107 protein-coding genes, 1 other RNA gene and 2 other annotated features (1 of these 110 running past the window's edge) are annotated in these 115,343 nt (G+C 28.9%); of the genes, 100 read left to right on the top strand and 8 right to left on the bottom strand.

What is annotated here, in order from left to right; genetic code table 11:
* From folK to B9N53_RS03680, 20 genes are all read left to right on the top strand, one after another.
* A protein-coding gene (gene folK, locus B9N53_RS03775; RefSeq protein ID WP_094203747.1) for a 2-amino-4-hydroxy-6-hydroxymethyldihydropteridine diphosphokinase crosses the window boundary here: on the top strand, positions 1-681 show its 3' portion. It extends 138 nt beyond the left edge of the window; only the last 681 of its 819 coding nucleotides appear in the window; its start codon lies off the left edge, out of view; it ends in the stop codon at positions 679-681.
* Between the two features lie 193 nt (positions 682-874).
* Entirely contained in the window at positions 875-2,341 is a 1,467-nt protein-coding gene (locus tag B9N53_RS03770) for a carbon starvation protein A (protein WP_094203746.1), read from the top strand.
* A gap of 121 nt (positions 2,342-2,462) precedes the next feature.
* Complete coding sequence (locus B9N53_RS03765) at positions 2,463-3,110, top strand: redox-sensing transcriptional repressor Rex (RefSeq protein ID WP_002836571.1); 648 nt, start codon at positions 2,463-2,465, stop codon at positions 3,108-3,110.
* A gap of 99 nt (positions 3,111-3,209) precedes the next feature.
* A complete protein-coding gene (locus tag B9N53_RS03760) occupies positions 3,210-3,755 on the top strand; it encodes a hemerythrin domain-containing protein (protein ID WP_094203745.1) in 546 nt (181 codons plus the stop codon).
* A gap of 112 nt (positions 3,756-3,867) precedes the next feature.
* A complete protein-coding gene (locus B9N53_RS03755; protein WP_094203744.1) occupies positions 3,868-5,022 on the top strand; it encodes a glycosyltransferase family 4 protein in 1,155 nt (384 codons plus the stop codon).
* An 82-nt stretch (positions 5,023-5,104) separates the two neighbouring features.
* Positions 5,105-5,626 (top strand): TVP38/TMEM64 family protein, encoded by a 522-nt coding sequence (locus B9N53_RS03750; RefSeq protein ID WP_242432394.1) that lies wholly within the window; start codon positions 5,105-5,107, stop codon positions 5,624-5,626.
* Between the two features lie 6 nt (positions 5,627-5,632).
* Positions 5,633-6,631 (top strand): glycosyltransferase, encoded by a 999-nt coding sequence (locus B9N53_RS03745; RefSeq protein ID WP_094203742.1) that lies wholly within the window; start codon positions 5,633-5,635, stop codon positions 6,629-6,631.
* Between the two features lie 127 nt (positions 6,632-6,758).
* Positions 6,759-7,079, top strand: a complete 321-nt coding sequence (gene spoVG / locus B9N53_RS03740; protein ID WP_035109536.1) for a septation regulator SpoVG — start codon at positions 6,759-6,761, stop codon at positions 7,077-7,079.
* Positions 7,080-7,203: 124 nt separating this feature from the next.
* On the top strand, positions 7,204-8,214 hold the full coding sequence (gene asnA, locus B9N53_RS03735; protein WP_094203741.1) for an aspartate--ammonia ligase: 1,011 nt from the start codon (positions 7,204-7,206) through the stop codon (positions 8,212-8,214).
* A gap of 108 nt (positions 8,215-8,322) precedes the next feature.
* On the top strand, positions 8,323-9,657 hold the full coding sequence (locus B9N53_RS03730) for a TrkH family potassium uptake protein (RefSeq protein WP_094203740.1): 1,335 nt from the start codon (positions 8,323-8,325) through the stop codon (positions 9,655-9,657).
* Between the two features lie 9 nt (positions 9,658-9,666).
* On the top strand, positions 9,667-10,344 hold the full coding sequence (locus B9N53_RS03725; protein ID WP_094203739.1) for a potassium channel family protein: 678 nt from the start codon (positions 9,667-9,669) through the stop codon (positions 10,342-10,344).
* A complete protein-coding gene (locus B9N53_RS03720; RefSeq protein ID WP_094203738.1) occupies positions 10,322-11,053 on the top strand; it encodes a TrmH family RNA methyltransferase in 732 nt (243 codons plus the stop codon). Before B9N53_RS03725 ends, B9N53_RS03720 begins: the two co-directional genes overlap by 23 nt.
* 19 nt (positions 11,054-11,072) lie before the next feature.
* Positions 11,073-11,260 (top strand) — a binding site (T-box leader).
* Positions 11,261-11,297: 37 nt separating this feature from the next.
* Complete coding sequence (pheS, locus tag B9N53_RS03715; protein WP_002836559.1) at positions 11,298-12,320, top strand: phenylalanine--tRNA ligase subunit alpha; 1,023 nt, start codon at positions 11,298-11,300, stop codon at positions 12,318-12,320.
* 8 nt (positions 12,321-12,328) lie between these two features.
* Entirely contained in the window at positions 12,329-14,701 is a 2,373-nt protein-coding gene (gene pheT, locus B9N53_RS03710; protein WP_094203737.1) for a phenylalanine--tRNA ligase subunit beta, read from the top strand.
* Between the two features lie 8 nt (positions 14,702-14,709).
* The gene (zapA, locus tag B9N53_RS03705) at positions 14,710-15,342 is read left to right on the top strand and encodes a cell division protein ZapA (protein ID WP_094203736.1); all 633 of its coding nucleotides are present in this window, start codon (positions 14,710-14,712) and stop codon (positions 15,340-15,342) included.
* Positions 15,326-17,467 (top strand): U32 family peptidase, encoded by a 2,142-nt coding sequence (locus B9N53_RS03700; protein ID WP_242432393.1) that lies wholly within the window; start codon positions 15,326-15,328, stop codon positions 17,465-17,467. The genes zapA and B9N53_RS03700 overlap by 17 nt, the downstream gene beginning before the upstream one ends.
* Positions 17,468-19,819 carry an endonuclease MutS2 gene (locus B9N53_RS03695; protein WP_094203735.1) on the top strand — a complete coding sequence of 784 codons (2,352 nt, stop codon included), beginning with the start codon at positions 17,468-17,470 and terminating at the stop codon, positions 19,817-19,819.
* Positions 19,820-19,829: 10 nt separating this feature from the next.
* Positions 19,830-21,524, top strand: coding sequence for an arginine--tRNA ligase (gene argS / locus B9N53_RS03690; protein WP_094203734.1), 1,695 nt, complete (start codon positions 19,830-19,832; stop codon positions 21,522-21,524).
* Positions 21,525-21,532: 8 nt separating this feature from the next.
* Positions 21,533-22,189, top strand: coding sequence for a hypothetical protein (locus B9N53_RS03685; protein WP_094203733.1), 657 nt, complete (start codon positions 21,533-21,535; stop codon positions 22,187-22,189).
* Positions 22,190-23,305 (top strand): tetratricopeptide repeat protein, encoded by a 1,116-nt coding sequence (locus tag B9N53_RS03680; protein ID WP_094203732.1) that lies wholly within the window; start codon positions 22,190-22,192, stop codon positions 23,303-23,305.
* Here B9N53_RS03680 and B9N53_RS03675 read toward each other — a convergent pair.
* Positions 23,302-24,660, bottom strand: a complete 1,359-nt coding sequence (locus B9N53_RS03675) for a helix-turn-helix domain-containing protein (RefSeq protein ID WP_094203731.1) — start codon at positions 24,658-24,660, stop codon at positions 23,302-23,304. The two genes, B9N53_RS03680 and B9N53_RS03675, sit on opposite strands and share 4 nt — an antisense overlap.
* A 96-nt stretch (positions 24,661-24,756) precedes the next feature.
* Here B9N53_RS03675 and murJ point away from each other — a divergent pair, with 96 nt between their 5' ends.
* From murJ to rnpB, 40 genes are all read left to right on the top strand, one after another.
* Positions 24,757-26,280, top strand: coding sequence for a murein biosynthesis integral membrane protein MurJ (murJ, locus tag B9N53_RS03670; protein WP_094203730.1), 1,524 nt, complete (start codon positions 24,757-24,759; stop codon positions 26,278-26,280).
* Between the two features lie 40 nt (positions 26,281-26,320).
* Positions 26,321-26,500, top strand: a binding site (T-box leader).
* A 37-nt stretch (positions 26,501-26,537) separates the two neighbouring features.
* Positions 26,538-28,304: an aspartate--tRNA ligase gene (gene aspS / locus B9N53_RS03665; protein WP_094203729.1), complete on the top strand. Its 1,767-nt coding sequence runs from the start codon at positions 26,538-26,540 to the stop codon at positions 28,302-28,304.
* A 1-nt stretch (position 28,305) separates the two neighbouring features.
* Positions 28,306-28,998, top strand: coding sequence for a tRNA threonylcarbamoyladenosine dehydratase (locus B9N53_RS03660; RefSeq protein WP_094203728.1), 693 nt, complete (start codon positions 28,306-28,308; stop codon positions 28,996-28,998).
* A gap of 4 nt (positions 28,999-29,002) precedes the next feature.
* Positions 29,003-29,431, top strand: coding sequence for a SoxR reducing system RseC family protein (locus tag B9N53_RS03655; protein WP_002837908.1), 429 nt, complete (start codon positions 29,003-29,005; stop codon positions 29,429-29,431).
* On the top strand, positions 29,424-30,662 hold the full coding sequence (gene glyA, locus B9N53_RS03650) for a serine hydroxymethyltransferase (protein ID WP_094203727.1): 1,239 nt from the start codon (positions 29,424-29,426) through the stop codon (positions 30,660-30,662). Before B9N53_RS03655 ends, glyA begins: the two co-directional genes overlap by 8 nt.
* 110 nt (positions 30,663-30,772) lie before the next feature.
* The gene (gene der, locus B9N53_RS03645; protein WP_094203726.1) at positions 30,773-32,089 is read left to right on the top strand and encodes a ribosome biogenesis GTPase Der; all 1,317 of its coding nucleotides are present in this window, start codon (positions 30,773-30,775) and stop codon (positions 32,087-32,089) included.
* Positions 32,089-32,685: a glycerol-3-phosphate 1-O-acyltransferase PlsY gene (gene plsY, locus B9N53_RS03640; RefSeq protein ID WP_094203725.1), complete on the top strand. Its 597-nt coding sequence runs from the start codon at positions 32,089-32,091 to the stop codon at positions 32,683-32,685. The genes der and plsY overlap by 1 nt, the downstream gene beginning before the upstream one ends.
* Positions 32,686-32,694: 9 nt before the next feature.
* Positions 32,695-33,876 (top strand): acetate/propionate family kinase, encoded by a 1,182-nt coding sequence (locus B9N53_RS03635; protein WP_094203724.1) that lies wholly within the window; start codon positions 32,695-32,697, stop codon positions 33,874-33,876.
* 94 nt (positions 33,877-33,970) lie between these two features.
* Positions 33,971-34,159 carry a 50S ribosomal protein L32 gene (gene rpmF, locus B9N53_RS03630; RefSeq protein WP_002836538.1) on the top strand — a complete coding sequence of 63 codons (189 nt, stop codon included), beginning with the start codon at positions 33,971-33,973 and terminating at the stop codon, positions 34,157-34,159.
* 95 nt (positions 34,160-34,254) lie between these two features.
* A complete protein-coding gene (gene plsX, locus B9N53_RS03625; protein ID WP_094203723.1) occupies positions 34,255-35,226 on the top strand; it encodes a phosphate acyltransferase PlsX in 972 nt (323 codons plus the stop codon).
* Positions 35,219-35,455 carry an acyl carrier protein gene (locus tag B9N53_RS03620; RefSeq protein WP_094203722.1) on the top strand — a complete coding sequence of 79 codons (237 nt, stop codon included), beginning with the start codon at positions 35,219-35,221 and terminating at the stop codon, positions 35,453-35,455. The genes plsX and B9N53_RS03620 overlap by 8 nt, the downstream gene beginning before the upstream one ends.
* 2 nt (positions 35,456-35,457) lie before the next feature.
* Entirely contained in the window at positions 35,458-36,174 is a 717-nt protein-coding gene (gene rnc / locus B9N53_RS03615) for a ribonuclease III (protein ID WP_094203721.1), read from the top strand.
* A complete protein-coding gene (locus B9N53_RS03610; protein WP_094203720.1) occupies positions 36,167-37,231 on the top strand; it encodes an elongator complex protein 3 in 1,065 nt (354 codons plus the stop codon). Before rnc ends, B9N53_RS03610 begins: the two co-directional genes overlap by 8 nt.
* A 2-nt stretch (positions 37,232-37,233) precedes the next feature.
* Positions 37,234-40,737: a chromosome segregation protein SMC gene (smc, locus tag B9N53_RS03605; RefSeq protein WP_094203719.1), complete on the top strand. Its 3,504-nt coding sequence runs from the start codon at positions 37,234-37,236 to the stop codon at positions 40,735-40,737.
* Positions 40,731-41,867 (top strand): signal recognition particle-docking protein FtsY, encoded by a 1,137-nt coding sequence (gene ftsY, locus B9N53_RS03600; RefSeq protein ID WP_094203718.1) that lies wholly within the window; start codon positions 40,731-40,733, stop codon positions 41,865-41,867. Before smc ends, ftsY begins: the two co-directional genes overlap by 7 nt.
* Positions 41,868-41,917: 50 nt before the next feature.
* Positions 41,918-42,250, top strand: a complete 333-nt coding sequence (locus tag B9N53_RS03595) for an Asp23/Gls24 family envelope stress response protein (protein ID WP_094203717.1) — start codon at positions 41,918-41,920, stop codon at positions 42,248-42,250.
* A 40-nt stretch (positions 42,251-42,290) separates the two neighbouring features.
* A complete protein-coding gene (gene nusB / locus B9N53_RS03590; protein ID WP_094203716.1) occupies positions 42,291-42,704 on the top strand; it encodes a transcription antitermination factor NusB in 414 nt (137 codons plus the stop codon).
* A complete protein-coding gene (xseA, locus tag B9N53_RS03585; RefSeq protein WP_094203715.1) occupies positions 42,691-44,025 on the top strand; it encodes an exodeoxyribonuclease VII large subunit in 1,335 nt (444 codons plus the stop codon). The genes nusB and xseA overlap by 14 nt, the downstream gene beginning before the upstream one ends.
* Entirely contained in the window at positions 44,018-44,254 is a 237-nt protein-coding gene (gene xseB / locus B9N53_RS03580) for an exodeoxyribonuclease VII small subunit (RefSeq protein WP_012290659.1), read from the top strand. Before xseA ends, xseB begins: the two co-directional genes overlap by 8 nt.
* On the top strand, positions 44,247-45,056 hold the full coding sequence (locus B9N53_RS03575; RefSeq protein ID WP_094203714.1) for a polyprenyl synthetase family protein: 810 nt from the start codon (positions 44,247-44,249) through the stop codon (positions 45,054-45,056). The genes xseB and B9N53_RS03575 overlap by 8 nt, the downstream gene beginning before the upstream one ends.
* 1 nt (position 45,057) lies before the next feature.
* Positions 45,058-45,816 carry a TlyA family RNA methyltransferase gene (locus B9N53_RS03570; protein ID WP_094203713.1) on the top strand — a complete coding sequence of 253 codons (759 nt, stop codon included), beginning with the start codon at positions 45,058-45,060 and terminating at the stop codon, positions 45,814-45,816.
* A gap of 4 nt (positions 45,817-45,820) precedes the next feature.
* Complete coding sequence (locus B9N53_RS03565; protein WP_002836519.1) at positions 45,821-46,273, top strand: arginine repressor; 453 nt, start codon at positions 45,821-45,823, stop codon at positions 46,271-46,273.
* 4 nt (positions 46,274-46,277) lie between these two features.
* Positions 46,278-47,975, top strand: coding sequence for a DNA repair protein RecN (gene recN / locus B9N53_RS03560; protein WP_094203712.1), 1,698 nt, complete (start codon positions 46,278-46,280; stop codon positions 47,973-47,975).
* Between the two features lie 2 nt (positions 47,976-47,977).
* Positions 47,978-48,514: an NUDIX hydrolase gene (locus B9N53_RS03555; protein ID WP_094203711.1), complete on the top strand. Its 537-nt coding sequence runs from the start codon at positions 47,978-47,980 to the stop codon at positions 48,512-48,514.
* A complete protein-coding gene (locus B9N53_RS03550; protein ID WP_094203710.1) occupies positions 48,508-49,116 on the top strand; it encodes a site-2 protease family protein in 609 nt (202 codons plus the stop codon). Before B9N53_RS03555 ends, B9N53_RS03550 begins: the two co-directional genes overlap by 7 nt.
* On the top strand, positions 49,113-49,820 hold the full coding sequence (locus B9N53_RS03545; protein WP_094203709.1) for a segregation and condensation protein A: 708 nt from the start codon (positions 49,113-49,115) through the stop codon (positions 49,818-49,820). The genes B9N53_RS03550 and B9N53_RS03545 overlap by 4 nt, the downstream gene beginning before the upstream one ends.
* 2 nt (positions 49,821-49,822) lie before the next feature.
* On the top strand, positions 49,823-50,371 hold the full coding sequence (gene scpB / locus B9N53_RS03540; protein WP_094203708.1) for an SMC-Scp complex subunit ScpB: 549 nt from the start codon (positions 49,823-49,825) through the stop codon (positions 50,369-50,371).
* A complete protein-coding gene (locus B9N53_RS03535) occupies positions 50,358-51,086 on the top strand; it encodes a pseudouridine synthase (RefSeq protein WP_094203707.1) in 729 nt (242 codons plus the stop codon). Before scpB ends, B9N53_RS03535 begins: the two co-directional genes overlap by 14 nt.
* Entirely contained in the window at positions 51,061-51,408 is a 348-nt protein-coding gene (locus B9N53_RS03530) for a hypothetical protein (RefSeq protein WP_094203706.1), read from the top strand. The genes B9N53_RS03535 and B9N53_RS03530 overlap by 26 nt, the downstream gene beginning before the upstream one ends.
* On the top strand, positions 51,398-51,937 hold the full coding sequence (locus B9N53_RS03525) for a tRNA (mnm(5)s(2)U34)-methyltransferase (RefSeq protein ID WP_094203705.1): 540 nt from the start codon (positions 51,398-51,400) through the stop codon (positions 51,935-51,937). The genes B9N53_RS03530 and B9N53_RS03525 overlap by 11 nt, the downstream gene beginning before the upstream one ends.
* Positions 51,937-53,139 (top strand): NAD(P)/FAD-dependent oxidoreductase, encoded by a 1,203-nt coding sequence (locus tag B9N53_RS03520; protein WP_094203704.1) that lies wholly within the window; start codon positions 51,937-51,939, stop codon positions 53,137-53,139. Before B9N53_RS03525 ends, B9N53_RS03520 begins: the two co-directional genes overlap by 1 nt.
* Positions 53,136-54,005, top strand: a complete 870-nt coding sequence (gene cmk, locus B9N53_RS03515) for a (d)CMP kinase (RefSeq protein ID WP_094203703.1) — start codon at positions 53,136-53,138, stop codon at positions 54,003-54,005. Before B9N53_RS03520 ends, cmk begins: the two co-directional genes overlap by 4 nt.
* Positions 53,995-54,564: a lysophospholipid acyltransferase family protein gene (locus B9N53_RS03510; RefSeq protein WP_094203702.1), complete on the top strand. Its 570-nt coding sequence runs from the start codon at positions 53,995-53,997 to the stop codon at positions 54,562-54,564. Before cmk ends, B9N53_RS03510 begins: the two co-directional genes overlap by 11 nt.
* On the top strand, positions 54,564-56,591 hold the full coding sequence (locus B9N53_RS03505; protein ID WP_094203701.1) for a bifunctional 4-hydroxy-3-methylbut-2-enyl diphosphate reductase/30S ribosomal protein S1: 2,028 nt from the start codon (positions 54,564-54,566) through the stop codon (positions 56,589-56,591). Before B9N53_RS03510 ends, B9N53_RS03505 begins: the two co-directional genes overlap by 1 nt.
* 114 nt (positions 56,592-56,705) lie before the next feature.
* Complete coding sequence (locus tag B9N53_RS03500) at positions 56,706-57,716, top strand: deoxyguanosinetriphosphate triphosphohydrolase (protein ID WP_094203700.1); 1,011 nt, start codon at positions 56,706-56,708, stop codon at positions 57,714-57,716.
* A 15-nt stretch (positions 57,717-57,731) separates the two neighbouring features.
* Complete coding sequence (dnaG, locus tag B9N53_RS03495; RefSeq protein ID WP_094203699.1) at positions 57,732-59,528, top strand: DNA primase; 1,797 nt, start codon at positions 57,732-57,734, stop codon at positions 59,526-59,528.
* 18 nt (positions 59,529-59,546) lie between these two features.
* Complete coding sequence (gene rpoD / locus B9N53_RS03490) at positions 59,547-60,716, top strand: RNA polymerase sigma factor RpoD (protein WP_094203698.1); 1,170 nt, start codon at positions 59,547-59,549, stop codon at positions 60,714-60,716.
* A 1-nt stretch (position 60,717) separates the two neighbouring features.
* Positions 60,718-61,410: a tRNA (adenine(22)-N(1))-methyltransferase gene (locus tag B9N53_RS03485; protein WP_094203697.1), complete on the top strand. Its 693-nt coding sequence runs from the start codon at positions 60,718-60,720 to the stop codon at positions 61,408-61,410.
* Positions 61,400-62,179 carry a Nif3-like dinuclear metal center hexameric protein gene (locus B9N53_RS03480; protein WP_094203696.1) on the top strand — a complete coding sequence of 260 codons (780 nt, stop codon included), beginning with the start codon at positions 61,400-61,402 and terminating at the stop codon, positions 62,177-62,179. The genes B9N53_RS03485 and B9N53_RS03480 overlap by 11 nt, the downstream gene beginning before the upstream one ends.
* A gap of 19 nt (positions 62,180-62,198) precedes the next feature.
* Positions 62,199-62,528: RNase P RNA component class A (rnpB, locus tag B9N53_RS03475), an RNA gene on the top strand.
* A 35-nt stretch (positions 62,529-62,563) separates the two neighbouring features.
* On the opposite strand, the gene B9N53_RS03470 is transcribed toward rnpB, so the two are convergent.
* The 3 genes from B9N53_RS03470 to ymfI are packed head-to-tail and all read right to left on the bottom strand — an operon-like array spanning position 62,564 to position 65,352.
* The gene (locus tag B9N53_RS03470) at positions 62,564-63,913 is read right to left on the bottom strand and encodes a sensor histidine kinase (protein WP_094203695.1); all 1,350 of its coding nucleotides are present in this window, start codon (positions 63,911-63,913) and stop codon (positions 62,564-62,566) included.
* A complete protein-coding gene (locus B9N53_RS03465; protein WP_094203694.1) occupies positions 63,903-64,622 on the bottom strand; it encodes a response regulator transcription factor in 720 nt (239 codons plus the stop codon). The genes B9N53_RS03470 and B9N53_RS03465 overlap by 11 nt, the downstream gene beginning before the upstream one ends.
* Complete coding sequence (gene ymfI, locus B9N53_RS03460; protein ID WP_002836494.1) at positions 64,615-65,352, bottom strand: elongation factor P 5-aminopentanone reductase; 738 nt, start codon at positions 65,350-65,352, stop codon at positions 64,615-64,617. Before ymfI ends, B9N53_RS03465 begins: the two co-directional genes overlap by 8 nt.
* A gap of 116 nt (positions 65,353-65,468) precedes the next feature.
* On the opposite strand from ymfI, the gene ruvC reads away from it, so the two are divergent.
* The 16 genes from ruvC to B9N53_RS03375 all read left to right on the top strand — a co-directional run bounded on the left by ruvC (position 65,469) and on the right by B9N53_RS03375 (position 81,776).
* Positions 65,469-65,963 carry a crossover junction endodeoxyribonuclease RuvC gene (gene ruvC / locus B9N53_RS03455; RefSeq protein ID WP_094203693.1) on the top strand — a complete coding sequence of 165 codons (495 nt, stop codon included), beginning with the start codon at positions 65,469-65,471 and terminating at the stop codon, positions 65,961-65,963.
* A gap of 8 nt (positions 65,964-65,971) precedes the next feature.
* The gene (ruvA, locus tag B9N53_RS03450; protein ID WP_094203692.1) at positions 65,972-66,568 is read left to right on the top strand and encodes a Holliday junction branch migration protein RuvA; all 597 of its coding nucleotides are present in this window, start codon (positions 65,972-65,974) and stop codon (positions 66,566-66,568) included.
* Between the two features lie 8 nt (positions 66,569-66,576).
* A complete protein-coding gene (gene ruvB, locus B9N53_RS03445; RefSeq protein WP_002836491.1) occupies positions 66,577-67,584 on the top strand; it encodes a Holliday junction branch migration DNA helicase RuvB in 1,008 nt (335 codons plus the stop codon).
* A gap of 9 nt (positions 67,585-67,593) precedes the next feature.
* Positions 67,594-68,631 carry a tRNA preQ1(34) S-adenosylmethionine ribosyltransferase-isomerase QueA gene (gene queA / locus B9N53_RS03440; RefSeq protein WP_094203691.1) on the top strand — a complete coding sequence of 346 codons (1,038 nt, stop codon included), beginning with the start codon at positions 67,594-67,596 and terminating at the stop codon, positions 68,629-68,631.
* Positions 68,624-69,763 (top strand): tRNA guanosine(34) transglycosylase Tgt, encoded by a 1,140-nt coding sequence (gene tgt / locus B9N53_RS03435; protein ID WP_035109520.1) that lies wholly within the window; start codon positions 68,624-68,626, stop codon positions 69,761-69,763. Before queA ends, tgt begins: the two co-directional genes overlap by 8 nt.
* A gap of 23 nt (positions 69,764-69,786) precedes the next feature.
* Positions 69,787-70,095 carry a preprotein translocase subunit YajC gene (gene yajC, locus B9N53_RS03430; protein ID WP_094203690.1) on the top strand — a complete coding sequence of 103 codons (309 nt, stop codon included), beginning with the start codon at positions 69,787-69,789 and terminating at the stop codon, positions 70,093-70,095.
* A gap of 65 nt (positions 70,096-70,160) precedes the next feature.
* Positions 70,161-71,903 (top strand): single-stranded-DNA-specific exonuclease RecJ, encoded by a 1,743-nt coding sequence (gene recJ / locus B9N53_RS03425; RefSeq protein ID WP_094203689.1) that lies wholly within the window; start codon positions 70,161-70,163, stop codon positions 71,901-71,903.
* Between the two features lie 64 nt (positions 71,904-71,967).
* Positions 71,968-74,139, top strand: a complete 2,172-nt coding sequence (locus B9N53_RS03420; RefSeq protein WP_094203688.1) for a RelA/SpoT family protein — start codon at positions 71,968-71,970, stop codon at positions 74,137-74,139.
* Entirely contained in the window at positions 74,139-74,585 is a 447-nt protein-coding gene (gene dtd / locus B9N53_RS03415; protein ID WP_094203687.1) for a D-aminoacyl-tRNA deacylase, read from the top strand. The genes B9N53_RS03420 and dtd overlap by 1 nt, the downstream gene beginning before the upstream one ends.
* Positions 74,585-75,193: an MBL fold metallo-hydrolase gene (locus B9N53_RS03410; RefSeq protein WP_094203686.1), complete on the top strand. Its 609-nt coding sequence runs from the start codon at positions 74,585-74,587 to the stop codon at positions 75,191-75,193. The genes dtd and B9N53_RS03410 overlap by 1 nt, the downstream gene beginning before the upstream one ends.
* 14 nt (positions 75,194-75,207) lie before the next feature.
* A complete protein-coding gene (locus B9N53_RS03405) occupies positions 75,208-77,826 on the top strand; it encodes a valine--tRNA ligase (RefSeq protein WP_094203685.1) in 2,619 nt (872 codons plus the stop codon).
* 143 nt (positions 77,827-77,969) lie between these two features.
* The gene (gene hpt / locus B9N53_RS03395) at positions 77,970-78,491 is read left to right on the top strand and encodes a hypoxanthine phosphoribosyltransferase (protein WP_094203684.1); all 522 of its coding nucleotides are present in this window, start codon (positions 77,970-77,972) and stop codon (positions 78,489-78,491) included.
* The gene (locus tag B9N53_RS03390; protein ID WP_094203683.1) at positions 78,484-79,200 is read left to right on the top strand and encodes a class I SAM-dependent DNA methyltransferase; all 717 of its coding nucleotides are present in this window, start codon (positions 78,484-78,486) and stop codon (positions 79,198-79,200) included. Before hpt ends, B9N53_RS03390 begins: the two co-directional genes overlap by 8 nt.
* Before the next feature lie 88 nt (positions 79,201-79,288).
* Positions 79,289-79,492, top strand: a complete 204-nt coding sequence (locus B9N53_RS03385; protein ID WP_094203682.1) for a cold-shock protein — start codon at positions 79,289-79,291, stop codon at positions 79,490-79,492.
* Between the two features lie 51 nt (positions 79,493-79,543).
* The gene (hslO, locus tag B9N53_RS03380; protein WP_094203681.1) at positions 79,544-80,422 is read left to right on the top strand and encodes an Hsp33 family molecular chaperone HslO; all 879 of its coding nucleotides are present in this window, start codon (positions 79,544-79,546) and stop codon (positions 80,420-80,422) included.
* Positions 80,423-80,435: 13 nt separating this feature from the next.
* Positions 80,436-81,776, top strand: coding sequence for an MATE family efflux transporter (locus B9N53_RS03375; RefSeq protein ID WP_094203680.1), 1,341 nt, complete (start codon positions 80,436-80,438; stop codon positions 81,774-81,776).
* A gap of 41 nt (positions 81,777-81,817) precedes the next feature.
* Here the strand turns inward: B9N53_RS03375 and B9N53_RS03370 are convergent, their stop codons facing one another.
* The 3 genes from B9N53_RS03370 to B9N53_RS03360 form a co-directional block, all read right to left on the bottom strand.
* Positions 81,818-83,047, bottom strand: a complete 1,230-nt coding sequence (locus tag B9N53_RS03370) for a lipid II:glycine glycyltransferase FemX (RefSeq protein WP_094203679.1) — start codon at positions 83,045-83,047, stop codon at positions 81,818-81,820.
* Between the two features lie 110 nt (positions 83,048-83,157).
* Entirely contained in the window at positions 83,158-85,788 is a 2,631-nt protein-coding gene (gene ppdK, locus B9N53_RS03365; RefSeq protein ID WP_094203678.1) for a pyruvate, phosphate dikinase, read from the bottom strand.
* Positions 85,789-85,803: 15 nt separating this feature from the next.
* Positions 85,804-86,622, bottom strand: a complete 819-nt coding sequence (locus B9N53_RS03360) for a pyruvate, water dikinase regulatory protein (RefSeq protein WP_094203677.1) — start codon at positions 86,620-86,622, stop codon at positions 85,804-85,806.
* Positions 86,623-86,828: 206 nt separating this feature from the next.
* On the opposite strand from B9N53_RS03360, the gene B9N53_RS03355 reads away from it, so the two are divergent.
* From B9N53_RS03355 to holA, 12 genes are all read left to right on the top strand, one after another.
* Positions 86,829-88,238, top strand: a complete 1,410-nt coding sequence (locus tag B9N53_RS03355; RefSeq protein ID WP_094203676.1) for a L,D-transpeptidase family protein — start codon at positions 86,829-86,831, stop codon at positions 88,236-88,238.
* Positions 88,239-88,331: 93 nt separating this feature from the next.
* Positions 88,332-89,402 (top strand): DNA-processing protein DprA, encoded by a 1,071-nt coding sequence (gene dprA / locus B9N53_RS03350; RefSeq protein ID WP_094203675.1) that lies wholly within the window; start codon positions 88,332-88,334, stop codon positions 89,400-89,402.
* Positions 89,403-89,451: 49 nt separating this feature from the next.
* Positions 89,452-91,419, top strand: a complete 1,968-nt coding sequence (gene tkt, locus B9N53_RS03345) for a transketolase (RefSeq protein WP_094203674.1) — start codon at positions 89,452-89,454, stop codon at positions 91,417-91,419.
* Positions 91,420-91,561: 142 nt separating this feature from the next.
* A complete protein-coding gene (locus B9N53_RS03340; protein WP_002836464.1) occupies positions 91,562-92,029 on the top strand; it encodes a tRNA (cytidine(34)-2'-O)-methyltransferase in 468 nt (155 codons plus the stop codon).
* Positions 92,030-92,037: 8 nt separating this feature from the next.
* Complete coding sequence (locus B9N53_RS03335; protein WP_094203673.1) at positions 92,038-93,636, top strand: Na/Pi cotransporter family protein; 1,599 nt, start codon at positions 92,038-92,040, stop codon at positions 93,634-93,636.
* Between the two features lie 73 nt (positions 93,637-93,709).
* The gene (gene gap / locus B9N53_RS03330; protein WP_094203672.1) at positions 93,710-94,711 is read left to right on the top strand and encodes a type I glyceraldehyde-3-phosphate dehydrogenase; all 1,002 of its coding nucleotides are present in this window, start codon (positions 93,710-93,712) and stop codon (positions 94,709-94,711) included.
* Between the two features lie 66 nt (positions 94,712-94,777).
* Positions 94,778-95,965 (top strand): phosphoglycerate kinase, encoded by a 1,188-nt coding sequence (locus tag B9N53_RS03325; protein WP_094203671.1) that lies wholly within the window; start codon positions 94,778-94,780, stop codon positions 95,963-95,965.
* Between the two features lie 4 nt (positions 95,966-95,969).
* Positions 95,970-96,725 (top strand): triose-phosphate isomerase, encoded by a 756-nt coding sequence (gene tpiA, locus B9N53_RS03320; RefSeq protein ID WP_094203670.1) that lies wholly within the window; start codon positions 95,970-95,972, stop codon positions 96,723-96,725.
* Positions 96,715-98,262 carry a 2,3-bisphosphoglycerate-independent phosphoglycerate mutase gene (gpmI, locus tag B9N53_RS03315; protein WP_094203669.1) on the top strand — a complete coding sequence of 516 codons (1,548 nt, stop codon included), beginning with the start codon at positions 96,715-96,717 and terminating at the stop codon, positions 98,260-98,262. The genes tpiA and gpmI overlap by 11 nt, the downstream gene beginning before the upstream one ends.
* 3 nt (positions 98,263-98,265) lie before the next feature.
* Entirely contained in the window at positions 98,266-99,552 is a 1,287-nt protein-coding gene (gene eno / locus B9N53_RS03310; RefSeq protein ID WP_094203668.1) for a phosphopyruvate hydratase, read from the top strand.
* Positions 99,553-99,610: 58 nt separating this feature from the next.
* A complete protein-coding gene (locus B9N53_RS03305; protein ID WP_094203667.1) occupies positions 99,611-101,917 on the top strand; it encodes a DNA internalization-related competence protein ComEC/Rec2 in 2,307 nt (768 codons plus the stop codon).
* Positions 101,883-102,881 (top strand): DNA polymerase III subunit delta, encoded by a 999-nt coding sequence (gene holA, locus B9N53_RS03300; protein WP_094203666.1) that lies wholly within the window; start codon positions 101,883-101,885, stop codon positions 102,879-102,881. Before B9N53_RS03305 ends, holA begins: the two co-directional genes overlap by 35 nt.
* Before the next feature lie 52 nt (positions 102,882-102,933).
* On the opposite strand, the gene rpsT is transcribed toward holA, so the two are convergent.
* A complete protein-coding gene (rpsT, locus tag B9N53_RS03295) occupies positions 102,934-103,197 on the bottom strand; it encodes a 30S ribosomal protein S20 (RefSeq protein ID WP_002836452.1) in 264 nt (87 codons plus the stop codon).
* Positions 103,198-103,319: 122 nt separating this feature from the next.
* On the opposite strand from rpsT, the gene lepB reads away from it, so the two are divergent.
* The 12 genes from lepB (at position 103,320) to rpsU (ending at position 115,169) form a co-directional block, all read left to right on the top strand.
* A complete protein-coding gene (lepB, locus tag B9N53_RS03290) occupies positions 103,320-103,844 on the top strand; it encodes a signal peptidase I (RefSeq protein WP_094203665.1) in 525 nt (174 codons plus the stop codon).
* A 9-nt stretch (positions 103,845-103,853) separates the two neighbouring features.
* Positions 103,854-105,665 carry a translation elongation factor 4 gene (gene lepA / locus B9N53_RS03285; RefSeq protein ID WP_094203664.1) on the top strand — a complete coding sequence of 604 codons (1,812 nt, stop codon included), beginning with the start codon at positions 103,854-103,856 and terminating at the stop codon, positions 105,663-105,665.
* Between the two features lie 47 nt (positions 105,666-105,712).
* Complete coding sequence (gene hemW, locus B9N53_RS03280; protein ID WP_094203663.1) at positions 105,713-106,816, top strand: radical SAM family heme chaperone HemW; 1,104 nt, start codon at positions 105,713-105,715, stop codon at positions 106,814-106,816.
* 82 nt (positions 106,817-106,898) lie between these two features.
* A complete protein-coding gene (gene hrcA / locus B9N53_RS03275; RefSeq protein ID WP_094203662.1) occupies positions 106,899-107,945 on the top strand; it encodes a heat-inducible transcriptional repressor HrcA in 1,047 nt (348 codons plus the stop codon).
* Entirely contained in the window at positions 107,935-108,495 is a 561-nt protein-coding gene (locus B9N53_RS03270; protein ID WP_094203661.1) for a nucleotide exchange factor GrpE, read from the top strand. Before hrcA ends, B9N53_RS03270 begins: the two co-directional genes overlap by 11 nt.
* A 42-nt stretch (positions 108,496-108,537) precedes the next feature.
* Entirely contained in the window at positions 108,538-110,364 is a 1,827-nt protein-coding gene (gene dnaK / locus B9N53_RS03265) for a molecular chaperone DnaK (protein ID WP_094203660.1), read from the top strand.
* Positions 110,365-110,461: 97 nt separating this feature from the next.
* Positions 110,462-111,580, top strand: coding sequence for a molecular chaperone DnaJ (gene dnaJ, locus B9N53_RS03260; RefSeq protein ID WP_094203659.1), 1,119 nt, complete (start codon positions 110,462-110,464; stop codon positions 111,578-111,580).
* A complete protein-coding gene (gene prmA, locus B9N53_RS03255; RefSeq protein ID WP_094203658.1) occupies positions 111,580-112,503 on the top strand; it encodes a 50S ribosomal protein L11 methyltransferase in 924 nt (307 codons plus the stop codon). Before dnaJ ends, prmA begins: the two co-directional genes overlap by 1 nt.
* Positions 112,496-113,221 (top strand): RsmE family RNA methyltransferase, encoded by a 726-nt coding sequence (locus B9N53_RS03250; RefSeq protein ID WP_094203657.1) that lies wholly within the window; start codon positions 112,496-112,498, stop codon positions 113,219-113,221. The genes prmA and B9N53_RS03250 overlap by 8 nt, the downstream gene beginning before the upstream one ends.
* Positions 113,221-114,513, top strand: coding sequence for a tRNA (N(6)-L-threonylcarbamoyladenosine(37)-C(2))-methylthiotransferase MtaB (gene mtaB, locus B9N53_RS03245; RefSeq protein WP_094203656.1), 1,293 nt, complete (start codon positions 113,221-113,223; stop codon positions 114,511-114,513). Before B9N53_RS03250 ends, mtaB begins: the two co-directional genes overlap by 1 nt.
* A 46-nt stretch (positions 114,514-114,559) precedes the next feature.
* Entirely contained in the window at positions 114,560-114,895 is a 336-nt protein-coding gene (locus tag B9N53_RS03240; protein WP_094203655.1) for a histidine triad nucleotide-binding protein, read from the top strand.
* A gap of 94 nt (positions 114,896-114,989) precedes the next feature.
* The gene (gene rpsU, locus B9N53_RS03235; protein ID WP_002836438.1) at positions 114,990-115,169 is read left to right on the top strand and encodes a 30S ribosomal protein S21; all 180 of its coding nucleotides are present in this window, start codon (positions 114,990-114,992) and stop codon (positions 115,167-115,169) included.
* Positions 115,170-115,343 lie beyond the last annotated feature (174 nt).

The following is a 115,343-nucleotide window of genomic DNA, read 5'->3' as shown; positions in this document are numbered from 1 at the left end:
TTAGAAGATTCAATTCACTATGGAGTTTTGAGCAAAGAAGTATATGATTATTTTCGTTCAGAGTCAATAGACTTAATAGAAACAGTAGCTTATAAATTAGTTGAGTTCATATTTGAAAAATACAAAATTGTACAAGAGCTTAATGTAGAAATTAAAAAACCATGGGCTCCAATTAATCTGCCACTTGATACCGTTAAAGTAACAATTAACAGAAAAAAAAGAAGATATTTTTTGGGAATAGGATCCAACATTGGAGATAAACAAGAATATGTTAATTCTGCTATTGATAGATTGAAAAACACAAATAGTATTGAATTAAAAAACGTGTCTGAAATGTACACTACAAAAGCTTGGGGGAAAACTGATCAGGAAGATTTTCTCAATTGTGCCGTTGAAATAGAATCATACGAAGAGCCTGAAGATTTGCTGAAAATAACTCAACAAATTGAGTTAGATCTTGGTAGAGAAAGACACGAAAAATGGGGACCTAGAACTATAGATATTGACATCTTATTTTGTGATAACGAAATAATATATACTGATGATTTGAAAGTTCCTCATCCTTATGTTCAAGATAGAAAGTTCGTATTGCAACCATTAAATGATTTTGCACAATTTTTTGTGCATCCTGTCTTAAATAAAACACTCGAACAATTGCTAAATGAATTAGAAAACAAATAGAAAATTTTTTAAAAACAACGATTTTTAAGTCGTTGTTTTTTATTTAAAAATACAATAAATGAAAACTTGAAATTATCACTTAAATAATAAGATAAAAAGGTGATGAGTAAGTTACAATTAAAATTTTTCTTTGAATTTTAATAGACTTTATATTATTATAATATCATAGTAAATTTTTGATTTAGGGGGAAATATGATTTTATTTATAATCGGTATATTAATTTTATTTGTCGGCGGTTATTTTTATGGAAAATACTGCGAAAAAGTATTCCAACCAGACGATAGAATAACACCTGCAACATCACTGGCTGATGGTGTAGACTTTGTCGAAATGAAAAAATGGAAGAATCAACTCATTGAACTTCTAAATATCGCGGGAACTGGCCCAATTTTAGGACCTATTCAAGGTATTTTATTTGGGCCTATAGCATTTCTAACTATTCCAATTGGATGTGTTTTAGCTGGGGCAACTCATGATTATTTCATAGGAATGATGTCTATGAGAAATGAAGGGGCTCAAGTTCCAAAAATGATAAAAAAGTATATGGGGAAAACTACTAATAAAGTTTATAATATTATTATTTGGATATTAATGCTTTTAGTTGGTGTAGTATTTATTTATACGCCGGGAGATTTAATTGTTAATGACATTTTACATATGGATGTCAACGGCGGAATAATTTGGATTGTATATGGAATTATTTTAATTTATTATCTATTGGCTACACTTTTTCCGATTGATAAGATAATAGGAAGAGTTTATCCTGTTTTTGGTGCTATTTTAATAGTCAGTGCTATTGGTGTATTAGGTGGAGTTTTCTTAGATGGGGGGGCTAATTTACACAATATTACTGAAGGGGTTTTATTAAGTAAGCATCCTTTGGGCCAAAGCTTTATTCCTGTATTTTTCATCACGGTTGCTTGTGGAATTCTTTCAGGATTTCATGGATCACAAATTACACTTATTTCTAGAACTGTAAAAAATGAGCATGAAGGAAGATCAACATTCTACAATATGATGATTGCAGAAGGACTTATTGCTATGTGTTGGGCATCTGGTGCTATGGTGCTTTTCAATAGAGGTACAGCATTGGATACTAATGCTACTTTGATGGTTGGTATAATTTCTAAAACTTTTATGGGCAAAATTGGTGGCTTGTTCGCTATTATTGGAGTAATTGTATTACCAATTACAAGTGGAGATACTGCATTTAGATCGCTTCGTTTAATGATAGGTGAACAATTCAATATAAGTCAAAAATCTGTTAAAAATAGAATTTTGTTAAGCTTACTAATTTATGTTTTTGCTATCGCGATTCTTTATTTTGCCAAGACAAATGGAAATGGATTTAACTTATTATGGAGATACTTCGGTTTTACTAATCAATTGGTAGCTGTATTTGCTTTAATGTTGATTACAGTATATTTATATATCAATAAGAAAAATTACTTTATAACAATGATACCAGGAATGTTTTATGCATTTATAGTTTCAAGTTATATTGCACATGCCGATTTAGGATTTTCACTTGATAAAAGATTAGGAATGGATGGATACTTAGCAAGTTATATTGTAGGTTTCATATTCGTAGTTTTATTTACAGTATTTGTTATTAAAAAAGGTAAAATTGGGCAAACTAAATCTGAATTAATGGGATAATTAAAAAAATCAAGCAGCTAAGTCTGCTTGATTTTTTGCTATTCAAATTAATTGCGGAATTATTGAAATTAAAATATTTTTTTGATATAATTATATTAATAACAATGAATGGAGTGATAATATGGCAAGGGCAAGAGTATCATTAGCTGTTGTTAAGAGACTTCCAAAATATTACAGATATTTAGGAATGATCGAGCAAAAGGGAATAATAAGAGTATCAAGTCAAGAATTGAGCAGCATTACAGGTTTAACTGCTTCTCAAATTAGACAAGATTTAAATCATTTCGGTGGTTTTGGTCAACAAGGATACGGATACAATGTCGAAGAATTGAAATCAGAAATTGAAAAAATTATGGGAATAAACAAATCTTATAAGGCAATCATTTTAGGTTGTGGAAATATTGGAAAAGCCATTATGAATTATAAAGGATTTAAATCTTCAGGTTTTAATATTGTTGATGTATTTGACCATGGTAAAAAAGTAGGTACAAAAATTTCAGATTATGAAATCAAAGATATCGATAAAATTGAAGAGTATCTAAAAGAAAAGAAACCAGAAATAGCTGTTATTGCCCTACCAACAGATGTAGCTCAAGATGTTTGTGATAAGCTAGTTGATGGTGGCATAAAAGGTATTTGGAATTTTGCTTCATTGGATTTGAAATTACCAAAGAATGTTGTATTAGAAAATGTACATCTTGATGAAAGTTTGTACACATTAACATATTACATGAATAATTTGGCAGATTATCCAGGAACTAAAAATTAATTATATCCGGCGTTTTATAACGCCGTTTTTTATTGTAACTAATGTTACAAATTTTTTTGCGTTTTTATATTATAATTGTTTTATAAAAGGAGTGATAATATGGATAGTATTTTAGTTTTAGAAAAAGAACATGAAAATATAAGTAAAATAATAGATTTAATGAAAGAAAAGTCAATTGAATTTATCAATAACAAAAATATAAATGTTGAATTTGTAGAATTATTGATCTATATTTTGAAAGAATACGCAGATAAATTTCACCACAGAAAAGAAGAAGAGATTTTGTTTAAGAAGATGCAAGAAGATTTGGGTAGAATTGGTGAAGTTATGGTTTTAAATGGTATGTTAGTTGAACACGAAATAGCAAGAGGAATTATTTTTGATTTGGGTCAAAGTATAAAAGAATATGAAAAAGACAGATCAGATGATAATTTTGTTGAAGTAATCGGAAATCTAATGGGATACAGAAGACATTTACAAAAACACATTGAAAAAGAAAATACAGTGGTGTATCCATATGGAAAAAAGAATTTATCGGATGAGAGATTAAAAGAAGTTGAAGATGAAACTATAAAATTTTTAGAAGAAAATAAAGAAGTTCACAATATTTTGATGGAGAAAATTGAAAAATTATTTAATATGTAATGTAAGAGAGGAATTAGTAATTAATTCCTTTTTTTATTTGCATATAATGTAATAATATTGTAACAAATACACACCTTTCATTTATGCTATAATTTTATGTGGAAGGTGTTTTATGAAAATATTAATAACTACAGATACATACAGACCGACAATAAATGGAGTTGTAACATCGATTGAATCTTTAAAAAAAGCTTTAGATAGATTGGGACATGATGTTAGGATTTTAACTTTTTCAGATAGTTTTAATTCAAAACAAGAAGACGACATTTATTATATGGGTTCTTTAGGAGCTGGGAAATTCTACCCAGACGCGAGAATGAATAAGTTATTTTATAATAGATTTTATGAAGATATAATGGATTGGAAGCCAGATATAGTTCATTCACAAACAGAATTCACTATGTTTATCCAAGCAAAAAAAATTGCAAAGGATTTGGATATTCCTCTGTTGCATACGTACCACACTGTTTATGAAGATTACACGCATTATTTTTCTTTGAATAAAAAGATTGGTAAGGAACTTGCAAAGCAATTTTCAAAACAAATTATAAAAATGACTGACGGTGTAGTAGTTCCAACTAATAAAATATATAATTTGCTAAAAGATTACAATATACAGGAAGATATATATGTAGCACCAACTGGAATTAATGTTCAAAAGTTATCTGAATGTGACGATTTTGATATACGAAGTGGCTATAAAATTCCTGAAGATAAGCATATAGTATTATTTCTTGGAAGAATTGGTAAGGAAAAAAATATCACTGAAATTCTTCAGTATCTTGAAAACATAGATAGGGATGATATTGTGTTCATTATTGCAGGTGCAGGACCATTTCTTTCAGAATTAAAAGATATTTGCTCAAACTCAAAAATAAGAGATAGATTGATATTTACAGGAATGATTGATTCTTCAAAAGTAGGAAACTTCTACTCACAAGCAGATGTATTCGTATCAGCTTCGACATCTGAAACTCAAGGACTGACATTTATTGAATCAATGGCATGTTCAACACCAATTATTTGTAGACGTGATGATTGCTTAGATGGGGTGTTGATTGATGGTAAAACAGGATTTGGTTACGATACTGAAGAAGAATTTATCGAATATATAAATCAAATTTTGGACAATGAAAAACTTAGAGATGAAATGGGTAAAAATTGCAAACAATTAGTAGACGAAAATTATACAGAAGATTCATTTGCAAAAAAAATTGAACATATATATACAAAGGTAATTGAAAATCATGCAAAATCTGTTCAATAAGATACTAGAGGCTGATAATAGAAAATTTCAGATTAGTATCCATGTGCTAAATGCAATAGGAATATTAGTAAGTATTTGCATTATGATTTACGCATGGGAAACAGGAATACTTAAAGATATTGATAAGTTTCAGGATTTCATGAATCAGTTTGGCAAATCAGCTGCTCTGATATTCATTTTATTTCAGATTATGCAAGTAATTATCCCGATAATCCCCGGTGGAATTACTTGCCTCGGTGGAGTAATTTTATTTGGATCTTGGATGGGATTTGTATACAACTATGTAAGTATTTGTATAGGTTCAATAATTGTGTTTTTTATTGGAAGAAAATACGGTACTCCATTGATAGTTGCGATTTTTGGAGAAAAGGCATATAACAAATACATCAAAATTCTTACCAAAAAGAATAGGTTTGACAATGTATTTGCAGCTTTGATATTTTTCCCGATTGCACCGGACGATATGTTATGCTACATTGCGGGAACAACAAAAATGAAATTCAAAAAATATTTCTGGATAATTATATTAGGAAAGCCTATGTCGATAGCGCTATATTCGTTGGGATTGGAAGTATTATTTAAGAAACTGATATTAAGGATTTAGTAATAGATGAAAATTTTGATATATAAAGGTGATTATGATTTAGTAAAGCAAAGCGGTGTTGGTCAAGCAATTGAACACCAGGAAAAAGCTTTGAAACTAAATAATATTGCCTACACAACAGACGAAAATGATGATTATGATATTGTTCATATAAATACTATAATGCCAAAATCAAAAAGTTTCGGTCGAAAAGCAAAAAAGCAAGGCAAGAAAGTTATTTATTATGGACATTCCACTATGGAGGATTTTAGAAATTCTTTTCGTGGAGCAAATTTATTAAGTGGACTTTTTAAAAAATGGATTATTAGTTGCTATAACCTAGGAGATATAATTATAACTCCATCAGATTATTCGAAAAACATACTCGAAGGATATGGGATTAATAAGAAAATTTACAGCCTATCGAATGGAATAGATCTTGATAAATTTAAGGGTGATAAAAATAGCAGAAAAAGATTCAGAGCGAAATATAATTTGAAAGATGATGATAAAGTTATAATTTCAGTGGGTCATTTGATGAAGAGAAAAGGACTAGATGATTTTATAGAAGTTGCTCGAAAGCTTCCACAATACAAATTTATCTGGTTTGGGCACACTAATCCAAAACTATTGACTTCTCACATAAAAAAATCCATAAAAAATAAACCAGATAATGTAATAATGGCAGGATATGTCGATCAAAAAGAACTGGTAGATTGCTATCACGGAAGTGATTTGTTTCTATTTATGACCAGAGAAGAGACTGAAGGAATTGTACTGTTAGAGGCTTTTGCTTCTAAAATAAAAGTTTTGGTAAGAGACATTAAGATTTACGAAGATATGTTTACTGATGGTAAAGAAGTTATCAAAGCAAAAACCAATGATGAGTTTAAAAATAAAATTATTAATATAATAAATGGCAAATATTCTACTGTTGAAGAAGCGTATAGATATGTTAAAGAACGAAGTGTTCAGAGAATCGGAGAAAAACTGAAAAATATATATTTAAAACTAGACAAAGCTTAATGTTTAATGATATCTTAATCTCATAAAAATATATTATTAATAAATATTTTGTTTAATATTTACATTTATTTACAAAAGACTTTTTTAGAGGTATAATTATATATATAAAACACAAGGTGGTGAGGTTATGCAAATTACAGATGTTAGAGTTAAAATATTAAATATTGATAACAGATTAAAAGCTATCGCTTCTGTTACTTTTGATGATGAAATAGTAATTCATGACATCAAAGTTATTGAAGGCGAAGATGGTTTATTCTTGGCTATGCCTAGTAGAAAAATCGGTAATGATAAATATCGTGACATAGCTCATCCAATTAGTTCTCCAGCGAGAGAAAAAATTGAAGTAGCAGTTATCAATAAATACAACGAAGAATTTGAAAAGCAATCTTCTGATGAAACTGAGCCAGTGACTGAAGAAAATATAGAAACTGCAGAAAATGAATAGTACAAAAAGCATCTATCAAGGTGCTTTTTTTAGTGCGGTAAAAGGAGATTAAAAAATATTTTACATATTTCGTATGTTTGATATAATAATAAAATATGGTTAATTTTGAATAAAGGAGAATTTTATGGAATTACAAGTACCGAAAGGATACAAGTCCTCTTTGGATTTATTAGAAACACAAAAAGCAATTAAAATTATCAAAGATTTTTTTCAATATAGGTTGTCAGAAACTTTAAATTTGACTAGAGTTTCCGCACCGTTATTTGTTAGAGCTAATACCGGAATTAACGATAACTTAAATGGTATCGAAAAACCTGTAGGTTTTGAATTCTTGGAAGATGGTTCGATGAGTAGGTTGGAAATTGTCCAATCACTTGCAAAATGGAAGAGAATTGCATTGAAAAATTATGAGATACCAGTAGGTGAAGGAATTTATACAGATATGAATGCCATCAGACCTTCAGAAATTTGTGACAACACGCATTCATTGTATGTGGATCAATGGGATTGGGAAAAAGTAATTTCAAAAGAAGACAGAAACGTTGAATTTTTAAAGGATACTGTAAGAAATATATATCAATGTTTTTTGGACACACAAACAATGTTGGTTAATTCTTATGATGATTATGAAAAAATACTTAGAGATGAAATTACTTTTGTAACTACTGATGAATTAGAAGAAATGTATCCAGATAATACTCCAGATGAAAGAGAAAATTTGATTACAAAAAAATATGGATCAGTGTTTTTGATTGGAATTGGTGATGCATTAAAATCAGGAAAATCTCATTCCGACAGATCTCCAGATTATGATGACTGGAGTTTAAATGGAGATATTTTAGTTTATAATCCTGTTTTAGACAATTGCCTTGAATTAAGCTCTATGGGAATTAGAGTAGATAAAGATAGATTGATATATCAATTAGACAAAAAACAAAATAATGATAGAAAAAACTTGGAATATCATCAAATGCTACTTAATGATTTACTTCCTCAATCTATAGGTGGAGGTATTGGTCAATCTAGAATTTGTATGTTCTTCTTACAAAAAGCTCATATCGGAGAAGTTCAATCATCGATTTGGCCTAAAAATATGCTAGAAGAATGTGATAAATTGGGAATTAAATTATTATAATCGTATTTTACAAAAGAGTTATTTATTTGAATAAATAAGTAACTCTTTTTTTGTAAAATGTTCAATAATTTGTTTTACTTTTAAATTCTTTTGTAGTATGATTTGTTTATGAAACATTTAAAAAAATATTTAGAAGACAATCCGCCATTGGTGTTGATTCTAAGTTTCCTTTTTTTGATTATAGTAGGATCATTATTATTGTCATTGCCTATAAGTCAAAATGCAACAAAAGTTCCATACATTGATTGTCTGTTTACAGCAACATCTGCCGTATGTGTAACTGGTCTTGTTACAGTTGCAACATATAGTACATGGAGCGTTTTGGGGAAATTAATTATTATCATTTTAATCCAAATGGGCGGACTAGGTTTTATGACATTTGCAACCTTAATTGCACTTGTCATGGGAAGAAGAATTACTTTAAAAGATAGATTAATTATTAAAGAACAAACAAATAGTATTGATATGCAGGGAATGGTAAAACTAATTAGATATATACTGATATCTACTTTTTCTATCGAAACAATTGGTGCTTTTTTACTGATGACGAAATTTATACCAATGTATGGTTTCAAAGGAATTTTTTATAGTTTCTTCCATTCAATTTCAGCTTTTTGTAATGCAGGATTTGATATCCTGGGACCAAATTCTTTAATTGATATAAATACTAACTTTTTTATTTTGTTAGTAATTGGACTTTTAATAGTAATAGGTGGTATTGGTTTTAATGTAATACTTGATGTGTTGCATAATGGTTTTGATTTTAAGAAATATTCATTACATTCAAAAATTGTACTTACAACAACTGTATTGATGTTATCTATAACATCAGTTTTAATTTTAGCAATGGAATTTTTGAATCCAGAAACAATCGGTAATTTAAGCTTGGCAGACAAGATATCTAATTCGGTTTTTCAAGCTGTGACTTTAAGGACAGCTGGTTTTGCATCAATTGATCAATCAAAATTATTGGACAGTTCAAGTGTATTATCTATTTTGAATATGTTTATTGGTGGATCTCCAGCAGGTACTGCAGGAGGTATTAAAACGACAACATTTGCACTGTTAATTATTGTTGCATTGAGCGAAATCAAAGGTCAAGAAGATGTAGAAGTATTCAACCGTAGAATTAGATTCTCACAAGTAAAAAAAGCTTTAGCTATAATTACTTTATCAATGGTTTGGGTAATTTTTGTTACATTTGCAATTTTAGTTATAGATAAAGCAAAATATTTAGATGTAGTTTATGAAGTAGTAAGCGCATTTGGTACAGTTGGTTTAACAAGAAGTTTAACACCAACTTTAAATATTATCTCAAAGATTTTGATAATTTCCACGATGTATATAGGTAGAGTGGGATCATTAACTATTCTATTTGCGTTGTCTAATACAAAGAACAAGAAAGCTTACAAAGAAGCTCATGAAAATATTATAATAGGTTAGGTTTTAATTATGAAACAATTTGTAGTAGTTGGCTGTGGTAGATTTGGTAGAGCATGTGCTATTGAATTATCCAATACAGGCCACGAAGTATTATTAATAGATAATAATGAAGATACTGTAGATGAAATGAGTCGTATTGTTACTCATGCGGTGTATATTGAACATTTGACAGAAAACTCATTGAGTTCAGTTGGTGTTGGGAATTTCGATGTGGCAATAGTTGCAATATCTTCGAATTTTGAAGCATCGATTCTATCTACTGTAGTTTGTAAAAAATTAGGTGTTAAGAAGGTAATCACAAAGGCTAAGGATACTCTTCACGGCAATATTTTGCTCAAAGTAGGGGCAGATAGGGCAATCATTCCAGAAAATGATTCAGCAGTAAGACTTGCTAAGAGTTTGATAAGTGATCAAATTTTTGACTATATTGAATTTACAGATGATTATTCAATTGCAGAGATTACTCCAAAAAAAGAATGGATAGGAAAGAACTTCATAGATATCGGAATTAGAAGCAAATACGGTATTAACGTTGTTGCCGTTAAGAATAATGGAGAAATGAATATTAACCCTTCACCGGAATATACAGTAAAGTTTGAAGATTACTTGATAGTAATTGGATCAAATAAAGATTTGGAGAAAATTACTGAAATAGGTGATAAAGATGATAACCTCTACTTCAAATAAAATATACAAGCACGTAAAATCACTTTATAAGAAGAAATATAGATATAAAACTAACGAGTTTGTAATAGAAGGTTACAAGCTTTATGAAGAAGCGATTAAATCAAATTTAAATATCAAACAAATAATACTCAGAGAAGGGGAAGATTTGATTGATGGTTGTGTTTTTTTTGATTCAAAAACTTTCAATAGTCTCAGCGAAATGAATAATCCAGAAGGTATAATTTGTGTAGTTGATTTTATTGAAAAAAAAGATAATAATACAGATAAAATACTTTTTTTGGAATGCATTAACGATCCAGGAAATTTGGGAACAATAATACGAAGTGCTGAAGCTTTTGGTTATAATAAAATTATTTTATCTGACAATAGTTGCGATATTTATAATTTGAAAACTATTAGAAGTGCTATGGGCAGCTTATTTAGAATGAATATTTCTTATGAAAGTATAGATGTTCTACAAAATTATAAATCAAATGGATTTAAAATTTACGAGACATCATTGGAGAAGAATTCTAAAAGTATTCTAGAAATTAAAGACAAAGAAAAACATGTTCTAATAATTGGAAATGAAGCAAATGGAATTAGTGATGAAATTAAAAAATACGCTGATGAATTTTTGATAATTCCTATGGATAATGTTACAGAATCATTAAATGCTTCAATAGCTGCAAGTTTGAGTATGTTTTACCTATCAAAATTGACAAATTAGTAGTTATATTATACAATAATTAAAAATGTTGAAGAAGAAAATACAAAACTAGATACACAGAGAGATATGGTTTGGTGTGACATATTTATCGAATTTTGTTGGTTCGCTTTGAAGTTGCTAATATAGCCGTATAGAGTGCGTTAAACTTACGAGTGATGTTATCATAAATTGGGTGGTACCGCGGAAATACAATCTTTCGTCCCATACGGGATGAGGGATTTTTTTATTGTTTAAGGAGAAAATAATGAAAGAAGAAATTTTAAAAATTAAAGAAGAAACTGTTGGTTTAATCGACAATGCCAGTGATTTAAAATCTTTAGAAGATATTAGAGTAAAAGTTCTTGGCAAAAAAGGTGATTTGACACTTGTTCTAAGAAATATGGGTAAACTTTCTAAGGAAGAAAGACCGATTATGGGACAATTAGCAAATGAAGTTAGATCTGAAATAGAAGAATTGTTGTCTAATAAATTTGAACAATTAAAACAAGAACAAAAAAAGATAAAATTAAAAGAAGAAGAAATAGATGTAACTGCAAATAGAGGTGTCAGAGAAATTTCTCACAGACATCCACTTAATGAAACTATAATCCAATTGGAAAATTTATTCCAAACAATGGGATTTGATATTGTGGATGGTCCTGAGATTGATACAGTTGAAAATACATTCGATTTATTAAATTCACCAAAATATCATCCTTCAAGATCTTTATCTGATACTTTTTATTTGGATGATAAAACTGTACTTAGACCACACACATCAAGCGTACAAATCAGAACTATGAAGGCTCAAAAGCCACCTATTAGAATGGTTTCAGCGGGAAGAACTTTTAGATTTGATGATGTAGATGATACACATTCACCAATGTTCCATCAAATTGAAGGATTGGTTGTAGACAAAGGTGTTACTATGGCTAACTTAATGGATACAATCAATATTTTTATCAAAAACTTGTTTGGTGAAGAAATAGAAACCAGATTTAGACCACATTATTTTCCATTTACAGAACCTTCAATGGAAGTAGATGTTACTTGCTTCGATTGTAAAGGCGAAGGATGCCCAAGTTGCAATGATACAGGTTGGAGCATGGAGCTTTTAGGATGTGGAATGGTTCATCCAAATGTTTTAAGAAATTGTGGAATAGATCCTGAAGTTTATACTGGATTTGCATTTGGTATGGGAGTTGACAGGATTACAATGGTAAAACACAAAATCGACAATATAAGATTGTTGTACGATAACGATAAGAGATTTTTGGAACAATTCTAGGAGGAAATATGTTATTACCTATTAATTGGCTAAAAGATTACGTCGATGTAGACGAATCAATAAAAACTATTACAGACAGACTTTCTGAAACAGGAAGTCACGTTGAATCGCTTATAGATAAAAGTAAATATTTAAACGACAAATTAATTGTAGCTAAAATAAAAAAAATTGATAAGCATCCAAATGCCGATAGATTATCTATAGTTACATTGGATACAGGAAATTCAGATATCGAAGTAGTTACAGGTGCAAAAAATATCAAAGAAGATATGTTTGTTTGTTATGCACAAGTAGGGGCAACTCTTCCGGGAGACATTGTTTTAAAAGAAGCTGATCTTAAAGGAATCATGAGCCCTGGAATGTTAACCAGCTTTGAAGAAATGGGATTTGAAACGTCAGTTGTAGATAAAAATTTAAAAGATGGAATTGCTGTTTTATCTGAAAACAAAATTGGTGAAACTGTTACTAATGCACTTGAAATCAATGAGCCTATAATTGAGTTTGAAATCACACCAAACAGACCGGATTGCTTATCCGTTTTAGGAATGGCAAGAGAATATGCTGCATCTTTTGGCAAAAAAATCAAATATCCTTCTATTGAAATCAAAAACTTTGATGAAGATATCAATGATTACGTAAATTCTGTTGATATTCAAACTAACAAGTGTACTCGTTATGTGGCTAGAGTTGTAAAAAATGTAAAAATAGGAGATAGTCCACAATGGCTAAAAAATAGACTTATTCAATCTGGAATTAGACCTATTAACAATATTGTTGATATTACAAATTTTGTAATGTTAGAAACTGGTCAACCAATTCACGCATATGATTTGGATAAAATCGCAGATAAGAAAATTATAGTAAAAGAATCTGGTTCACAAAAATTTACAACCTTAGACGATGTTGAACGTGAATTATCAGATGATATAATAATTTGTGATGGTGAAAACACATTAGGTATTGCTGGAATTATGGGTGGTTTTGATTCAGAAATAACATCAAATACTACTAATGTGCTCATTGAAGCTGCAAGTTTTGATAGCGATACAATTAGACTATCATCAAGAAGATTATCTTTAAGAACTGATGCTTCTACAAGATTTGAAAAGGGTGTAAGCCAACAATTATGTGATTTAGCATCATTGAGAGTTTGTAAATTAATTGAAGATATTACAAATGCAACTGTGATTAATAACTCTATAGATGTGATTACATGTGAAGAAAAATTAGAAGATGTAGAACTATTCTACAAAAAATGCAATGATTTATTAGGATCAGATATTTCAAATGAAGAAATTAAAAATATATTAAAATTATTGGAATTTAAAATTGTGTCAGAAGACGACGAAAAAATCAAAGTTAAGGTTCCGTTCCACAGACAAGACGTTTCAATTTATCAAGATTTAATTGAAGAAGTTGGAAGAATTTACACATTTGAGAAAATTGGCGCTAAACCTCTTATCGGAAAACTAAAGAGAGGTGTTAAGAGCGAAGAAAGAATTGCCATAGATAATACGAAAAAAGCTTTGTATTCTATGAATACTTTTGAAGTGTTGTCTTATTCATTCATCAGCCCAAAGTCTTATTCTAAAGCAATGGTTGAAATGGATGATGATAAATTGATCAAACTAATCAATCCACTAGGAGAAGATTTCTCTGTGATGAGATCCACAATTATACCAAATATTTTGGATATACTATCTAAGAATTATAAAAATAAAATCAAAGATATTTGCGTATATGAATTGGGAAATACTTTCCACTTGGTCGGAAACGAAAGAATCGAAACTAAAAAATTAGCTTTGGGAATGTATGGAGATTATGATTTCTACGATGTTAGATCCATGATTTTGGCATTATTTAACGAATTGGGAATTGATAATTATGAAATCGTAAAAAACAAAGATAATAAAACTTATCACAGCGGTAGATGTGCTGATATATTTGTAAATGGTGAATTGAGCGCAACATTTGGTGAAATAAGTTATGAAGTAAGAGACAATTATGACTTTGATAATAGGGTTTATGTTGGAGAAATTCATTTTACAGAATTAATTAAACATATGGATTTCAAAAAGCTTTACTCACCAATTAGTAAATATCCTTCAATTGAAAGAGATATAGCTCTTGTGGTGGATAGAGAATTGGAAAGTATTGAAATTGAAAAAGAAATTCTAAAGCACTCTAATGGTATCATTAAGGATGTTTACTTATTCGATGAATATAAAGGTGAACATGTTGATAATGATAAGAAGAGCTTAGCTTACAGAATTATATATCAATCAAAAGATGAAACATTAAAAGACAAAACTATTGAAAAAATACAAGAAGAAATATTAAATTCATTAGAACAAAAATTCAACGCAACATTGAGAAAGTAGGAATGTATATGAACAAATTACAAGTTGTAATTCAAGGTTCAACTTACAATATTGTTACTGAAAAATCTAAAGAAGAAACAGATAAGATAGTTGAGAAAATTAACAAGGATATTGCAGATTGTAAAAACAGAAATTCAAAATTAACGACTTTGAATGCAACTATCTTAGCTCTTATGAATTTGGCAGAAACTCACGATAATTTAACAACTGAATTAAATGAATACAAAAAAGAGAATGATCCAATTATAAAGGATTATTCTAACTTAAAATCTGATTGCGAAAAATTATATCAAAATTTGGTTATTAAAGAAACAAACTTAAAGCAAATGACTAAACAATACAATGAAATTAAAGAAAATTCTGAAAAGGAAAAAGAAGATATAAAGAAAAAAGCTGAAAAATACGCTAACGAAATCAAAGCGCAATATGAACAAAACGCATCAGATTTAAATACAAAACTCAAAAAAGAAAATAAAACTACGGAAGATTTGAAAAAGCAAATTGAATTTTACGAAACAGAAAATGATGATATATCTCAAAAATACAAAGATTTAAAAGACGAATATAATAAATTAGCTTTTGAAAAAAATAAGCTAGAAAATATTTTAATGGATTATCAAAGGGATGAAATCATTGATTAGTGAAATATTAGCTCCTTGCGGAAATTGGGAAATGGTAAAAGCAAGTGTCCGTGCGGGAACTGATGCCGTTTATCTTGGAACAAAAGATTTTTCCGCAAGGGCTTATGCTGAAAATTTTACTGTAGAAGATGTTAAGGAAGTTGTAAAATACTGCCATTTAAGAAACGTAAAAGTTTATGTAACATTAAACACTCTTATAAAACAATCAGAAATTCACAAGGCAATTGATTATGTAAATAGATTATATAACATCGATATTGATGCACTAATTGTGCAAGATATTGGTCTGGCATATCTTGTAAACAAGTTATTTCCTGATATGGATTTACATGCATCTACTCAGATGAACATTAATAATTTGAATGGGGCATTAATTGCCAAAGAACTTGGTTTCAAAAGAATTGTATTGGCTAGGGAAACTGATTTAGAAGAATTAAAAAATATTAGGAATAACTGTGACATTGAAATTGAAGTTTTCATTCATGGATCATTATGTGTGTGCCAATCAGGGCAATGCTTGATGAGTTCATTAAATGGTGATAGAAGTGCAAATAGAGGAAGATGTGCTCAACCTTGTAGGAAGGATTACAAGATTATTTTAGCCAACGAAACTATTAATTCAAAGCTGTCTTATCTCAGTCCAAAAGATTTGTGTACTATTGATAATGTTGACGAAATCGCAAAATATTGTGATAGTTTGAAAATCGAAGGAAGAATGAAATCAAAGGAATACGTGTACTCTATTGTAAAATCTTACAGAGAAAAATTAGACAATGGTAAATACGATTATTATTTAGACGAAGTTAAAAATCGTGGATTTACAAAAGGATTAATCAATAATACAAATGGATACAATTACGTTGAACTTGGTAGGAAAAATCAAGTTAAAGGCAACATAGTAGGAAAAGTATTAGGGAAAGGGAAAATAAAATTTACAAAAGATGTATTAAAGAAAGATATTCTAATACTTTCTAATGGAAAAAATACTTTTCCGTTGACATTAACTGAAAATTATACGAAAAATAGCATAGCTTCGTTTAAAAACATAGGTGATGCTCTTGAAAATTCTGATGTAAAAAGAGTTAGTCACATTAAAATAGTTGATGAATCAAATGAAGAAAAAAATTTGAAATTTGATTTACAAGTCAAGTTTATTTGTAAAAAATTTCAACCTATTCAAATATTTGTAAATGATCTAATATATAACACTAATATAATTTGCGATGATGCAAAAAATAAGCCGATAGATGACGATTTTATACGTAATCAAGTACTAAAAACAGGAAACTATCCAGTAAATATTTCTGAACTGGAAATTATACTAGATGATGGATTATTTTTATCGAAAAGTCAGATAAATCAGATAAGGAGAGATTTCATAGAATTTTATTTGGAAGAAAAAGCTGATTTTAATCATAGAAAACAAAAAAATGTTGATCTGAAAAGTTTAGATAATCTAATAGAAAAAAATAGAATTAAAAATTCAAGCTGTAAAACAGTTTATGTAAATGAAGTGGATGGTTACAGCGATAAAATTTCATCAGAATACATCGTGAGAGTTCCAAGATTTTTGAATCAAGAAAAAACGGATAAGTTTATAAAAAGGTGCAGAGAAAATAATGTATCCAAACTTTTAATCAATAATATTGGAGATATCATTATAGCTAGGGATATTAAAGCTGATTTTGTTGTTAGTGACTATCAGATGAATGTATTTAATACTTTATCAGCAAAAGTTTTAAATGACTTGGGAGTAGATGTAATAACTTTATCAGTTGAATTAAACAAATCTGAAATTAAAGAAATTGTAAAAAATTCAAATTACAATTATGAATTGGTTGTTGAAGAAAACTTAGTTAATATGGTTACTGTTTATTGTCCTTTTTCGAGCATAATAAAATGTAATGGGAAAAATTGTGAGTTCTGTAAGTTTAATGATTGTTATATTGAAGGAGATTTTTCTAAATATAAGGTTGTAAGAATGGACGATTACTCTTTAATTTATTCTTGTGATAGAATTAAGATAGATGAGAATGATATAGATTTTAACTTATATTCAATTAGAAAGAACAAATATGCAACTGGAAAATCTAATGAATTTCATTTTAAAAAAGGAATTTTATAAATGGATAAAAAGACATTAAACACACTTGAATACAACGAAATAAAAAATAAAATTGAAAAATTTTGCAAATCTAAATTGGGGAAAAGTATAGCCAATAAATTGGAACCTATGATTGATGAGGATGAAATCAGACAAAGCTTGGATGAAACTTATGAAGCTATGAGTATGATTTACAAATTTTCTAATCCTCCTATATATGAGATTATAAATGTTAAAGCAAGTATAATGCATGTATCAAAGGGTGGATACATAGTTCCAGAAGTTTTGTTGAAAATCGGCCAAATCTTAAGTAGCGTTCACGATATAAAAAGATACGCTGGGGAATCTGACGAAAATCACGAAAATTACCCTATGATTATGGCAATGATGGATTCTTTGATGGAAGAACCTGATGTAGTTGCAACTATTAATAATGCAATAATTTCCGAAGATGAAATTAGCGATAATGCCAGTAGAAATCTGGCAAGAATTAGACAAACTAAAAGGCAAAAGACAGAAAATATTAGAGATAAAATAAATAGTATTTTATCTTCTAATGATCAAGCATTACAAGAAAACATCGTAACTATGAGAGATGATAGATATGTAATTCCTGTAAAAGTTTCACATAAATCATCTTTTAAAGGAATCGTACACGACCATTCATCTTCGGGTCAAACAGTCTACATCGAACCGATGGAGGTTGTAGAATTAAATAACGAATTGAGAATGCTTGAAGCAGAAGAAAGAGAAGAAATAATAAGAATTTTGAAAGAAATTTCTGATAGAGTTTATGATGCCAAGGATTCGATTTTTGTGGATCAGGATGTTTTATCAAGATTAGATTTCATATTCGCTAAAGCAAAATATGCTATAGAAATTGATGCGACAAATCCCAAACTAAACACTAATGGATATTTTAATTTCAAAAATGCAAGACATCCTTTATTGGACAAGAAAAAAGTTGTGCCTATAAGTATTTATCTTGGTGATGATTACAATACATTGGTTATAACTGGACCTAATACTGGTGGTAAAACTGTAACACTTAAAACAGTAGGTCTGATAACTTTAATGGCACAATCTGGAATTTTAATTCCTGTAGATGAAAATTCGGAAGTAGCAATTTTCGACAATATCTTCACAGATATTGGTGATGAACAAAGTATAGAACAATCTTTGTCTACTTTTTCAGCTCATATGAAAAATATTGTACACATTGTAAATAATATTACATTTAATTCTCTTGTGTTATTCGACGAACTTGGTGCAGGAACCGATCCAACAGAAGGAGCAGCACTAGCAATTGCAATTTTGAGAATTTTCTTAGACAAATCTATAAGAACAATTGCTACAACTCACTATTCTCAACTTAAAATATTTGCATTGACAGAAAAATACGTAAAAAATGGTTCAGTAGAATTTGATGTAAATACTTTATCACCAACTTATAAATTGAGAATTGGGATTCCTGGTAAATCAAATGCTTTTGAAATTTCTAGAAGACTTGGTCTTGATGATGATATAATTAATAATGCAAAGGAAATTTTATCTCAAGAAGACAAAGATTTTGAAGATGTTTTATCTGACATTGAATCTGGAAAGAAACAAATTGACGAAGAAAAAAAAAGACAATTAGAGCTTAAAGAAGATTTATTGAAGCTTCGCGACAGATACGAAAAAGAACTTGAAAAGACAAAATTAGAAAAAGAAAGAATTATTAACGAAGCAAAAGAAAATGCAAACGAAATTTATATGCAAGCTAAGGAAGAATCACGTGAGCTTATCAATAAATTAAAATTCTTAGAGAAAGAATCTGATGCTAGAACAGTAGCTAATGATGTTGAAAGTAAATTTAACAAAAGAATTAAAAAGAGTTCCAATAAGAAACTTTTGAATGAAACGTCTAAAAAACAAAATCTACAATTAGGAGATGAAGTCGAAATCTTAGGAATTGACCAACAAGGTACTATTGTTACAGAACCTGATAAAAAAGGTGATTTATTGGTTCAAGTGGGTATCTTAAAGATAAATGCCAATGTTAAGAACTTGAAGAAAATTAAAGAACAAGAAGTGATTCAATCATCAAAGAGCATTAAAAGTATTATAAAAAATAAAGCTAATTCTGATATAAAAAGCGAAATAGATTTGCGTGGAAAGAATATTGAAGAAGCAATATACGAACTTGACAAATACATTGATGACTGTGTAATTGTTGGTTTGAAAAAAGTGAATATAATTCACGGCAAAGGAACTGGTATGCTCAGAAAAGGTATCAGAGAATACCTAAGAAGTGATAAAAGAATCAAAAAGATTGAATATGCAGGTTACAATGAAGGCGGTCTTGGAGCTACTTTCATTTATTTAAAATAAGGGGATTAAAATGATAAATTTTAAAGAAGAAGTAAAACAAATTATACTAGGATTTGACACTGGTCTAACTGAAGAAGAAATATCAGATTTAATCGAAATTCCACCAAACAGTGATATGGGAGATTATGCGTTTCCAGTGTTTAAATTAGCAAAAACTTTTAGAAAAGCACCTAATTTAATCGCAGAAGAATTAGCTAAAAAAGAATTCAGCAATGAAAATATCAAAAAAATTGCAAATGTAGGTCCTTACGTAAACTTTTTTGTAGATAATTCAAAATTAGTAGAAAGTGTTCTAACAGAAGCTGTTAAAGATGATTTTGGAAGTAGTCATATTGGCGTTGGGAAAAATGTTGTGTTCGACTTTTCTTCTACAAATATTGCAAAGCCATTTCATATTGGACATTTACGCTCCACTGTAATAGGAAATGCCATAAGAAACATAATGAAATATCAAGGGTTTAATACAACAGGTGTTAATTACATCGGTGATTATGGAACTCAATTTGGTATGATGATATCAGCTTATTTAAAATGGGGAGACGAAGATAAAATAAATGCTGATCCAATAAAAGAACTTTTAAATCTTTACGTAAAATACAATAAAATTGCAAAAGAAGATGAAACTTACATGGATGAGGCACGCGATTGGTTCGATAAATTAGAAAAAAAAGATCCTACAGCTGTAAAATTATGGTCATGGTTTAGAGAAATTTCTCTAAAAGAATTTCAAAGAGTTTATGATTTACTAGGAGTTGAGTTTGACAATTTTAATGGTGAATCATTCCACTCACAATTTATTGGAGATGCATTAGAAGCAATTGATAAGAAAAATTTGCTAGAAGAATCCGATGGTGCAATGATAATCAATTTGGATGATGAAAACTTGCCACCTGTTTTAATAAAAAAATCAAATGGGTCTTCAACATACTTAACAAGAGATATTGCTACTGCAATGTATCGTAAAAAAACTTACAATTTTTATAAAAATGTATACGTTGTTGCTAGTCAACAAAAACTTCATTTTGAACAATTAAGAGCCGTTTTGAAAAAAATGGGATTTGATTGGTGGAATGATTGCGAACATGTTTCTTTTGGTATGGTTAGCATGAAAGATGGATCTATGAAAACAAGAGAAGGTAAAGTTATTTTCCTAGAAGATGTTTTAAATAGAGCTATTGATAAAACAAAATCAATCATAGAAGAAAGAAATCCTAATCTTGAAAATAAAGAAGAAGTGGCAAAACAAGTTGGTGTTGGAGCTGTAATATTCCAAGATTTATTCAATAATAGAATAAAAGATTATACGTTTGATTGGGATCAAGTTTTGAATTTTGATGGAGAAACTGGACCATATACACAATATACATTTGCAAGAAGCTGTTCTATATTAGACAAGGGAGAATTTGAATTAAAAGACAATAGCAAATTTGATTTATTAGTTGACGATACAGAAATCGACATTGTAAAACACTTATCAAAATTTGAAGAAGTTTTATTAAATGCTACTGAAAAATACGAACCTTCTTTCTTGACACGTTATACAGTAGAATTAGCAAAACTATTCAATAAATTTTATGCAAATTGTCCAATCAACACTGTAGAATATGAACTAAAATATCAAAGATTGTATTTAACTTATTCTGTTAACAAATGCTTGAAATTATCTTTGAGCTTGTTAGGCATTGAAGCACCAGTTAGAATGTAGGGAGAATAATGGACTCATTTATAGAAATAATCAAAAATTCTTTTACAAGAACCGCACATACAATTAAATATTTTCCGTTGATTTTTGCATCAATGATTGTAATGAAATTATCGTTAAATATGTCGAATAATATTTTGTTTAGATTATCTGTATCTAAAGAAATATCTAGTGTGATAGTAGCGGTTTTGGTTACATTTCTGTTGAGTATCCTTTTAAATATGCTTAGTATTTCGGTTCATACAAGAGATAACTATCAAATAGAACCGATTACTATTCCCAAATTAATGTTAAAGGTCGCTTTTAATGGAGGAATTTTATTGTTGTTGTATTTTTTCTTAAAAAAATACGAGGGAGCAGTAATTGTTCTTTTATTAATATTTAATCCGTTAGTGGAGACACTTTACATGATTGACGAAGAATTTTATAAATCGATTTGGACATCATTAAAATTTAATTTTAAAAATTTTTTAACATGGAATATACCTAATGTTGCTATTTTTGCAATTTTGTATAATTTGATTATGAAGAATTACACATTTGAAGACTTTATAATGTCAAATGAAGTTGTGTCGATTATAAAATTTGGATTGCTTTTGATGTTCATTTCGTTGTTCATGTTGTATAGGGCTAATTTGTACAGAATTTTAGAAACGGGGGAGAAATAAATGATTAATAAGATTGACGAATATTTCAGTAAATTTATGAATCAATTGGTTTATGTGAATTTATTAGAATCAAATGATTACATTGATAAAGATATTCCACTACCTGTTTTAGAGAAAGATTTGTTAGATGGAGTCAAGAACAATGATTTCGTCAAAAATTTTGATTTGGAATTAATAATTAAAGGCATGATTTATAACATAGCTTACGATAGATCATTCAAATACTGTGTAAACTACACAGATATTATGTACAATATTTTTCCTGATATTGAAAAATCAATAATATCTATGGGAGTTGAAAAGATTTCAAATCCAAAAGAAGCTGTTATTTATTTTAGAACAAATGATATATTAAAATCGGATATTGCAGATAATGCGTATTATTATGCGTATTGTTTGAGATTAATGGCGCTTGAAGATGAGTTTAATTCTAGTATTTTTATCGAAGAAGCTTTCAGAGTGTTAAATGAAAATGTTGCAAATTTTCCTGATTTCTTCTTAAATTATGTAGAACTTGCAAATCTAGAATTACTAAATCATAATTATATAAAAGCTTATGATTACTTAAAAAATACTCATAAGATGGCAACTTCACCTAATGATTACGATGAAAAAAGAGTATTAATTGTGATAAATGAAGTTGAACGTTTAATGGAGGATATAAAGCCTTTAAGAGATTTGGATTTTGCGACTACTTTAATCAATTCGAAACCACAAAAAGCACTTGAAATTTTCCAAGAACTTGAAAAAACTTCCAGAATTGTTTATTTAATGGGTAAATGTTACTTGAATTTGAATGATTTGGATAAAGCTATAGAATATTTTGAAAAAGCTGAAAGCATGGGATTTGATCACGTTGATTTGTATAATGATATGTCTGTAGCTTATTTCAACGATTATGATTTTGAAAAATCAATTCAGGTTTTAAATCGTGGGCTTAAAATTCATAAAGACAACGAGATTTTATTGTACAATAAAGCCGTTATTGAACTAAACTCAAATAGAGTTGCAAAAGCAAAAGACACATTGTCAACTTTGGTTTCTTATGATGATGTACACGAAGATATTTTTAATATGGCAATGCAATTATTGCAAAAAATAGAAGAAGACAATTAAATGTCTTCTTCTGTTATTTTAAGCGTATTGTCCAATCGGTCGATGATTTCTAAAGCACTTATTATGTTTTTTCTTGCTTTGTAACAATCCAAATTAATATCTACCAATTCATTAATTTTGTTTATTCTATAAACGATTGAGTTTCTGTGAACATTCAGTCTTTGAGATGCTTTGATTAATGAGCGTTCTTCTACAAGGTAAAAGTATAATGTTCTGAGAAGGTCTGTGCCATTATTTATATCGTCATATTTTAATTTATAGATGAATTCTGGAACTAATATTTCTATTTCAGAATCCAAGCATACCAAATCATAGATGATTTTACAGCAATTATCGTTTATGTTTTCAGTTAATTCTATATTGTTTTCTAAAATTCTTCTAGATAAATCATAAGCTTTTTTCAAATTGAACAGGTTGTTTTTAAGTGATAATTTTATGCTTTTTAAGTCGTATTTTTCAGTAAAAAAGTTTAAGTTTGTCTTTACTGATGAAACATCTTTAATTTTATTATTAGTTAATAACACAAGGTATCCTTCTTGTAATACAGAATACATATACATTGGATAATCCAAAACAAATCTGTTACCATGTGAGAACATGTCTTGGTATTTAAATAAACCACCTTCAATTTTAATTACATTAATATCGTAATTGTCATCTGTTTTCCAACCTATATTTGCAATATTTTCTTCGTCTTTTTCTGTAATATTTCCAGAAATCAAATTCTTAATAGTACTGTATATGTCTTCTTTTGAATTTATTAGTCCGTTTACGTTGTTATAAATGTATGTTGAAATTATCTTGGAAATTTTTCTGAATTCAAATTCATACTCGCCCTCAATTGTTTCGAAAGCAAGATATCCATATAATTTACTCAAACTTTTCTTTTTTATTTCCAGAGGATAAATTTTTTTGATAGTTGAGAAATCAAATGTATTTAGCAACAACTTTTTGTTTGAATTCAACAGGCACACATTTACATCGAAATAATCTTTTATGTTTAAAAGTAAATTATTTACGGCCTCACGGTTTGAAATTGTATTGTAAATTCTATTATAGAACTCTGCATTTTCGCGCAAAAACGCATTCGCAATTTCGTAAACTTTAAAAATATCATTTTCTTTTGAATAAATAATATTTGCATTTTCATTTTCTAACATTTCATCTTCTGCTTTCAAAAAAAGAATATTAGAGTTTTTCGGACAAATAATATTTTTGTCGTATTCGATTATAGATAGGGTGTTTTTCTGATCGGAAATACAATTTAGAGAGATATTGTCGATATCGTTTATTATTTTTATGTCCGAAGAGTCAACCAATTCATCCATTTTTTTAACCAATAATCTTATATTCATCTTATCACCTTTAATTATCGTTAGACCTGTGTTATTATCTATAGTATAAATAATATCACAACCAACAAATTTTTTAAATATACACAGGAGATACTTATGAAAAAGACTGCCATTATACTGATGATAATTACACTACTATCAAAAGTCTTAGGATTAGTAAGAGAAACTACATTGGCATATTTTTTCCCTACAAATGGGCCGGTTGCCAATGCGTTTTTGGTTTCACAAATACTGCCGATTACAATAGTAAGTTTATTTTCAGCGGGAATTTCAACTTCTTTTATACCTATATACAATAAAATAGTACACGAAAAGGGAAAGGAAGAAGGCGATATTTTTACATCAAATATCAACAATATAGTTGTTATTATAATATTAGCACTAATAATACTACTTGAAATTTTTACACCTTCTGTAATTAGAATTTTCGCTCCAGGATTTACTGGATACACAAAGGAATTAACTATCAAATTCATGAGATTAACTTTATTGTCAATGATTCCGTCAATTATGTCATGTGTATTCAAAGGATACTTGAATGCGAATAATCATTTTGTAGTTCAAAACCTACAAGGTTTTATAATGAATTTCTTCATTATACTTGCTCTTGTAATTTCCAATAAGTACGATAATAATATGATAGTTGGAATTGGTTTGTTATTGGGAAATGCGCTCCAATATTTACCTTACATATTTATAACGAAAAGAAAGAATTTTAAATATCATAAGATTTTAGATTTTTCAGATAAAAATGTAAAGATGATTGTTCTTTTATCAATTCCGATAATTTTGGGAGTATCGGTAAATCAAATCAATGTTATGGTAGATAAGTCGATAGCATCTACAGTTTCAGCTAATGGTATTCCAATTCTAAATTATGCATCGAGGCTTATTGAATTTGTAACGGGAATTGTTATAGCAAATATTTCTGTAATTGTGTATCCAGAATTGTCTAGAAATTTTATTGCTAATGATTTGAATAAAATGAAAGATAGCATAATGAAATCAATGTCTATGATTTGTATTTTAGTAATCCCGGCGACAATTGGACTTTTGGTATTATCCTATCCTATTACTAAGATGCTGTTCTTTAGGGGAGCTTTCACAATGAATGATGTTGCTATGACATCAGTTTGTATGTTCTTCTACGCTTTGGGAATAATAGGAACTGCCATCAGAGATATCTTGTCGAAATCATTTTATGCTATGAATGATACAAAAACTCCTACAATTAATTCTGTTATTATGGTTGCTATAAATATCATAGGAAATATTATTTTATCCAGAGTTTTTGGATTGGTAGGATTAGCAGTAGCAACAAGTTTTGCAAATCTAATTGGAGCAATTATGATAATAATGAGATTACACAAAAAAATTGGGGATTTTAGTTCTACAAAATCATCTTTTGTAAATATTTTTAAGATGTTGATTTCATCGTTAATAATGGGAGCATTAGCTTATATTACATTTAAAACTACAAATATGAAATTTTCAAATACATTATCATTAATGATGTCTATAATTGTTGCAGGAATTAGTTATTTAACTTGTATTTTAATTTTTAAGGTCGATGAACTAAACGAAATTATCGCTTTTTATAAAAACAGAAGAAAAAAATAGATGGTTTGACAATTGAAAGTTTTTTGAATATAATTTTGTTATAAAGACAAAGATAAAAAGAGCGCATTATGATTGATTTTCAGAGAGATAAGGGTTGGTGTGACTTATTATTCATAGTAATTGCAGACATTTTTGAGTCGAATTTTCCGCTTGATAGCGTTATAAATTAAAGTGAGGTTTACCTAATTAGGGTGGTACCGCGATTTAACTCGTCCCTTATCATAAGGACGGGTTTTTTATATTTTAGGAGGTTTTTTATGAATAGTATGGGAAATCTTAGACGTACTCACATGTGTGGGGAGTTGAGATTAAGTGATGTTAACAAAGAAGTCATTCTTATGGGATGGGTTCAAAAAGAAAGAAATTTAGGATCTCTTATCTTTATAGATTTGAGAGATAACACAGGAATAACTCAAATAGCTATAAAGGATGATAACAAAGAGATTTTCGATAAAGCAAAAGATGTTAAAAGCGAATATGTTTTATGTGTAAAAGGTGATGTTAGAGAAAGAGAATCAAAAAACAATAACATTCCTACTGGAGAAATTGAAGTTATAGCTAATGAACTAATTGTTTTAGATACAGCGAATGTTCCACCAATTTACATTAAAGACGACGATAATGCTCAAGAAGCCGTTAGATTGAAATACAGATATTTAGATTTAAGAAAACCTAAATTACAAAATAATTTAAAATTAAGAGCAAAAACTAATAAATTAATTCGTGATTATTTAGATGAAAATGGATTTTATGAAATTGAAACTCCGTTTTTAGGAAAACCAACTCCAGAAGGAGCCAGAGACTATTTGGTAGCAAGTAGAGTAAATGAACACAGTTTCTACGCACTACCACAATCACCACAATTAATGAAGCAACTTCTTATGATTAGTGGAATGGACAGATACTACCAAATCGTAAAATGTTTCAGAGATGAAGATTTGAGAGCGAATAGACAACCGGAATTCACTCAAGTGGATATGGAAATGAGTTTTGTAGATCAAGAAGATGTTATGACATTAAATGAAGGCTTGATTAAAAAACTTTTCAAAGAAATAAGAGGAGTTGATATTCCAACTCCTATTAAGAGAATGACTTATTCAGAAGCTATGGAGAGATATGGATGCGACAAGCCAGATTTGAGATTTGGATTTGAATTGAAAAACATCACCGAATTAGTAAAAGATTCAGAATTTAAAGTATTCTCAAGTTGTAATGAAAAGAACAAGAGCGTTAGATGTATCAATATAGGTAATTATGAAAGTGAATATTCACGTAAAAAAATTGATAAATTAGAAAAATTTGTAAAAGAATACGGTGCTAAAGGTTTAAGTTGGATAAGAGTTCACGATGGAGAAATTCAATCTTCAATTAAAAAATTCTTATCAGATGAAGAAATGAATTCGATAATTGAATCTACAAAAGAAGACGAAAATGCTTTAATATTTATACTAGCAGACAAAAATGATGTTGTATTTAATGGATTAAGTGCATTAAGAAACAAAATCGCTAGAGATATGAATTTGGTTGACAATGATACTTTTGAATTTGTTTGGATAGTTGATTTCCCATTATTTGAATTCGACGAAGAAGAAAACAGATTTGTGGCTATGCATCACCCATTTACAATGCCAAAAGAAGAAGACATTCAATATTTGTTAACTGACAAGGAAAAAGTAAGAGCAAAAGCTTACGATATCGTATGTAATGGAGATGAAATCGGCGGAGGTTCAATAAGAATTAACAATTCTGATTTACAAAAGAAAATGTTCGAAGCATTAGAATTAACTGAAGAAATGATTGAAAACAAATTTGGTTTCTTTGTAGAAGCTTTCAACTATGGAACACCTCCACATGGTGGATTAGCGTATGGTATGGATAGACTTATGATGCTATTAGTCGGAACTGATAATATTAAAGATGTTATAGCATTCCCTAAGACACAATCTGCCACAGATTTACTAACTGGTGCTCCATCAAATGTTGATGAAAAACAACTTAAAGAAATTCACATCACATTAGATTAGTATGGATAAAAGATTTGAACGAACAAAACTTCTAATAGGTGAAAATGACCTAGAAAATATCATCAACTCCAAAGTAGCTGTTATTGGCTGCGGAGGAGTTGGAGGTTTTGTAATAGAAGCTTTAGCTAGATGTGGAGTAGGAACATTAGCAATAGTAGATTATGATACTATCGATATAACAAACATCAATCGTCAAATTATAGCGTTGGAAGATACTGTCGGAAATTATAAAGTGGATGAATTTGAAAAAAGAATTCACAGAATTAATCCGAATTGCAAAGTTATTAAGTTTAGGGAAAAGTTTGATAATTCTACTGTTGATTTATTTAATCTTAAAGATTATAATTATGTTATAGACGCTATTGATTTAATATCAGCTAAGCTAGATTTAGCTGAGTATTGTTATAAAAACGATATTAAGTTGATAAGTTCCATGGGTGCGGGATCTAAACTAAATCCTTTTCTTTTTAGAATTACGGATATTAAAAAGACCCACACTTGTCCAATGGCTAAAGTAATGAGAAAAGAGCTAAAAAGAAGAAACGTTGACAAACTTACATGCATTTGGTCTGATGAACAAAGGTCAGGAGAAGTTCTATCTGCAAATGGAAGGAATGCTCCGGCAAGTATAAGCTTTGTACCTTCATGTGTTGGACTTATGATTGCATCGTATGTTATTAAAGAATTGAGGTAATTTTTTGGCAAAAGAAGGAATGGTTATAAAAACAGAATCCACTAAAGCATCTGTTCTAATTACTAGAAAAGGAGCTTGTGGTGGTGAAGGTTGTAGCAAATGTTCAGGTTGTGAACATCAAACACAAGTTATAGAATGTGCGAATTATATAAGTGCGAAGGTAGGAGATAGAGTCCAAATTTCTGGAGACGATTCTTCTATGCTTAAATATACTGCATTGTTGTATTTAGTGCCTTTAACATTTTTCCTAATTGCTCTTATATCATCATATTCTATTTTAGAAAATAAAATAGGAAATTTCGAATTAGCATCTTTTGGTATAGGGCTAGTAGGATTATTAATTGGCTATATAATTGTAAAATTTATAGATAAAAAATTTGTTGATAAGGACTTAGTTCATATCACGAAAATAATTGGAGGTTTGTATGAATAATTGTAGACAAAATTTAGAAAATTTTGACCCAGAGGTATTTGGACATCTAAATGATGAAATCAAAAGACAAGAAGAACATATCGAGTTGATAGCTTCAGAAAACTTTGTTTCAAAAGCAGTACTTGAAACTATGGGTACTGAGTTAACTAACAAGTATGCTGAAGGATATCCTGGAAAAAGATATTACGGCGGTTGTGAACATGTTGATAAAATAGAACAATTAGCTATAGATAGATTAAAAGAATTATTTAATGCAGATCATGCTAACGTTCAACCTCACTGTGGAGCAAATGCTAATATTGCTGTATATGTTGCAGTTTTAAAACCTGGAGATACAGTATTAGGTATGAGATTAACAGAAGGTGGACACTTAACTCACGGATCACCAGTAAATATGTCTGGTAGATTCTATAATTTCGTAGATTACGGTGTAGATCCTGAAACTGAAACTATCGATTATGAAAACGTTCGTGAATTAGCTTTAAAACACAAACCAAAATTAATCGTTGCTGGTGCTTCTGCATATCCAAGAGTTATAGATTTCAAAAAATTTAGAGAAATTGCAGATGAAGTTGGAGCTTATTTAATGGTAGATATGGCTCACATTGCTGGGTTAGTAGCTACTGGAGATCATCCAAGTCCAGTTCCTTATGCAGATTTTGTAACTACAACTACACACAAAACATTAAGAGGACCAAGAGGTGGGGCAATCCTTTGTAAGGAAGAACACAAAAAATTACTTGATAAATCAGTGTTCCCAGGATTCCAAGGTGGTCCATTAGAACACATTATTGCAGCAAAAGCAGTTTGCTTCAAAGAAGACTTACAACCAGAATTTAAAGAATACACTCATCAAATTTTGAAGAATGCAAAAGCGATGGAAAAAGTATTCTTAGATAACGATGTAAGATTAGTTTCTGGTGGTACAGATAACCACTTATTATTAATCGACTGCAGAAGCTTTGAAATGACAGGTAAAGAAGCTGAAGCATTATTGAGCGAAGTTAATATTACAACAAACAAGAACACTATTCCAAATGATCCTGAAACACCATTTGTAACTAGTGGTATCAGAATTGGTACACCAGCTATTACAACTAGAGGATTAAAAGAAGCAGAAGCTGCAAAAGTTGCAGAATTTATGTTAGACGCATTAAAGAAACGTAGACCTGCTGAAGAAATCAAAAAAGATGTTGTAGAATTGATGAAACAATTCCCAATCAATAGATAAATTTTAAGCTAATACTAGACAAAAGTTTAGTATTAGCTTTATTTTTTTGATGAAATATTGTATATTTGACACATTTTATGGTATCATTTATAGAGAAATGAGGTGATAACATGGCAAAACCAGTTGTTGCTATTGTAGGAAGAGCTAATGTAGGAAAATCTACATTATTCAATAAATTAATTAAGAAAAGAATCGCCATCACTCAAGATGATCCAGGTGTTACAAGAGATAGATTGTATATGGAAGCTGAGTGGCAAAATAAATATTTTACAGTTGTAGATACAGGTGGTTTGGAACCAAAAAGTAATGAAATCATTACTAAAAATATTAAAAAACAAACAGAACTTGCTATTGAGACTGCAGATGTTATTTTGTTTATGGTTGACGGTAAACAAGGCATCACTCCAATTGATATGGAAGTTGCCGATATGCTTAGAAGAACGAAAAAAAGCGTAATTTTAGTTGTAAATAAAATTGATCATATCAAACAACAGGACAATGTATATGATTTTTATAATCTAGGATTTTATGAAATATTTCCAATAAGTGCTTCAAATTCTATGGGGCTTGGAGATTTACTAGAAGCTGTTGTTTCAAAATTTGATGAAAATTCAAATACAGAATCTGATGATGATATAACCAAAGTATGTCTAATAGGAAAGCCAAATGTTGGTAAAAGTTCTTTGATTAATAATTTATTAAACGAAGAAAGAATGATAGTTACTGATATACCAGGAACGACAAGAGATGCTATAGACTCCAAGATTGACTACAAGGGAAATGAGTATATATTCATAGATACAGCAGGTCTAAGAAAAAGAAAAAAGATTGACACAGAAGTTGAGAGATATTCTGTTGTAAGGACTTTGTCAGCAATTGATAGGTCTGATATTTGCGTTCTAATGATAGATGCCACTGAAGGTGTTAGCGAACAGGATACAAAGATCTTAGGATATGCACATGATCAAGGTAAAGCTATGATAATTCTTGTGAATAAATGGGATCTTGTTGAAAAACAAACTAACACTATGAATGATTTCAAAAAAGATATCCGTACTAAATTGGGATTTGTAATGTATGTCCCTATCGTGTTCATTAGTGTAAAAGAAAACAAAAGAATAGATACGTTGTTTACTGAAATCGAAAAAGTAGATAATAATTATTCTATGAGAATTAGCACAGGTGTTTTAAATGATGTAATATCAAAAGCTGTTTTATTAAATCCACCACCATCAGATAAAGGTGTTCGTTTAAAAATCTTTTATATGACTCAGATAGAAGCCAGACCACCAAAATTTTTGGTGTTCATAAATAGAAATGATTTGATGCATTTTTCATACCAAAGATATATAGAAAATCAGCTAAGAGAAAATTTCAGTTTTGAAGGTGTTCCTTTGCAATTTGAATTTAAGACAAGGGGAAAATAGTGAATTATTTATATTTAATAGGCCTTGGAATAATATGTTATTTCATAGGTAATATAAGTGGTTCTATTCTGCTTTCTAAGTTGATTTATAAACAGGATATAAGAAATTACGGAAGCAAAAATGCAGGTGCAACCAATGCTTTAAGAGTTTATGGAGTGAAGTTTGGTTTGGCAACTTTTTTAATTGATTTCTTAAAAGGATTTTTGTGTGCATATTTGGGCTTTAAATTTTTTGGTAGTTTAGGTATACTAGTATGTGGGCTTTTATGTGTAATAGGACATATATTACCAATTATTTATAATTTTAAAGGAGGTAAGGGCATTGCGACATCTTTCGGTGTTTTATTGTTTGCCCAACCTTTACAAGTTTTGTTTTTATTAATATTGTTTTTAATAGTTGTACTTATAACTAAATATGTTTCATTGGGAAGCATAATAGGATGTGTTTCAGCTGTTATTTATGGATTAATTTACATTAGAAAAGACTTTTACATTGGTTTAATTTATATTTTGCTAGGAATAATATCATTATTCAAGCATAGATCCAATATAAATAGATTGATTCATGGAAAAGAAAGTAAATTAGGTAAAAATTAGGAGGAAAAAATGAAAGTATTAGTAATCAATTGTGGTAGTTCTTCATTAAAATATCAATTATTTGATATGACTGATGAAAGTGTATTATGTAAAGGATTAGTAGAAAGAATTGGAATTGAAGGTTCTAAATTAACTCATAAAGTTAATGGAGAAAAATTAGTAGTAGAAGAACCAATGAAAGATCATACTGAAGCTATTAACCATGTTTTTGATGCTTTATTAGACGAAAAATATGGCGTTATCAAGAGCTTAGATGAAGTATCTGCTATTGGTCACAGAGTACTACACGGTGGAGATAAATTAACTGAATCTTGCATTATTGACGATAAAGTAAAAGATAAGATTAGAGAATTTATCAAATTTGGTCCACTTCACAACCCAGCTAACTTAATGGGAATTGAAGCATGTGAAAAATTAGCTCCAGGAAAGAAAAATATCGCTGTATTCGACACTGCTTTCCATCAAACAATGCCAGCTAAAACATATATGTATGCTATTCCTTATGAATACTATGAAGATTACAGATTAAGAAAATTCGGCTTCCACGGAACAAGTCACAGATACATTACTTTAAGAACTCAACAATTATTAGGTAAAGACGACATCAATATTATTACAGTTCACTTAGGTAATGGTTCATCTATAGCAGCTGTTAAAAACGGAAAATGCTATGATACATCAATGGGACTTACACCATTGGAAGGACTTTTAATGGGAACTAGAAGTGGAGATTTAGATCCTACTGTAATGACATTTTTAATGAATGAAAAAGGATATTCAGCTGATGAAATGAACCAAATCTTAAATAAAAAATCAGGTGTATTAGGAGTTTCAGGAATTAGTTCTGACTTTAGAGATCTTGAAGAAGAAGCTGAAAAAGGAAATGACAGAGCTCAATTAGCACTTGATATGTTTATTGAAAGAGTTAAGAGATATATCGGTGGATATATGGCTGAATTAGGTCATGTTGATGCAATTTGCTTCGCTGGTGGTATCGGAGAAAATTCTTCTTCAATGAGAAAAGATATCTTAGATACTTTTGAAGAACTAGGCGTTAAATTAGACCTTGAAAAGAACAATACTCGTGAAGAAGCTTTAATCTCAGCTGATGATTCAAAAGTTAAAGTTTATGTTGTTCCAACTAATGAAGAATTAATGATTGCTAGAGACACTTTAGACTTAGCAAAATAATAATATTTTTATTGACAACTTAACATTATTATATTATAATTAACTACGTTGTTTGTATAAATTTTAAGGACTGAAGTCCTTAAGGAGGTGTAGCATGGCAGTACCAAAGAGAAAAACTTCTAAAACTAGAAGAGATAAAAGAAGAGCTTCTTCGTATAAATTACCAAGAGTTACTATAACTACATGTCCTAATTGTGGATCTCCAAAATTACCTCACAGAGTATGTAAAGAATGTGGGTATTACGATGGAAAACAAGTTGTAGATAATTCAGAACAAAACTAATGAAAAGAGAGCCGTTTAATTAATATTAAGCGGCTTTTTTATTTGTTTGATGTTATAACATATAATATTGTGATAGAATATACTAGAGGTGAAGTATGAAAATTTTATTAGATACTTTGGGTTCCGATAAAGGAGCATCAGAATTAATAGAAGGGGCTATAATGGCTCTTGAAAAAAAAGATTTTAACTTGACGATAGTAGGAAATGAAGAAGAAAATAGAAATATTGTAAATAAAAGATTTGAAGACAAAATAGATTTTGTAAATGCTACAGAAACCATTGAAAATAATGAATCACCAACGAAAGCAATAAGATCGAAAAAAGATTCTAGTATGAGAAAATGTTTTGATTTATTAAACGAAGATTACGATGGGTTCTTATCGACAGGCTCTACTGGCGCTTTATTGACAGGAGCTACACTTATAACAAAAAGGCTTGATAATGTATCTAGACCTTGTTTAATGGTTACAGTACCTAGCTTAAAGGATGATGTGGTAGTATTAGATGTTGGAGCTAATGTTGATGTCACTTCTGAGTTATTAGAACAATTTGCAAAAATGGGATATGTATATTTCAAAAATATTTTAGGAAAAGAGGATTGCAAAGTAGGTTTATTAAATATTGGAGTCGAAGAACATAAAGGAGATTCATTAAGATTAGAAACATACAAAAATTTATCAAAATATCCTTATTTTAAAGGTAATGTTGAAGCAAGAGATGTTTTAAAGGGTGATTTTGATGTTGTGGTAACTGATGGTTTTTCAGGAAATATTCTTCTAAAAACAATAGAAGGTTCCGTTGAGTTTATTAAAACTTTAGCTAAGTCAAAATTATCTAAACTTGATGAAAAATCTCAACAATATATTATTCCTATGATTAAATCAATGAGTACAGGTATTGATTATAACAGTGTTGGATCTGCACCATTTTTAGGCACGAAGAAGCCAGTTTTTAAAGCTCATGGGTCATCTAATAGGGACGCTATTATGTCTGGGATTTTAACACTTATAAAATTCGTTGAAGAAGATGTTACTGATAAATTAAAAAAGGAGTTAGCAAATGAATAAAGAAATTTATGAAAAAGTTGTTGAAGGCTTGAAAAATGAATTTAATAAAGATGATATAGATGAAAAAACAAGATTTGTAGAAGATCTTAAAGCAGATTCAGTACGACTATTGGAAATTGTAATGGATGTAGAAGAAGAATTTGATATTGAACTTGATGACGAAAAGTTATCAGAATTAAAAAATGTAGAAGATGTAGTTAATGAAATTGAAAGGGCACAAGGAAAATAGTTGTGGATAAAGTTAGAATTGAAATGCTACATGAACTAGAAGAAAAATTAGATTACAGGTTTACAGATATTAATCTGTTAAACCTGGCTTTTTTTCATAGCTCATACGGAAATGAAAACAAATCATATAAAGATATTTCAAACGAAAGATTAGAATTTTTAGGAGATTCAGTCTTGGATCTAATTATTAGTGATTTCTTGTATAATAGTAAATCTTCGTTAAAAGAAGGTGCTATGACAAAGATTAGAAGTCAAATGGTATGTGAAAAATCTTTCTCAAATATGGCCAAGTATTTAGAATTAGGAAAATATTTAATGATGGGTCATGGTGAATTTATTTCAGGTGGCAGTGAAAAACCTAGTGTACTTGCTGACACTTTCGAAGCAGTTTTTGGTGCAATATATTTGGATTCTGGTTATGAATCGGCTTTTAAAATTGTAGAAAATAAGTTTAAAAGTCTATTCATAGCTGAAATAGAAACAAAGTCTAGTTTTATTGACTATAAGACTATGTTACAGGAAAATAATCAGAAAAATTCAAGAGATAAATTGAAGTACAAGATTGTTAAAGAAGAAGGCCCAGATCACGACAAAAAATTCTATGTTGATGTTTACGAAGGTAACTTAGTTATAGGATCTGGCTTTGGTTCTTCAAAAAAACACGCAGAACAAGATGCTGCTAGAAACGCCTTGATTAAATTAAGGGTAATAAATGAGTAAGAAAAATTACATTGTATCATTGTTCATTCCTCATTTAGGTTGTCCAAATGATTGTATTTTCTGTAATCAACGCAAAATCACAAATTATATTGAAGTCGTTAAAAAAGATGAAATAAGAAATGAAATTAGAAATCAACTTGCAAATTTTCCTAATAAAAGTCAAGAAGATATTCAGATAGCTTTTTATGGTGGATCATTTACAGGAATTGAAGAAACTGCTATGATTGACTATTTAAAAATAGCAAATGAATTCATTGAAGACGGTAAAGTTAGATCTATTAGACTTTCTACAAGACCTGATTATATTGATGAACACATTTTAAATATTCTTAACGAATTTAACGTAGAAACTATAGAATTAGGTGTTCAATCAATGGTAGATAGTGTATTAGAAGCAAATTTAAGATGTCACGATAGTCAGTGCGTTAGAACATCTTCTGAGTTAATAAAATCTATGGGATTTAGTTTAGGGCTTCAAATGATGACAGGCTTATACAAATCAACTCCAGAGATGGACTTATATACTGCAGATGAATTAATCAAGTTACAACCTGATTTTGTCAGAATATATCCAACTTTAGTTATAAAGAATACTATGCTTGAAACTTATACCAAATTAAATAAATATAGTCCGGAAAGTTTGCACGATTCGGTCGAAAATTGTACCAAAATATATTTGAAATTTATAAATGCTAATATACCAGTTATTAGATTAGGTCTACTAAATACAGAAAATATAAAACAAGGCGAGGATGTAGTTGCGGGTGCAATTCATCCAAATTACAGACAACTTGTAGAAGATAATTTGTACAGAAACGTTATAGATTATATCTTGAAAAATGAAAATCTTGAAACACTTGAAATACATGCCAAATCAAATATTTTGAATAATTTTGTCGGCTATAATGGGGAAAACAAAAAATACTTTAAAGAAAAGTATCGATTAAAAACCATAAAATATTCTAATTCAGATAATAACTTTTTAGTGTTAGATAATATCAATAAAATTGATGTTAATTTAGAAAATATTTTTAAAAACATCGAAAAAGAGGTGTAGTTGTGGGATTAAAATCAGTTGAGATACAAGGTTTTAAATCTTTTAAAGATAAAATAAAATTGAATTTTGATAATCCCATAACAGCAATTGTTGGGCCAAATGGTAGCGGGAAGTCAAATATCTCAGATGCTATATTGTGGGTTTTAGGTGAACAATCAGCCAAAAATCTCCGTGGAAATAAAATGCAAGATGTTATTTTTGCGGGAACTCAGAAAGAAAAACCGGTTAACTTTGCACAAGTTTCTATAACTTTTGAAAATGACTTATGGAAAGACATTGATTATCAAGAAATTACAGTAACGAGAAGAGTTTTCCGTACTGGTGAAAGTGAATATTACATCAATAAAAATCAAGTTCGACTAAAAGATGTAAAGGAATTATTTTTAAATACAGGAATTGGAAAAGAAGGGTATTCTGTAATAGGTCAAGGTAAAATCGACGAAATTCTGTCATCAAAAAGCGAAGATAGAAGAGAATTATTCGAAGAAGCATCTGGAATTTCTAAACAAAAGTACATTAAAGAGCAAAGTGTTAAAAAACTTGAACGAACTAATGAGAATTTACTAAGAATTGAAGATATATTGATTTCACAAGTTGATAGATTAAAATATTTAGAAAAAGAAAGTAAAAAAGCTAAACAAGGAATTGTTCTGGAAGAAAAACTAAAGGAAATGGAAATCCAAAAAGCTTTATTGAATATCGAAAAACTTTCTATTACACTGAGTGATGTCATTGAGAAAAAAGAAAATAATGATAAAAGTTTGATTGACTTAAAATCAAAACTTATAAAATTTGAAAATAAAAGAAATGATTTATTAAAAAACATTAATAAAATAGATATAGATACCGAATTAAAAATCTCTAAATTAGCTGATATTAAGAGTCAAAAAATAAAAAATGAGTCAGATATTCAATTAAATGATGAAAGACTTAAAAATAGCAACGCTGAATTAGAGAGACTAACAAAAGAAAACGAGGATTATTCATCAGAAATTAAAAATCTAATATCAAAAATTGATGATTTACAGAATACAATAAAAAATTCAGAGAAAAAGCTTGCAGAAATAAATTCAAATTTAGAAAAATTGAATATTGATGATTCTGAAGATGAGCTTAATGTTAAAAAAGAATTGAGCGATAAAAAGTCTGAAGAATTAAATAAATTACAGTCAATTTATACACAACATATTATAGAAAAATCTTCACGTGATGCTATTGAACAAGAAAGATTGAAGGAAATATCAGAGGTAAAAAAGCAAAAAGAAGAATCTGAATTCAAATTAAATCAATTAGTAGAAGCATTACGAAATTTAGAAGAAATGCTAAGTGATTATGACAAAAGTTTGGATAATTTAAATAAAGAAAAAGCAGAATTTTCTAGAATTTTAAATGATAAAGAGAAAGCTTTAATTGATTTAAGAGACAAATTATCTAACTTAAAGGAAGAATCGATAACTAGCAAAAACAAATATATGTTTTTGAAAAATACAATAGATAATCACGAAGGATACAACTTTACAGTTCAAAACTTTTTTAAAAAGTTAAATCCTAGTTTACAAGATAAAGTAATAGGGACACTTGGAGATTTAATCAGTGTAGAGAAACAGTATGAGAAATCTGTAGATGCAATAATGTCATCAGCGTTTCAAAATATTATTATTAGAAATGAAAATGATGGTAAGGAATTAATTAGTTTTTTGAAGTCAAATAAGATAGGAAGACTTACTTTTTTACCATTAAATAAAATAAAATCTAGAAATTATAATTATGTAAAAGATGAATTGGTACTTGGACATTTAAATGAATTTATAAAATCTGATGAAAAATATAGGAATATTGTAGATTATTTTTCACAGAAAACACTTGTCACTCAAAACATGGACGATGCGATTATCGTAAGTTCAAAATACAAAAACTTTAGAATAGTTACATTAGATGGGGATATCATTAATAATTGGGGTTCAATGGTAGGTGGATATAAAAAGCCTTCTAATTACTCAATACTATCGACGAAAAACAGCTTAAATTCTGTTGAAAGTATATATAAAAACTGTGTTAATCAATACAACGATTTGAAAAAAACATACGAAGAAAACTTCGATACTATCAATAAAAACAAATCCGATTTAGAAATTATTGAAGATAAGCTTATTAGATCAAGAACTGAAAGGGATGCTTGTTATAGCAACATCAAGGACAAACAATTTGAAATTAAATATTTGAAATCTAATATTAGTGATTTCGATAATAAGTTGAATTCAAGTACGACACTAAGTGAATCCAATGATTTACAAGAAACTGATTTAAAAAATCAAATTGTCGAATTAGAAAGTGTTTTAAAAGAATTAAGTGTTGAAATTGACAAATTAGAAGAACAATATAATTCGGACAAAATGAATATGGTTAGTTTAAAATCCGAATATTCTTCTCTACAAAGGGATTTAAATATATTTAATAATCAGTTAAATGACGCAAAAATTAGGAAAGAATATTTGGAAGATAACTTTAAAGTTAATTCAGTTAAAATTGATGAAATTAATAAAAATATTTCTAAGTATAAAATTCATAAAAATGATATAAAATCTAAAACTGTTGATTATGATGATATTATTTCTGGGCTAAATAATGAAATTTTAGATATGAAGTCCAATATGAATGAATTCAAATCAGAGTTAACAAAGATTGAACAATCAATATATGATTCAAATGCTAGTGTTCAAAAAACAGAAATTAGCAATAATTCATTAATTGAAAAGGCTTTAAATACAACAGAGAAGTTAAATAATATCAAAATAGATATTAATGAGCTTTATGATATTAATATCGATACAATAGAATCTAATCCTGATATTAAAGTTAGTCAGAAAGAAATCAATAAAATTACCAATGATTTAAGAAATATTGGATCTTTCTCTGTAGATAGCATTCAAGAATATGAATCAGTTAAAAAAGAATTTGATTTTATGACGAAAAATAAAAATGATTTAATTGAATCCAGGGAAGATATCATGAGCGCTATTAATAAGCTTAATAGAGAAATGAAAGAAGTATTTACCAAAAAATTTGAAGAAATAAACACAAAATTTGTTGCAATTTTCAAACAGCTTTTTAATGGTGGATACGCAAGTCTTAAATTGACCGAAGATGATGTTCTAAGTTCTGGAATTGAAATAACTGCTCAACCACCTGGGAAGAAACTTCAAAGTCTAAATTTATTGTCCGGTGGTGAAAGATCGTTGACAGCGGTAGCATTGCTTTTTGCGATTTTTGAGACAAGACCTTCTTCTTTTTGTATATTAGACGAAATAGATGCTGCTTTAGATGAAATAAATATTAAGAGATACAAGGAATATTTAATTAAATTTAAAGAAAAAACTCAATTCATTATTATTACACATAGAAAAAGTACAATGGAAATAGCTAACATATTATATGGAATAAGTATGGAAAAAGATGGAATATCTAAAATGATTAAATTAGATGTAGATAGGAGAGAGATATGCTAAATAAGTTCTTTGATAAGTTTAAGTCTAAAAAAGACGACGAAGAAATAAAAAACACAGAAGAAGATTTACAACAAGAAGAATTAGAAAATAGTCAATCCAATGAAAATATAGAAAAAATCGAAGAAGTCGTTGAAGACAAAAATGAAGATTCTGAAACTAATAGCGAAAAACATCCAGAAGAATCCGAAGAAATTAATGAAGATAAAGAAGAAAATAAAGAAGGATTTTTTGAAAAATTAAAGAATTCATTACTTAAAACTCGTGACAATATTTCTAATAAGATTGATCAAGTTTTAGCTAATTATAGAACTGTAGATGAAGAATTATTCGAAGAAATTGAAGAAACTTTGATTTCAGCGGACATTGGCGTTGAAACTACATTAAAAATTGTGGGTCAATTGAGAGATAAAGTAAAGCTTAATAACATTCAAGATCCAAGTAAAATAAAAAATGTTTTGGCTGATATTTTAAAAGAAAATATAATTAACGATAAAATTGACAATGATTTAAATGTAGATGATAAAACTATTATTTTAGTAGTTGGAGTAAACGGTGTTGGAAAAACTACTACAATTGGCAAATTAGCCATGAAATTTAAAAAGGATGGAAAAAAAGTTTTGATGGTTGCAGCCGATACTTTCAGAGCAGCAGCTATAGAGCAGCTTACTGAATGGGCAAATAGAGCTAAAGTTGATATTATAAGTCATAATGAAGGATCTGATCCAGCAAGTGTTGTTTTTGATGGTGTTAGTGCTATGAAAAGTAGGAATGCAGATATATTAATTTGTGATACAGCAGGAAGACTTCATAATAAAAAGAATTTAATGAATGAGTTGAATAAAATTAAAAGAGTTATTGAAAAAGAGTATCCAGAAGCTAAAAAAGAAATTTTACTCATTGTCGATGGAACTACTGGGCAAAACGCGATTATTCAAGCAAAAGAATTTATGAATGCAACTGATTTAACAGGGGCTATAATTACAAAACTAGATGGTACAGCTAAAGGTGGAATGATATTTCCACTAGAAATGGAATTGGGTATTCCAGTAAAATTCATCGGAATTGGCGAACAAGTTAATGATTTGGTTAAATTTGAACCAGAAAAATTTATAGAAGCAATAATAAATTAAAATTGAATTTTTTTTCATTTTTTGATAAAATTTGTGTGTGGAGGAATAACATGGATAATAAATTTAATAACGGATCTGTTAAGATCTCTAATGACATAATTTCCCTTATTGCAGCAGAAGCTTGCATGGAAGTTGAAGGTGTAAAAGCTATTATGACACCACAATCAGAAAAAGTAAATATACAAAAAGGAGCTCAAAAATCAGTAATCATTGAAATTCTTGACAATGCTGTAAATGTAAGAGCCCATATTGAAGTAGATTCTGATTATAACATCAAGGATATATGCTATAAGGTGCAAAAGAAAATAAAAGAAAATATCGGCATGATGACTGGGTTAGTTGTCATAAATGTAGATGTTGTTTGTGAGAAAATAAGTATTTAATGTAACCCTCTTATCAGAGGGTTATTTTCTTGGAGGAAATATGTCAAGAAGACAATCTAGAAAAAGCGCAATGCAATTAATCTATGAAATGAATATGAATGGAGATTATGATAAAAATAGAATTGAAGAATTTTGTAAATATCAGAATATTAATAAAAATGATATAGTATTTTTTAAAGAAATTGTATTAAATTTTATTGAACATATTGATGACATAGTAAATATTATAGAAAACAACACAAAACAATGGAACTTGGACAGAATTAACAAACTAGATTTATCGATTTTACAAGTTGGTGTTTGCGAAATTCTATATGTGGAAAGCACTCCAGATAGTGTTGCAATTAATGAATCTGTTGAATTAGCGAAAGAATATTCTACAGAAAAATCATACAGTTTTATTAACGGTATACTAGGTTCTGTATTAAAGAGAAAAGAAAATGCAAGTTTATAGTGTTAAAGAGATCTCTGATTATATTCAAAACACTTTGAAGAAGGACCCGATTCTAGCAAACGTGTGGGTTGAAGGTGAGATTTCAAATTTTAATAAAAATATTTCTGGACATGTGTATTTTAGATTAAAAGATGAAAAAGCATTGATTTCTTGCATGATTTTCAAAACAATGTCTCTGGCAAAAACTATTAACTTAAAAGATGGGGATAAAGTTCAATTAAGAGGAAGCATAACAACATATCAAGGATCAAGCACTTATCAACTTCTTGTAAAAGAATGTAAAAAATCAGGGACTGGAGATCTTTTTCAAAAGTATTTAGAGTTAAAAGAAAAGCTTGAACAAGAGGGTTATTTTTCAGAATCAACAAAAAAATCTATAACCAAATATCCTAAATCTATCGGAGTAATTACTTCTTCTACGGGAGCTGCTGTAAATGATATTTGTCGAACAATAAAGAGAAGATATCCTATTTGCGATATATTGATATATCACTGTGTTGTTCAAGGAGAACAATCGGCAGAATCTATTATCGAAGGTATTAAATATATGGATGAGCAAAATCTTGATACTATTATAGTAGGAAGAGGCGGCGGAAGTTTTGAGGATCTAAATTCATATAATGATGAAAATCTTTTAAAAACTATTTACAATGCAAAGACTCCTATAATTAGTGCAGTTGGTCATGAAAATGACTTCATGCTTTCTGATTTTGTAGCAGATTTAAGAGCGTCTACTCCAACAGCAGCCGCTGAATTAGCGACAGCAGATTTTGAGGAATTAAAAATCTATTTACAAGAAAGTTACGCTAAAATAAATAGAATTTTATCAAGAAGATTTGAAGATGAAAATCAAGAATTAGAGTATTATGGAAAGCAGTTAGAATTTTTGGGTCCAAAAAATATAATTAAGGAACATATGGATAATCTTCAACAACTTAAAGATAATCTGAAGAAAGCTTATAAGAAAAATTTGGTAGATAAATATAATCAAGAATTAAATATTTACCACAAATTAAATTTGTTAAAACCTGACAAGTTATTATCTTTGGAAATTGACAAACTAAATAAGATTCGAATAACAATGATTAAAAATTTGATCTCAAATATTAGATACCAAGAATTGATTTTAAATTCATATAAGAATAATTTATTGCATCTTAATCCAAGCACTATTTTAGAAAAGGGATATGCAAAAGTATTAAAAGATGATAAGAATATATCTTCTGTTGATGACGTCATGAAAAATGATAATATTATTCTGATAATGAAAGATGGTAAACTTGATACACTTGTTCAAAATAAGGAGAAGTTCAATGAATGAATACAGAGAATATGACGAAGGATTAAAAAGACTTAGTGAAATCGTTGAAAAATTGGAAGATAGAGAATTAAGTCTTGAAGAAAATATAAAGTTATACGAAGAAGGCATGAAGCTTCACAAGAGATTAAGTTCTATTTTAAAAGAACAAGAAGGTAAAATGACTTTGATTAAAGATAACAAAGAAGAAGATTTTCAAATAAACATGCTTTTAAGTGATGATAATGAATAGTAAGGAAATTATAAATTTAATAAACACTTCATTAAAAAACATAAAATTTTCCGATGATAAAATTGGCGAAGCTCTGCGCTACACCATTGTTGACGATGGTGCAAAAAGACTAAGACCACTTTTGTTTTTGTTAACTTATCAAATGTTTAATGAATCGATAACTGAATCTATAAATTACGCACTTGCTATAGAATTAATTCACAATTATTCATTAGTGCATGATGACTTGGAATGTATGGATAATGACGAATATAGAAGAGGGAAGTTAACGGTTCATAAAAAATACGGAGAAGATATTGCAGTTTTAGTAGGGGATGCACTTTTGAATTATTCATTTGAAGTATTATCTGAATCGATTAAGAACGAAATTGACGCAAAGTGTGCAAATTATATCGTAAAGAAATCAGGTTGTTTTGGCATGATAAAAGGTCAACTTTTGGATATTGACAGTGAGATTTCTGAAAAAAATATTATTGAAATTTACGATAAAAAAACGTGTAATTTACTTAAAGCATCTACTGTATCTGCTGGAATTTTAAGTAGGGTTGGCGATAATACATTATTAAAACTAGAAGATTATGCTTTTAATCTAGGAATGGCGTTTCAAATAATTGATGACATTATGGATTATGAGAATGATTTAAAAATTAACAAAAAAACTTATGTCACTATTTTTGGAAAAGAAAAAGGCATTGATGATGCAAATAAGTATTCTCAAAGAGCTATAGAATGCATTCAAGATATAGACAATTCACAACCTTTGATTGAGCTTACAAATAAATTGTTGGACAGGAAATATTAATATGAGAATTGATGTGTATTTATGTGAAAACAACTTCGCATCTTCTAGAACAAAGGCAAAATCTCTGATTGAAAATGAATTGGTTTATTATAAAGGTAATCTAGTAAAGAAACCATCACTTGAAATAAATTCTGATGAAGTTGAAGTAAAAGAACACACTGAATATGTTGGAAGAGGAGCTCTGAAGCTTTTAAAAGCTTTTGAGGTATTTAACATAGGTAAGCATGATTTGTGCTTAGATATAGGATCATCTACTGGTGGCTTTACTCAAGTTTTATTAAAAAATAATGCAAAAGAAGTCTATGCTATTGATGTTGGCAATAATCAAATGGTTGACGAACTTAGACATGATAGCAGGGTTAAATTATTCGAAAATACAAATTTTCGAAATATTAATGTAGATGAGTATCCTAAATTTGATTTGATAGTATGCGATGTATCTTTTATATCATTGAAAATGATTATTCCAAATGCCGTTAAGATGCTAAAAAATAATGGCGAAATGATATTTCTGATAAAGCCGCAGTTTGAATTAAAATCAAAAAATCATATAATTAATAATAAAAAGGAACATTTATCTATAATAAATGATATTAATAATTATCTAAATGATGAAGGATTGTATATTTCTGAGATGACACATAGTCCGATAAAAGGTAAGAGTGGCAATATAGAGTATTTAATCCATATTACGACTTTAGATAATAAAAATATAAAATTCAAGGATGTTGTGGATACAGCATTTAATAGATTGAGGTAAAAATATGAAAAAATACACAAGACAAAGATTAATTCTAGACTTAATAGAAGAAAATGAAATAAGAACTCAGGAAGAACTTTCTGACTATTTAGAAGCTCATGGAGTTAGAGCTACACAAGCTACTATTTCTAGAGATATAAAAGAATTAAGAATATCAAAAGTTCAAACTAGAGAAGGCGAATATCATTATGCAATAATTGACACTGTACACGATTCATTAAACGAAAGATTAGATAAGATTTTCAGATCTGCAGTGTTGACTATCAAGCACAATGAAGATATGGTAATTATTAAAACAATATCTCACACTGCAACAGTATGTGGTATGGCAATTACAAACGCTAAATTAGACAATATAGCAGGAATTCTAACAGGTAACGATACTATTTATATAACTGTTGAAGATAAGTCTGGATTGGAAAAATTAGTTTCAGAAATCAAATCAATCATCAGGTAAAAAAATGTTAAATTCTCTTTATATAGAAAATTTTGCGATAATTGACAAAATCAATGTCGATTTTACAAATGGACTTAATATCATAACTGGTGAAACTGGTTCAGGAAAATCAATTTTGATAGAAGCTTTTGAACTTCTTTTAGGACAAAGATTTAACAAAAGTTTTGTCAGAGACTCTTCAAAAAAAACTATTGTTGAAGCGACATTTACAATAGCTGATAATTCTAAAATTAAATTTTTAGAAGACATGGGATACAATGCTGAAGATGGAGTAATAATAATTTCAAGAATTGTAGATACTAATTTAAAAAGCATAAATAAATTAAACAATAGATCAATCACACTTAGCACACTAAATGAATTAATGAGTAAATTTGTTGACATTCATGGACAAAATGGAACTCAATCACTATTGAATAAGGATTTTTATTTAGATTTAATTGATTCATTTGATAAGGAAGAAACTTTTAAAATCAAAACTGAGTTAAGAGAAATTCTTAATCATATTGCAGAATACAAAAAAGCGTACAAGAGTTTTAATATTTCAAATGAAGAAAAGGATAGACAACTCGATATAATAAATTATCAAATAGAAGAAATATCACAAATAGATCTTGATAACTTGGATGAAGAAGAACTTGAAAATGAGTATAATAAACTATCTAATGTTAATTTGATTAAAAATAATATCGGTGAAATATTAAACATGTATTCAGATGAAAACTACAATGAACAAGATATAAACACTATGTTTAATATTGTTTTAAGCAAGATGGATTCCATATGTGAGTTTGATAATGAAGTGAATTCTTTTAAGCAAGATTTGGATAAGATTTATTATGAGATGGACGACTTGTTCTCAAGGATTAGTTCATATTCATCAAGCATCTATCAAGATGAGTTCAAATTAAATGATTTAGAAAATAAAATAGCAATAATTACAAATTTAAAGAGAAAATACGGAAAATCTATTGATGATATAATTTCATTTAGACAAAATTTGGAACGTAGACTTAAAGAATTGAATGAAATTACAGAAAATAAAAGAAAATTCAAGGAATTAATTGATTCAGACAAGAAGAAAGGACTTGAATTATCAGATAGACTTCATAAAATTAGAAAAGAAATTGTTTCTAAATTAGAAAAATTAATAGTTCAAAATCTAAAAGATTTGAATATGAAACATGCTGATTTTCAGGTCAAATTTGAAAAACTTTCTGATTTCAATGAAAAAGGTTATGATTCATTGGATTTTATGATTAAAACAAATTTAGGACAAGATTTAAAACCAATGGCATCTATTGCATCTGGCGGAGAAATTTCACGAATTATGCTTGGATTTAAGTCAGTTATATCAGATTTTGAAGATATTAATACTCTTATTTTTGACGAAATTGATACTGGAATCAGTGGCAGAACGGCATTGGTAGTAGGTGAAAAACTTATTGATTTATCAAAAGACAAACAAGTGATTTCAATAAGTCATTTACCTCAAATAGCTTCATTGAGCGATAATCACATTTTAATTGAAAAGATTGATTGTAGTAACGAAACAAAATCAATTTTAAAAGTATTAACTCCTGAAGAAAAGGTAAATGAAATTTCGAGATTGATCGGAGGAATAAACATCACAGAAACGACAATTGAACAAGCAAAATTAATGATCAATCAAGCAAATGAATTAAAAAATGATAGGAGATAATTATGGATTATGAAGAAAAAACTATAAAGAGTGAAATGATATATGAGGGAAGAATTTTAAACCTTAGATTAGATACGGTTGAACTTCCAAATAGAAAATACTCAAAAAGAGAAATTGTAGAGCATGCAAATGCTGTGTGTATAATCGCAGTAAAAGATAATAAATTATTTTTTGTTAGTCAATATAGAAAAGCTATAGACCAACAATTAATGGAATTACCAGCAGGGTTAATTGAACACAATGAAACACCAAAAGACGCGGCGATAAGAGAAATGAGGGAAGAAATAGGTTATAATTGTAAGATCTTAACTTATCTGTTCGACGCTTATTCTTCTCCAGGTTTTAGTGATGAAAAAGTAAGTTTCTTTTTGGCTGAAGAATTATTCAAAGACGAACTAGAAGCTGATGACGATGAATTTTTAAATATAGAACTTATAGAACAGGAAAAATTAATTCAAATGATAGAGGACGGAGCTATAATTGATGGTAAGACAATTATGGGAATTCTATATTTTTTAAGGAATGTGAATAAATGTTAGAAACGATAAATCATTACATTATAATTATATTTGTATTGCTACCAACAATTGTTCTTCATGAACTCGCTCACGGTTATGTTGCATATTGGATGGGCGATAATACGGCAAAGAATATGGGAAGATTAAGCTTCAATCCTATTGATCATATTGATCCATTAGGTGCAATTAGTTTGATTTTATTTAAGTTTGGTTGGGCAAAGCCAGTTCCAATAAACTCATATAATTTTAGAAAAAGACATTTGGGAATGTTCTTGGTTTCAATTGCGGGAGTTACCGTTAATTTGATTTTAGGACTAATATTTTCGTTTTTATATGTTAAATTTTCTCATGTAAATCCTGTAGTTTCAGAAATTTTGAGTTTATTTATTGTGTATAACGTGTATTTCGCTGTATTTAACTTAATTCCTGTTCCACCTTTAGATGGTTCAAAGGTTGTAACGGCATTTTTTCCAGGAAAATTTTTAGATTTTATGGCAAAATATGAAAAATACACTTATTTTATATTGCTGATATTAATATTTTCAGGTGTGTTAGGTAAAGTTTTAACGCCTATAACATCATTTATAATTGATAAATTTTTAAGGTTAGCAATTGCACTATGAGTTTAATTATTGAAACTGAAGAATTCAACGGTCCAATGGATCTATTATTAAACTTGGTTGAAAAAGAAAAAATTGATATAGAAAATGTTGATTTAGCAAAAATCACAAATAAATTCATTGAAGAAGTTGAGAATTTGAAAAATCATTCTACTAAAGATTTGACTGATTTTATTTACTTAGCTTCTACTTTGTTATATATAAAATCAAAAAAATTATTACCAAAAAATGATTTTGATGAAGATGATCAGATAGATGAAGATTTGATTAAACAACGATTAATAGAATATAAAAAATTTAAAGAGATTTCTAAGCAATTGATTGGATTAGAAAACATCTCATCGAAACATTTTAGAAAAATTCAAGAGGATTTGTCGGCTTATCAATCTGAAAAAGAAAATTTGATTGTTCCAGATGTTAATTTATTATCTGAAACTTTGTTAGAAATATTAAATAGAGAAGATAATAGAATTGTAATTGAAGAAACAGAAATTATTGAAGCAGAAGAATATAAAATTGAAGATTGTATTGAAGATATATTGTGGAAGGTAGAAAAAAATAGAACATATAGTTTTTCATCTTTTTTATCACAAAAGACCAATAGAAATGAAGTTATATCTGTTTTTTTAGCTTTACTAGAATTATTAAAATCAAACATATTAAAAGTTGTAAAAAATGAGGATAATATGGAAATATTAATGAGGTAATTATGGAAGATAAAATTATTCGAAATAAAATTGAATCTTTACTTTTCTTATGGGGTGAACCATTAGATATTTCTTCAATATCTGAAGCCATAAACCTTGGCAAAAAAGAAACTAGAAATATGCTCGATGATTTAATTAAAGAATACGAATATAGAAACACTTCTCTGGAAATCAGATGCATCAACGATAGCTACCAAATTCAAACTAAAAAAGAATACTACGAATTTTTAAAAGAAATTTTTGTGAAAAATAAAAATACAAGATTAACTAATACCACCATGGAAGTTTTATCGATTATAGCTTACAAACAACCTATAACCAGAATTGAAATAGATGAAATAAGAGGAGTAAAATCTAGTTCATCAATTGACACTTTAACCAAAAAAAATCTAATAAAAGAAGTCGGAAGACTTGATAAAATCGGGAAGCCTATATTGTATGGTACTACGGATCAGTTCCTGTATTATTTCAATATTAATTCTTTGGAAGATCTTCCAAAATTAAACGAAATAGAAAAACTTATAAAGGAAAAAGAAAATGAGAATAAATAAGTTCATCGCACAAAGTGGATATTGTTCGAGAAGAAAGGCTGATGAACTAATCAAAAACTCAAAAGTTTGTGTCAATGGGACAATACTCCTGGATTTATCATATCAAGTAAATGATCGTGATATTGTTGAAGTCGAAGGCAAGAAAATTAGCAAAAAAGAAGAAAAAATTTATATTGCTATAAATAAACCTATCGGATATACTTCTACAGTTAAGGATAAATTTGCTGATAAAAAAGTTGTGGATTTAATCAAATCTAAGACAAGAGTTTATCCAGTTGGGCGTTTGGATAAAGATTCTCATGGATTATTAATTTTAACGAATGATGGTGAGTTAACCTATGAACTAACTCATCCTAAATTTGAGCATAAAAAAGTTTATGAGGTTTTAGTCAAAGGGAAACCAACTAAAGATAAAATACAAGAATTAAAAAATGGAATAGTCTTAGACGGCTATAAATTAAAAAAATCAAATATAGAATTTATTGCAAATGTAAAAGATAATACAAAGTATATGGTAACTATTTATGAAGGCAGAAACAGACAAATCAGAAAAATGTTTGATTATATAAATCATCCGGTTTTGGATTTAAAAAGAGTTCAAATTGGTAATTACAAAATGGGAAATAATTTAAAAAGTGGAGAATACGTACTGTTAAAAAATGAAGATTTGGATTTAATAAGAGGTAAATATGATAGAAGTAAGACTTGCAAATAACAAAGACGAAAAAATTTTAAAAAAATTTAACCTAAATATGGAAGAAATCGTGGGGAATTTTTGCTTTTTATATATTGACGACTTAAAACCAAAAGGATATTCTCTGATTAGGACAGAAGGTACAATAGCAAATATAGCAGATTTTCAATTAGAAGAGGATGATTCTAGTAAGTTGTTTTTCCTAAAAAGTATAGGAATGAATTTGAGAGATTTTGGTATTGAAGAGTTTTATGATAATAATGGCTTAGTAAAATCATTTTTTGCAAATCAGGGTAAGATAGATTTTAATTTACTTTTTAGAGGAAGTTGCAATGATTTATAATAATACCAAAACATTAGTCGAATCATTGATGAAGGATAAAATACCAACTTCAAAAATTTGTTTAGATATGACATTTGGAAACGGACATGATTCGTACAAAATGATATCTATAAACGAAAATATAAGAGTTTATGGATTTGATATCCAAAAAAGTTGTATCGATAATGCTATAAAAATTGATAATTTAAAAGTTATTAATGATTCTCATTTAAATTTTGAAAAATATACTAATGAAAAAATCGATTTTGCAGTATTTAACTTAGGATACCTTCCAGGTGGAAATAAAAATCTTACAACTGATTATGACACTGTAATTAAAACTTTAGAAAAACTTTTAAAAGTTATGAACATAGAAGGTCAAATTGTTATTACTTTTTATCCTGGACATAAGCCAGGATTTGAAGAGAGCATAAACATAATTGAATTCCTAAAAAAATTAAACCAAAAAGAATTCAACGTTATTAGATACGATTTTATAAATCAAATAAACAATCCCCCTTTTGTTTGCTTAATTGAAAGGATTAAATAATGAATGTAGCGATAATAGGAGCAGGTGCAGCAGGATTAATGGCTGCAAGCTTCATTAAAGATGAATATGAAATTCATATTTTTGATCATAATGAAAAAATAGGTAAGAAGTTGTTTATTACCGGGAAAGGAAGATGCAATATTACCAATTCTTGTGAAATACAAGATTTGATTGAAAATATGAATACAAATAAATATTTTTGTTACAGCCCATTTTATGACTTTACAAATGAACAAGTCATAAATTTTTTTAATTCAAATGGTCTTAAAACAAAAGTTGAAAGTGGGAATAGAGTTTTTCCTCAAAGTGATAAATCTTCAGATGTGATCAAAGTATTTGAAAAAATTTTGAAAGATAAGAATGCAGAATTACACTTAAATGAAAAGGTGAATAAAATCTATAAGTCGAACAAATTTTATCTCACTACAAGTAATGATGAATATGCATTTGATAAAGTAATCATAGCTTGTGGTGGTAAATCATATCCAAATACAGGCTCAGATGGATCACTTTACAATCAAATAACTAAGCTAGGTCACACTATTCATGAAATGAAGCCTGGTTTAAGTGCAATTATTTTAAAAGAAAATGTAGAAGAATTAGAAGGCGTTAGTCTTAAAAACGTCGGATTAAAATGTTATTTTAATAAGAAATTGATATTTAATGATATAGGTGAAATGATTTTTACAAGAAAAGGAATTTCAGGTCCTTTGGTACTTACTTTATCAAGTATTTTATGCAACAAAAATGGAGATATTAAAATATCAATAGACTTGAAGCCAGGATTGACAGATCAAAAACTTGATGATAGGATTTTAAGAGATTTCAGCGAAAATCAAAATAAAACTATTGAAAATGCCATAAGTAGAATAACGATAAAAAAATTGATACTCCCAATTTTAAAATCTGCAAATATAAATCCAAATAAAAAGGTAAATGAAATAACAAAATCTGAACGTGATAATTTAAGAAGAACTTTGAAAAGTTTTGATTTTACTTATGTATCAAATGAAAAGCTTGATTATGCAATTATTAGTGTGGGAGGGATCGATGTAAATGAGATTGATCCAAGCACAATGGAATCTAAACTTGTAAAAGATTTGTATTTTTGTGGAGAAATTATTGATGTTGATGGTTTTACAGGAGGATTTAACTTACAATTTGCTTTTTCAACGGGTTATTTAGCGGGGATAAATATATGAAAAAAATCAAATACGAAAACGAATCAAAACTTTACGGTGAAATTAATGAATATATCAAAGACAAGAATTTTGATATATTATTGATATCTACACCAAAAGTTATGAAGGAAATTTTCGACGATAGTTTAATTAAAACAAATAAAAATATTTTAATTTCATCTAGAATGCTCAGAAAAAATGACGATGACAATGTGTATATTGAATTGATTAATAATGACGTATATTCTGTTACAGTAGATGGACCTAGTGGATCTGGTAAATCAACAGTATGTAAATTGATCTCAGATATATTAAACATTGAGTATTTGGACACGGGATCAATGTATCGTTCTCTTGCTTATTTTTGTTTGAAAGAAAATGTCAATTTGGAAAACGAAGAAGAAGTTATGCAAGTATTGAACATCTTAGATATAACATTTGAATCATCCAAAATTAAAGTAAACGGAGAATTCTTGAATGATAAAATAAGAACTAATGATGTATCAATGGCTGCATCAAAGGTTTCAACATATTATTCTGTAAGGGAAAAATTAGTTGAAATTCAAAGACAGATTGCGAGTGACAAAGCGATTATTCTTGATGGAAGAGATGCTGGTACTAACATACTAAAGAACGCTGATTACAAGTTTTATTTGGATGCATCACCAGAAGTAAGAGCAAAAAGAAGATTTGATGAACAAAAAGACGATTCTTCTTATGAAAAGATTCTAAAAGACATAAAATTAAGAGATGAACAGGATAAGAACAGGAAATATGCTCCGTTGAGACAAGCAGAAGATGCTGTTCTCATCAATTCTGATGATATGAGTATTGATGAAGTTGTTGAAAAAATAATAGAGATAATTAGAGGTAGAAATGTTTTATAGGTTTGCAAGATTTTTATTGAAAATAATATTTAAAATAAGATACAGATTAGTTGTTCATGGAAATACGAATCTACCTGAAACTCCTTTAGTTATTTGTGCAAATCACATTAATTTATGGGATCCAATTTTATTAGCGATAATTTTTGATAGACCGATACGATTTATGGCAAAAAAAGAATTATTTGAAAATAAATTTTTAGGATTTTTACTGGAGAAGTTTGGAGCTTTTCCGGTTGATAGAGATAACGTAAATATTAAAACGATAAAAGAATCTATCAAGCTTGTTAAAAACAACGAAGTTTTGGGAATATTTCCTGAAGGAACGAGAGTAAAAACAGTAAGTGAAGAAAATATGAAAACAGGAGTTGCTATGATTGCGTCAAGAGCAGGAGCAGATGTTATCCCTGTATTCATAAATTCTGAATATAAGTTCAGATCAAAAGTAGAAGTATTCGTAAGAGACAAAATAGCGATATCAAGCTTTGATGATATTTCAAAAGATATGAGAAACAAAGAAATAACTAAAGCTATTTACGAAAATATTTACAAGGTGAACTGATGAATATAATAGTACAACAAAATGCGGGATTTTGTTATGGAGTTAAAAGAGCAATAGAGATAATTGAAAATGACCCATCAGAATTAAAGTATACTTTGGGTCAGCTAATCCATAACGAACAAGAATGTAAAAGATTAGAAGCTCTAGGTATAAAACAGATAGATGATTATACTCAAGCTGAGAAAGGATCCACGATTTTTATTAGATCTCACGGAGCAACATTAAAATTAAAAGAAGAAATAAAAAATAATGGATACAAATTAGTAGATTTAACTTGCCCCTCACTATTAAAAATTTATGAAAAAATAAATAAGAAATATGAAGAAGGTTACAAGATTGTTATTATTGGAGATCCTAATCATCCGGAGATTATAGCAATGAAAGGACAAGTTGAAAATAATGTTGAAGTGGTGAACTCAATTGATGAGGCGAAAAAAATAAAAGGTGAAAAATTATATGTAATTTCACAAACTACTAATTTAAAGAGGAAATTTTTGGAAATTTCTGATATAATAGTAAGAGGTAATACTAACGTTGTGATAGATAATACTATTTGTGGGGCTACAAAAAGCCGACAAATGGCTTGTTTAGAGCTTTCTAAGAATGTCGATTGTATGATTGTGATTGGTGGCTTAAATAGTTCTAACACAAATAAATTGTATGAAATTGCAAAACAAAATTGCAAAAAAGTTTTAAGAATTGAAACATACAAGGATATTTGTATCGATGATAGTATTATTGAATCTAAATTATTAGGTATTACAGCTGGTGCGTCCACACCGGCTTGGATTATTGAGGAGGTTGTAAATTTAATGGATAATTACAGCAAGGATTTTATGGAACAAGTAGAAGAAAGCATGAATAAGATTTACCCAAAAGAAATCGTAAAGGGTGAAGTTATTTATGTAACAGATGATGAAGTCATGGTTAATATTGGCTATAAGGCTGATGGTATTATTAAACTAGACGAATTATCAACAGAAGAAGGTAAATTACCTAAGGATTTGTACAAACAAGGCGACGAAATCGAAGTTTACGTTATTAAGCTAGATGACGGAGAAGGAAATGTTGTACTTTCTACAAAAAGAGTTGAAGGAATTAAAAACTGGAAGAATTTAGTTTCTAGTTTCGACAATGATTCAACTGTAGAAGCAAAAGTTACACAAGTAGTAAAAGGCGGCTTAATAGCTACAATTGATAATGTAAGAGCTTTTATACCAGGTTCTCAAGTAACTACTCACTTTGTAAAAGATTTATCTAAATATGTAGGAGAAACTTTGGTATGTAAAGTTTTGAATATAGATGAAAAGAAGAGACGTTTAGTTTTATCTCACAGAGCTGTTGTAGAAGCAGAACAAAAAGAAATCGAAGATAAAGCTTGGGAAAACATAACTGTTGGCGAAACAATTACTGGTAAAGTACAAAGATTAACAGACTTTGGTGTATTTATCGATTTAGGTGGAGTAGATGGTTTACTTCATATTTCAGATATTTCTTGGAATAGAATTGAGTCACCAGAAGATGTTTTAAAAGTTGGAGATGAAATCGAAACTTTAGTTCTTAAAGCTAACAGAGAAAAGAATAGAATCTCACTTGGCTTGAAACAATTACAACAAAAACCATTTGACGCTTTCGTTGAAAATAATCACGAAGGAGATGTTATTGAAGGCGAAGTTGTAAACTTAGTTGACTTTGGTGCTTTTGTTAAATTAGCTGAAGGAATTGAAGGCTTAGTTCACGTTTCTGAAATTTCAAATGAACACGTTGACAAACCATCAGATGAATTAAATATTGGTGATACAGTTAAAGTTAAGATCTTAGAAATCAATCCTGAAAAGAAGAGAATAGCTTTAAGTATGAAAGCTTTATTACCAAAACCTGAAAAACCAGAAAGAAAACCAAGACCTAAAAAAGTTAAACCTAAAAAAGTAGAAACTAAACCAGAATCAAGTGAAGAAACTTTGATCAACAGTGATTTAGGTGCATTATTAGATTTAAAATTAAAAGAAATCGAAGAAGATAACTAAAATCTACTTTATATCCAAAAAGCCAAACAGGTGTTTGGCTTTTTTTAATGTATTTATGAATTATACACCGTGTTTTGGGGTATATAAAACATATAGATTAGGGTGTGATTTAGTATGAATGTAGATTTTAAATTATATGAAAATTGTTATAGTGAATTTGCCACAAAATCAAATGAAGCTGAAAGAATTAATTTTGAACCAAATGATAATTTAAGAAATCCGTTTCAAATTGACAGAGATAGAATTATTCACTCAAAATCTTTTAGAAGACTTAAGCATAAGACACAAGTATACTTAAATCCTGAAAAAGACCATTATAGAACGAGGTTAACACATACACTAGAGGTTACCCAAATAGCTAGGACTATTGCAAGGTGTTTGCGTTTAAATGAAGATTTAGTGGAAGCAATAGGCTTGGGACATGATTTGGGACATACACCTTTTGGGCATGTTGGTGAAAAGATTTTAGATAAACTCAATCCAAAAGGATTCAAACACTATAAACAATCCATTAATGTTGTCCAATATTTAGAACATTCAAGTTCTAGAATAGGTCTTAATCTAACGAAACAAACACTAGATGGAATAGTGAATCATTCAGGTAGCAATAAGGCAAATACATTAGAAGGGCAAATTATCAAATTTTCCGATAGAATTGCTTATATTAATCACGATATTGATGATTCGATTAGATCAAATATTATAAAAAATAGTGATCTACCAGTAGAAATTACAGATGAACTAGGAGATAGAGGGTCAAAAAGAATTAATTTCCTGGTTAATGATTTGGTTGATAATAGTTTTGGAAAGAATCACATTGAAATGTCTGATAAAACTTATAAACTAATGGAAGAATTGCGTTCATTTATGTTTAACAATGTTTATTTTAATGATATTGTAAGAAAAGATGATAAAAAAGTAGAATACGTACTAAGTAATTTATACAGCTACTATTTAGAAGATATTAGTAGATTACCAAAATCACATACAGATATTTATAATAATATTGAGTTACAAGATAAAACTGAAGATGATATAGTTACAGACTATATTGCTGGTATGACTGATTCATTTGCAAGAAGAACTTTTAAGGAAATTTTCATACCAGATTCTTGGAGCATATAAAGATGGGATGATAAGATGGGATTTATACCACAAGATAAAATTGATGAGATAAAAAGTGTTGCTGACATAGTTTCTGTAATTGGAGATTATGTTGAATTGAAAAGGGCTGGCTCTAATTATGTTGGGTTATGTCCATTTCACAATGAGAAGACACCGTCTTTTAGCGTATCTCCATCAAAAGGAATTTTTCATTGCTTTGGTTGTGGTGTTGGTGGCGATGTTATTTCTTTTATAATGCAAAAAGAGGGCTTATCATATCCTGAAGCTATTAAATTTTTGGCAGATAAGTTGGGTATTTTAGTCGAAACAAATGAAGTCAATAAAGAAAAATACGAACACCGAAAAAAATTATTTGAAATTAATAATGAAGCCAAATTATTTTATTACAAAAATTTATTGATAAACGACATTCCAAAGGAATATATAAAAAAAAGAAATCTCAATAATAATTTGATTAATAAGTTTATAATCGGTTATGCTGATGGGAAAAATAGTCTTTATCGTCATTTACTACAAAAAGGATATCAAAAAGATGATATAATAGAAGTTGGCCTCATAAATCAGGATGATAAAGGAAATATATATGATAAGTTTCGAAATAGGTTAATGTTCCCAATTATAGATATAAGAGGCAACGTTATCGGTTTTGGAGGAAGGGCTCTTGCAGAAGCGAGGGCAAAATATATGAACTCTCCTCAGAGCTTAGCTTACGATAAGAGTAAGAATGTTTATGGAGTTTCTAATTTAAAAAATTCTACTAAAGTTGGGAAAATCATACTGGTTGAAGGATATATGGATGTTATCTCATTGACAAATTATGGATTTGACTATGCTATTGCTTCATTGGGTACTTCTCTAACACATGATCAAGCAAAATTAATCAAAAGATATTGTAAAAATATTTATATATGTTATGATGGTGACTCAGCAGGTCAAAACGCAACATCACGTGCTATAGAAATATTTAAAGAGCAGGATATTAGTCCTAACATTATTGTAATACCTGATAATATGGATCCTGATGATTATATTAAACAATACGGAAATGAAAGTTTTAATAGGTTAATAGATAACGCAATGGATAGTGTTATTTATGAATATAAAAAAATACTTCAAAAATACGATATTAATGATGTAAAAGAAAAAATACAACTTATAGATGATTTGACAACTTTATTATCAAAATTAGATAGGGAAGTCATTAGGGATGAATATATTAAGAAATTTTCTGATGATTTAAACATAGAATATGTGAGTTTGAAAAAAGATGTCTATAATAAGCTGAAAGAAACTAAGCCTAACGTGAATTTTCATAATGAGAGAACTGAAGATAATCAAAATACAGAAAAAGATAGTATTAATAATCAAGAAAAAATAACTGCAATTGATATAATGACAATTGCTTGTTTTCATAAAGATATATACTATGATTTAAAAGAAGAATTCTCAAAATTCAAAACTAAAATCAGTTCTTATAATAATTTTATGGAGTTTGTAGATTTTTATTATTCTAAAAATAATGAAAATCAAATTGATGAAAAAGCGGCTAGAGATTATTTCAAAAATGATATTCAAATGGATCGAACTATCGATTATTTATATCAGAAATCTAGATATTCAATTAATATTAATAATATTGGTAGAGTCGTATTGGAGATTAAAAAATACCTAATGACTCAAGAAAAAGATAATATTAAATCTCAGCTAGATCTAATGCAATCAGTAGAATTTAATGAAAAGATTAATAAAGAATACAATGAAATTTTGAATAAAATCTTAGAAATTAATAGACAAATTAAAGAGTACAAATAGTCAGAAAGGAGTTTTTTTATGTCAGAAGAAAACTTGGATGTTGAAAAAATAAAAAAAGATGCATTAAACCAATTAATAGAGATAGGTAATGAGAATGATGGCATAGTAACTATCAAAGACTTCAAAAATATTGATGATATTTCTTGCCTTGATGAAGATGATATAGAAGATATAAGAAATTTGTTAATTGAAAATAATATTGAAATTTTTGAAAGTAATGATGAAATAGAAAAGAAATCATCTTCAAAGGATGATGACAATGACGATATCGAAGATGACGAATCTATTGATGATGAAGACGATGACGATATTAAAGATGACAAAAAAATCATCGAAGATGTTTCTGATATTAAAGGAATTAACGTTGACGACCCAGTAAAAATGTATTTAAAAGAAATCGGAAAAATTCCTTTGTTATCAGCTGAAGAAGAAGTCCAATTAGCACAAGAAATGGAAAATGGCTCTAAGAGAGCTAAGAAAAAATTAGCAGAAGCAAACTTACGTTTGGTTGTAAGTATTGCTAAAAGATACGTTGGACGTGGAATGAGCTTTTTGGATTTGATTCAAGAAGGTAATCTTGGTCTTATGAAAGCAGTTGATAAATTTGACTATACAAGAGGATTCAAATTCTCAACATACGCTACTTGGTGGATCAGACAAGCTATTACAAGAGCAATTGCTGACCAAGCTAGAACAATAAGAATTCCTGTACACATGGTGGAAACTATTAATAGACTTGTTAGAATTGAAAGACAATTATTACAAGATTTGGGAAGAGACCCTACAAATGAAGAAATAGCAAAAGAAATGGGAATTGAAGTAGAAAAGGTTAGAGAAGTCAGAAAAATTGCTCAAGAACCTGTAAGTTTGGAAACACCTATTGGTGAAGAAGAGGACAGTCATTTAGGAGATTTTATTGAGGATGACACTGCAATTGCTCCAGATGAAGCTGCAAACTTTACAATGCTTAGAGAAGAATTAGAAGGCATTTTAAACACTTTAAATGAAAGAGAAAGAAAAGTATTAGCATTAAGATTTGGACTTGTTGATGGTACTCCTAGAACACTTGAAGAGGTTGGCAAGGACTTTGATGTCACTAGAGAAAGAATTAGACAAATAGAAGCAAAAGCTTTGAGAAAATTAAAACATCCATCTAGAAGTCAAAAATTAAAGGATTTTTTGGAATAAAATGAAAAAACTTAGGCTTGAAGAAATAATTAACTTAGTAGATGATAATTCAATAGTTGCAGATATAGGAACAGATCATGGAATTGTTCCGTATGAATTAATAAAGTCAAATAAAGCAAAGAAAGTGATCGCATCGGATATTAGCGAAAAATCATTAGATAAATTAAGAGAAAAATTAGATTATCTTGATGAACCGGAAAAAATAATACTAAATGTATCTGATGGTTTGGATGATTTGAATGAATATCAAGTTGACACGATAATAATTTCAGGAATGGGAGGAAATTTAATCGCTGATATTCTGGGAAAAAATATCGATGTAGCTAAAAGTGCAAATTGCTTAATCTTGGGAGCAAATAATTCGCTTTCAATATTAAGAAAATTTTTACATGATAATTCGTTTGAAATTATCGAAGAAGTTGATTTATTTGAAAATGACAAATATTATCAAATATTAAAAATTAAAGTCGGTAAACAATTATTCTTAAATGAATATGAGTATGAATTTGGAAAATTTTTAATAGATAATAAATCTGAAAATTTGAAGCAATATATAAAACAACTGATAGAAAATAAGAAAACAATATTATCGAATATTTCAGAAAAAGAATCTGACAATGTTAAAAATGCTGTTGATAATATCAATGAAGAAATACAAGAACTTGAGAAAGTGTTGATTAAAATTGAAGCTTAAAGATTTTATAAATTGGTATGAAAAATTAGTTCCATTAGAACTTCAAGAAGACTTTGATAATAGTGGACTACAATTTGGTAATTTAGATAAAGAAATAAAAAAGATTTTGATTTCACTAGATCTTGACAATAATTGTTTGAATAGAGCTATTAAAGAGAAGTATGATTTGATATTTACACATCATCCAGTCATTTTTCATCCATTAAAAAATATTATAGAACAAGATAATAGTGTAAATACACGATTAATTAGTGCGATAAGAAATGATATTTGCATTTATTCATCGCATACTAATTTAGATAGTGTCGAATTTGGAGTCAGTGATGCGTTAGCTAAACAATTGCGTTTGATTAATACGAAAATCTTAGATTCTCATAAAAATAATACAGGATATGGGAAATATGCTGATATTGATGAGATTTTTGCCGAGGATTTTATTTATGATTTAAAAAACAAATTAAATCTTGAAAATGTAATTGTTTACGGTAATACAAATCGAAAGATTAAAAGAATAGCGGTATTAGGTGGAAGTGGTGGACACTTCATTCAAAATTGTATTGATAATAATTGTGATGTATTTGTATCTTCTGAATTTAAATATGATGAACAGATAGATGCACAAGATAATAATCTTGTACTAATAGATATTGGCCACTATGAATCAGAAAAATTCATTCTTGAACCTATAAGACAAACTATTAAAAAATCTTTTCCAGAAATAAAAATTGATGTTAATTATTTAGAAAAACCAACTAGAAAAATTTTCTAATTGTGTTATAATGTTATGGTGACTAAATCAGATAATCGCATGAATTCATGAGGAAAGTCCGTGCACTATAGAGCGAGGATGCTGGATAACGTCCAGTGGGGGCGACCCTAAGGCTAGTGCAACAGAGATATACCGCCATTTAATGGTAAGGGTGGAAAGGTAGGGTAAGAGCCTACCAGCATAAAGGTGACTTTATGGCTATGTAAACCCCATTCAGTGCAAAATCAAATAGGATTAAAGACGGCTGCTCGTCGTCTCCGGTAGGTAGATTGCTTGAACTAATTGGTAACAATTAGTCTAGATAGATGATTATCAAATACAGAACACGGCTTATAGATTTGGTCATAAAAAAAGATTGGTAGCAATACTGTTACCAATCTTTTTTTATTTTACAATTATATCATCATTAAAAGAAATCATCATTACTGTACCTAAGTTTAGTTTTGAATTAACTGATATATCAGCATCGATAATATCAGCGTAGTTTTTAACGATTGATAGACCTAGTCCGTAACCATTTTCTTTTGTGTTTCTGCAATCATCAACTCTGTAAAATCTTTCGAAAATTTTCGGCTTATTTTCTTCGCTAATACCTATTCCGGTATCTTTTACGGAGATGACAATTTTTCTATTGATATGTCTAGCTCTTAATAATACTGAATCATTTTTCTGACAAGCTTTAAGTGCGTTAGATAATAAGTTAATGATAATATTAGCTAACTTTTCTTTGTCAGTATGAATATCCAAATCCTCAGAAATTTCCATATCGAATAATATTCCAGCCTTATCATATTGAGTTTTCATAGATTTAAATATTTCATTTAAAAATTCAGATAAATTAAAATCAGTAGGATTATATATAGTTTCTGGAGTTGATTTTTTAAATGTATTATTAAGCTGATTAATTAAGCTAGTCAATCTATCAATTTCTACAAGAAGAGTACTTACATTTTCTTCATTAGGCTCCATAATTCCGTCTTGAATCAATTCCAAATTTACTCTCAAGTTAGTCAATGGAGTCCTTAATTCATGGCTAATATTTTGTGCATATTGTTTTCTATTAAATTCCTGAGATTTTAAAGAATTTGCCATGTAATTAATATTTTGTGATAATTGATTTACTTCAACTATATTGCTTTTTATAGTTGGTAGAATATAGTTTTGCTTTCTTATATTGACTGTAGCTTGAGTTAACTCTTCAATAGGGTTAGTTACCTTTCTTGAAAGGAAAATTGATATTATCAAACTTGTAAAGTATGATAAAAATGTGGATAAAATTATTAATCTTAACAAGTTTGTTATAAATAATTCTCCTCTTTGTTTGAAATTATTATTAATCCTATAAATATATTTGATATGACCTAACTTTTTGTTATTTTCATCATAGACATCTCTGACTACGGTGTTATACAGTGAAGTTTTCTTAGCAAGTTCAAAACCTTCTTTAAAAGAATATAATTCCTTATCGTTATTATCATAAAAGATAACATCAAGATCTAATTCGCTCAAATACCACATGTACTTATCAATGCTTTTTATACTAAGTCCTCGCTGCTGATCTAGAAATAAGTTTTTAGTAAGCTGTTCAATTTTATTTTGTCTATTTAGTTCTTCATTGTTAACAAAATTTCTGAACGATAATTGAAAAATGAATACTGCAATTAATGACAATAACATGATAGGAAATATAATAGCTCTTAAAAACTCATATAATATTTCCGACTTAAGCTTCATCGTATACACCTAACTTATAGCCGACGCCATAAATTGTTTTAATATAACGAGGTTTTTTTGGATTATCTTCAATTTTATGTCTAATATTTTTAATGTGAGTATCTATAGCTCTATCAAATGCCTCATAATCATAACCAAAAGATAATTCTATAATTTCATCTCTCGTAAAAATTTTGTTAGGATTAGAAAATAAAGTTTTGATTATTTGAAATTCATTGCTAGTGAGATTTATACTTTCTCCATCTTTGATAAATGTGTTATCATCAAAAGAAATACTTACACGTCCATTATCAAAATAAATTTTTTCTGATTTTGGAAGACCTAGTTTTTCAACTCTTCTGAGAATAGTTTTTACTTTTTGGACTAAGATTTTTAAACTGAATGGTTTAGTAATATAATCGTCAGCTCCAAGTTTTAAACCTTCTAATATTTCAGATTCATCTATTTTAGCTGTAACCATTATTACTGGAGTTTCAGTTCTTGATCTAATTATTTCCATTACTTTTTCACCACTGACTTTTGGCAACATTAAGTCTAAAATAATTAATGAATAATCAGTTGTATTAATCATATCAATTGCTTCTTGTCCATCAAATGCTTGATCAACTTCAAATCCTTCAACTTCTAAGTATTTTTTTTCTGCGTTTGATATGTTTTTCTCATCTTCAATAATTAAAACTTTTATACCGGTCAAATTTTCTTTAAACAATTACAAAACCTCCATTTGGACTTAATATTTGTCCAGTCATAAATGAATTTTTATCTGATATTAAAAATTCTACAAGATTTGCAATATCTTCAGGTGTTCCAAGTCTTCCCATAGGAGTGTCTTCTATCACGTAATCTAAATCATCCCTTGAGATATTGTCTAACATAGGGGTATCTATAGCTCCGGGTGCGATTGCATTTATTTTAATGTTACTATATCCAAATTCCTTAGCTAAAGATTTTGTAAGACCTATTATTGCAGCTTTTGTTGCGGAGTAACAAGATTCCATCGAACCACCAATCATTCCCCAAATTGAAGAAATATTAATAATATTTCCTTCCTTATTATCTAACATATCTTCTAATGCTAATTTAGACATGTGATATGTTCCATGAACATTAACATCGAACATATTATACCAATCATCAACCTTTATATCTTGAAATTGGTTAACAATAGATATTCCAGCGTTGTTAATCAATATGTCAACACATCTAAATTTATTTCTGATGAATTCGAACATTTTTTCACACTCATCAAATTTTCTTAAATCACACTTATAAGCTATTGCATCTATGCCTTTATTTCTAATATTTTCAACGATTTGTTTTGCTTTTTCTTCATTATTAAAATAGTGCACCACGATTCTGTATTCTGGATGATTTTCTAACATTTTACAAATTCCTTCTCCAATACCACCGCTAGCACCAGTTATTAAAATTGTCTTCATTTTTTCTCCTCGTAACTGATTATATTATAACATATAGGCAAATTAACAAGTCAAAATGTTTATGATATAATATTAAAACATGTTAAAATATATTTGAGTATAGGATTTGATAATAAGTGAGAGTTTTAGGAATTGATCCTGGTATAGCAATCGTTGGATATTCTATATTGGATTATGATAATAACAAAATAAAATGTCTTGAATATGGTTGCATCACAACAAGTTCAAAATCACCATTACCTGACAGATTATCATTTATTTACAATGAAATGAACAAAATTATCGATGAATTTCAACCGGAAGATTGTGCATTTGAAGAATTGTTTTTCAATAAAAACGTAAAGACAGCAATAACGGTCTCTCAAGCAAGAGGAGTAGAAATTCTAAGCTGTATCAATAAGAATTTAAATCTTTACGAATATACACCTCTTCAAATTAAACAAGCAGTTGTAGGATATGGAAGAGCGGATAAAAGGCAAGTACAAGAAATTGTCAAAACAATTTTAAAATTTAACGATATACCTAAACCTGATGATGCTGCAGATGCTGTAGCTGTGGCTTTGTGTCATATTTTTGGAAGTAAATTTAAATATTTAAATGAAATGAAATAGGAGATAATATGTATTCGTATATTATTGGAGTTATTACAGAAGTTCATGAAAATTACATAGTATTAGAAAATAACAAAATAGGTTATAAAATATTCATAACTGATTTTTTTAGGGATAATGTCAGTGCATTTGATGAATATAAAGTATATACTGAATTTGTTGAAAGAGAAGATGCAAGTATTTTGTACGGATTCTCATCTCAAAAAGAAAGAGATTTATTTAATTTATTAACAGATGTAACATCGATTGGGCCGAAATATGCAATGAATATACTATCAACTATGACTGTTGATGAATGCAAGACTGCTATTATTACTGACGATATTAAACTTCTGACACAAGCACCAGGCGTTGGCAAAAAAACCGCATCAAGGATTATTCTAGAGCTAAAAGAAAAAATCGAAAAAGATTTCGTACCGTCAGAAAAACCTGTTACAAAAGAGGTTAAAAAATCTAGTGATTCAGAATTTGCAAGAGAAGCATTGTTACAACTTGGTTATTTCAAAAATGATGTAGATGCGTTTATCGAAAACACTGATATTTCTGGATTATCAATTGAAGATATAATGAAAAAAGCTATGAAGAGCTTGGATAGTAGTAGGTAGGTGAGAAAATGGAAGATAAGAACGATAGAATTGTTGGTGCATCTTTTACAAAAACTGACGAAGATATCGACTTTAATTTAAGACCAAAATGGATGAGCGATTATATCGGTCAAGATAAAGTCAAAAAGAAATTGTCAATTTTTATTGAAGCTGCAAAGAATAGAAACGAACCATTGGATCACGCTTTATTATATGGGCCACCAGGATTAGGTAAAACAACTCTAGCACACATTATTGCTAATGAAATGGGAGTTAATCTAAGAGTTACTAGTGGACCTGCAATAGAAAAGCCTTCTGATTTAGCAAGTATTCTTACAAATTTACAAAAAGATGATGTCTTGTTTATAGATGAAATACACAGAATTAATCGTTCTGTTGAAGAAATATTGTATCCTGCAATGGAAGATTATGCTTTGGATATTATAGTTGGAAAAGGACCTTCTGCAAGAAGTTTAAGAATAGATTTGGAAAAATTTACACTTATTGGTGCTACTACAAGGTCTGGTCAATTAACAGGACCGCTACGCGATAGATTTGGTGTTTTATTAAACTTAGAGCTATACGATATCGAAAGTTTGAAGAAAATAGTTACTAGATCTGCTGGAGTTTTGGGAATAGGAATTGATGAAGAAGGTGCTATGGAAATAGCAAGACGAAGTAGAGGAACTCCAAGAATTGCCAATAGATTATTAAAAAGAGTTAGAGATTACGCAGAAGTTAGAGCAGACGGAACTATTACAAAGGAAATAAGTAATCGTGGTTTAAATTTGCTAGAAGTTGATAAATGTGGACTAGATTATGTTGATAGAAAAATAATAATGACAATGATTAATAATTTTGATGGTGGACCTGTTGGTGTTGATACAATTGCAGCGGCCACTGGGGAAGAAAGAATTACCATTGAAGATGTTTATGAACCTTATTTGTTGCAAATAGGATTTATCAATAGAACTTCAAGAGGAAGAATTGTCACAGATAAAGCGTATAAGCATTTTAATATAGTTCGAAAGAGGTGATTTTATAAGATGAATACAGATGATTTTGATTACGAGTTAGATGAAAAATTTATCGCACAAACTCCATTAGATAAACGAGATGAATCTAAGCTAATAGTTATGGATAGATTTAACGGAAGTACAGAAATAAAAAAGTTTTATAATATTATAGATTACTTAAACCCTGGTGATGTTTTAGTATGTAATAACACAAGAGTTATTCCTGCTAGACTTTTTGGACACAGACCAGGAAAAGAAGAAAAAATTGAGGTTTTACTTCTACAACAAACAGAAGATAAGTGGGAATGTTTGGTAAAACCTGGAAAGAAAATGAAATTAGATCAAGTAATAGAATTTTCTGATAAAGTAAGCGCAAAAGTCGTAGACATTACAGAAGATGGATCTAGAATTTTAAAATTCGATTATGAAGGAATTTTTGAAGAACGATTGGATGAACTTGGGAATATGCCACTTCCTCCATATATAAAAGAAAAATTGAATGATAAGGAAAGATACCAAACTGTTTATTCAAAACACAAAGGAAGTGCAGCAGCACCTACGGCAGGTCTTCATTTTACAAATGAACTTTTAGAAAAAATCAAAGAAAAAGGAATTTATGTAGTATTCTTAACATTACATGTAGGATTAGGAACATTTAGACCGGTTAAAGTTGATGATGTTAAGGATCATCACATGCATTCAGAATATTATACTATAAGCCAAGAAACCGTTGATATTATTAATCGACAAAAAAGTAAAGGACATAACATTATAGCGGTAGGGACTACAAGCGTAAGAACCTTAGAAACAGTTACGCACAATAATAATTCAAAACTAGTAGCTGAAAGTGGCTGGACAGATATTTTTATCTATCCGGGATTTGAATTTAATATCGTTGATAGCTTAATCACTAACTTCCATTTACCTAAATCTACTTTAATGATGTTGGTAAGTGCTTTTTCTAAGAAAGAATACATTTTTGATGCTTATGAAAAAGCGAAACAAAATGATTTTAGATTTTTTAGTTTTGGAGATGCTATGTTTATAAATGGAGGAAGGAATGTTTAAATTTACACTAGAGAAAAAGTCTTCTCAATGCAAAGCTAGAACAGGAACAATAGAAACAAATCATGGTGTTATCAAAACACCTGTGTTTATGCCTGTAGGAACAAGAGCTACAGTTAAAGCTATGAACAATGACGAACTAAAGTCTATTGGATCTCAAATAATTTTATCAAACACATACCATTTATACTTAAAACCAGGTCAAGAAATTATTAGAAAAGCAGATGGACTTCATAAATTTATGAATTGGGACAAACCGATTTTAACAGATAGTGGTGGGTTTCAAGTTTTTAGTTTAAGTAAGACAAGAAAAATTACTGAAGAAGGAGTACAATTTAGAAGCCATATTGATGGATCAAAACATTTTATATCTCCTGAAAAATCAATGGAAATTCAAAATGATTTGGGATCCGATATAATGATGGCTTTTGATGAATGTGTTCCTTATCCAGCAAGTTATGAATACACAGAAGACTCGATGAAAAGAACACTAAGATGGCTTAAAAGATGTAAAGATTATCATAAAAACACTGATAAGCAAAATCTATTTGGGATTATTCAAGGTGGTATGTACAAAGATTTAAGAGAATATTCTGCTAAGAATACTATTGATTTTGATTTGCCAGGGTATGCTATAGGTGGATTATCCGTTGGCGAACCTAGAGATTTGATGATTGATTTATTAGATTTTACAACTGATTTTATGCCTGAAAATAAACCAAGATATTTAATGGGTGTTGGTACACCGGATTATTTATTCGAAGCGGTAGAACATGGTGTTGATATGTGTGACTGTGTACTTCCAACAAGAATTGCCCGTAATGGTACAGCGTTAACATCTAAAGGTAAATTAGTAGTAAAAAACGCAAAATACAAAGATGATTTTTCGCCACTTGATGAAAATTGCGATTGCTATGCTTGTAAAAATCATACTAGAGCATATATTAGACATTTGCTGAATGTAGATGAAATATTGGGAGCAAGATTATTGTCTATTCATAATTTGAGATTTTTGATAAAATTGATGGAAAATATCAGAAAATCTATAGAAGAAGATAGATACTTAGAATTCAAAGATGAATTCTATAGAAATTATGGTTATGATTATCATCAAAAATGTGATAATATTAAATAAGTAAATATTTAAGGAGGATTATTATGCCAAAAATGTTAGCATCATTATTGCCTTTGATTGCACTTTTTGCTGTAATGTATTTTTTAATGATTCGTCCACAACAAAAACAACAAAAACAATTAATGGATATGAGAAACGCTATAAAAGTTGGAGACGAAGTAATTACAATTGGTGGAGTTAAAGGAACAATAGTTTCTGTAACTGATGATAGTGTTATTTTAGAAACTGCATCACAAAAAACAAGACTTGAATTTGTTAAAAATGCTATTGCATCTAATGTAAAGGCAGCAAAAGTAACAGAAAACAAACAAGAAGATAATGAAGAAAAATAGAAATTGATTTATAGCTCAAACTTAAAATTTGAGCTATAAATCCATTTTTTATTTGGAGATAATGAATGAATAAATGGTTAATAAATAATAGAGGCAATAATTTTAGCGAGGTATCACAACGATATAATATTCATCCATTAATAGCAAAGATTTTATTAAATAGAAACATAACAGATTTCCAAATTTTTTTAAATCCAAATGCCGAAAATTCATATCATGATCCTTTTTTAATGAAAGATATGGATAGAGCAGTAGATATAATTATAAATGCTATTGAAAATGATCAAAACATAAGAATAGTTGGAGATTATGATCAAGATGGAAATTCGTCGACGATGACTTTACTTGATGGTCTTGGATATTTTACAGATAAACTGTCTTATGATATTCCTAATAGAATGACTGATGGATATGGGATTTCTTTTAATATAATAGACAAATGTATCGAAGATAATATAGATTTGATAATAACATGTGACAATGGTATAAGCGCTATAGAACAATGTGAATATGCCAAACAAAATGGATTAAAGATAATTGTAACGGATCATCATCAAACAATAAAACATGATGGAAAAGAAATTATTCCAAATGCTGACGCAGTTATTAACCCACAGCAACAATCTTGCAAGTATCCATTTAAAAGTTTATGTGGCGCAGGGGTTTGTTATAAGTTAATTCAGGCTATTAATGTCAAAAAAGGATATGGCATGTTAGAATGTGAAAATTTACTTCAATATGTTGCAATGGGAACTGTTTGTGATATCGTCGATTTAAAAGACGAGAACAGATATTTTGTTACTAAAGGATTACAAGAAATTAATAATACTGATAATTACGGTTTAAAATGCTTAATTGAGATGACTGGAATTAGAAATGGAGTAAATGTTTACAGTCTAGGATTTATAATTGGTCCATGTATCAATGCTGCTGGAAGATTAGATACTGCAAAATTAGGCGTTGAACTATTTCGTGATGAAAATATGGATAATGTGGAAGCTTACGCTAAAATCTTAGTTGATCTCAATGAAAAAAGAAAAAAACTAACAGAAGAAGGATTTAATAAAGCTGTTGAAATAATTGAAAACACAGGACTTATAAACGATGATATATTGATTTGTAATGTTGAAGGGATTCATGAAAGTGTCTGTGGAATCATAGCTGGAAGAATCAAAGAAAAATACAATAAACCGACTTTAATATTAACAAAATCTGAAAATGAAAATGTTCTAAAAGGCTCTGGAAGAAGTATTTCTGAGTATGATATATTCAAAGAATTTGATGAGTTTAGAGAAATGTTTGTATCATTTGGTGGGCATCCTATGGCATGTGGATTATCAATTGAAGAGGATAAATTAGATGAGTTTAGGACTAAAGTTAATCAAAATAGCAGACTAACAGAAGAAGATCTTGTAAAAAAAATTCTGATTGATTCAAGTTTTTTTGCCAACAAGATAGATTTTGATTTGATTGAAGAAATCGATCGTTTGCGTCCATTTGGAAAAGCTAACCCTAGACCCATTTTGGGAGATAGAGACTTGGAAATTATTTTTGCAAAGATCATAGGAAAAAATAAGAATGTTTTGAAGTTGAAGTTACTCAAAAATAATAAAACAATTGATGCAATTTTGTTTTCAGAAGCTATAGATAAATATAATTATTTATTAGAAAAATTCGGTGAAAATGTAATGAGTCAACTTGAAAATAGTATTGCTTGTAATGCAAAAATCGATATTATATACTATCCTGAAATAAATGATTTTAATAATGTTAAGAATATTCAATTAAATTTAATTGATTTAAGATAAATGTTAACAATAATGCTCATGTTATGGTATAATTATAACAAATTAATTATTAGGAGGTAGCTTTATGCATTATGAACAATCGGATTTACAAAGTTTGATAAAATCTATAAAATCGTATAATCCAAATACTGATGTAGATGAGATAACTAGAGCATATGGCTACATGGTTAGAGCTCATGAGGGACAGTTTAGAAATTCTGGTGAGCCTTATGCAATTCATCCAATGGCTGTAGCAAAAATTTTGGCTTCTTTGAATATGGATGATGCAACTATCATAGCAGGACTATTTCATGATGTCGTAGAGGATACAGAAATTACTTACGAAGATTTAGAATATTTGTTTAGTAAAGAAATAGCTGACCTGGTCGATGGTGTTACAAAATTAAAACAAATTAAATTTAAAACAAAAAAAGATAATCAAGCAGAAAATTTAAAGAAAATGATATTGGCAATGGCCAAAGACATCAGAGTTATAATAATCAAATTGTCTGACAGACTTCACAATATGAGAACTCTTGAATATATGACTCGTGAAAAACAGATTGAAAAAGCCAATGAAGTTTTAGAAATTTATGCACCACTTGCTCATAGACTTGGTATGTCTACAATTAAATGGGAATTAGAAGATTTAAGCTTAAAGTATTTGGAACCAAATATTTACCAAGATATTGTAAATAAAATAAACGAAACTAGACAACAAAGAGAATTCCAAATACAAAACATTATAAGACAATTCCAAGATGAACTTGAAAAATATAATATAAAAGCAGAGATTTTTGGAAGACCAAAAAGTGTTTTTTCAATATATAAAAAAATGTACAAAAAACATTTGGCTTTTGAAGAAATCAAAGATTTATCAGCCATCAGAGTTATAGTCAACAAAGAAAGTGAATGCTATGATGTTTTGGGAATTGCTCATAGATTTTTCAGGCCAATACCTAATACTTTCAAAGATTATATTGCAACTCCAAAACCTAATATGTACCAATCTTTACACACTACAATATTAGCTCATGACGGAAGAACTTATGAGATACAAATAAGAACTTGGGAAATGCATAAAACTTCTGAATATGGTATCGCTGCGCATTGGAAGTACAAGGAAGGCACAACTAATAAAAAATCGAAATATGATAGCAAATTAGCATGGCTTAGAGAAATCATGGATTGGCAAAAAGATTATACTGATTCAAAAGAATTCATGGATTTATTCAAAGAAGAATTTGCCAATGATGAAGTTTTTGTTTACTCACCAAAAGGCGATGTAATGGATTTGCCATCTGGTTCAACACCGATTGATTTTGCTTATAAAGTTCACTCTGCAGTAGGAAACAAATGTGTTGGTGCAAATGTAGACGGAAAAATTGTACCTTTAACATACAAATTAAAAACAGGAAATGTGGTTGAAATCCTTACAAACCCAAATTCAGGCCCTTCAAAAGACTGGCTTAAAATCGTAAAATCTTCTCAAGCAAAAACAAAAATCAAACAGTGGTTTAAAAAAGAACAAAGAACTGAAAATATTGTTTCTGGAAGAGATATGCTTGAAAAAGAAGTTGCAAAAATTGGCTATAGTTTCAACGAATTACTAAAAAGAGAATGGCTTGAAGAAATTGCAAGTAAATTGAGTTTTTCATCTATTGATGATTTGTACGCAGCTATTGGTTATGGTTCTACAAGGGTTACACAAATTATTCCTAAGCTAAAGGAATATCACAAAGACTATTATGAAACAGACCAAGTTGTCAATAAACCAAATCATGTCGATTTTGTTAATGAAGAGCCAAAAGAAAGTGGAGTAGTAATTGATGGAATTGACAATGTAGAGATAAAACTTGCTAAATGTTGCAACCCAATTCCTGGTGACGAAATAGTCGGATACATTACTAGAGGTAGAGGAATTAGTGTTCATAGAAGAGATTGTTCCAATGTAAAATCTGTCAATGACAAAGATAGATTAATCACAGTTAGATGGGGAAGTAATTTAATCAATCATAATTATCAAGTTGAACTTCAAATAATATCTTTTAGTAATGTCGGTTATCTTGCTGATATAACTAAAGTTATAAGTGAATGTAAATTAAACATTAAAACATTTAATACAAGAACAAATAAAGATAAAACGGTAACGATTAATATAATATTAGAAATCAGCTCTAGTTCTCAAATCGATACAGTAATTGCTAGAATTAAAAATATTAAAGGAACTATTGACGTTTTTAGGGTGAATTCATAATGAAATTATTAGTTCAAAGAGTTAATAAAGCAAAAGTGGATATAGATGGTATAACAAAAAGTGAAATTAAAGATGGTTTTTTAGTACTACTAGGAATTCATAGAGAAGATAATGAACAGGATATTGATTATTGCATCAGAAAACTTGTTAATTTAAGAATATTTTCTGATAATGACGATAAGCTTAATCTTTCAATCAAAGATTTAAATTATGAAATTTTACTGGTCTCTCAGTTTACACTGTATGCAAGTACTAGAAAAGGGAATAGACCATCATTTGATAAATGTGCCAAAGGTGAATTTGCCAGAGATTTATACGAAAAGTTTATTGAGAAGTTAAAAAAAGAAAATGTACCTTTTCAAACTGGTGAATTTGGAGCTGATATGAAGGTATCGCTTACAAATGATGGACCAGTTACGATAATTATAGATAGTAGGAGTGAATAATGACAATAGACAAAATAGTTACTACAAAATATGGAGAAAACATGTACATTTTATCGGAAGATAATAAATGTTTTGTTGTGGATCCAGGTGCACAAGCTGATGATATTTGTGAATATATCAAAAATCGTAATTTAGAAATACAATTTATATTAATTACACATGGCCATTTTGATCATATATTTGCAGCTGAAGAATTAAAAAATAAGCTAAATACTGTTATTTATGCTCCAGAAAAAGAGAAAGATTTACTTGAAGATCCTGAAAAAAATTATACAAGAAAAGTTGGTAATCCAATTACTTTAATTGCAGATCATTATGTAAAAGAAGGAGATACGATTGAGTTTAATGATTCTAAAATATCAGTCCTAGAAACTCCAGGGCATACTTATGGTTCTAGCTGCTATATTTACAAAGACGTAATGTTTTCAGGAGATATGTTGTTCAAGAATTCAATAGGTAGATACGATTTACCGACTGCAAGTTTTGAAGGTATAAAAAACAGTGTTGAAAAGTTAAAGCTTTTAAATAATGATATAAAAGTTTATCCTGGACACGGCCCAGAAACCAATATGGGTGATGAAAAGAAATACAATCCATATTTTAAATAAAATTTAGGAGAATTATGAAGAATTTAGAAAAAAATTACAATCCAAAAGAATTTGAAGATAAAATATATAAAATTTGGGAAAATGAAGGTTACTTCAAAGGCGTTATTGATAAAGATAAAAAACCATTTACAATCGTAATGCCACCACCAAATGTAACTGGGAATTTACACCTTGGTCATGCGTTAAATAACACTATACAAGATATTTTAATTAGAAAAAATAGAATGGATGGATATAGTGCTCTTTGGGTTCCAGGGACAGACCATGCTAGTATTGCAACAGAAGCAAAAGTTGTAAGTAAATTAAAAGAAGAAGGGAAATCAAAAGAATCTTTAGGTAGAGATGGATTTTTGAAAGCATCTTGGGACTGGACACGTGAATACGGTGGAAATATCAAAAATCAATTAAAAAAATTAGGTGTATCTTGTGATTGGAGTAGGGAAGCTTTTACTCTTGATGACAATTTAACAGAAGCAGTAGAAGAAGTGTTCATAAAAATGTACAATGATGATTTGATTTACCAAGGAGATAGAATTGTAAATTGGTGTCCAAATTGTCATACTGCAATAAGTGATATAGAAGTAGTTCACGAAGATGAATCGGGACATTTTTGGAATATTAGATATAAATTTAAAGACTCTGATGATTACATTGTAATTGCTACTACTAGACCGGAAACATTATTAGGTGATTTGGCAGTTGCTGTTAATCCAGATGATGAAAGATACACTGATATCGTTGGAAAAACTTTGATATTACCATTGGTTAATAGAGAAATTAAAGTTATTGCTGATAGCTATGTTGATATGGGATTTGGAACTGGAATAGTTAAGATAACTCCTTCACATGATCCTAATGACTTTGAAGTAGGTGCAAGACATGATTTAGGACAATGCATCGTAATTGATGAGAACGCAAAAATTGTTGAAGGATATGGAAAATATTCTGGATTAGACAGATATGAAGCAAGAAAATTAATTATCGAAGATTTGGAACAAATCGGACAATTAGATTCAGTAAAAGAACACGAACATGCTGTAGGTCATTGTGAAAGATGTCATACGACTGTCGAACCATTAATCAGTAAACAATGGTTTGTCAAGATGGATAAACTAGCAAAATTAGCTTTAGACGCTTATAAAAATGAAGAAATTATATTTATTCCAAAAAGATTTGAAAAAGTTTATGTAAATTGGTTAGAAAACATAAAAGATTGGTGTATTTCTCGTCAATTATGGTGGGGACACAGACTTCCAGTTTATTATCATAATGAAACTGGTGAAGTTGTAGTTGCAAGAAAAAATCCAGATCCTGAAAAATACACTCAAGATCCAGATACTTTGGATACATGGTTCTCATCTGCTTTATGGCCATTTTCAACATTAGGTTGGCCAAACGAAACAGAAGATTTGAAATATTTCTTCCCTACAAATGTGTTAGTAACAGGATACGATATTATTTTTTTCTGGGTAATTAGGATGGTATTCTCTTCACTTTATAATTTGGGAGAAGTTCCTTTCAAAGATGTCTACTTGACAGGATTAGTTAAAGACTCTCAAGGAAGAAAAATGTCAAAATCTTTGGGAAATGGTATTGATCCGATAGAAGTTATCGATCAATACGGAGCGGATGCTTTAAGATTTGCATTAATTACCGGTAACACTCCTGGAAATGATTCAAGATTCTACATGGAAAAAGTAGAAGCTAATAGAAATTTCTGTAATAAATTATGGAACGCATCCAGATTTGTTTTCATGAATGTAGATAATGATGTCAAAAATATAGATGATGTCGAATTACAAATTGAAGACAAGTGGATTATATCTAGCTTAAATGATGTAATTGATGAAGTATCTACAAATTTAAATAAATACGAAATTGGCATCGCAGCTGAAAAAATATATGATTTTACTTGGAATGTATTCTGCGATTGGTACATTGAACTAGTTAAACCAAGACTTTATGGAGATGATTCTAATTTAAAAGAATCTGCAATCTCAGTTTTGATTTATACATTGACTAATGTAATAAAATTATTACATCCATTCATGCCATATATCACAGAAGAAATTTATAGCTATCTTCCTAATAAAAATGATATGTTGATTAATGAAACATGGCCAAAATATTCTGAAACAAAGTCATATAAAAACGAAGAACAAATTATTGACAAGTTAGTTGAATCTGTAATTAGTATTAGAAATTCTAGACAAGAAATGAATATTGCACCTAAAAAGCAATCTGATGTATATATATTGACTTCTGATAAAAACTTGGAAGAAGATTTTAAACAACTAGAGTCACTATTTAGATCAAGTGTTTCTATTAACGAATATAAGGTTAACGAAGATATATCAGAAGATAATAATATAGTAATTGTTAAAGATTCTTATAAAATTATTATTCCTTTGAATGATTTAATCGATTATTCTAAAGAACTGGAAAGACTAGAAAAAGAATTAAATACTGCTAAATCGGAATTAAAGAGAGCAGAATCAAAACTAAAAAATGAAGGATTCTTAAAAGGTGCTCCTGAAGCTCTTGTAGAAAAAGAAAAAGAAAAAGTCAAAAAATATTCACATTTAATCGACGATATTAATAATTCAATTAGCTCTATTAAGGAAAATATGTAATGAAATTCGAAATCATATTTGATTTTGTTTTGATTATGGTTTTGATCAGCGTACAATATACTTTAAATAAAATTTTAGTATCATTAAAGAAGATCGAAAAAAGATAGATGAGGATGTAATTAATTCTAATACAGGGGTGAATGATGAAAGAAGAAATATTATTAAGTGAACAACAAATTAAAGAAAAAGTTAAAGAATTAGGTGCTCAAATTACCAAAGATTACAAAGATAAAAATTTATGTGTAGTATCTCTTCTTAGAGGAAGTTTTATGTTCATGTCTGATTTGGTTAGACAAATAGATATTCCAATTTGTATTGATTTTATGACTACATCTTCTTATGAAGACGCTGAAAAATCAACAGGTAAAGTAAAAATTCTTACTGATGTAAGAGAAAATTTAGAAAACTATGATGTGTTAATAGTTGATGACATTATTGATTCTGGAAATACAATTGTAAATACTTTGGAATATATTAAACAAAAAAATCCAAAAAGTGTTAAAACATGTGTGTTGCTTGATAAGCCAAGCAGAAGACAAGTTGAATATAACGCTGATTATGTTGGTTTTGAAATCGATGATGTCTTTATAGTTGGATATGGTCTGAACTATAAATCATCATACCGAAATATACCTTATATTTTTATTTGGAATAAAGATGTATAAAGAATTTGCATATATTTACGATAAATTGACTTTTGATATTGATTACGAAAAATATTCTGATGTTATCAAAAAAGAATTAATAAGATTAGCCATAAAACCAAAATCCATTCTCGAGTTAGGTATTGGTAGTGGAAATATGACAAAATACTTCTATAACTCTTCAATTAATTATACTGGAGTAGATCTTAGTAAAGATATGTTAGAAATTTGTGCAGATAAATTTCATAATATAACTTTGATTAATGAAGATTTGCGTCAATTACAATTAACAGAAAATTATGATTTTATTTTTTCTACTCTAGATACAATAAATTATATTCTAGACTCAGAAAAACTACAGAATTTGTTCTCAAATATTAATGAAAATTGTAAAGGAGTGTTTATGTTTGATGTAAACACTCCTTATAAGCTAATAGAAGTTATGGGTAATAATCACTTTGTGTATGAATATGATGATATTTTTTATACTTGGGTTAATCAATATTACGAAGAAGATAACTTGATAGATTTTTATATTGATTTTTTTGTAAAAAATGAAGATAATTCTTATCAAAGAATTAGGGAAACTCAAACAGAAAAAGTTTATAGCCTGGACGCAATAAGATTTATGTTGTACAATAGTGGATTTAATGCTGTAAAAATAATAGATTTTGATACAGGAAAATCTCTAGAGGATTATACACAACGTGCATTATTTATATGTTATTAGGTTATAACAATTATTTCGTTGTATATTTTTATTTTGTATGTTATATTAGTATAGTAAATGAAAACTACGCTAAATTATTGGAGGAAATATGACAAAAGGAACTGTAAAATGGTTTAATGCAACAAAAGGCTTCGGATTTATCTCAACAGAAGATCAAGGAGATGTATTTGTTCATTATACTGCATTAGAAGACAACGGCGAGTATAGAAAATTAGACGAAAATCAAGAAGTTGAATTTGATATTGCCGAAGGACCTAGAGGTCTTCAAGCTTGTAATGTAAAAAAATTATAATAAAATATTATTAATATGCCCCTTTCTAGGGGTTTTTTATTTGGAGGTTATATGATAAATAAATTATATATTGCTACCGATTCCACAGAATCATTTAGATTTATAATTGTTGATTCCACGGAATTAGTACAATCGGTTAGAGATATTCATAATACATCAGCAACAGCATCTGCTGCGTTGGGAAGATTGAGTACAATGGCTTCAATTATGAGTCACGAATTAAAAAATGACAAACATAATATTACATTAAATTTGCAAGGAAACGGATATGGAGGAATGTTAATATCTACAGTAAACGGTAGAGGAGAGGTAAAAAGTTATGTAAGTCATCCAGAAGTTGATTTACCTCCAAAATCTAATAAAAAATTGGATGTTGGTAATTTTGTAGGTAATGATGGTCTTCTTACAGTAATAAAAGATTTGAAATTAAAAGAACCTTACATAGGTCAAACTAGTCTAGTAAGTGGTGAGGTAGCTGAAGATTTTAGCAATTACTTCTATCAATCAGATCAAAGACCAACTGTTGTCGCTTTGGGTGTATTGGTAGATACTGATTTATCAATTAAAAGTGCTGGGGGCTTATTTATTCAAGCATTACCAGGATACGATGAATCATTAATTGATAAATTGGAAAAAGATATCAATAAATTTCCACCAATTTCTTCTCTATTTGTAAATCATGAAAATCCATTTGACGTTTTAAATAAATTTTTTGCAGACTTTGAGTTAAAATTATTGGGTGAAAAAGAAGTGAAATATTTATGTGATTGCACTAGAGATAGAGTTGAAAGATCTTTGATTTCATTGGGAAGAGAAACATTAAATGAATTGATAGAAGAAGATGGCAAGGCTGAATTAGTATGTGATTTTTGTCATGAAAAATATAATTTTACTAAAGAGGACTTAATAGAGTTAAGAGATAATATATAGAGGATGGTGTTAATTGAAAACTAGAAATCTTACTGAAGGTAATATTTATAAGGAATTAATAAGCCTATCATTACCAATTATGGCAACGTCTTTTATACAGATGAGTTATAATTTGATGGACTTATTTTGGTTGGGAAGACTCTCTATTGAATCAGTGGCCGCAGCTGGAACTGTAGGGTTTTTTGGATGGTTAAGTTATGCAATATGTATGATGCTTAGTGTAGGTGTACAAATATCTGTAGCAGATAGCATTGGTAAGAAAGATATGGATTCTGCACAAAAATACATATCTAATGCTATAAAATTTGCCTTAATAGTTGGATTTGTATTTATTTCCTTAATGATTTTATTTAAAGTACAAATAATACATTTCTTTAATTTAGACGAATCTGTTACAAAACTAGCTTTTGAATATTACGGATTCTTTGTAGCTTCAATATTTTTTAACTTTATAAATCCAGTTCTAACTGGAATATTAAATGGACAAGGGGAAAGCAAAATTCCTTTTATAATAAACACAATTGCTTTGGGAATTAATATAGTATTAGACCCTGTTTTGATATTTGGATTTGGATTTATAAATCCAATGGGTATAAAAGGCGCTGCTCTTGCAACTTTTATTGCTCAAATGTCTGCATGTATTATGTTTATGATAGTTAGATTTGAATATTTTAAATATTTGAAGGAAAAAATGCATTTAATTTATGCAAAAAGACTTTTTGATTTAGGATTTCCTATAGCTCTTCAAGAATGCCTTTTTGCGACGTTTTCTATAATAATGGCTGCTATTATAGCTCATTGGGGAAAAGAAGCTATAGCGGCACAAAAAATAGGCAATCAAATAGAATCTATAACTTGGTTAACAGTTGGTGGATTCAGTGTTGCATTATCTACTTTCATTGCTCAGAATAATGGAGCAAAAAACTATTCTAGAGTAATGGAAGGTTATAAAAAAGGAATGAAAATATGTATTGGTATAGGAATATTTACTACTATATTTTTATTTACTTTTGCACCTCAATTATTTAAGCTATTTATTCCAGATGATCCTAATACGTTAAATATAGGGGTAGTATATTTAAGAATTTTGTCAATCTCTGAAATATTCATGTGTGTAGAAATAGCTACTACAGGATTTTTGAATGGAATTTCATTAACAAAGTATCCTTCAATAAATGGAATTATATTTAATTTCATCAGAATTCCATTGTCGCTTTTGGTTATGTATAATAACTTGAGAATAGAGTGGATATGGGTAATTATATCTTCACTTGTTATATGTAAGGGAATTAGCTTGTTTATTTTATTTTACAGAAAAGTGCACAAAAATAAATTAAAATATTTATTGGATTAAAAAAACAAGGATTGATATCATAATCAATCCTTGTTTTTATATTATCTGTGTTTTAATGCGATCTCAAATAGTTTATTAATGAATTTATTAAATACTATATCGAATTCTCCGATTGTAGCTAACATTTCAGTGCCAAATCTTTTCTTAAATTCATATAATCCAGCTTCATGGTCTTCTACATTATCTTCCGGAGTATAACCTGATACTCCTCCGAAATCATACGATGTGCATCCTTTTTCTATAGCTCTTTTTATCATAGTCCATTGCATTAAATAATTTGGACTTAAATCTCTAAAATCATTTGAAGATGCTCCGTAAAGGTAATATGATTTCTTGCCACAAAATGTTAACAAAGCTCCTGATAATACAATTTCATCAACACCATTTTGAATATATTCATTCATTTGGTCAATCAAATCTTTACATCTTGCTCTTCTATTATCTAATACATCTAGTTCCTTTAAAAAATTATTCTTCTTCTCCTCTGTTATATCCTTTTCCAATTTATTTTTAGTTTTGAGTTCTTGTTTATTTATTTGATCTAACTCATTTTCATTGGATTTCTTTACACTTGAAGGTATAAGTTTAGTTAGATATAATTCACAATCGTCATCTGGAGCTAAAACATCATATAAATTCTCAAAATATTCGTGACTTCTATGATTAAACTCATCTCTTTTAGCTGTAATTTCCATTAATTTTGAAAACTTAGATAATTCATTCTTGTCACATCTTTTACACTCAAGTCCGTTCTTCAACGATTTTTTTACAACACTTTTAGTTCTAGATTGAAAAGAATTCATGACTTCTTTTTCTGACTTATCTATATCAGTTATCATATAATATCTAGGCTGATTGTATTCTAATCCTTTTTTTAAACCATGATGGTAGCATCCGAGTTCTTTTAAATAATCAATCAATCCACCAATTTTCACAGAGACTTGAGGGTCAAATTTCAAAGAAAAAACTTTATTCTTTTTACAAAAATCCTTTAATATTTGGATGGTTGCTTTCAAATCTTCTTTATTTTCATAATCAATTACAGGTCCTTTTGGAGCATAAGCAAAATAATAGGGAAGAACCGGGAGTTTTCTTAATAAGATTAAACAAGTACCAACAAGTTTGCCGTCTTTTTTAATTCCAATATTTTTTCCAATCCATCCTTTTTTTACAAACTGCCATTTATATATTTGATTTAATTCTCCATATTTATGATTTTTAACAAAATTATCATGTTCTTCGCTACTAAGTGTTACCATTTCGTAAGCCATTTTATCACTTCCTTAACTTCATACATTATACCATAAAATGTGATTATAATTATTTAATAGAAATCAAAAAAAGATAGAGTAAACATAGTTACTCTATCTAATAAAACTAATTATTTTAATTTTTCTCTTGCTGCTGCTTGAGCTGCTGCTAATCTTGCGATTGGGACTCTGTATGGGGAACAAGATACATAATCTAATCCAATTCTGTGACAGAATTCAACACTTTCAGGATCTCCACCATGTTCACCACAAATACCAACATGTAAATTAGCATTTGAAGATTTACCTCTTTCGATAGCTATTTTGATTAATTGACCAACACCTTCTTGGTCTAATCTTTCAAATGGACTTCTTGAATAGATTTTCTTTTCTTTATATTCTGATAAGAATTTACCGGCATCATCTCTTGAGAAACCAAATGACATTTGAGTTAAATCATTTGTACCAAAACTAAAGAAGTCAGCTTCTTCAGCAATTTCATCAGCCATTAAACATGCTCTTGGTATTTCAATCATAGTACCAATTTGATAATCTAATTTTTGATTTGTTTCTTCAAATACTTGATTGATTTCTTCGATTATTTGATCCTTAACGTATTTTAATTCTCTCTTTTCTCCTACAAGCGGAATCATAATTTGAGGAACTATTTCATGTGAAGTTTCTTCTTTAACTTTTAAAGCAGCACTAATAATTGCTCTTGCTTGCATTCTATAAATTTCTGGATAAGTTACAGCTAGTCTACAACCTCTGTGTCCAAGCATTGGGTTTACTTCGTGAAGTTCTAAAATAATATCATTTACTTCATCGTAAGTTAAATCCATTTCTTTTGCTAATTCTTCAATATCATGTTTTTCCTTTGGCAAGAATTCATGAAGTGGTGGATCTAAAAGTCTAATAGTAACTGACAAATCTCCCATTTCTTTGTATATATTATAAAAGTCATCTTCTTGAAAAGGTCTTAATTTATCAAGAGCTTTTTGTCTTCTTTCTGTAGTGTTTGAAAGAATCATTTGTCTAACGATTGGAATTCTTTCTTCGTTGAAGAACATGTGCTCAGTTCTTGTTAATCCAATTCCTTCAGCACCAAATTCTTTTGCTTGATGTGCATCTTTAGGAGTATCTGCATTAGTTTTTACACCTAATCTTTTAATTTCATCAACCCATTGCATAAATTGGGCAAAGTTACCAGTTAGTTCTGGACTCACTTTAGAAATTTCTCCTTTATAAACATATCCAGTGCTACCATCTAATGAAATCAAATCTCCTTCTTTGATTTCGATATTTTTACCTCTTATTACTTTGTTTTCTTCATCTACTCTAATTTCACTAGCACCTGCTACACAACATGCACCCATTCCACGTGCAACTACAGCAGCGTGTGATGTCATACCACCTCTTGCAGTTAATATACCTTCGGCTTTAATCATACCTTCGATATCTTCAGGAGATGTTTCTTGACGAACTAATATTGATTTAATGCCCTTAGACGCAGCGGTTTTACAATCTTCAGCACTAAAATATACATGACCACTAGCAGCTCCAGGTGAAGCAGCTAAACCTTTTGTAATAACTTCCGCATTTTCTAATTCTTTTTGATCAAAAGTAGGGTGTAGGAGTTGATTTAAACTATTTGGTTCAATTCTTAAAATAGCTTCTTCTTTTGAAATTAAACCTTCATTTACTTGATCTACTGCAACGTTTAACGCACTGATAGCAGTTCTTTTTCCGTTTCTAGTTTGAAGTAAATATAATTTAGAATTCTCTATTGTGAATTCCAAGTCTTGCATATCTCTGTAGTGTTCTTCCAATCTTTTAGTTATAGAATGGAATTGTTCATATACCTCAGGCATAACGTCTTGTAATTGACTGATTGGTTGAGGAGTTCTTATACCAGCAACAACATCTTCACCTTGCGCATTCATTAAGAATTCACCAAATAATTTATTTTCACCAGTTGCAGGGTTTCTTGAGAATGCAACACCTGTTCCAGATGTATTTCCCATGTTACCGAATACCATTGATTGAATGTTTACTGCAGTACCTAAATTATCATCAATGCCGTTTAATTGTCTGTAAATTTTTGCTCTAGGATTATTCCAAGATCTAAAAACAGCTTCTATAGCATATCGTAATTGATCGATAGGGTCTTGTGGAAATTCTTCGCCCATTTCTTCTTTGTAGATTTCTTTGAATTTTTCAACAATTTTCTTTAAATCTTCGCTATCAAGATCTGTATCATCTGTAACGTTTTTTTCTTCTTTTATTTTATCTAATTCGTTTTCAAATAATACTTTAGGAATTTCTCTTGCAACATCTGAAAACATTTGAATAAATCTTCTATATGAATCATAAGCAAATCTTTCGTTATTAGTTGATTTAGCTAAGCCAATAACAGATTTGTCATTCAAACCTAGGTTTAAGATTGTGTCCATCATACCTGGCATAGATATTACAGCGCCAGAACGAACAGAAAATAGTAGAGGATTTTCTTCATCGGAAAATTTCTTGTTTAATTCTTTTTCTGTTTCTTCAATATGAGATTTGATTTCTTCAAATAATCCATCCCATAATTTTTCATCTTCTTGATAAAATTTGTTACAAGCTTCAGTAGTAATAGTAAATCCTGTTGGAACAGGTATATCCATATTAGTCATTTCGGCTAAGTTGGCACCTTTTCCACCAAGAAGGCTTCTCATGTCTTTATTACCTTCTTTAAAACCGTAAACATATTTTTCTGTCATTTAAAAAACTCCTTTTTAATCATTCATTTTTTTTAGATGTCTGATAATAACTTCTGCCGTTTCTTCAATTGCTCTGTCAGAAACGTTTATGATAGGACATCCGATTTTCTTCATTACTTTCTCAGCATAATCTAATTCGTCAAGTATTCTACCCAAATCAGAGTATGTACTTTCAGTTGGCAATCCCATAGATTTTAGTCTTTCTTTTCTGATTTTGTTTAGTTTATCAGGAGAGTTAGTAAGACCAATGACTCTTTTTGGTTCGATTTCAAAAAGTTCCTTTGGGACTGGTGACTCTGGTACAAGTGGAATATTACAAACTTTGTAATGCTTATTTGCAAGATACATGGATAATGGTGTTTTCGAAGTTCTAGAAACACCAATAATCGTTATATCAGCTCTGGAAACTCCTCTTGGATCTTTTCCATCATCGTATCTTACGGCAAATTCTATTGCATCAATCCTTTTAAAATAATGTTCGTCAAGCTTACGTAAAGCACCTGGATTCGTTGCTGGAGATCGTTTTGTTAACCTTTGAATGGCTACAATTGATGGAGTTAAAATATCTACCGATATGAGATTATTCATATCGCAGAATTTTTTTAAACTATCAATTAAACTTTCTTCAACTAAACTATAATATATGATAATATTATCCATTTCTAAACATTTATTTAATGTAGAATTAAGATGCTCAATAGATCGGATATGTCCAAATAAGTGAAATTTAGCATTTTCACAAGTAATATCAAATTGAGCTAAAGCGGCTCTTGCTATTTGATCACCTGTGTCCCCGGTAGAATCTGATAAAACTACCAGATTAATATTTTCCATAATTCACCCCTTTATTTGTATCATCAATTTAATTATACATCATTTTTTACAATTTTAAAGCAAATCTTTGTTATTTTATTTAAAATTATCACAAATTTAATTAAGTATTGATTATAGAAAAAGTATAATTTAATATAAATGTTTACTACTGTTGTGTATTTATGATATCATTCTAGATACAGAAATAATTAATAGAAGGTGATAAATTGAAAAATGATTTACAAAAAGATGAAGACAATAAAACTAGTCAAATGAATAATGAGTCTTCAAAAAATAATAGTATTTATAAACTGAAAGAATCACAAAAATCACACTCATGGATTTGGGTCGTATCAATTCTTTTAGGTATTTATATATTAGTTTCAATATTTTTTAGCTTCATGACTTATCCTAACGCCAAAATCAATGGGGAAAGTTTAGGTGTAAGAAAAATTTCTGATGTTAAAAATATTTTTGATGAACAAACTACATCAATTATTGGAAGAGATAATAAAACTGTTACATTGAATAATTCACAAGCGGGTTTAAAACAAGTTGCTTTGGAAAATCAAACATATGTACAACATGGTTTTTTGTGGCCAGTAGAACTTATAAAAGGAAAAGAAACAGATGTAAAAGTTAAGAAAAGTGTAGATTCTGAAAAATTAAAAGAAACGATTAAAAATAGTGAGCTATTCAAAAATATCAAAGAACCAAAAAACGCCCAATTGATTTTTGAAAACAAAAAAGCAATAATCAAACCTGAAGAATTAGGTAATAAACTTGATTTAGATAAAGTTTGTGAATCCGTAATAAAAGGATTTAATGAACACAAGGATGAAATCAAATTATCTTCAGAATATATTAATCCTCAAGTTACAAAAAAATCATTGGAGCCAAACAAAAAAGAACTTGAAAATATTGCAAAAGCTTCTATTACCTTAAAATTGCCAAACGGAGAATCACAAAAAATAGAAGATAATTCTATGTTCTTAGATGAAAATTATAAGTTTGAAGATAAAAAAGTTCGAATTTTTGTAGATGACTTGAAAGAAAAATTTGAAGTTATCGGAAAAGATTTTGATTTTACAACTCATAATGGTAAATCTATAAAAGTTAAAGCAAAAGTTTTTGGAAATGAAATTAACAAAAAACAAACAGTAGCTATGATTACAGATGCTTTAAAAAACGGTAAAACCATAGACAGTGATTTAGTATATAGCAGAAGAAGCCAAAATAATGGAGTTCTTGGAAAAAGCTATATTGAAATAAGCTTGGGAGCACAACATTTGTGGTATTTTAAAGATGGTAAACTAGTCTTAGACACACCTGTTGTTACAGGAGATCCATCAATTGACCACGAAACACCAACAGGATTATTTGAAATTTGGTCAAAAGAAACTGATAGATTTTTAAGAGGATACAATCCAGATGGATCAAAATATAAAGTTCATGTAGATTATTGGATGCAAATTGACTATACTGGTGTAGGAATTCATGATACAAAAGGAAGAGCCGCCTACGGTGGACAAATCTTTAATGGCGCTGGTAGCCATGGTTGTATCAATACTCCAATAAATCATGTTCGTACAATTTTTAATTCAGCAGAAAATGGTATGCCAGTAGTAATATATTAATTAATTAGTCGATTATTTTATAATAGTCGACTTTTTTTATTGTAAAAAAATAAAAATTAATGGTATTCTATATGTAAAGAAAAGGGGTAAATTATGGATTCAGATTTATTATTATTTTTAAGTAGTTTGAACACAAATTATAATTGGATAGGTCCAATTATTGAAAATTATAATACATTAGATGATATTATCTACGATAATGCAAAAAAACTTTTAGAAGTAGATCCTAAAATTTACGAATTTATGCTAAAGAATATGAAAAAATTCGATATAAATTTGTACAAGGAAAAACTGTGGAAAAACAGTATAAAATTTACTACATACGGTGATTCAAAATATCCGAAAAAATTACTTGAAATAGATGATGCACCATATACTTTGTACTATAAAGGTGATTTGACTGAAGATTTCGATAATTGTGTTTCATTTGTAGGAGCTAGAAAATGTAGTCAATATGGATCTTATGCATGCAAAAAATTTGTATCTGAAATATCACAATATAAAATACCAGTTGTTAGTGGATTGGCTCTTGGTATAGACAAAATTTCTCATCAAACTTCTCTTGAAAATAATAATAAAACAATTGGAGTTTTGGGTTGTGGAATAGATCAAGTTTATCCAAGGAGCAATTATAGAGTGTTTCAAGATATGATTTCATCACATAACGGAGTAATTATGAGTGAATATCCTTTTGGAATAGCACCATTGCCATATAATTTTCCGTTTAGAAACAGAATTATTTCTGGTTTATCACTTGCAACTGTTGTTATTGAAGCAAAAGAGAAAAGCGGTACATTAATCACATCATCTTACGCCTTGTCTCAAGGTAGAGATATATTTGCTGTTCCAGGAAATATTAACTCAGTTTATTCAACCGGAACTAATCAATTAATAAAAGATGGGGCTTACATATTAACTGACGTTTTGGATATTATAACTCAAATCCCTGAATTTCAAAATAAATATATAGAAAAACCACAATTGAGTTTTGATTTGAATGAATTGGAACGTAAAATATTTAATTTATTGAAAATTGGCGCAAATTCACCAGATGAAATTTCTATAAAATTAAATGAAGATATATCTGATGTTTTAATGAGTTTGACCAAGATGGAATTGTTGGGAATTGTTGTGGATATTGGAAGTAAATACTCATTAAAGTAGAATGAATAATATGATATAATAACATTGGAATTTTAAAGAGGAGAATGATATGGACAAAAAACAATTAGCTATTAATACTATTAGATTATTATCTGTAGAAATGATTCAAAAAGCGAATTCAGGGCATCCTGGACTTCCTTTAGGTGCAAGCCCTATGACATTTACATTATTTAACGACATAATGCATTTTTCACCAAAACACAGCGATTGGATAAATAGGGACAGATTTATTTTATCAGCTGGTCATGGTTCTGCAATGTTATATTCACTTTTACATTTATTTGGATTTGGAATAACAGTAGATGATTTAAAAGAATTTAGACAATACAACAGCTTAACACCAGGACATCCAGAATATTTGCATACAAAAGGAATTGATGCGACGACTGGTCCTTTAGGACAAGGATTAAGTATGGCTGTTGGTATGGCAATTGCTCAAGAATATATGGCCAGCCAATTTAATACTGAAAACCATAAAATTTTTGACAACTATACTTACACAATTGTTGGTGATGGTTGTCTTCAAGAAGGAATAACTAATGAAGCTAGTTCAATAGCTGGATCATTAAAACTATCAAAATTGATTTGTTTATACGATTCTAACAATATAACAATTGAAGGCGATACAAAAAATATTTTCTCAGAAAATGTCAGAGCTAGATATGAAGCATTGGGCTGGGATACTTATTTTGTAGAAGATGGAAATGATATAGACAAAATAAGAGAAACTATTGAACTTGCGAAAACAACTGATAAACCATCATTTATTGAAATAAAAACAAAAATTGGTTATGGAAGTGTTGTTGAAGGAACTGCAAAAGCTCATGGTGCTCCAATAGGCGCAGAAAATATTCCTAGTTTAAAAGAAAAATTAGGTTTAGACTTTACAGAAGAATTCTATATTCCACAAGAAGTTAAGGAACTTTTTGAACAATCAGCTTCAGAAAAAGAAAACTATTATTCAGAATGGGAAAAAATGTTTGAAGACTACAAACAAACTCACAAAGATCTTTATGAGAAGTTAATGAAATTCTTATCTAAAGAAACTGATGAAGATTATTTAACATCAGATGAGTTTACTAGCTTTGAAAAAGACGATGCTACAAGATCATATTCACATGTTTTATTAAATAGATTAAAAGATAAGCAATTAAATATTGTTGGAGGATCTGCGGATTTAGCTCCATCTAATAAAACTTTTATGGATGGTTTAGATGTGTTTACACAAACTAATAGATCTGGAAGAAACATACAATTCGGTGTTAGAGAACACGCGATGGCAGCTATCACTAATGGTATCAGCTTGTATGGTGGATTAATTCCGTATTGTGCTACATTTATGATTTTCTCAGATTATTTAAAACCAGCGATGAGATTGTCAGCTTTAATGAAGAGACAAGTAATATATATATTGACTCATGATTCAATCGGTGTAGGAGAAGATGGACCTACTCATGAACCTATAGAACAATTAGCAATGCTTAGAACTATACCAAATCTTAATACTATCAGACCTGCTGATGGATTTGAAACATCAATGGCATACAAGATAGCATTGGAAAATAAAGAAACGCCGACAGCTTTGGTATTATCTCGACAAAAATTAGTTAATTTAAAAGAAACTAACGAAGAAGCTCTAAGAGGTGGATATATTCTTAAAAAACAAGAATCTCCTGATTTAGTTATTATAGCAACAGGTTCTGAAGTTAAACTTGCATTAGATGCAAGTGAAGTTCTTGAAAAAGAAGGAGTTAAAGCGCAAGTTGTATCAATGATGTGTCAAGAAATTTTTGACAAACAAGATCAAAAATACAAAGATTCTGTTATTCCAAAAAATATAGGTAAAAGAGTTAGCATTGAATGCTTGTCAACATATGGATGGCAAAAATATACTGGACTTAATGGATTAAATATTGGTATAGATGAATTCGGAATGAGCGCTCCAGGAAGTAAGATAATGGAACATTTTGGATTTACAACAGAAAAAATAGTTGAAAAAATAAAAGAATATTTATAATCAATAGGCCGTCAACAGTTTTGTGTTGATGGTCTTTTTGTTTTAAAATTTAATCGTTTTTAAAATTGAAATACTAATTCTTTTATGGTATATTTTTTATGGGAATATTAAAATATAGTTAAAGAATCGTAAAGAGGTGGATATGTTAAATATTGTTCTTTTAGAACCTGAAAAGCCTTCAAATACAGGGAATATAGGAAGAACTTGTGTACTAACTAATTCCAGATTACATTTAGTTAGACCTTTTAGCTTCAGACTAGATGACAAGTTATTAAAGAGGTCTGGAATGGATTATTGGGATAAAGTTGATTTAGTTATTCATGATGATATGGATGAATTTTTAGAATATATAAAGGGAAATGATAGAGTATTTTATGTCGAAACTTTTGCAACAAATTATTATCATGAGCTTGAATATCAAGATGGAGATTTTTTCGTGTTCGGAAAGGAATCTTCAGGTATAGATAAAGATTTAGTGGATAAGCACAAAGATCATTCTATAAAGATTCCAATGAATATGACAATTGATAGATCATTAAATTTAGCAAATTCGTGCAATATAGTTTTATTTGAAGCATTAAGACAAATAGATTTTCCAGGATTAAAGTAGGAGGTTTTATGGATATTATAACTCCGGTTTTAGGGGGATTGGCACTTTTCTTGTTTGGAATGACAATAATGGGTGAAGGTCTTCAAAAATCGTCAGGTAATAAGTTAAAAAAGATAGTAGGTTCTTTAACTAGGAATAAATACATAGGTGTGTTACTAGGTATAGTAGTAACGATGGTAATACAATCATCTTCTGCAGCAACAGTAATGGTTGTGGGTTTTGTTAATGCAGGTTTAATGCCTTTGAATCAAGCTGTTGGAGTAATTATAGGAGCAAATGTCGGAACTACAATTACTGCGCAAATAATAGCTTTTGATATAGCAAAATATGCTCCTTTAATTGTGGCTTTTGGTGTGCTTTTGTACATAAGTGCAAAGGATGATAGAAAAAAGAATTTAGGCGAGGTTTTTGTTGGCTTAGGTTTAATTTTCATTGGAATGAATACTATGGGAGATGGGCTAAATCCATTATCTAAAGAATTGTGGTTTAAAAATGCCTTATTAAAATTAAACTCACCAGTAATCGGCGTTTTTGTAGGATTTTTCTTAACAACTGCAGTACAATCATCTTCTGCTTCCATTGGGTTAATACAAGCTTTAGGGAAACAAGGATTACTTACAATAAATCAAGCTGCTCCATTATTACTTGGTGGAAACATTGGTACAACTACTACTGCATTATTGTCTTCTATTGGTGCTGGAAAAAACGCCAAAAGAGCAGCAATAATACACTTATTATTTAATCTTATAGGTACAGTTATAGTGCTTATATTCCTAAATAAATTGATGCAAAACATAGTATATATGTTAACTCCATTAAATGTTTCAAGACAAATAGCTAACTATCATACATTGTTTAATGTAATAAATGTTGCTATACAACTTCCAGTTTCAAACTTTTTAGTTAAAGCTGCTATGAAAATTGTTCCAGGAGAAGAACACGCAAAAGACTTACAATATTTAGATGACAGAATTTTGGAAACTCCTTCTATTGCAGTTGAACAAGCTAGACTTGAAGTTATTAGAATGAGTGATATAGTTTATCAAAATTTTAAAAATGTTGATGAATATTTTATGACAGGTAACAAAAAACTAAGATCAAAAATATTAGAAGAAGAAAAAAGAATTAATAATTTGGAAAAACATATCGTTGAGTATCTTGTAAAATTATCTAACAAATCAATTTCAGATGAAGAACACACACAAATTTTTATTATGCAAGATATGCTTAATGATCTTGAGAGAATAGGAGATCATGTTGAAAATATATGTGGAATTGTAACTCTTATTTATGATGAAGAAAAAGAATTTAGCAAAGTAGCTATCGATGAATATAAAGATTTATATTCAAATGTAGAAAATGCAATAATAGATTCAACTATGGCATTTAAAAATAATGATCAATCATTGGCTTCTAAAGTCGCAAATATTGAAAATAATGTAGACTTTTTAGAAAAAAAATATAGACATAATCATATCAAACGAATTAACAACAATGAATGTGATTCAACAGTTGGAGTTAATTTCTTAGATATTCTATCAAATTTGGAAAGAATATCTGACCATTGCACAAATATATCCAATTATACTCTTCATATTGAGGTTTAGAATTTGATTAATATCATTATATATCGGGTATATAATAAAAGTACGTATTATGAAATATTTCAAGGAGGATTAAATGAAAGTAGCAATTAGTGGATTTGGAAGAATAGGTAGAGATGTAACAAGAATTTTAATACAAAAAAATGACCCTGATCTTGAATTAGTGGCATTGAACATTACAAGTGACCTTAAAACAAATGCACATCTTTTAAAGTATGACTCAATTTATCGTACATTTGAAAAAGACGTTGAAGTATTAGCAGATGACAAAATTAAAATTGGTGATAGGGAAATAACTGTCGTAAATAACAGAAATCCAGAAGAATTACCATGGAAAGAATTAGGTGTTGATCTTGTTATTGACTCAACAGGCGCTTTTAAAGACAAAGAAGGTTTATCAAAACATCTCAAAGCTGGTGCAAAAAAAGTATTATTAACTGCTCCAGGTAAAGCAGATGTTAAAATGATCGTAGTTGGAGTAAACGATAAAGAATACGATCCAAAAACTGATGATATTATATCTAATGCATCATGTACAACTAACTGCTTAGCACCAGTTGCTAAAGTTTTAGATGATGAATTTGGCATTGAAAAAGGTTTAATGACTACAATTCACGCTTATACTAACGATCAAAACATTCAAGACGCTCACCACAAAGATCTAAGACGTGCGAGAGCAGCTGCTTTAAGTATGATTCCTACAACTACAGGTGCTGCTAAAGCTGTTGGTAAAGTATTACCACAATTAGAAGGTAAAATGACAGGACTTGCAGTGCGTGTACCAACTCCTACTGGATCTATTACTGATTTAACAGTTCTTTTAGGTAAGGAAGTTACAAAAGAAGATATCAATAATGCTATGAAAAAAGCTAGTGAAGGCGAATTAAAAGGCATCTTAGGATATTCTGAAGATCAATTAGTATCTTCAGACATCATTGGAGATGAAAGAAGCTCAATATTTGATGCTGATATGACTTATGCTTTAGGAAATATGGTAAAAATTGCTTCTTGGTATGACAACGAATGGGGTTATAGTTCAAGAGTATTTGATTTAGCAAAGATTATAGCTACAAGATAATAAAACTATTAAGAGTCGATGGTAAAATATTTTTGCAATCGACTCTTTTCAAAGAAAGGTTAATCTATGAATAAAAAAACACTAAAAGATTTAAATGTTGAAAATAAAAGAGTATTAGTCAGAGTAGACTTTAATGTTCCAATTAAAGATGGTATTATTACTGATACAAATAGAATAGAAGCATCTATCGCAACAATAAAGTATTTGATCGATAATAATGCTAAAGTTATTTTAATGAGTCACTTAGGTAGACCAAAAGGCGAACCAAGACCTGAATTCTCATTAAAACCGGTTGCAGAAAAGCTTTCTGAAATTATTGGTCAAGAAGTAAAATTTGTTGATAATGACAAAGTTGTGGATGATTCTGTTATTGAACAAAGTAAACAATTACAACCTAAAGAAATTATGCTAATTCAAAACACTAGATATAGAAAAGAAGAAGAAAAGAATGATGAAGAATTTTCTAAAGAATTATCACAATTAGCTGATTTATATGTAAACGATGCTTTTGGAACAAGTCATAGAGCACACGCATCAAATGTAGGTGTGTCTAAGTTCTTACCAAGTGCTGTAGGATTTTTAGTTCAAAAAGAAATAGAAATAATGGGGAAAGCTCTTGAAGATCCAGAAAGACCTTTTACAGCAATATTAGGTGGTGCAAAAGTTTCTGATAAAATTGGAGTAATAGAAAATCTACTGGAAAAAGTTGACACTATACTAATAGGTGGTGCTATGGCATATACTTTCATCAAGTCACAAGGAAAAAATGTTGGTAAATCTTTAATCGAAGAAGATAAATTAGATTTAGCAAAATCACTATTAGAAAAAGCCCAAGAAAAAGGGGTTAAAATATTCTTGCCAGTTGATTTTGTCGCAGCTAAAGAAATGACAGAAGAATCTGATTCAAAAGTAATTGGTATAGATGAATTTATGGACGATATTGCAGGATTTGACATAGGAACTAAAACTATAAAGATTTTTGATGAAGAAATACAAAAATCCAAGACTATTGTATGGAATGGACCAATGGGTGTATTTGAAATCAAACAATTTAGTAAAGGTACTTTTGAAGTTGCAAATTCTTTAGTAAAATCTGATGCTACAACTATTGTTGGTGGTGGAGATAGTGCTTCAGCAATTGCAAAATCTGGAAATAAAGACAAAGTAACACACGTTTCAACAGGCGGCGGAGCTTCTTTGGAATTCTTAGAAGGCAAAGTCTTACCTGGTATTGATTGTATTGATGAGAGATAGTAATATGAGAAAACCATTAATTGCAGGAAACTGGAAAATGAATATGACAGATGGAGGAACTAAGCAGTTTCTAAATGATTTAAAGAATTTCGAAATTTCTGATAATGTAGAAGCTTGTATAATATCTCCATTTACATCACTAAAAACTCTTACAGAAGCTTTAAAAGATACAAATATTTCTACTGGAGCACAAAATATGTATTTCGAAGATAGTGGTGCATTTACAGGAGAAATTTCTCCGAACATGCTGAAAGATTTAGGAGTTGACTATGTTATAATTGGTCATTCTGAAAGAAGAACAATATTCAAAGAAGATGACGAACTATTAAATAAGAAAATAATATCAGCTTTAAATCACAATCTTAAGCCAATACTTTGCTGCGGAGAAAACTTAGAACAAAGAGAATCTAACAATCACGAAAAAATTGTAGAATCACAAATAAGATCAGACTTAAAAGGAATAAGCGAACAAGATTTAAAATCCAAACTTGTAATCGCTTATGAGCCAATATGGGCTATTGGAACTGGTAAAACAGCTTCAAGTGAAGATGCACAATCAATGTGTAACTTTATAAGAAATTTATTGGCAGAGATGTATAGCAAAGATCTGGCTGATTCAATAAGAATACAATATGGTGGAAGTGTAAAACCTGAAAATGTAACTGATATTATGTCAAAAGAAGACATTGATGGAGCTTTAGTAGGGGGTGCAAGTTTAGAAGCAGAAAGTTTTTCTAAACTAATTAATTATGGAAAATAAAAAAGACAAATTAATTCTTATAATCTTAGATGGTTGGGGATTAGGCAAGGACTATCCAGGAAATGTTATTAAATTAGCTGATACTCCAACTTTTGACAGACTAATGAGTGAATATCCAAATTCACAATTGATTGCTTCAGGAAATGAAGTAGGTCTTCCCGCAGGTCAAATGGGAAATTCAGAAGTAGGACACATGAATATTGGTTCTGGTAGAATAATTTATCAAGATTTAAGTAAAATTACTAATGACATAGAATCTGGAAAATTTTATGAAAATGAAGTTTTAAAAAATATCATTTTAAAAACTAAAGAAAAAAATAAAAAACTACATCTACTAGGATTAGTTTCTTTTGGTGGAGTTCATTCTCATTATGACCACCTTGTAGCAATCCTTAAAATGTGCAAAAAATTAGATTTTTATAATGTAGTAGTACATTGTTTTACAGATGGAAGAGACGTCTCACCAACATCTGCAAAAAATGATTTACAAAAATTACAAGATGATATAAAAGAAATTGGTGTAGGTAAAATTGGATCTATTAGTGGTCGTTATTATGCAATGGATAGAGACAAGAGATGGGACAGAGTAGAAAAAGCATATAATTGTATTACTAATGGTGTGGGAAATAAAAGTAATGATGTAATAAAATATTTACAAGATAGTTATGATAAAAATATCACTGATGAATTTATTGAACCTTGTTCAATAGTCGATGAGAATAATAACGTAACAAAAGTAGAAGATGAAGATTCTTTTATATTCTTTAATTTCAGACCAGATAGAGCAAGACAACTTACAAGAGCTTTTGTAGACGATGATTTTGATGGTTTTAAAAGAACAAAATACAAAGGTATTTCATTTGTAACAATGACAGAATACGATAAAACTATCAAAAATGTACAAATAGCTTATCCAAAACAAGGGTATAATAATGTATTAGGACAAATTATTTCTGAAAACGGATTAAAGCAATTAAGAATTGCAGAAACAGAAAAATATGCACATGTAACATTTTTCTTTAATGGCGGTATCGAAAAAGAATTCGAAAATGAAGATAGGATACTAGTTCCATCTCCAAAAGTATCAACTTACGATCTTAAGCCAGAGATGAGTGCTGTTGAAGTTAAAAATCATGTTGTTGATGTTATTAATAAAGATATTTACGATTTAATAATATTAAACTTTGCAAATTCAGATATGGTTGGTCATACTGGTGTAATTTCCGCGGATAAGATAGCCGTTGAAACCGTTGATAAATGTTTAGAGGAAATATTACGAGCTATAGATAAAAACGGAAATTATCATGCATTGATAACTGCTGATCATGGGAATAGTGAATATTTGATTGATGAAATGACAGGTGGGCCATTCACAGCACATACAACTAATCCGGTGCCTTTTATAGAATATCCTGACAAGGATATCGAGTTGAATAATGGTATTTTAGCTGATATAGCACCAACAATTTTAGAATTGATGAAAATAGATAAGCCTTCAGAAATGACAGGTAAATCTTTAATTAAAAAAGGAGAATAAATAATGAGCTCAATAATTGACATTTATGCAAGAGAAGTTTTAGATTCTAGGGGAAATCCTACAGTTGAAGTTGAAGTTTATACTGAAGCAGGAGCAATGGGATCAGCTATAGTTCCTTCAGGTGCTTCTACTGGAGTACACGAAGCTGTAGAATTAAGAGACAATGATGAAAAAAGATTTTTAGGAAAAGGCGTAGAAACTGCCGTTGATAATGTAAACTTAGAAATAGCAGATGAATTAGTAGGTTGGGATGTATTTGATCAAGTTGGAATAGATAATTATCTAATAGAATTAGATGGCACTGAAAATAAATCTAGACTTGGTGCAAATGCTATTTTAGGTGTTTCTTTAGCTGTTGCAAAAGCTGCTGCAGATGAAAATGGACAAAGATTATTTGAATATATAGGTGGAGTAAACGGTAAGACTTTACCTGTACCAATGATGAACATTTTAAACGGTGGACAACACGCTGATAATAATGTTGACATTCAAGAATTTATGATTATGCCTGTAGGTGGAGATAACTTCAAAGAATCTTTAAGAATTGGTACTGAAGTATTTCATAATTTAAAAAATGTATTAAAGTCTAGAAAATTAAATACTGCTGTTGGAGATGAAGGTGGTTTTGCACCAAATCTTGAATCTAACGAAGAAGCTTTACAAACTATAGTTGAAGCTATTAAAAAAGCTGGATATGAACCAGGAAAAGATGTAATGATTGCTATAGATGCTGCAGCTAGTGAATTTTATGAAGATGGTAAATACAATATGGCTGGGGATAATGCAGTAAGAACTAGCGATGAAATGATTGAATATTACAAAAACTTAGTTGAAAAATATCCTATTATTTCTATTGAAGACGGATTAGCTGAAGACGATTGGGATGGTTGGAAGAAACTAACTAAAGAATTAGGATCTAAAATTCAATTAGTTGGTGATGATTTATTTGTTACAAATGTTAAGAGATTACAAAAAGGTATTGAAATGGGAGTATGCAATTCCATTTTAATAAAATTAAATCAAATCGGAACTTTAACAGAAACTCTTGATGCAATAGAACTAGCGAAAAGACATGGATATACAGCTGTAATATCTCACAGATCCGGAGAAACTGAAGATACAACTATTGCTGATGTTGCTGTCGCTACTAATGCTGGCCAAATTAAGACTGGCTCAACTTCAAGAACTGACAGAATCTGTAAATATAATCAATTATTAAGAATTGAAGATATGCTAGAATCTACTGCAGTATATGATGGAATAAAAACTTTTTACAATTTAAGCAAATAATGAAAATACATGGAATCACAGCGATTATTAGCTGTGATTCCTATTAATTAGGTGTAAAATGCTAATCACTACATTAATATTAATACAGATAATTTTAACAACAATTTTATACATATATTTCAATCCAATTTTTATAGCAGTTGATGTAGTGGTTACAGGATTGCTTCTCTTTAAAGATAAGAAGAAACTTATTGTCTCACTGTTAGTATTATTTCTGACTATTTTTCATTTAAACATTATTAATGATAATTACAAAAATATTAAAGATAATGAATTTGTAGATATTAATGCTGTAGTTATCAATAAAAACAGATCCAATAAAAAGTACATTGTAAAAGTCACTAATCAAAATAATGTAAAATTTTTATTAACAACTAAAAGAGATTTGAATATTGGTGATATAGTTAATATAAGATCAAAAGTTAATAAAGCATATACAAATGGTAATCCATATATGTTTAACTATAAATTTTATTTACTAAAAAACAACATATATGGAGATATATACTGTAGAACTGATCCTGATATAATAGGAAAATCTAACTCACATTTATTAAGAATTAGAAGTAAAATTTTAAACCACATAGTTTTTAAATTAGATTCTAATTTTAACGAAAATGAATCTTCTGTATTAAAGTCTATATTTACAGGATTTAATTTCTTGAGTGAAGATTACACAAATGATGTTAAAGTATTAGGAATAAGTCATGTATTCGCGATAAGTGGTCTACATATTATTATTCTATACACCATTTTTAATAAATTATTTGGTATTTTTAAGATTAACAGAAAAATTATTTCTTGGTTATCTTTGTTTCTCATTGCAATTTATGGATATGCAGTAGGTCTACCTTCATCTATAGTTAGAGCATTTATTATGTTATTTATAGTGGAATTATCTAATCAAATGCAGATAGATTGGTATAATTTAAATAATCTAATTATTGCAGCTATCGTAATTTTGCTTATGAATCCATATAATCTATTTGATGTCGGATTCATTTTTTCATTTTTAGCAACATTTACAATACTATATTTATATCCAAAATTCAAAAAGCAAAATAGAAAAGTACGTAATTATTTGATGCTTTCCACTTTAGTTTATATAATAATATTGCCAATACAGCTGAGATTTTTTAATGAATTTACATTTGGATTTATCGTTGGAAATACTATTATTTTGCCTATTTTTACACTCATCATTCAATTATCGGCTATTGTACTTTTAATACCTAATAGCTTTAATTATGTATTTGTTCAGCTCATTAAATTTTGTTTAAAAATTATAAATTATATCTTCATTACAATTGATTCATTTAATGTACAAATTCATAGTTTTATGAGCTTTTCCCTTTTGATGATAATAGTTTATTATATAATAATATTTGCAATTTATAACAGACATTACATTATAACTTTAAACGACTTTAATAAACAAACCTTAAAAAATATGTTCTTGATAAGCGTAATAATGCCAGTAATTTTAAATATCCTTAATCCCATTACTACTATAAACTTTGTGGATATTGGTCAAGGTGATTGCTTACTTGCAAGACAATATTTTAAAAATTTTATGATAGATACTGGAGGTTCTTACAAATCAGAAGATAAATCCGGAACTTACCTTGTAGAATATCTTAATAAAATAGGTTTAAATAGTCTTGATTATATATTCTTGACACATTTTGATGAAGATCATAGTAAGAATCTAATTGATATCAATAAGTCTTACAATCCAATAGTTTTATCTAGAACTAATGGAGAAAAAGTATTAAGAAGCAAGTATAATCAAAATAACCATTACGTAAATTTGCAAGATAATCAATTAATAAAAATTGGAAATGTTTATATCAAAGTAATTGATAAACCCATAAGTGATGAAGAGAACGATAAATCTATAGTTTACAAAGTATATGTTAATGATATTTCATTACTAATCACAGGAGACATTTCTGGAGAATATGAAAGAAATATTTTAAATGAAGATATAACATCTGATATATTGAAAATCTCTCATCACGGAAGTAAAAACAGTTCAGATTTAAATTTCTTAAAAAAGGTTAATCCCAAATTATCTATTATTTCAGTAGGTCGAAGAAACGATTATGGACACCCTCATCATCAAACACTAGATAATTTAAATAAACTAAATATTCCAGTTAAAAGAACTGATAAAGATGGAAACATTGAGATTGTCTCAAGCAAGATATTTAATACAATAAGATCTAATAGGGATAGATATTCAATTTTAAATTTTATAATTAAAGAACAAAATTCAATTATTACAACAATTTTCGTATTAATTTATTTTAAGAATAGAGGAGCAAAAGATGGATTTTTCATTGGCGAAACAAAAATTAGATAATAATTTGTTATCCAATCTAATTTTAATTCACGGAGAAGAAAAGTTTTATATAGAAAAATATTTGTCATTAATAAAAGAACACTACAATGCTCAAAGTTTTGATGAGTATGAATTGTCAGATTTCGAAAAAGTCTATAGTTCATCTGAAACAATTCCTATGTTTACTGATAAAAGACTCATTTTAATCGATGATGTAGATTTAAGTAAAACAGGAATTTCAAAAAACAAGGAAAGTATTGATAAATTATTACCTTATATAAAAGATATTCCAGAGTATACGTTAATTATAATGACATCATACGGTAATGTATTTAAGTCTAAATTTTTAAAAGAAATAACAAAATATGGCTCAGATATTGAATTCAATAAGTTAAACAGAAATCAATTAAAAGCCTATATAATAAATTACCTAAAAGGGAAGAAGATTAATAATAACATCGTTAATGTTTTCATTGAATATTCACTTTATCTTATAAAAAATTCTGAAAAGACATTAATTGATGTTAATAATGAATTAGATAAGTTTAGAAACTTAGAGAAAGATGAAATAACAGAACATGATTTGAATTCTCTTATAAATCAGTATGATAAAAATATTTTTGATCTAACAGATTCAATAGCATCAAAAGATTTATCTAAAACGATATATTACTTAAATTTACTTATAAATGACACATCAGATACTTTTAAAACACTTCACATGGTAATTAGATTGTTTAGAAATTTATTATATATAAAAGAACTTCTACGTTTAAAAGTATCGCAAAGTGAAATTACAAAGAGAGTAAAAATATCATCATACGAATTAAATAAAGTTCAAAGTTTTGTGAAAAATTGGAGATATGACCAGTTAAGATTTGCTATTCATAAAATGTATGAAATAGAAACTACATTAAAAACAAATACGTTAAATTCTAAGTATTATATAGAAAACAGTATTTGCGAAATCTTAGCAAAAAAATAAAGGTTGAATTTACTTCAACCTTTAAATAATGTAATGGATCCTTTACATTATTTTATGCTAATTTGTTTAATTCCTTAGCCATTCTGCTAATTTTTTTAGCTGCACTGTTTTTAGAAATTGTGTTCTTACTTGCAGCTTGGTCAATCTTTTTAGTTGCTAAATTAAATAATTTAGTAGCGTCTTCTTTATCGTTTTTTTCAACAGCTGCTTCAAATTTCTTTATGAAAGTTTTGATAGCTGATTTTTTAGATTTATTTCTAGCTGTTTCAAGTTTAGTTACATCAATTCTTTTAATTGCTGATTTAATATTTGCCATAATATCCCTCCTTTATTTTTGAACAGTGTTATTATTATACACTATAGAATTAATTATTTCAAGTAATCTAGAACATTAATTGTAAATTATGTTATAATAGGTTGGTAAAGAATGGTGATAGTATGAAGAAATTTTTAGATAGTAAGTTTTCAAATTTGCTATTTGCAATATTTATAGCTTTAGTAGTATGTTTCGTAATAAAAACTTTTATTTTAGAAACACAAATAGTAAAATCATCAAATATGAGTCCCACTTTAACTTCTGGAGATTTTGTTCTTATTAATAAATTAAATAAAATAACAGGATACATTAAAAAAACTGATATAGTTAAGTATTATGATGAGAAAAATTCAGAATCTAGTATTGCAAGGGTAATTGCAATGCCTAAAGATTCAGTGGAAATTATAAATGATGATATTTTTGTTAACGGAAAAAGAATATATGAACCCTATATTTTATTGCAACAGTCAAAAAAATTAAACAATAATAAATGGGTTTTAAGTAAAGATGAATATTTTGTTATAAATGATGATAGAGAACTAGATAATTATAATGACAGCAGGTACATCGGACCTATTAATAAAGATTCGATAATCGGTGTTGTTTTTTTTAGGTTATATCCTGTTGATAAAATTGGTTCGATTTAGGAGATTTAAATGAAACACGATAAAAAATACATAAGAAATTTTTCAATAATTGCACACATAGATCACGGTAAGTCAACATTAGCTGATAGATTGATTGAAGAGACTGGTATGCTTACTCATAGAGAAATGAGCGAACAAGTTTTAGATTCGATGGATTTGGAACGCGAAAGAGGTATAACAATCAAATTAAAAGCCATTAAATTATCTTATAAGGCTAAAGATGGTAATGTATACAATCTGAATTTAATAGATACACCAGGTCATGTTGACTTTACTTATGAAGTAAGTAGGTCATTAAAAGCTTGTGAAGGTGCAGTTTTAATTGTTGATGCAACGCAAGGTGTTGAGGCTCAAACATTAGGAAATGTATACTTGGCTATCGACCAAAATTTAGAAATTTTGCCTGTAATAAATAAAATAGATTTACCAAGTGCCGACATTGATTTTGCAAAAAAGGAAATAGAAGATATTATTGGATTAGATGCTGAAAATGTTCCTGCAGTATCTGCAAAAGAAGGAATAAATATCGTAGATGTATTAGAAGACATAGTAAACAATGTTCCTGCTCCAGTTGGGGACGAAAATAAACCTTTAAAGGCATTAATATTTGATTCATATTATGATTTTTATAAAGGGGTTGTCGTTTATGTCAGAGTTTTTGATGGTTGTATAAAGCCAGGATCAGAAATTTTAATGATGTCTACTAACAAATCCTTTGAAGTTACAGAATGTGGTTACACATCTTCCGGAATGATAAGCACAGATGAAATTAGCGCTGGAGATGTAGGATATGTTGTCTGCAGTATCAAAAATGTAAAAGATGCTAGAGTAGGTGACACTATAACAGATAAACGTAATCCTGTGGATAAACCTCTCGAGGGATATAAGCAAGTTACACCAATGGTTTATTGTGGTATTTATCCTGCTGAAGGTGAAGATTTCAATTCTGTAAGAGATGCACTAGAAAAGCTTCAAGTTAATGACGCAGCTTTGACATTTGAAAATGAAACATCAATCGCACTAGGTTTTGGATTGAGATGTGGATTTTTAGGGTTGTTACACATGGAAATTATTCAAGAAAGATTAGATAGAGAATTTGACTTAGATATCATTGCTACTGCACCAAGTGTAATATATAAAGTTCATAAAAAAGATGGAACTGAAGTAGAAATACAAAATCCTACAAATTTCCCTAAGGAAACTGAAATTGATTATGTTGAAGAACCTGTTGTCCATGCAGAAATCATGACTCCAACAGATTATGTCGGTGTAATTATGGAACTTTGTCAAGGGAAAAGAGGAACTTTCATAGACATGACTTACCTTGACGAAAAAAGAGTAACAATAAAATACAAATTACCATTAAATGAAGTGATTTATGATTTCTATGATGCTTTAAAATCAAAAACAAGAGGATACGCATCTTTGGATTATGAATTAATTGGTTATGAAAAATCTGATTTAATTAAACTTGAAATAATGATTAATTCAGAAAAAGTTGACGCATTAACACTGATTGTTCACGAAGATTTAGCTTATGAAAGAGCAAGAAAAATTGTAACAAAGCTTAAAGATGAAATACCAAGACATCAATTTGTAATTCCTGTACAAGCTGCAATAGGAAATAAAATAATCGCAAGAGAAACTATAAAAGCATACAGAAAAGATGTACTTGCTAAATGTTATGGCGGAGATATAACTAGAAAGCGTAAACTATTAGAAAAACAAAAAGAAGGTAAAAAGCGAATGAGATCTGTCGGTAGTGTAGACGTTCCTCAAGAAGCTTTCTTATCCGTATTAAAATACGATGAAGGAAATTAAATTTGTTAAGCCAAGCGAAAGTTTGGCTTATTTTTATAGGAGGAGTTATGAAAGGAATCTATGTTCACATACCTTTTTGTGATTATAAGTGTAACTATTGTGATTTTTCAACAATGACGAAACAATATCAAAGAGTTGATGAATACTTTGATTTATTACAAAAAGAAATAAATATGTACAAAAATCCTAATGACATAATAGATACAATTTATATAGGAGGAGGAACACCAAATCTTGTGGATTCTAAATATATTGAAAAAATCTACAACTTAATAGATAGGTGTTTTAATTTACAATTAAAGGAATTTACTATTGAATGCAATCCAGAGTTCGTCACAAAAGAAAAAATAGAAAACTATAAAAAAATTGGTATAGATAGAATATCATTGGGAGTTCAATCATTTAATGATCAGTACAACAAATTTTTAGGAAGAGGGCACAAAGTATCAGATGTTTTAAAGTCATTTGAAATTATTAGAAATTACATTGATAATATTTCAATTGATTTAATATTTGGATTTCCAAATCAAACTTTGGAATCTCTAGACAACGATCTTAATTATATAAGAAAACTCAACCCAAATCATGTGTCGTGGTATAACATGATTTTAGAACCGGGAACAAAATTTTACAAAGAATATGATGACATAAATCGAAATGATGATAAAGAATACGAAATGTATTTAAAGATTTGTAATGGTTTAGAAAAATACAAACATTACGAAATTTCTAATTTTGCAAAAGATAAATTTGAATCAATTCACAACAAGATTTACTGGAAAGACGAAAATTATTATGGATTTGGTTTATCTTCCTCCGGTTATTTAAATCAACACAGATACACTAATGAGTTTTTCTATCCAGATTATAAGAAAAAAATCTTGAAAAATGAAAAGCCTATTAGTTTTTCTGAGAAAATTGATTTAGAAAAAAAAGAATTTGAATTCATAATAACCAATATGAGATTAAAAGAAGGATTAGATTTAAAAGTATACCAAGATAAATTTGGAATAAATTTATCTGCTAAGAACAAAAAATTAATTGATAACTGGATTAATAGAGGATTATTAACTTTAGATAATAACCATTTATGCTTTACAAATCAAGGTTTTTTCGTGTCAAATAGTTTTTTCATAGATATTTTAGTATAAAACTTGACACAGTAGAAAACGTAGTGTATAATTTTATTATCACTCAAGGTAATAGGTTGCTAACAAAAAAAGAGGTGAGGTCTTGAATGAAAATTTAACACAAAGAAAATTTAATATCTTACTCGCGACTATAGACAATTATATAAAGACTGCTCAGCCAATTGGATCTCGAGTTTTATCAAAGAATTATAATATAGGATTCAGTCCAGCTACTATCAGAAATGAGATGAGCGATTTAGGAGATTTAGGATATTTAGTACAATCTCATATTTCATCAGGAAGAATTCCATCTCAAAAAGCTTTCAGATTATATGTGGATTATATCCTAGACAAACTCTATAAAACTGACGATTCTAGTTCTTCATTAATGTCTATAAGAAAACCCTATGAAAGAATTGTTGAACCAGAGAAATTAATTAAATCTTCTTCTCAATTCATTTCTGAGATAACTCAGTATCCAGTTATTTCTATGTTAAAAAAATCAGATAGGATGCATTTATCTCACATAGAGTTACTTCCAATTAGCGAATATAATTATGTTTTATTAACGTTATATGATTCTGGTGATTTAAATCATACTGTGATTTCATCAGAACAAGTCATAGAGCCAAATGAATTAATTAAGATTAATTTTCTATTGAAGAAACTTTTTTTAGGGAAAAATCTAAATGAAGTTTATGATAATTTAGACGAATTTTCTTCAAAATATAAATATAATGATCTTTTTAAAGGTGCAATTACCGATATTATTGAAAATGAAAAAGATAAGTTATCTTCAATGTATGTATCTGTTGAAGGTTTATCAAATATTTTCAAATATAGTGAATACAGTGACTTAGACAAAGTCAAAAGCATAATAGAATACCTTGAAGACAAAGACAAAATAGTGAATATTTTGAATTCTTCAGATAATTTCTTGGACATTAAAGTAGGAAATGAAAATAATGAACAATCACTTGTTGAAAACACAATCATTAAGAGTTCTTATTTCTTCAATAAAAATAACATAGGTGTTATAGCTATTGTTGCTCCTATGAGAATGAATTATGAGCTTTCGATAGAAGCTATGTTTAAATTATCTAGAAGAATTAATGGATTAATTATTAGGGGGGATTATTATGAAAGATAATGAAGAAAATTTGAAACAAAGTCAATCTTCTGAAGAGTTAAAAAACGAAGATAAAAACTTGGAAAAAGAAGATTTAAATAAAAATGAAAATGAGTCAATAAAAGAAGAAGTTGATAAGGATAATGATGAAGTTGTAAATACTGAAATAGAGGATTTAAAAGACTCTTTAAAAAGATTACAAGCGGATTTTATTAATTATAAGAATAGAACAAATAGAGAAAGACAACAGTCTATTGAATTAGCCAACGAATCTTTAATTTTGAAAATTCTACCTATAATAGATGATTTAGACAGAGCTATTGATAGTAAAGAAGAAAAAGATGAGTTTTCTAGTGGTGTTGAATTAATTAGAGACAACCTTCTACTATCACTAAAAGATTTCGGGTTGGAAGAAGTAGATTGTTCAGATAAATTTGATCCAAATTACCATCATGCAGTTATTACTGAAGATAGTGATAAGGGTTCAGATATGATATTAGAAGTATTTCAAAAAGGTTATATTTTAAATAACAAATGCATCAGACCTGCAATGGTCAAAGTTAGTAAATAAGAATTTTAAATATAGATAAAAATCTAAAAGGAGGATTTTATAATGAGTAAAGTAATAGGTATTGATTTAGGTACAACAAATTCAGCAGTAGCAGTTATGGAAGGTGGAGAATCAGTTATAGTTCCAAACTCAGAAGGTAATAGAACTACTCCATCAATCGTAGCATTCACTAAAGATGGTGAAAGATTAGTTGGTGAAACAGCAAAAAGACAAGCAATCACAAACCCAGACAGAACAATCACATCAATTAAAAGAGAAATGGGTACTGAATACAAAGTAAACATTGATGGTAAAGATTATTCTCCAGAAGAAATTTCAGCAATGATTTTGCAAAAATTAAAAGCTGACACTGAAAGTTATTTAGGAGAAGAAGTTACAGAAGCAGTAATTACTGTCCCAGCTTACTTTACAGACTCTCAAAGACAAGCAACAAAAAACGCTGGTAAGATTGCTGGATTAAACGTAAAAAGAATAATCAACGAACCAACAGCAGCTGCATTGGCTTATGGTATTGATAAAGAAACTGATCAACACAAAGTTATGGTTTATGACTTAGGTGGTGGTACATTCGACGTTTCAATCCTTGAAGTTGGAGATGGTGTATTCGAAGTATTAGCTACACGTGGTAACAATAGACTAGGTGGAGATGATTTTGACGAAAAATTATTAAACTATCTTGCAGATGAATTCATGAAACAAAATGGTGTAGATTTAAGAAAAGATGCTACTTCAAAACAAAGACTTAAAGATGCAGCAGAAAACGCTAAGAAAGAATTATCTACAAGAGTTTCTACTAATGTTAACTTACCATTTATTTCTGCAGTAAATGGAACTCCAGTTCACTTAAACATGGATATCACAAGATCCAAATTTGATGAATTAACATCTGACTTAGTTGAGGAGTCTTTAAAACCAGTAAGACAAGCACTAGAAGATGCTGGATTAAGTCACAATGATATAGAAAAAGTATTATTAGTTGGTGGTTCTACAAGAATTCCAGCTGTTCAAGAAGCTGTAAAAAAATTAATAGGTAAAAATCCACAAAAAGATATTAACCCAGATGAATGTGTTGCTATTGGTGCAGCATTACAAGGTGGTGTATTAACTGGTGAAGTAAAAGATTTATTGTTACTTGATGTTACACCTCTATCATTAGGTATCGAAACTTTAGGTGGAGTATGTACAAAATTAATCGAAAGAAACACTACAATCCCAACTAAAAAATCTCAAGTATTTACAACAGCAGCTGATGGTCAAACATCCGTGGAAATCAAAGTGCTACAAGGCGAAAGAGAAATGGCAGCTGACAATACATTGTTAGGACAATTCAACTTAACTGAAATTCCTGCAGCCCCAAGAGGAGTACCTCAAATTGAAGTAACATTTGATATCGATGCGAATGGTATTGTAAATGTAAGTGCTAAAGATTTAGGATCTGGAAAACAACAAGCTATGACAATTACTTCTTCAACTAAAATGAGTGATGAAGAAATCAAGAGAAAAGTTGACGAAGCAAGTAAGTACGCTGAAGAAGATAAAAATAAAAAAGAAACTATTGAAACAAAGAATAACGCTGAATCTGTAATTTACCAAGTTGAAAAGACAATCAAAGACTTAGGCGACAAAGTTTCAGAATCCGAAAGATCTGATATCAATTCAAAAGTAGAAGCTTTAAAATCAATCCTAGACTCAGGAGATAACAACGATATTAAAGCAAAAACAGATGAATTAACTCAAGAAATGTACAAATTAAGTTCTAAACTATATGAAAACACAGCTCAACAACCAGGAGCTTCACAAGAATCTAAAAAAGATGATGATGTTGTAGATGCTGATTATGAAGTTGTAGATGATGACGAAAATAAATAATAACTAAAAAATCTTAAAAAGGGGTAAAATTCTTACCCCTTGATTTTTTTGTATCTTTTAGTAAAATAGAAAAGTCAGTAGATTAGGATGGTGAATAATGAAAAATTTGTACGAAATACTTGAGGTTAATGAAAACGCAACTCAAGAAGAAATAAAAAAATCATATAGAAAATTAGCTAAAAAATATCATCCAGATATAAACAGTGGTGATCCTGAAGCTGAAAATAAATTTAAAGAAATTAACGGAGCATATGAGGTTTTAGGCGATAAAGAAAAAAGAAAAAAATACGATATGTACGGAGATAGAATATTTGATCAAGGATCAGGTGGAGGATTCTCAGATATCTCTGATATATTTGGTGATTTTTTCGGTGATATATTTGGTGGTTTTAGTTCTAGATCATATTCTAGAAATCCAAATGCCCCTAGAAAAGGCTCTAATATTCAAGTTGAACTGGAAATAGATTTTGAAGATTCAATTAACGGTACCAAAAAAGAAATTTCATATAAGAAAAAGGTAAAATGTCATGTTTGTAACGGCGATGGAGCAAAGCCAGGAACAGAAAAGAGAAAATGCGATAAATGTAATGGTACTGGAATCATAAACGATACTAAAAGAACACCTTTTGGAATTTTTACACAACAATCTGAATGTGATAAATGTCATGGAGAAGGCTATGTAATCGATGAAAAATGTGAAAATTGTAAAGGTAAAGGATACGAAGTTCAAAGAAAAACAATAAACATTACTATACCTAAAGGAATAAACAATGGAGCTATCATGAGTGTAAAGGGTGAAGGTAATGATGGCGAAAATAATGGTAATCCAGGCGATTTATATGTTATCATAAAGATTAGAGAACATGAATTTTTCAGAAGAATTAATAATGATATTGTTTTTGATATGCCTATCACATATGCTCAGGCTGTGCTTGGTTCAAAAATTGAAGTTCCAACTTTAGATGGCATAGAAGAATTTGAACTTCCAGAAGGAACTCAACCAAATACAACATTTAAACTTAAATCAAAAGGGGTTCCGTATTTAAATTCTAATACAAGAGGAGACATCTTATTTACTGTTAAGATCATTGTTCCTAAAAAAATAAATAAAGATCAAAAAGAAAAATTGATTGAATTTTCAGAAAGTATGAATCAAGAATTAAATGTAAATGAAAAGAAATCAATATTTGATAAAATAAAGGATATGTTTGAATAATGGAAAAATGGCTAAGCTTTGATATTAAATGTCCAAAAGGATATGACGAAATCATAAGTTCTATACTATATGATCTAGGAATAGAAAATTTGCAAATAGATGATTATCAAGATGTTTTAGATTTCAAGAAAAATCAACCTTATTGGGTGGTTATAGACGACGAAGATTTTACACCACATGATAATGTCATCATTAAAGCTTTTTACGAAGATGATAAAGTAAATTATGAAGAATTTGAAGCAAAAATTAATGAATTCTCTATCAATAACAAGATAGATGTTCAAATTAGTAAGAACAAAGAAATTGAAGATTTGGACTGGGCTAATGAATGGAAAAAGTATTACGAACCATTTTATATTGGCAATATTCTTATAAAACCTAGCTGGATTGAAATAGATGAAACTGATCACACCGTGTTAGAAATTAATCCAGGAATGGCATTTGGTACAGGACTCCACGAAACAACAAACTTATGCATTGAACAACTTCAACAGCTGCAACTAGAAAATAAGAGTGTTTTAGACATTGGTTGTGGATCAGGAATACTTTCTGTAGCTTCTTCAAAATTAGGTGCTAAAGAAGTTTTTGCTACAGATATTGACCCATTAGCTGTAGAAGCAACATTAGATAATGCACAACTGAATAAAATATCTAATATCAAAGCTGTAGAAGGCTCTCTATTAGATAAAGTTGATAAAAAATACGATGTAGTAATAGCTAATATTTTATTAAACGTGTTAGACATTTTAATTCCAGATTTGCCAAAAGCATTAGAAAAAGATGGCATTTTCATTTGCTCAGGATTGATCAATTCTCAAAGAGATAACATTGTAAATATTTTAGAAAAAAATAACCTTGAAATTGTAGAAATATCTGAAAAAGGTGAATGGATTAGCGTAATAAGTAGGTTTAAAAATGTATAGGACTTTTCGAAATCCCGAAGATAAGATAGATGATAAAATTATTATAAAAGGCGAAGATTATAATCATATCAAAAATTCTTTAAGACTTACAAAAGGTGATTTGATTCATCAAGTAATTGGAGATACAACTTTTGTAACTGAAATTGAAGATATTACTCCCAATGAAATAATTTGTAAAATAATAGATGAAGATAACATTCAATATGAATCTCCTCTGAACATTACTTTGTATCAATGTATCCTTAAATCAGATAAAAATGAGTATATCATACAAAAAGCCACTGAATTGGGAGTAAACAGAATCGTATTTGTAAAAACAGAACGAACTGTTGTCAAATTAGACGAAAAAAAGTGGATTAAGAAAAAGAATAGATTTGAAAAAATAGCACTAGAATCGTCCAAACAGTCAAAGAGAACATTTATCCCTGAAATTGAAGGACTAATTAATATCAATAAAGTTTCAACTCAAAATAATTGTTTAAATTTAGTATTCTATGAAAATGAAACTGAAAGTTTCCAATCTTTGTTAACTAATTCAAATAACAAAGATATTAATATTTTCATTGGACCAGAAGGCGGATTATCTGATGAAAATTTACAAGTTTTAAAGTCAAAAGGATTTAAATCAGTTTCATTGGGAAACAGAATTTTACGCGCAGATACAGCTCCAATTTGTGCTTTGAGTATTATTCAATATGAATTAGGAGATATAAAATAATGAAAAAAGTAAAATTTTCAACATTAGGTTGTAAAGTTAATCAATACGAAACAGAGGCTATGGCTGAATTATTTGTAAAAAATGGTTATGAAATTACTGAAGACTATAATTGTGATGTTTTTGTGCTTAATACATGTACCGTTACAAATTTGTCCGATAGAAAAAGTCGACAACAAATATCTAAGATTAGATCTGAAAACAGTGATGCAATAATTGCTGTTGTAGGTTGTTACTCTCAAGTTAGTCCTGATGAAATAGAAAATATTGAAGGTGTAAATGTAATACTCGGAACAAAATACCGAAAAGAAATCGTAGAATTATGTGAACTAGCACAATCATCTAATAAAATTATAAACAAGGTCGAAAATATAGGTAAAAATAGAGAATTTGAAGAATTAACTATAAATACAGAACATTCTATGACAAGAGCTTATATTAAAATTCAAGAAGGTTGTAGTCAATTTTGTTCGTACTGTATAATTCCTTACGCGAGAGGACCTATACGTTCTAGAAATATTAGAGATATTGTTTTAGAAGCAAAAAGATTAGCAGATAATGGTTTCAAAGAAATTGTACTGACTGGTATCCATGTAGCATCATACGGAAAAGACTTAGATAATAATGATATTGGTTTGATTGATGTAATAGAAGATATCGGACAAATTGATAAAATAAAGAGAATAAGATTGAGCTCATTAGAGCCAAGAATTGTAGACAAGCAATTTTTAGATAGATTAAGTAAAGTAGAACAATTTTGTGATCATTTCCATCTATCTTTGCAAAGCGGTTCTGATTCAATACTTGAATCTATGAATAGAAAATATGATACAGATTTGTATGAGAAAACTATAAATTTAATAAGAGAATATTATCCAAATGCTGCTATTACTACAGATATAATAGTTGGTTTCCCTGGAGAAACTGATGAAGACTTCGAACAAACATTGAGTTTCGTTGATAAGATTCAATTTTCAAAAATACATGTGTTTAAATATTCTAACAGAAAAGGAACTGTAGCTAGTAAAATGAAAAATCAAGTATCTGGAGTTGTAAAAAAAGAGAGAAGTAAACTACTAATAGAAAAATCAAAATATTATACAGACAAATTTTTAGATAATATGTTAAATCAACCAATAAAAGTATTGTTTGAATCAAAAAATGATGATGGATATATTAAAGGATATACAACAAATTATATAAGAGTAAAAAGAGAATATAATCCAAATCTTTCTAATAAAATAATAGACGTTGTATGCAATAGAAGAGAAAATGAAGAACTTGTGTGTGAATAATTGAAAAGTTAAATATTTTTTGGTATAATAACACCGGAGGCGAGTCATGGACTGTGTATTTTGTAAAATAGTTAATGGAGAAATACCTTCTAAAAAAATATATGAGGATGATTTGGTATACGCTTTTCACGACATCAATCCTGTTACTCCAGTACATTTTTTAGTTATTCCTAAAGAACATATTTCTGGTGCTAATGATATTGATGAATCAAATTCACAAATAGTTGCTCATATATTTGAAGTAATTGCAAAACTAGCAAAAGAGTTCGATATTGATAAGTCTGGCTATAGAATAGTAAATAACTGTGGAGAAGATGGTGGACAAACAGTACATCACATGCATTTTCACGTGTTAGGCAAGAAAAAACTTAGCTGGCCATAAAAATATTGTTATTTTATTAGAATTGTGTTATACTATTTTGGTATAAATTCTGCTCTTTTGTGAGCATTCTTGCAATAAAGAGGGGAGGGAAACCATGTCAGAAATTAAAGTAGGAGAAAACGAATCATTAGATAATGCTATAAAAAGATTTAAAAGACAATGTGCTAGATCTGGAGTTTTATCTGAATATAGAAAAAGAGAACATTATGAAAAGCCTAGCGTAAAGAAAAAGAAAAAATCTGAAGCAGCTAAAAGAAAAAAAAGAAATTTCTAATGAAATTGATATTTAATCAAAGATTCCTTATAGGAATCTTTTTTTATTTGTACACTTAAGTGTGTTGAGCGAACGAAGTGAGCGAAATAAAAAACCACCTGCTATGCAGGTGGAAGACATTAGCTTTAGCTTCAAGCAAAATACAACCTCCTATGATAAAATAGTTACGCCTGA

Source organism: Finegoldia magna, from assembly GCF_002243175.1.
GTDB lineage: Bacteria > Bacillota > Clostridia > Tissierellales > Peptoniphilaceae > Finegoldia > Finegoldia magna_J.
The sequence above is the reverse complement of the archived record's forward strand: the minus strand, read 5'-3'. Positions and strand labels throughout refer to the sequence as shown.

What these genes read in the sequence shown, in the direction of transcription:
- hemW (WP_094203663.1), top strand. Translation starts at nt 105,713, where the DNA reads ATGAAAGGAATCTATGTTCACATACCTTTTTGTGATTATAAGTGTAAC.
- B9N53_RS03595 (WP_094203717.1), top strand. Translation starts at nt 41,918, where the DNA reads ATGGATAATAAATTTAATAACGGATCTGTTAAGATCTCTAATGACATA.
- B9N53_RS03700 (WP_242432393.1), top strand. Translation starts at nt 15,326, where the DNA reads ATGAAATCATTGATTAGTGAAATATTAGCTCCTTGCGGAAATTGGGAA.
- B9N53_RS03730 (WP_094203740.1), top strand. Translation starts at nt 8,323, where the DNA reads ATGAAACATTTAAAAAAATATTTAGAAGACAATCCGCCATTGGTGTTG.
- tgt (WP_035109520.1), top strand. Translation starts at nt 68,624, where the DNA reads ATGTTTAAATTTACACTAGAGAAAAAGTCTTCTCAATGCAAAGCTAGA.
- B9N53_RS03565 (WP_002836519.1), top strand. Translation starts at nt 45,821, where the DNA reads ATGAAAAAATACACAAGACAAAGATTAATTCTAGACTTAATAGAAGAA.
- spoVG (WP_035109536.1), top strand. Translation starts at nt 6,759, where the DNA reads ATGCAAATTACAGATGTTAGAGTTAAAATATTAAATATTGATAACAGA.
- rpsU (WP_002836438.1), top strand. Translation starts at nt 114,990, where the DNA reads ATGTCAGAAATTAAAGTAGGAGAAAACGAATCATTAGATAATGCTATA.
- dprA (WP_094203675.1), top strand. Translation starts at nt 88,332, where the DNA reads ATGGATTCAGATTTATTATTATTTTTAAGTAGTTTGAACACAAATTAT.
- B9N53_RS03770 (WP_094203746.1), top strand. Translation starts at nt 875, where the DNA reads ATGATTTTATTTATAATCGGTATATTAATTTTATTTGTCGGCGGTTAT.
- lepA (WP_094203664.1), top strand. Translation starts at nt 103,854, where the DNA reads ATGAAACACGATAAAAAATACATAAGAAATTTTTCAATAATTGCACAC.
- ftsY (WP_094203718.1), top strand. Translation starts at nt 40,731, where the DNA reads ATGCTAAATAAGTTCTTTGATAAGTTTAAGTCTAAAAAAGACGACGAA.
- B9N53_RS03325 (WP_094203671.1), top strand. Translation starts at nt 94,778, where the DNA reads ATGAATAAAAAAACACTAAAAGATTTAAATGTTGAAAATAAAAGAGTA.
- tpiA (WP_094203670.1), top strand. Translation starts at nt 95,970, where the DNA reads ATGAGAAAACCATTAATTGCAGGAAACTGGAAAATGAATATGACAGAT.
- ruvB (WP_002836491.1), top strand. Translation starts at nt 66,577, where the DNA reads ATGGAAGATAAGAACGATAGAATTGTTGGTGCATCTTTTACAAAAACT.
- recN (WP_094203712.1), top strand. Translation starts at nt 46,278, where the DNA reads ATGTTAAATTCTCTTTATATAGAAAATTTTGCGATAATTGACAAAATC.
- scpB (WP_094203708.1), top strand. Translation starts at nt 49,823, where the DNA reads ATGGAAGATAAAATTATTCGAAATAAAATTGAATCTTTACTTTTCTTA.
- tkt (WP_094203674.1), top strand. Translation starts at nt 89,452, where the DNA reads ATGGACAAAAAACAATTAGCTATTAATACTATTAGATTATTATCTGTA.
- B9N53_RS03385 (WP_094203682.1), top strand. Translation starts at nt 79,289, where the DNA reads ATGACAAAAGGAACTGTAAAATGGTTTAATGCAACAAAAGGCTTCGGA.
- nusB (WP_094203716.1), top strand. Translation starts at nt 42,291, where the DNA reads ATGTCAAGAAGACAATCTAGAAAAAGCGCAATGCAATTAATCTATGAA.
- B9N53_RS03750 (WP_242432394.1), top strand. Translation starts at nt 5,105, where the DNA reads ATGATTTACGCATGGGAAACAGGAATACTTAAAGATATTGATAAGTTT.
- B9N53_RS03410 (WP_094203686.1), top strand. Translation starts at nt 74,585, where the DNA reads ATGACAATAGACAAAATAGTTACTACAAAATATGGAGAAAACATGTAC.
- rpoD (WP_094203698.1), top strand. Translation starts at nt 59,547, where the DNA reads ATGTCAGAAGAAAACTTGGATGTTGAAAAAATAAAAAAAGATGCATTA.
- cmk (WP_094203703.1), top strand. Translation starts at nt 53,136, where the DNA reads ATGAAAAAAATCAAATACGAAAACGAATCAAAACTTTACGGTGAAATT.
- gpmI (WP_094203669.1), top strand. Translation starts at nt 96,715, where the DNA reads ATGGAAAATAAAAAAGACAAATTAATTCTTATAATCTTAGATGGTTGG.
- gap (WP_094203672.1), top strand. Translation starts at nt 93,710, where the DNA reads ATGAAAGTAGCAATTAGTGGATTTGGAAGAATAGGTAGAGATGTAACA.
- B9N53_RS03420 (WP_094203688.1), top strand. Translation starts at nt 71,968, where the DNA reads ATGCATTATGAACAATCGGATTTACAAAGTTTGATAAAATCTATAAAA.
- B9N53_RS03535 (WP_094203707.1), top strand. Translation starts at nt 50,358, where the DNA reads ATGAGAATAAATAAGTTCATCGCACAAAGTGGATATTGTTCGAGAAGA.
- B9N53_RS03745 (WP_094203742.1), top strand. Translation starts at nt 5,633, where the DNA reads ATGAAAATTTTGATATATAAAGGTGATTATGATTTAGTAAAGCAAAGC.
- dnaG (WP_094203699.1), top strand. Translation starts at nt 57,732, where the DNA reads ATGGGATTTATACCACAAGATAAAATTGATGAGATAAAAAGTGTTGCT.
- pheS (WP_002836559.1), top strand. Translation starts at nt 11,298, where the DNA reads ATGAAAGAAGAAATTTTAAAAATTAAAGAAGAAACTGTTGGTTTAATC.
- rpsT (WP_002836452.1), bottom strand. Translation starts at nt 103,197, where the DNA reads ATGGCAAATATTAAATCAGCAATTAAAAGAATTGATGTAACTAAACTT.
- recJ (WP_094203689.1), top strand. Translation starts at nt 70,161, where the DNA reads ATGAATAAATGGTTAATAAATAATAGAGGCAATAATTTTAGCGAGGTA.
- argS (WP_094203734.1), top strand. Translation starts at nt 19,830, where the DNA reads ATGATAAATTTTAAAGAAGAAGTAAAACAAATTATACTAGGATTTGAC.
- B9N53_RS03520 (WP_094203704.1), top strand. Translation starts at nt 51,937, where the DNA reads ATGAATGTAGCGATAATAGGAGCAGGTGCAGCAGGATTAATGGCTGCA.
- B9N53_RS03240 (WP_094203655.1), top strand. Translation starts at nt 114,560, where the DNA reads ATGGACTGTGTATTTTGTAAAATAGTTAATGGAGAAATACCTTCTAAA.
- dnaJ (WP_094203659.1), top strand. Translation starts at nt 110,462, where the DNA reads ATGAAAAATTTGTACGAAATACTTGAGGTTAATGAAAACGCAACTCAA.
- B9N53_RS03390 (WP_094203683.1), top strand. Translation starts at nt 78,484, where the DNA reads ATGTATAAAGAATTTGCATATATTTACGATAAATTGACTTTTGATATT.
- hslO (WP_094203681.1), top strand. Translation starts at nt 79,544, where the DNA reads ATGATAAATAAATTATATATTGCTACCGATTCCACAGAATCATTTAGA.
- hpt (WP_094203684.1), top strand. Translation starts at nt 77,970, where the DNA reads ATGAAAGAAGAAATATTATTAAGTGAACAACAAATTAAAGAAAAAGTT.
- holA (WP_094203666.1), top strand. Translation starts at nt 101,883, where the DNA reads ATGGATTTTTCATTGGCGAAACAAAAATTAGATAATAATTTGTTATCC.
- B9N53_RS03530 (WP_094203706.1), top strand. Translation starts at nt 51,061, where the DNA reads ATGATAGAAGTAAGACTTGCAAATAACAAAGACGAAAAAATTTTAAAA.
- B9N53_RS03575 (WP_094203714.1), top strand. Translation starts at nt 44,247, where the DNA reads ATGAATAGTAAGGAAATTATAAATTTAATAAACACTTCATTAAAAAAC.
- B9N53_RS03555 (WP_094203711.1), top strand. Translation starts at nt 47,978, where the DNA reads ATGGATTATGAAGAAAAAACTATAAAGAGTGAAATGATATATGAGGGA.
- B9N53_RS03250 (WP_094203657.1), top strand. Translation starts at nt 112,496, where the DNA reads ATGTATAGGACTTTTCGAAATCCCGAAGATAAGATAGATGATAAAATT.
- dtd (WP_094203687.1), top strand. Translation starts at nt 74,139, where the DNA reads ATGAAATTATTAGTTCAAAGAGTTAATAAAGCAAAAGTGGATATAGAT.
- ruvA (WP_094203692.1), top strand. Translation starts at nt 65,972, where the DNA reads ATGTATTCGTATATTATTGGAGTTATTACAGAAGTTCATGAAAATTAC.
- prmA (WP_094203658.1), top strand. Translation starts at nt 111,580, where the DNA reads ATGGAAAAATGGCTAAGCTTTGATATTAAATGTCCAAAAGGATATGAC.
- B9N53_RS03335 (WP_094203673.1), top strand. Translation starts at nt 92,038, where the DNA reads ATGGATATTATAACTCCGGTTTTAGGGGGATTGGCACTTTTCTTGTTT.
- B9N53_RS03725 (WP_094203739.1), top strand. Translation starts at nt 9,667, where the DNA reads ATGAAACAATTTGTAGTAGTTGGCTGTGGTAGATTTGGTAGAGCATGT.
- B9N53_RS03505 (WP_094203701.1), top strand. Translation starts at nt 54,564, where the DNA reads ATGAATATAATAGTACAACAAAATGCGGGATTTTGTTATGGAGTTAAA.
- yajC (WP_094203690.1), top strand. Translation starts at nt 69,787, where the DNA reads ATGCCAAAAATGTTAGCATCATTATTGCCTTTGATTGCACTTTTTGCT.
- B9N53_RS03305 (WP_094203667.1), top strand. Translation starts at nt 99,611, where the DNA reads ATGCTAATCACTACATTAATATTAATACAGATAATTTTAACAACAATT.
- aspS (WP_094203729.1), top strand. Translation starts at nt 26,538, where the DNA reads ATGAATAGTATGGGAAATCTTAGACGTACTCACATGTGTGGGGAGTTG.
- zapA (WP_094203736.1), top strand. Translation starts at nt 14,710, where the DNA reads ATGAACAAATTACAAGTTGTAATTCAAGGTTCAACTTACAATATTGTT.
- asnA (WP_094203741.1), top strand. Translation starts at nt 7,204, where the DNA reads ATGGAATTACAAGTACCGAAAGGATACAAGTCCTCTTTGGATTTATTA.
- B9N53_RS03720 (WP_094203738.1), top strand. Translation starts at nt 10,322, where the DNA reads ATGATAACCTCTACTTCAAATAAAATATACAAGCACGTAAAATCACTT.
- B9N53_RS03620 (WP_094203722.1), top strand. Translation starts at nt 35,219, where the DNA reads ATGAATAAAGAAATTTATGAAAAAGTTGTTGAAGGCTTGAAAAATGAA.
- pheT (WP_094203737.1), top strand. Translation starts at nt 12,329, where the DNA reads ATGTTATTACCTATTAATTGGCTAAAAGATTACGTCGATGTAGACGAA.
- eno (WP_094203668.1), top strand. Translation starts at nt 98,266, where the DNA reads ATGAGCTCAATAATTGACATTTATGCAAGAGAAGTTTTAGATTCTAGG.
- plsX (WP_094203723.1), top strand. Translation starts at nt 34,255, where the DNA reads ATGAAAATTTTATTAGATACTTTGGGTTCCGATAAAGGAGCATCAGAA.
- B9N53_RS03360 (WP_094203677.1), bottom strand. Translation starts at nt 86,622, where the DNA reads ATGGAAAATATTAATCTGGTAGTTTTATCAGATTCTACCGGGGACACA.
- B9N53_RS03550 (WP_094203710.1), top strand. Translation starts at nt 48,508, where the DNA reads ATGTTAGAAACGATAAATCATTACATTATAATTATATTTGTATTGCTA.
- murJ (WP_094203730.1), top strand. Translation starts at nt 24,757, where the DNA reads ATGAAAAAGACTGCCATTATACTGATGATAATTACACTACTATCAAAA.
- B9N53_RS03270 (WP_094203661.1), top strand. Translation starts at nt 107,935, where the DNA reads ATGAAAGATAATGAAGAAAATTTGAAACAAAGTCAATCTTCTGAAGAG.
- B9N53_RS03680 (WP_094203732.1), top strand. Translation starts at nt 22,190, where the DNA reads ATGATTAATAAGATTGACGAATATTTCAGTAAATTTATGAATCAATTG.
- B9N53_RS03765 (WP_002836571.1), top strand. Translation starts at nt 2,463, where the DNA reads ATGGCAAGGGCAAGAGTATCATTAGCTGTTGTTAAGAGACTTCCAAAA.
- B9N53_RS03510 (WP_094203702.1), top strand. Translation starts at nt 53,995, where the DNA reads ATGTTTTATAGGTTTGCAAGATTTTTATTGAAAATAATATTTAAAATA.
- B9N53_RS03485 (WP_094203697.1), top strand. Translation starts at nt 60,718, where the DNA reads ATGAAAAAACTTAGGCTTGAAGAAATAATTAACTTAGTAGATGATAAT.
- lepB (WP_094203665.1), top strand. Translation starts at nt 103,320, where the DNA reads ATGAAGAAATTTTTAGATAGTAAGTTTTCAAATTTGCTATTTGCAATA.
- xseB (WP_012290659.1), top strand. Translation starts at nt 44,018, where the DNA reads ATGAATGAATACAGAGAATATGACGAAGGATTAAAAAGACTTAGTGAA.
- B9N53_RS03545 (WP_094203709.1), top strand. Translation starts at nt 49,113, where the DNA reads ATGAGTTTAATTATTGAAACTGAAGAATTCAACGGTCCAATGGATCTA.
- B9N53_RS03610 (WP_094203720.1), top strand. Translation starts at nt 36,167, where the DNA reads ATGAGTAAGAAAAATTACATTGTATCATTGTTCATTCCTCATTTAGGT.
- B9N53_RS03570 (WP_094203713.1), top strand. Translation starts at nt 45,058, where the DNA reads ATGAGAATTGATGTGTATTTATGTGAAAACAACTTCGCATCTTCTAGA.
- B9N53_RS03470 (WP_094203695.1), bottom strand. Translation starts at nt 63,913, where the DNA reads ATGAAGCTTAAGTCGGAAATATTATATGAGTTTTTAAGAGCTATTATA.
- B9N53_RS03405 (WP_094203685.1), top strand. Translation starts at nt 75,208, where the DNA reads ATGAAGAATTTAGAAAAAAATTACAATCCAAAAGAATTTGAAGATAAA.
- mtaB (WP_094203656.1), top strand. Translation starts at nt 113,221, where the DNA reads ATGAAAAAAGTAAAATTTTCAACATTAGGTTGTAAAGTTAATCAATAC.
- ppdK (WP_094203678.1), bottom strand. Translation starts at nt 85,788, where the DNA reads ATGACAGAAAAATATGTTTACGGTTTTAAAGAAGGTAATAAAGACATG.
- xseA (WP_094203715.1), top strand. Translation starts at nt 42,691, where the DNA reads ATGCAAGTTTATAGTGTTAAAGAGATCTCTGATTATATTCAAAACACT.
- B9N53_RS03755 (WP_094203744.1), top strand. Translation starts at nt 3,868, where the DNA reads ATGAAAATATTAATAACTACAGATACATACAGACCGACAATAAATGGA.
- B9N53_RS03340 (WP_002836464.1), top strand. Translation starts at nt 91,562, where the DNA reads ATGTTAAATATTGTTCTTTTAGAACCTGAAAAGCCTTCAAATACAGGG.
- B9N53_RS03695 (WP_094203735.1), top strand. Translation starts at nt 17,468, where the DNA reads ATGGATAAAAAGACATTAAACACACTTGAATACAACGAAATAAAAAAT.
- ymfI (WP_002836494.1), bottom strand. Translation starts at nt 65,352, where the DNA reads ATGAAGACAATTTTAATAACTGGTGCTAGCGGTGGTATTGGAGAAGGA.
- B9N53_RS03635 (WP_094203724.1), top strand. Translation starts at nt 32,695, where the DNA reads ATGAAAGTATTAGTAATCAATTGTGGTAGTTCTTCATTAAAATATCAA.
- B9N53_RS03660 (WP_094203728.1), top strand. Translation starts at nt 28,306, where the DNA reads ATGGATAAAAGATTTGAACGAACAAAACTTCTAATAGGTGAAAATGAC.
- B9N53_RS03760 (WP_094203745.1), top strand. Translation starts at nt 3,210, where the DNA reads ATGGATAGTATTTTAGTTTTAGAAAAAGAACATGAAAATATAAGTAAA.
- B9N53_RS03525 (WP_094203705.1), top strand. Translation starts at nt 51,398, where the DNA reads ATGATTTATAATAATACCAAAACATTAGTCGAATCATTGATGAAGGAT.
- dnaK (WP_094203660.1), top strand. Translation starts at nt 108,538, where the DNA reads ATGAGTAAAGTAATAGGTATTGATTTAGGTACAACAAATTCAGCAGTA.
- der (WP_094203726.1), top strand. Translation starts at nt 30,773, where the DNA reads ATGGCAAAACCAGTTGTTGCTATTGTAGGAAGAGCTAATGTAGGAAAA.
- glyA (WP_094203727.1), top strand. Translation starts at nt 29,424, where the DNA reads ATGAATAATTGTAGACAAAATTTAGAAAATTTTGACCCAGAGGTATTT.
- B9N53_RS03675 (WP_094203731.1), bottom strand. Translation starts at nt 24,660, where the DNA reads ATGAATATAAGATTATTGGTTAAAAAAATGGATGAATTGGTTGACTCT.
- B9N53_RS03500 (WP_094203700.1), top strand. Translation starts at nt 56,706, where the DNA reads ATGAATGTAGATTTTAAATTATATGAAAATTGTTATAGTGAATTTGCC.
- B9N53_RS03685 (WP_094203733.1), top strand. Translation starts at nt 21,533, where the DNA reads ATGGACTCATTTATAGAAATAATCAAAAATTCTTTTACAAGAACCGCA.
- queA (WP_094203691.1), top strand. Translation starts at nt 67,594, where the DNA reads ATGAATACAGATGATTTTGATTACGAGTTAGATGAAAAATTTATCGCA.
- rpmF (WP_002836538.1), top strand. Translation starts at nt 33,971, where the DNA reads ATGGCAGTACCAAAGAGAAAAACTTCTAAAACTAGAAGAGATAAAAGA.
- B9N53_RS03370 (WP_094203679.1), bottom strand. Translation starts at nt 83,047, where the DNA reads ATGGCTTACGAAATGGTAACACTTAGTAGCGAAGAACATGATAATTTT.